Annotated in this window: 106 protein-coding genes, 1 tRNA gene and 1 pseudogene (2 of these 108 running past the window's edge); 46 read left to right on the top strand and 62 right to left on the bottom strand. The window is 67.0% G+C overall.

Annotated features, from left to right (window positions below):
• Window positions 1–618, top strand: the 3' portion of a protein-coding gene (locus GU920_RS17100; RefSeq protein ID WP_161768329.1) for an LLM class flavin-dependent oxidoreductase. The gene continues 426 nt to the left of window position 1, outside the view; the window shows 618 of its 1,044 coding nt (coding positions 427–1,044); its start codon lies off the left edge, out of view; the stop codon is at window positions 616–618.
• A 32-nt stretch (window positions 619–650) separates the two neighbouring features.
• Here GU920_RS17100 and GU920_RS17095 read toward each other — a convergent pair whose 3' ends face one another.
• From GU920_RS17095 to GU920_RS17065, 7 genes are all read right to left on the bottom strand, one after another.
• On the bottom strand, window positions 651–1,133 hold the full coding sequence (locus tag GU920_RS17095; RefSeq protein WP_161768328.1) for an RNA pyrophosphohydrolase: 483 nt from the start codon (window positions 1,131–1,133) through the stop codon (window positions 651–653).
• 40 nt (window positions 1,134–1,173) lie between these two features.
• Window positions 1,174–2,523, bottom strand: a complete 1,350-nt coding sequence (locus tag GU920_RS17090) for a S41 family peptidase (protein ID WP_161768327.1) — start codon at window positions 2,521–2,523, stop codon at window positions 1,174–1,176.
• Between the two features lie 7 nt (window positions 2,524–2,530).
• Complete coding sequence (locus tag GU920_RS17085; RefSeq protein WP_161768326.1) at window positions 2,531–3,661, bottom strand: murein hydrolase activator EnvC family protein; 1,131 nt, start codon at window positions 3,659–3,661, stop codon at window positions 2,531–2,533.
• A complete protein-coding gene (gene gpmI / locus GU920_RS17080) occupies window positions 3,658–5,175 on the bottom strand; it encodes a 2,3-bisphosphoglycerate-independent phosphoglycerate mutase (protein ID WP_161768325.1) in 1,518 nt (505 codons plus the stop codon). Before gpmI ends, GU920_RS17085 begins: the two co-directional genes overlap by 4 nt.
• 910 nt (window positions 5,176–6,085) lie before the next feature.
• Window positions 6,086–6,556, bottom strand: a complete 471-nt coding sequence (rlmH, locus tag GU920_RS17075) for a 23S rRNA (pseudouridine(1915)-N(3))-methyltransferase RlmH (RefSeq protein ID WP_161768324.1) — start codon at window positions 6,554–6,556, stop codon at window positions 6,086–6,088.
• A 3-nt stretch (window positions 6,557–6,559) separates the two neighbouring features.
• A complete protein-coding gene (gene rsfS / locus GU920_RS17070; RefSeq protein ID WP_394351574.1) occupies window positions 6,560–7,036 on the bottom strand; it encodes a ribosome silencing factor in 477 nt (158 codons plus the stop codon).
• A 123-nt stretch (window positions 7,037–7,159) separates the two neighbouring features.
• Window positions 7,160–7,747 (bottom strand): SOUL family heme-binding protein, encoded by a 588-nt coding sequence (locus GU920_RS17065; RefSeq protein WP_161768322.1) that lies wholly within the window; start codon window positions 7,745–7,747, stop codon window positions 7,160–7,162.
• Between the two features lie 150 nt (window positions 7,748–7,897).
• Between GU920_RS17065 and GU920_RS17060 the strand changes: the two genes are divergently transcribed.
• The 5 genes from GU920_RS17060 (at window position 7,898) to GU920_RS17040 (ending at window position 12,817) form a co-directional block, all read left to right on the top strand.
• Window positions 7,898–8,362 carry a DUF6404 family protein gene (locus GU920_RS17060; protein WP_161768321.1) on the top strand — a complete coding sequence of 155 codons (465 nt, stop codon included), beginning with the start codon at window positions 7,898–7,900 and terminating at the stop codon, window positions 8,360–8,362.
• Between the two features lie 220 nt (window positions 8,363–8,582).
• Entirely contained in the window at window positions 8,583–9,998 is a 1,416-nt protein-coding gene (gene leuC, locus GU920_RS17055; RefSeq protein ID WP_161768320.1) for a 3-isopropylmalate dehydratase large subunit, read from the top strand.
• Between the two features lie 11 nt (window positions 9,999–10,009).
• Window positions 10,010–10,615, top strand: coding sequence for a 3-isopropylmalate dehydratase small subunit (leuD, locus tag GU920_RS17050; RefSeq protein ID WP_161768319.1), 606 nt, complete (start codon window positions 10,010–10,012; stop codon window positions 10,613–10,615).
• A gap of 286 nt (window positions 10,616–10,901) precedes the next feature.
• A complete protein-coding gene (locus GU920_RS17045; protein WP_161768318.1) occupies window positions 10,902–11,738 on the top strand; it encodes a hypothetical protein in 837 nt (278 codons plus the stop codon).
• Between the two features lie 86 nt (window positions 11,739–11,824).
• Window positions 11,825–12,817, top strand: a complete 993-nt coding sequence (locus GU920_RS17040; RefSeq protein WP_201744228.1) for an endonuclease/exonuclease/phosphatase family protein — start codon at window positions 11,825–11,827, stop codon at window positions 12,815–12,817.
• Here GU920_RS17040 and GU920_RS17035 read toward each other — a convergent pair.
• Together GU920_RS17035 and GU920_RS17030 are read right to left on the bottom strand one after the other, a co-directional pair.
• Complete coding sequence (locus GU920_RS17035; RefSeq protein ID WP_161768316.1) at window positions 12,814–13,698, bottom strand: LytTR family DNA-binding domain-containing protein; 885 nt, start codon at window positions 13,696–13,698, stop codon at window positions 12,814–12,816. The genes GU920_RS17040 and GU920_RS17035 overlap by 4 nt on opposite strands.
• Window position 13,699: 1 nt before the next feature.
• Entirely contained in the window at window positions 13,700–14,719 is a 1,020-nt protein-coding gene (locus tag GU920_RS17030; RefSeq protein ID WP_161768315.1) for a LytTR family DNA-binding domain-containing protein, read from the bottom strand.
• A gap of 325 nt (window positions 14,720–15,044) precedes the next feature.
• On the opposite strand from GU920_RS17030, the gene leuB reads away from it, so the two are divergent.
• From leuB to GU920_RS17015, 3 genes are all read left to right on the top strand, one after another.
• On the top strand, window positions 15,045–16,151 hold the full coding sequence (gene leuB / locus GU920_RS17025) for a 3-isopropylmalate dehydrogenase (RefSeq protein WP_161768314.1): 1,107 nt from the start codon (window positions 15,045–15,047) through the stop codon (window positions 16,149–16,151).
• Between the two features lie 160 nt (window positions 16,152–16,311).
• Window positions 16,312–17,283, top strand: coding sequence for a DMT family transporter (locus tag GU920_RS17020; protein WP_161768313.1), 972 nt, complete (start codon window positions 16,312–16,314; stop codon window positions 17,281–17,283).
• Window positions 17,284–17,353: 70 nt separating this feature from the next.
• Window positions 17,354–17,430, top strand: a tRNA-Pro gene (locus tag GU920_RS17015).
• A 111-nt stretch (window positions 17,431–17,541) separates the two neighbouring features.
• On the opposite strand, the gene GU920_RS17010 is transcribed toward GU920_RS17015, so the two are convergent.
• The 5 genes from GU920_RS17010 to GU920_RS19765 form a co-directional block, all read right to left on the bottom strand.
• Window positions 17,542–19,047 carry a tripartite tricarboxylate transporter permease gene (locus tag GU920_RS17010; protein ID WP_161768312.1) on the bottom strand — a complete coding sequence of 502 codons (1,506 nt, stop codon included), beginning with the start codon at window positions 19,045–19,047 and terminating at the stop codon, window positions 17,542–17,544.
• A 12-nt stretch (window positions 19,048–19,059) separates the two neighbouring features.
• Window positions 19,060–19,527, bottom strand: coding sequence for a tripartite tricarboxylate transporter TctB family protein (locus GU920_RS17005; RefSeq protein WP_161768311.1), 468 nt, complete (start codon window positions 19,525–19,527; stop codon window positions 19,060–19,062).
• Between the two features lie 70 nt (window positions 19,528–19,597).
• Window positions 19,598–20,575: a tripartite tricarboxylate transporter substrate-binding protein gene (locus GU920_RS17000; RefSeq protein WP_161768310.1), complete on the bottom strand. Its 978-nt coding sequence runs from the start codon at window positions 20,573–20,575 to the stop codon at window positions 19,598–19,600.
• A 205-nt stretch (window positions 20,576–20,780) separates the two neighbouring features.
• Complete coding sequence (locus tag GU920_RS16995; RefSeq protein WP_161768309.1) at window positions 20,781–22,112, bottom strand: sigma-54-dependent transcriptional regulator; 1,332 nt, start codon at window positions 22,110–22,112, stop codon at window positions 20,781–20,783.
• The gene (locus GU920_RS19765; RefSeq protein WP_161768308.1) at window positions 22,109–23,944 is read right to left on the bottom strand and encodes a sensor histidine kinase; all 1,836 of its coding nucleotides are present in this window, start codon (window positions 23,942–23,944) and stop codon (window positions 22,109–22,111) included. Before GU920_RS19765 ends, GU920_RS16995 begins: the two co-directional genes overlap by 4 nt.
• 146 nt (window positions 23,945–24,090) lie before the next feature.
• Here GU920_RS19765 and GU920_RS16985 point away from each other — a divergent pair, with 146 nt between their 5' ends.
• A complete protein-coding gene (locus GU920_RS16985) occupies window positions 24,091–25,227 on the top strand; it encodes a metallophosphoesterase family protein (RefSeq protein WP_161768307.1) in 1,137 nt (378 codons plus the stop codon).
• Entirely contained in the window at window positions 25,224–27,815 is a 2,592-nt protein-coding gene (locus GU920_RS16980; protein WP_161768306.1) for an AAA family ATPase, read from the top strand. The genes GU920_RS16985 and GU920_RS16980 overlap by 4 nt, the downstream gene beginning before the upstream one ends.
• A gap of 42 nt (window positions 27,816–27,857) precedes the next feature.
• On the opposite strand, the gene GU920_RS16975 is transcribed toward GU920_RS16980, so the two are convergent.
• The 6 genes from GU920_RS16975 to map all read right to left on the bottom strand — a co-directional run bounded on the left by GU920_RS16975 (window position 27,858) and on the right by map (window position 32,666).
• Complete coding sequence (locus GU920_RS16975; protein WP_161768305.1) at window positions 27,858–28,757, bottom strand: ornithine cyclodeaminase family protein; 900 nt, start codon at window positions 28,755–28,757, stop codon at window positions 27,858–27,860.
• Entirely contained in the window at window positions 28,754–29,377 is a 624-nt protein-coding gene (locus GU920_RS16970; protein ID WP_161768304.1) for an HAD family hydrolase, read from the bottom strand. Before GU920_RS16970 ends, GU920_RS16975 begins: the two co-directional genes overlap by 4 nt.
• A complete protein-coding gene (locus tag GU920_RS16965) occupies window positions 29,352–30,320 on the bottom strand; it encodes a DMT family transporter (protein WP_161768303.1) in 969 nt (322 codons plus the stop codon). Before GU920_RS16965 ends, GU920_RS16970 begins: the two co-directional genes overlap by 26 nt.
• Before the next feature lie 66 nt (window positions 30,321–30,386).
• Window positions 30,387–30,842, bottom strand: coding sequence for a YaiI/YqxD family protein (locus GU920_RS16960; RefSeq protein ID WP_161768302.1), 456 nt, complete (start codon window positions 30,840–30,842; stop codon window positions 30,387–30,389).
• A 2-nt stretch (window positions 30,843–30,844) separates the two neighbouring features.
• Complete coding sequence (fghA, locus tag GU920_RS16955; protein ID WP_161768301.1) at window positions 30,845–31,675, bottom strand: S-formylglutathione hydrolase; 831 nt, start codon at window positions 31,673–31,675, stop codon at window positions 30,845–30,847.
• A 148-nt stretch (window positions 31,676–31,823) separates the two neighbouring features.
• Window positions 31,824–32,666, bottom strand: coding sequence for a type I methionyl aminopeptidase (map, locus tag GU920_RS16950; RefSeq protein WP_201744206.1), 843 nt, complete (start codon window positions 32,664–32,666; stop codon window positions 31,824–31,826).
• Window positions 32,667–32,788: 122 nt separating this feature from the next.
• On the opposite strand from map, the gene GU920_RS16945 reads away from it, so the two are divergent.
• From GU920_RS16945 to GU920_RS16935, 3 genes are read left to right on the top strand one after another with little or no spacing between them, the layout of a single operon-like run.
• A complete protein-coding gene (locus GU920_RS16945) occupies window positions 32,789–33,508 on the top strand; it encodes a competence/damage-inducible protein A (RefSeq protein WP_161768299.1) in 720 nt (239 codons plus the stop codon).
• Between the two features lie 11 nt (window positions 33,509–33,519).
• Window positions 33,520–34,245 carry a GNAT family N-acetyltransferase gene (locus tag GU920_RS16940; protein ID WP_161768298.1) on the top strand — a complete coding sequence of 242 codons (726 nt, stop codon included), beginning with the start codon at window positions 33,520–33,522 and terminating at the stop codon, window positions 34,243–34,245.
• A 54-nt stretch (window positions 34,246–34,299) separates the two neighbouring features.
• A complete protein-coding gene (locus GU920_RS16935; RefSeq protein WP_161768297.1) occupies window positions 34,300–35,265 on the top strand; it encodes an OmpA family protein in 966 nt (321 codons plus the stop codon).
• Between the two features lie 47 nt (window positions 35,266–35,312).
• Here the strand turns inward: GU920_RS16935 and GU920_RS16930 are convergent, their stop codons facing one another.
• The 5 genes from GU920_RS16930 to GU920_RS16910 form a co-directional block, all read right to left on the bottom strand.
• Window positions 35,313–36,218 (bottom strand): LysR family transcriptional regulator, encoded by a 906-nt coding sequence (locus GU920_RS16930; protein ID WP_161768296.1) that lies wholly within the window; start codon window positions 36,216–36,218, stop codon window positions 35,313–35,315.
• A gap of 144 nt (window positions 36,219–36,362) precedes the next feature.
• On the bottom strand, window positions 36,363–38,366 hold the full coding sequence (locus tag GU920_RS16925) for an NADPH-dependent 2,4-dienoyl-CoA reductase (RefSeq protein WP_161768295.1): 2,004 nt from the start codon (window positions 38,364–38,366) through the stop codon (window positions 36,363–36,365).
• Window positions 38,367–38,555: 189 nt separating this feature from the next.
• Window positions 38,556–38,927 (bottom strand): hypothetical protein, encoded by a 372-nt coding sequence (locus tag GU920_RS16920; RefSeq protein ID WP_161768294.1) that lies wholly within the window; start codon window positions 38,925–38,927, stop codon window positions 38,556–38,558.
• An 11-nt stretch (window positions 38,928–38,938) separates the two neighbouring features.
• Window positions 38,939–39,712, bottom strand: a complete 774-nt coding sequence (locus GU920_RS16915; protein WP_161768293.1) for a DUF6478 family protein — start codon at window positions 39,710–39,712, stop codon at window positions 38,939–38,941.
• A gap of 150 nt (window positions 39,713–39,862) precedes the next feature.
• On the bottom strand, window positions 39,863–40,384 hold the full coding sequence (locus GU920_RS16910) for a cation transport ATPase (protein WP_161768292.1): 522 nt from the start codon (window positions 40,382–40,384) through the stop codon (window positions 39,863–39,865).
• Between the two features lie 256 nt (window positions 40,385–40,640).
• Here GU920_RS16910 and GU920_RS16905 point away from each other — a divergent pair, with 256 nt between their 5' ends.
• The 6 genes and pseudogenes from GU920_RS16905 to GU920_RS19595 all read left to right on the top strand — a co-directional run bounded on the left by GU920_RS16905 (window position 40,641) and on the right by GU920_RS19595 (window position 45,164).
• Window positions 40,641–41,537, top strand: a complete 897-nt coding sequence (locus GU920_RS16905) for a peptidoglycan DD-metalloendopeptidase family protein (protein ID WP_161768291.1) — start codon at window positions 40,641–40,643, stop codon at window positions 41,535–41,537.
• Window positions 41,537–41,989, top strand: coding sequence for a GNAT family N-acetyltransferase (locus GU920_RS16900; protein WP_201744205.1), 453 nt, complete (start codon window positions 41,537–41,539; stop codon window positions 41,987–41,989). Before GU920_RS16905 ends, GU920_RS16900 begins: the two co-directional genes overlap by 1 nt.
• A 178-nt stretch (window positions 41,990–42,167) precedes the next feature.
• Window positions 42,168–43,061 carry an acetyl-CoA carboxylase, carboxyltransferase subunit beta gene (gene accD / locus GU920_RS16895; protein WP_161768290.1) on the top strand — a complete coding sequence of 298 codons (894 nt, stop codon included), beginning with the start codon at window positions 42,168–42,170 and terminating at the stop codon, window positions 43,059–43,061.
• A gap of 37 nt (window positions 43,062–43,098) precedes the next feature.
• Window positions 43,099–44,334: a bifunctional folylpolyglutamate synthase/dihydrofolate synthase gene (locus GU920_RS16890; RefSeq protein WP_161768409.1), complete on the top strand. Its 1,236-nt coding sequence runs from the start codon at window positions 43,099–43,101 to the stop codon at window positions 44,332–44,334.
• Between the two features lie 248 nt (window positions 44,335–44,582).
• Window positions 44,583–44,819, top strand: a pseudogene (locus tag GU920_RS19885) (NYN domain-containing protein); the annotation flags it as partial.
• Between the two features lie 15 nt (window positions 44,820–44,834).
• Window positions 44,835–45,164 (top strand): hypothetical protein, encoded by a 330-nt coding sequence (locus tag GU920_RS19595; RefSeq protein WP_235933364.1) that lies wholly within the window; start codon window positions 44,835–44,837, stop codon window positions 45,162–45,164.
• A 9-nt stretch (window positions 45,165–45,173) separates the two neighbouring features.
• Here the strand turns inward: GU920_RS19595 and GU920_RS16880 are convergent, their stop codons facing one another.
• The 4 genes from GU920_RS16880 to GU920_RS16865 all read right to left on the bottom strand — a co-directional run bounded on the left by GU920_RS16880 (window position 45,174) and on the right by GU920_RS16865 (window position 48,606).
• Window positions 45,174–45,821, bottom strand: coding sequence for a TetR/AcrR family transcriptional regulator (locus GU920_RS16880; RefSeq protein ID WP_235933363.1), 648 nt, complete (start codon window positions 45,819–45,821; stop codon window positions 45,174–45,176).
• 81 nt (window positions 45,822–45,902) lie between these two features.
• On the bottom strand, window positions 45,903–46,721 hold the full coding sequence (locus tag GU920_RS16875) for a C40 family peptidase (RefSeq protein ID WP_161768289.1): 819 nt from the start codon (window positions 46,719–46,721) through the stop codon (window positions 45,903–45,905).
• Window positions 46,721–48,130, bottom strand: coding sequence for a leucyl aminopeptidase family protein (locus GU920_RS16870; protein ID WP_161768288.1), 1,410 nt, complete (start codon window positions 48,128–48,130; stop codon window positions 46,721–46,723). The genes GU920_RS16875 and GU920_RS16870 overlap by 1 nt, the downstream gene beginning before the upstream one ends.
• Window positions 48,131–48,204: 74 nt before the next feature.
• Window positions 48,205–48,606, bottom strand: a complete 402-nt coding sequence (locus GU920_RS16865; protein WP_161768287.1) for a hypothetical protein — start codon at window positions 48,604–48,606, stop codon at window positions 48,205–48,207.
• A 99-nt stretch (window positions 48,607–48,705) separates the two neighbouring features.
• On the opposite strand from GU920_RS16865, the gene GU920_RS16860 reads away from it, so the two are divergent.
• The 3 genes from GU920_RS16860 (at window position 48,706) to GU920_RS16850 (ending at window position 50,807) form a co-directional block, all read left to right on the top strand.
• Window positions 48,706–49,353 carry a carbonic anhydrase gene (locus GU920_RS16860; RefSeq protein WP_161768286.1) on the top strand — a complete coding sequence of 216 codons (648 nt, stop codon included), beginning with the start codon at window positions 48,706–48,708 and terminating at the stop codon, window positions 49,351–49,353.
• A gap of 163 nt (window positions 49,354–49,516) precedes the next feature.
• Window positions 49,517–50,497 (top strand): sodium-dependent bicarbonate transport family permease, encoded by a 981-nt coding sequence (locus tag GU920_RS16855; RefSeq protein ID WP_161768285.1) that lies wholly within the window; start codon window positions 49,517–49,519, stop codon window positions 50,495–50,497.
• 1 nt (window position 50,498) lies between these two features.
• Window positions 50,499–50,807, top strand: coding sequence for a DUF3240 family protein (locus GU920_RS16850; RefSeq protein WP_161768284.1), 309 nt, complete (start codon window positions 50,499–50,501; stop codon window positions 50,805–50,807).
• A gap of 26 nt (window positions 50,808–50,833) precedes the next feature.
• Here the strand turns inward: GU920_RS16850 and GU920_RS16845 are convergent, their stop codons facing one another.
• The 3 genes from GU920_RS16845 to GU920_RS16835 all read right to left on the bottom strand — a co-directional run bounded on the left by GU920_RS16845 (window position 50,834) and on the right by GU920_RS16835 (window position 53,623).
• Window positions 50,834–51,016, bottom strand: a complete 183-nt coding sequence (locus tag GU920_RS16845; protein WP_161768283.1) for a hypothetical protein — start codon at window positions 51,014–51,016, stop codon at window positions 50,834–50,836.
• Window positions 51,017–51,328: 312 nt separating this feature from the next.
• Complete coding sequence (locus tag GU920_RS16840) at window positions 51,329–52,351, bottom strand: aspartate-semialdehyde dehydrogenase (protein ID WP_161768406.1); 1,023 nt, start codon at window positions 52,349–52,351, stop codon at window positions 51,329–51,331.
• A 99-nt stretch (window positions 52,352–52,450) separates the two neighbouring features.
• A complete protein-coding gene (locus GU920_RS16835) occupies window positions 52,451–53,623 on the bottom strand; it encodes an MFS transporter (protein WP_161768282.1) in 1,173 nt (390 codons plus the stop codon).
• A gap of 133 nt (window positions 53,624–53,756) precedes the next feature.
• Between GU920_RS16835 and GU920_RS16830 the strand changes: the two genes are divergently transcribed.
• On the top strand, window positions 53,757–54,794 hold the full coding sequence (locus tag GU920_RS16830; protein WP_161768281.1) for a DUF4424 family protein: 1,038 nt from the start codon (window positions 53,757–53,759) through the stop codon (window positions 54,792–54,794).
• A 64-nt stretch (window positions 54,795–54,858) separates the two neighbouring features.
• On the opposite strand, the gene GU920_RS16825 is transcribed toward GU920_RS16830, so the two are convergent.
• Window positions 54,859–56,112 (bottom strand): MFS transporter, encoded by a 1,254-nt coding sequence (locus tag GU920_RS16825; protein WP_161768280.1) that lies wholly within the window; start codon window positions 56,110–56,112, stop codon window positions 54,859–54,861.
• A 359-nt stretch (window positions 56,113–56,471) separates the two neighbouring features.
• Between GU920_RS16825 and GU920_RS16820 the strand changes: the two genes are divergently transcribed.
• Window positions 56,472–58,079: an alpha-glucosidase gene (locus GU920_RS16820; protein ID WP_161768279.1), complete on the top strand. Its 1,608-nt coding sequence runs from the start codon at window positions 56,472–56,474 to the stop codon at window positions 58,077–58,079.
• Here GU920_RS16820 and GU920_RS16815 read toward each other — a convergent pair.
• From GU920_RS16815 to GU920_RS16780, 8 genes are all read right to left on the bottom strand, one after another.
• Entirely contained in the window at window positions 58,076–59,977 is a 1,902-nt protein-coding gene (locus GU920_RS16815) for a beta-galactosidase (protein ID WP_161768278.1), read from the bottom strand. The genes GU920_RS16820 and GU920_RS16815 overlap by 4 nt on opposite strands.
• Window positions 59,974–60,831 (bottom strand): SMP-30/gluconolactonase/LRE family protein, encoded by an 858-nt coding sequence (locus tag GU920_RS19590; RefSeq protein WP_161768277.1) that lies wholly within the window; start codon window positions 60,829–60,831, stop codon window positions 59,974–59,976. The genes GU920_RS16815 and GU920_RS19590 overlap by 4 nt, the downstream gene beginning before the upstream one ends.
• Window positions 60,828–61,436 (bottom strand): 2-dehydro-3-deoxy-6-phosphogalactonate aldolase, encoded by a 609-nt coding sequence (locus GU920_RS16805; RefSeq protein ID WP_161768276.1) that lies wholly within the window; start codon window positions 61,434–61,436, stop codon window positions 60,828–60,830. Before GU920_RS16805 ends, GU920_RS19590 begins: the two co-directional genes overlap by 4 nt.
• A complete protein-coding gene (locus GU920_RS16800) occupies window positions 61,433–62,329 on the bottom strand; it encodes a 2-dehydro-3-deoxygalactonokinase (protein ID WP_161768405.1) in 897 nt (298 codons plus the stop codon). The genes GU920_RS16805 and GU920_RS16800 overlap by 4 nt, the downstream gene beginning before the upstream one ends.
• A 27-nt stretch (window positions 62,330–62,356) precedes the next feature.
• The gene (locus GU920_RS16795; protein ID WP_161768275.1) at window positions 62,357–64,435 is read right to left on the bottom strand and encodes an alpha-galactosidase; all 2,079 of its coding nucleotides are present in this window, start codon (window positions 64,433–64,435) and stop codon (window positions 62,357–62,359) included.
• Complete coding sequence (locus tag GU920_RS16790; protein WP_161768274.1) at window positions 64,432–65,277, bottom strand: carbohydrate ABC transporter permease; 846 nt, start codon at window positions 65,275–65,277, stop codon at window positions 64,432–64,434. The genes GU920_RS16795 and GU920_RS16790 overlap by 4 nt, the downstream gene beginning before the upstream one ends.
• A gap of 1 nt (window position 65,278) precedes the next feature.
• Window positions 65,279–66,181, bottom strand: a complete 903-nt coding sequence (locus GU920_RS16785) for a carbohydrate ABC transporter permease (protein WP_201744203.1) — start codon at window positions 66,179–66,181, stop codon at window positions 65,279–65,281.
• A gap of 120 nt (window positions 66,182–66,301) precedes the next feature.
• Complete coding sequence (locus tag GU920_RS16780; protein ID WP_161768273.1) at window positions 66,302–67,540, bottom strand: ABC transporter substrate-binding protein; 1,239 nt, start codon at window positions 67,538–67,540, stop codon at window positions 66,302–66,304.
• A gap of 102 nt (window positions 67,541–67,642) precedes the next feature.
• On the opposite strand from GU920_RS16780, the gene GU920_RS16775 reads away from it, so the two are divergent.
• Both GU920_RS16775 and GU920_RS16770 read left to right on the top strand, forming a co-directional pair.
• On the top strand, window positions 67,643–68,425 hold the full coding sequence (locus tag GU920_RS16775) for an IclR family transcriptional regulator (RefSeq protein ID WP_161768272.1): 783 nt from the start codon (window positions 67,643–67,645) through the stop codon (window positions 68,423–68,425).
• Between the two features lie 24 nt (window positions 68,426–68,449).
• Window positions 68,450–69,505: an ABC transporter ATP-binding protein gene (locus GU920_RS16770; RefSeq protein WP_161768271.1), complete on the top strand. Its 1,056-nt coding sequence runs from the start codon at window positions 68,450–68,452 to the stop codon at window positions 69,503–69,505.
• Here the strand turns inward: GU920_RS16770 and trhO are convergent, their stop codons facing one another.
• A complete protein-coding gene (gene trhO / locus GU920_RS16765; RefSeq protein WP_161768270.1) occupies window positions 69,506–70,408 on the bottom strand; it encodes an oxygen-dependent tRNA uridine(34) hydroxylase TrhO in 903 nt (300 codons plus the stop codon).
• 103 nt (window positions 70,409–70,511) lie between these two features.
• Between trhO and pncA the strand changes: the two genes are divergently transcribed.
• Together pncA and pncB are read left to right on the top strand one after the other, a co-directional pair.
• Window positions 70,512–71,120, top strand: coding sequence for a bifunctional nicotinamidase/pyrazinamidase (gene pncA / locus GU920_RS16760; RefSeq protein ID WP_161768269.1), 609 nt, complete (start codon window positions 70,512–70,514; stop codon window positions 71,118–71,120).
• Window position 71,121: 1 nt separating this feature from the next.
• Window positions 71,122–72,411, top strand: coding sequence for a nicotinate phosphoribosyltransferase (gene pncB, locus GU920_RS16755; RefSeq protein ID WP_161768268.1), 1,290 nt, complete (start codon window positions 71,122–71,124; stop codon window positions 72,409–72,411).
• Here the strand turns inward: pncB and GU920_RS16750 are convergent, their stop codons facing one another.
• The 7 genes from GU920_RS16750 to GU920_RS16720 form a co-directional block, all read right to left on the bottom strand.
• Window positions 72,412–73,350, bottom strand: coding sequence for a phosphotransferase enzyme family protein (locus tag GU920_RS16750; protein WP_161768267.1), 939 nt, complete (start codon window positions 73,348–73,350; stop codon window positions 72,412–72,414).
• Window positions 73,334–73,759 carry an alternative ribosome rescue aminoacyl-tRNA hydrolase ArfB gene (gene arfB, locus GU920_RS16745; RefSeq protein ID WP_161768266.1) on the bottom strand — a complete coding sequence of 142 codons (426 nt, stop codon included), beginning with the start codon at window positions 73,757–73,759 and terminating at the stop codon, window positions 73,334–73,336. Before arfB ends, GU920_RS16750 begins: the two co-directional genes overlap by 17 nt.
• Window positions 73,760–74,014: 255 nt before the next feature.
• Window positions 74,015–74,638, bottom strand: coding sequence for a queuosine precursor transporter (locus GU920_RS16740; protein WP_161768265.1), 624 nt, complete (start codon window positions 74,636–74,638; stop codon window positions 74,015–74,017).
• Between the two features lie 109 nt (window positions 74,639–74,747).
• Entirely contained in the window at window positions 74,748–75,644 is an 897-nt protein-coding gene (locus GU920_RS16735) for an esterase-like activity of phytase family protein (RefSeq protein ID WP_161768264.1), read from the bottom strand.
• Window positions 75,617–76,531 carry a penicillin-insensitive murein endopeptidase gene (gene mepA, locus GU920_RS16730; protein WP_161768263.1) on the bottom strand — a complete coding sequence of 305 codons (915 nt, stop codon included), beginning with the start codon at window positions 76,529–76,531 and terminating at the stop codon, window positions 75,617–75,619. Before mepA ends, GU920_RS16735 begins: the two co-directional genes overlap by 28 nt.
• Complete coding sequence (locus tag GU920_RS16725) at window positions 76,528–77,898, bottom strand: MFS transporter (RefSeq protein WP_161768262.1); 1,371 nt, start codon at window positions 77,896–77,898, stop codon at window positions 76,528–76,530. Before GU920_RS16725 ends, mepA begins: the two co-directional genes overlap by 4 nt.
• A 90-nt stretch (window positions 77,899–77,988) precedes the next feature.
• Window positions 77,989–78,519 (bottom strand): acyl-CoA thioesterase, encoded by a 531-nt coding sequence (locus GU920_RS16720; protein ID WP_161768261.1) that lies wholly within the window; start codon window positions 78,517–78,519, stop codon window positions 77,989–77,991.
• Between the two features lie 135 nt (window positions 78,520–78,654).
• Between GU920_RS16720 and GU920_RS16715 the strand changes: the two genes are divergently transcribed.
• The 3 genes from GU920_RS16715 (at window position 78,655) to yaaA (ending at window position 81,889) form a co-directional block, all read left to right on the top strand.
• Window positions 78,655–78,942 (top strand): YggT family protein, encoded by a 288-nt coding sequence (locus GU920_RS16715; protein ID WP_161768260.1) that lies wholly within the window; start codon window positions 78,655–78,657, stop codon window positions 78,940–78,942.
• A gap of 76 nt (window positions 78,943–79,018) precedes the next feature.
• Window positions 79,019–81,061 carry a DNA helicase RecQ gene (recQ, locus tag GU920_RS16710; protein WP_161768259.1) on the top strand — a complete coding sequence of 681 codons (2,043 nt, stop codon included), beginning with the start codon at window positions 79,019–79,021 and terminating at the stop codon, window positions 81,059–81,061.
• Between the two features lie 33 nt (window positions 81,062–81,094).
• Entirely contained in the window at window positions 81,095–81,889 is a 795-nt protein-coding gene (yaaA, locus tag GU920_RS16705) for a peroxide stress protein YaaA (RefSeq protein ID WP_161768258.1), read from the top strand.
• 3 nt (window positions 81,890–81,892) lie between these two features.
• Here yaaA and GU920_RS16700 read toward each other — a convergent pair whose 3' ends face one another.
• Window positions 81,893–84,478, bottom strand: a complete 2,586-nt coding sequence (locus GU920_RS16700; protein ID WP_161768257.1) for a hybrid sensor histidine kinase/response regulator — start codon at window positions 84,476–84,478, stop codon at window positions 81,893–81,895.
• A 146-nt stretch (window positions 84,479–84,624) separates the two neighbouring features.
• On the opposite strand from GU920_RS16700, the gene GU920_RS16695 reads away from it, so the two are divergent.
• Window positions 84,625–90,030, top strand: a complete 5,406-nt coding sequence (locus tag GU920_RS16695; protein WP_161768256.1) for an alpha-2-macroglobulin family protein — start codon at window positions 84,625–84,627, stop codon at window positions 90,028–90,030.
• Window positions 90,031–90,034: 4 nt separating this feature from the next.
• Window positions 90,035–92,077 carry a penicillin-binding protein 1C gene (pbpC, locus tag GU920_RS16690; RefSeq protein ID WP_161768255.1) on the top strand — a complete coding sequence of 681 codons (2,043 nt, stop codon included), beginning with the start codon at window positions 90,035–90,037 and terminating at the stop codon, window positions 92,075–92,077.
• An 18-nt stretch (window positions 92,078–92,095) separates the two neighbouring features.
• On the opposite strand, the gene bktB is transcribed toward pbpC, so the two are convergent.
• Window positions 92,096–93,256: a beta-ketothiolase BktB gene (gene bktB / locus GU920_RS16685; protein ID WP_161768254.1), complete on the bottom strand. Its 1,161-nt coding sequence runs from the start codon at window positions 93,254–93,256 to the stop codon at window positions 92,096–92,098.
• 203 nt (window positions 93,257–93,459) lie between these two features.
• On the opposite strand from bktB, the gene GU920_RS16680 reads away from it, so the two are divergent.
• Window positions 93,460–94,584, top strand: a complete 1,125-nt coding sequence (locus GU920_RS16680) for an MFS transporter (protein ID WP_161768253.1) — start codon at window positions 93,460–93,462, stop codon at window positions 94,582–94,584.
• A gap of 30 nt (window positions 94,585–94,614) precedes the next feature.
• Here GU920_RS16680 and GU920_RS16675 read toward each other — a convergent pair whose 3' ends face one another.
• Window positions 94,615–95,178 (bottom strand): DUF2585 domain-containing protein, encoded by a 564-nt coding sequence (locus tag GU920_RS16675; protein WP_161768403.1) that lies wholly within the window; start codon window positions 95,176–95,178, stop codon window positions 94,615–94,617.
• 109 nt (window positions 95,179–95,287) lie between these two features.
• On the opposite strand from GU920_RS16675, the gene GU920_RS16670 reads away from it, so the two are divergent.
• Window positions 95,288–95,494, top strand: a complete 207-nt coding sequence (locus tag GU920_RS16670; RefSeq protein WP_161768252.1) for a hypothetical protein — start codon at window positions 95,288–95,290, stop codon at window positions 95,492–95,494.
• On the opposite strand, the gene GU920_RS16665 is transcribed toward GU920_RS16670, so the two are convergent.
• The 3 genes from GU920_RS16665 to GU920_RS16655 form a co-directional block, all read right to left on the bottom strand.
• Complete coding sequence (locus GU920_RS16665; protein ID WP_161768251.1) at window positions 95,485–96,219, bottom strand: metallophosphoesterase; 735 nt, start codon at window positions 96,217–96,219, stop codon at window positions 95,485–95,487. The genes GU920_RS16670 and GU920_RS16665 overlap by 10 nt on opposite strands.
• A gap of 137 nt (window positions 96,220–96,356) precedes the next feature.
• Window positions 96,357–97,952 (bottom strand): phosphoglycerate dehydrogenase, encoded by a 1,596-nt coding sequence (gene serA, locus GU920_RS16660; protein WP_161768250.1) that lies wholly within the window; start codon window positions 97,950–97,952, stop codon window positions 96,357–96,359.
• Between the two features lie 64 nt (window positions 97,953–98,016).
• Window positions 98,017–99,174: a phosphoserine transaminase gene (locus tag GU920_RS16655; RefSeq protein WP_161768249.1), complete on the bottom strand. Its 1,158-nt coding sequence runs from the start codon at window positions 99,172–99,174 to the stop codon at window positions 98,017–98,019.
• Window positions 99,175–99,324: 150 nt separating this feature from the next.
• On the opposite strand from GU920_RS16655, the gene serB reads away from it, so the two are divergent.
• Complete coding sequence (gene serB, locus GU920_RS16650; protein WP_161768248.1) at window positions 99,325–100,200, top strand: phosphoserine phosphatase SerB; 876 nt, start codon at window positions 99,325–99,327, stop codon at window positions 100,198–100,200.
• Complete coding sequence (locus GU920_RS16645; RefSeq protein ID WP_161768247.1) at window positions 100,197–100,673, top strand: GNAT family N-acetyltransferase; 477 nt, start codon at window positions 100,197–100,199, stop codon at window positions 100,671–100,673. Before serB ends, GU920_RS16645 begins: the two co-directional genes overlap by 4 nt.
• Window positions 100,674–100,746: 73 nt before the next feature.
• Here GU920_RS16645 and GU920_RS16640 read toward each other — a convergent pair whose 3' ends face one another.
• On the bottom strand, window positions 100,747–101,427 hold the full coding sequence (locus GU920_RS16640; RefSeq protein ID WP_161768246.1) for a COG3904 family protein: 681 nt from the start codon (window positions 101,425–101,427) through the stop codon (window positions 100,747–100,749).
• A 116-nt stretch (window positions 101,428–101,543) separates the two neighbouring features.
• Here GU920_RS16640 and GU920_RS16635 point away from each other — a divergent pair, with 116 nt between their 5' ends.
• The gene (locus GU920_RS16635) at window positions 101,544–102,305 is read left to right on the top strand and encodes a TSUP family transporter (RefSeq protein ID WP_161768402.1); all 762 of its coding nucleotides are present in this window, start codon (window positions 101,544–101,546) and stop codon (window positions 102,303–102,305) included.
• A gap of 143 nt (window positions 102,306–102,448) precedes the next feature.
• Here GU920_RS16635 and zapE read toward each other — a convergent pair whose 3' ends face one another.
• The gene (gene zapE / locus GU920_RS16630) at window positions 102,449–103,537 is read right to left on the bottom strand and encodes a cell division protein ZapE (protein WP_161768245.1); all 1,089 of its coding nucleotides are present in this window, start codon (window positions 103,535–103,537) and stop codon (window positions 102,449–102,451) included.
• Window positions 103,538–103,732: 195 nt separating this feature from the next.
• Between zapE and GU920_RS16625 the strand changes: the two genes are divergently transcribed.
• Together GU920_RS16625 and GU920_RS16620 are read left to right on the top strand one after the other, a co-directional pair.
• Entirely contained in the window at window positions 103,733–103,912 is a 180-nt protein-coding gene (locus GU920_RS16625) for a hypothetical protein (protein ID WP_161768244.1), read from the top strand.
• A gap of 67 nt (window positions 103,913–103,979) precedes the next feature.
• Entirely contained in the window at window positions 103,980–105,263 is a 1,284-nt protein-coding gene (locus tag GU920_RS16620) for a hypothetical protein (protein ID WP_161768243.1), read from the top strand.
• Between the two features lie 76 nt (window positions 105,264–105,339).
• On the opposite strand, the gene GU920_RS16615 is transcribed toward GU920_RS16620, so the two are convergent.
• The 3 genes from GU920_RS16615 to flhA are packed head-to-tail and all read right to left on the bottom strand — an operon-like array spanning window position 105,340 to window position 109,176.
• Window positions 105,340–106,059, bottom strand: a complete 720-nt coding sequence (locus tag GU920_RS16615; RefSeq protein WP_161768242.1) for a sigma-70 family RNA polymerase sigma factor — start codon at window positions 106,057–106,059, stop codon at window positions 105,340–105,342.
• Between the two features lie 34 nt (window positions 106,060–106,093).
• A complete protein-coding gene (locus GU920_RS16610; RefSeq protein ID WP_161768241.1) occupies window positions 106,094–107,023 on the bottom strand; it encodes a hypothetical protein in 930 nt (309 codons plus the stop codon).
• Window positions 107,020–109,176: a flagellar biosynthesis protein FlhA gene (flhA, locus tag GU920_RS16605; RefSeq protein WP_161768240.1), complete on the bottom strand. Its 2,157-nt coding sequence runs from the start codon at window positions 109,174–109,176 to the stop codon at window positions 107,020–107,022. The genes GU920_RS16610 and flhA overlap by 4 nt, the downstream gene beginning before the upstream one ends.
• A 203-nt stretch (window positions 109,177–109,379) precedes the next feature.
• Between flhA and GU920_RS16600 the strand changes: the two genes are divergently transcribed.
• Genes GU920_RS16600 through GU920_RS16580 form a run of 5 tightly spaced genes read left to right on the top strand, consistent with a single transcriptional unit; the run spans window position 109,380 to window position 112,549 of the window.
• Entirely contained in the window at window positions 109,380–109,919 is a 540-nt protein-coding gene (locus tag GU920_RS16600; protein WP_161768239.1) for an LPP20 family lipoprotein, read from the top strand.
• Complete coding sequence (locus tag GU920_RS16595) at window positions 109,919–111,010, top strand: hypothetical protein (RefSeq protein WP_161768238.1); 1,092 nt, start codon at window positions 109,919–109,921, stop codon at window positions 111,008–111,010. The genes GU920_RS16600 and GU920_RS16595 overlap by 1 nt, the downstream gene beginning before the upstream one ends.
• The gene (gene flgA, locus GU920_RS16590; RefSeq protein ID WP_161768237.1) at window positions 111,007–111,702 is read left to right on the top strand and encodes a flagellar basal body P-ring formation chaperone FlgA; all 696 of its coding nucleotides are present in this window, start codon (window positions 111,007–111,009) and stop codon (window positions 111,700–111,702) included. Before GU920_RS16595 ends, flgA begins: the two co-directional genes overlap by 4 nt.
• A 35-nt stretch (window positions 111,703–111,737) precedes the next feature.
• Entirely contained in the window at window positions 111,738–112,043 is a 306-nt protein-coding gene (gene flgM / locus GU920_RS16585; RefSeq protein WP_161768236.1) for a flagellar biosynthesis anti-sigma factor FlgM, read from the top strand.
• A gap of 41 nt (window positions 112,044–112,084) precedes the next feature.
• Window positions 112,085–112,549 carry a hypothetical protein gene (locus GU920_RS16580; protein WP_161768235.1) on the top strand — a complete coding sequence of 155 codons (465 nt, stop codon included), beginning with the start codon at window positions 112,085–112,087 and terminating at the stop codon, window positions 112,547–112,549.
• Window positions 112,550–112,689: 140 nt separating this feature from the next.
• Here GU920_RS16580 and GU920_RS16575 read toward each other — a convergent pair whose 3' ends face one another.
• Entirely contained in the window at window positions 112,690–113,364 is a 675-nt protein-coding gene (locus GU920_RS16575; protein ID WP_161768234.1) for an SEL1-like repeat protein, read from the bottom strand.
• On the bottom strand, window positions 113,361–113,624 hold the 3' portion of the coding sequence (locus tag GU920_RS16570; RefSeq protein WP_161768233.1) for a hypothetical protein. 168 nt of this gene lie beyond the right edge of the window; 264 of the gene's 432 nt are visible here — the last part of the coding sequence; its start codon lies beyond the right edge, outside the window — the gene reads right to left on this strand; the stop codon is at window positions 113,361–113,363. Before GU920_RS16570 ends, GU920_RS16575 begins: the two co-directional genes overlap by 4 nt.

The raw sequence follows: 113,624 nt of genomic DNA, 5'->3' as shown, positions 1-113,624 counted from the left end.
CATCTGATCCGCGATGAGGCTGTCACATGGTCTGGCACGACCCGCGCGCCGCTGCGGGATCAGCGCGTCTATCCCACGCTCGGCCCCGGCCTGCAGGTCTGGGTGGGGGTGGGCGGCAGTCCGGACTCCGTGCTCCGCGTCCTGCGTCACGACCTGCAGCTGATGCTGGCCATCATTGGCGGCGACCCGCGCCGCTTCAAGCCCTATGTCGATCTCTATCACCGCGCGGCCGCCCAGATGGGGCGCAGCGCCAAACCCGTGGGCGTCCATTCCCCCGGCCATATCGCCGCGACCGACGAACTGGCGGCCGAACAGCTCTGGCCGAATTACAGGGCAATGTTCGATCAGATCGGGGCCGAACGCGGCTGGCCGCCCGTCACGCCAGACCGTTTCCTCGCGGAGATCCGGCACGGATCGCTCTATGTGGGCAGCCCCGAAACCGTGGCACGCAAGATCGCAGGCACGGTCACGGCGCTGGGTATCCAGCGCTTCGACATGAAATACGCCACCGGCCCCATGGCGCACGAACAGCTGATGGACAGCATCCGCCTCTATGGCGAACAGGTCATCCCGCTGGTCAAGGACATGGTCTCCGGGGTCAAGGTCGCGGCACAATGACCTGCCTCTAGGGCGGGGTTAACCCCGCCCGTTCACGGCGCAAGATGCGGCCGGAAGGCCGCTACGACCTCTTCATAGACTTTGCGCTTGAACGGCACGATCGACGCGATCATCTCCCCCGCCCCGATCCATCGCCACTGGCTGAATTCCGGATGCTCCGTCTCGATCCGGATCTGATCATCTGTGCCGAGAAAGCGAAACAGGAACCACTTCTGCCGCTGCCCGCGATACTTGCCGCCCCAGACCTTGCCCAAAAGCTCAGGCGGCAGGTCATAGGTCACCCAATCGGGCGTCTTGGCCACGAATTCCACCAGATCCGCGGTCACCCCTGTCTCTTCCCACAGCTCGCGCAGCGCGGCCGTGCGGGGCTTTTCCCCGTCATCGATCCCGCCCTGTGGCATCTGCCAGGCCGGATGCGGGGAATCGAGCCGCTGCCCGGCGAAGATCGCGCCTTGGGCGTTGATCAGCACCACGCCCACGCAGGGGCGATAGGGCAGGCTGTCGGCATCCACCATGCTCTTGCCGGGGCCGCCTGCGCGGCCCCGCCCCCTTTGCTCAGTTCTGGCTGGCCGCCGGGGCGACGGCGTTCAGACCGCGCAGGATATCCACCGCATAGGCCAGTTGGTAATCCTCGTCGCGCAACTTGGCGGCGTCCTCGATCTGGGCGCGCTCTTCCTCCAGCAGCTTGCGCTCATCCTCGGTCATCGAATCGTTCGAGATGATCCCCCGCAGATCGGCCTCGGACGACGGCGCCGTTGCGGCCGAAGTCTCCTCCTCGCCCTCTGCGGGCGGCTCGGCCACCGGCTGGTTCACCACGATATCCGGCATCACCCCAAGCGCCTGGATCGACCGGCCCGACGGCGTGTAATACCGCGCCGTCGTCAGCCGCATCGCACCATCTCCGCGCAGCGGCACCACCGTCTGCACCGACCCTTTGCCAAAGCTCTTCGTCCCCACCACGATCGCCCGCCGGTGATCCTGCAACGCCCCCGCCACGATCTCCGAGGCCGAGGCCGACCCGCCATTGATCAGCAGGACGATCGGCTTGCCTTCCGTCAGATCGCCCGGTGTCGCGTTGAACCGCTCGCCATCCGCCGGATCGCGGCCGCGGGTGGAAACGATCTCGCCCTTCTCAAGGAACGCGTCCGATACCGAAATCGCCTCGGTCAGCAACCCGCCCGGATTGTTCCGCAGGTCGATGACGAAGCCGTCCACATTCTCCATCCCGCCCAGTTCCTCGACCGATTTCGCCATCTGCTCTTCCAGCCCCGGAGTCGTCTGGTCGTTGAAGGTGGTGATCCGCAGCACCACGGTCTTGCCCACCACGCGGCTACGCACCGCCGTCACCTTGATCGTGTCGCGGATGATCGACACGTCAAACGGCTCGTCCACGCCTTCGCGCACCACGGTGATGATGATCTCCGATCCCACCGGCCCGCGCATCATCTCCACCGCGTCATCCAGCGTCAGGCCCATCACGCTTTCGCCGTTCACATGGGTGATGAAATCGCCCGCCTCGATCCCCGCCGCCGCTGCCGGCGTGTCATCCATGGGCGAGACGACCTTCACGAAACCCTCTTCCTGCGTGACCTCGATGCCCAACCCCCCGAACTCACCCCGGGTCTGCACCTGCATGTCGTCGAAATCCTCGGGCGGCAGATAGCTGGAATGCGGGTCGAGCGACGTCAGCATCCCGTTGATCGCCGCCTCGATCAGCTGCTGGCTATCCGTCTCTTCCACATATTGCGACCGGATGCGTTCGAAGATGTCACCGAACAGATCCAGCTGCTGGTACACATTCTCGTTCCGCTCCGCCTCCTGCGCGATCAGCGGCCCGGCCACCTGCGTCGTCAGTAAAGCCCCGGCCACCGTGCCGCCCAGCGCGGCCATCACGAACTTCTTCATCTCGGTCTCATTCCCTTCCTTCGGTGAACCAGGGTTCGGGGTCCACCGGTTCGGCACCCTGCCGCAGTTCCAAGTAAAGCGTTTCCGTCTCGCGCGCGCCACCACCATCTTCCGACGCCGCAAGCATGTCTGCAAGTTCCGGCTCGGCCCCGCCCATCAGGCCAAGGGGCGCCCCCTGCGCCACCACCTCGCCCACCTCACCATAGACGGAACCAAGCCCCGCGAGGATCAAAAGATAGCCGTCTCCCGGTTCGAGGATCATCACATTTCCGTAGTCCAGAAGCGGCCCCCGATAGCGGATCGTCGCCGGCCACGGCGCGGTGACCAGGGCGCGCGGCCGCGTGGCGATCGTCAGCCCCGGCCGCCGCACGCCCGCCGCATCCGCCTCGCCCGGGCGGCGCAACACCGATCCCAGCACCGGGCGCGGCAGCCGCCCCTTGGCGCTGGCGAAATCCTCTACATCCCCGCCCATCGGCGCAAGGCCCGCGGCAAAGGCCTCCAGCGTATCGGCACTCTCCAAAAGCCCGCGCAGCACATCGGGATCCTCGGTGAACCGGCGCGGCAGTTCCGTCCGGTCACTGATCGCCTGGCTCAGCGCCGTCCGCGCCGCCTGCGCCGTGCTCAGGCCCCGCGCCAGCGTCTCGCCCGCCGCCACCTGCAAGGCGCGCAGATCGCGCAACTCCTGCAACTCGCTCCGCAGCCGTGCCGCCTCGGCCTGCAGGGCGGGCGTCACATCGGCCAGCATCATGCCCGACCGCACCGTTCCAAGCGGCCCCGTCGGATGCAAAAGCAGCAAAGGCCCCGGCTCCGCCTCCAGTTGCCCCAGCACCCCCACCAGCTGCGAAATCCGCTCGCGCTCTGCATTGAACTGCAGGTTCAGCGCCGTCTCGCGCAGGGATGCCTGCCGCAAGGCCTCGCGCAATGCGGCCAGACCATCCTCATAGGCGCGGATCGTCTGGGTCAGCGCGGCCACCCGATCACGCGCGCCCTCGGCCTCTTCCATCGCCGCCACCGCCGCCTGCAGATCGGCCGCCGCCTGCCCCGCCTGTTCGGCCACGGTCTGCGCCGTGGCAGGCAGGGCCAGCCCCAGCAGCGCGACCAGCATCGCCTTCCGGGCAAGGGACAGGTGCCGCCTCATGCGATCAGACTCGTCCCCGTCATCTCGGGCGGCTGCGGCAGGCCCATCAGATGCAGCACCGTGGGCGCCAGATCGGCCAGCCGCCCCGCGCGCAGCACGGCGCCCTCAGGGCCGCCCATCAGGATCACCGGCACCGGGTTCGTCGTATGCGCCGTATGCGGCCCACCCGTCCCCGGGTCGATCATCATCTCGCAATTGCCGTGATCCGCCGTCACGATCATCGCCCCGCCCCGGGCCTCCAGTTCCGCCACCGCTGCGCCTAGACAGGCATCCACCGCCTCGCAGGCCCGGATCGCCGCCCCCAGATCGCCGGTATGCCCCACCATATCCGGGTTGGCGAAATTCACCACAATCAGATCATAGCCCTTGCGGATCGCCCCCACCAGCGCCGCCCCCACCTCGGGCGCGCTCATCTCGGGCTGCAGGTCATAGGTCGCCACCTTGGGCGATTTCGGCATCTGCCGATCCTCGCCCGCAAAAGGCTCTTCCCGCCCGCCATTCAGGAAAAAGGTCACATGCGGATATTTCTCCGTCTCCGCCAGCCGGAACTGCGTCCGCCCCTGCTTGGCCACCCATTCGCCCAGCGTGTTCACGATCACCCGCTTCGGAAAGGCCGTCGCCATGTATCCGTTATGCGCGTCCGAATATTCCACCATCCCCAGCAGGGCCGACCACGCCGGTCGCGCGCCCACGTCGAAGGCATCAAACCCCGGCTGCCCGATCGCGGCCAGAATCTCCCGCGCCCGGTCCGCCCGGAAGTTCAGGCAGAACAGCCCATCCCCATCCCGCGCGCCCGTGTAATCGCCGATCACCGTGGGGGCGAGGAATTCATCCGTCTCGCCCTTGGCATAGGATGCTGCCACCGCCGCCACCGCATCCGGCGCCGTCTCGCCCGCGCCCTGCACCATCGCCGCATAGGCGCGGCCCACGCGCTCCCACCGGTTGTCGCGGTCCATCGCCCAATAGCGCCCGATCACGGTCGCCACCCGGGCGCCTTCGGGCAGCTTGGCCACCAGATCGGCCACGAAGCCTTGCGCCGACGAAGGCGCCACATCCCGCCCATCGGTGATCGCGTGCAGCCAGACCGGCACCCCCAGCGCGGTGATCGCCCGAGCGGCGGCCAGCATATGCACGATATGCCCATGCACCCCGCCATCCGACACCACACCCATCAGATGCGCCGCCCCGCCCGCCGCCTTCACCTTGTCGGCAAAGGCCACCAGCGCGGGGTTCGCGGCGAAAGACCCGTCCTCCACCGCAAGGTCGATGGCGCCAAGGTCCATCGCCACCACGCGGCCTGCACCGATATTGGTATGCCCCACCTCGGAATTGCCCATCTGCCCGCGCGGCAGCCCGACATCCGGGCCATGCGTCGTCAGCGTGGCCCGGGGGCAGGTCGCCCACAGCCGGTTGAAATGCGGCACATCCGCCTGCGCGGGCGCATTGCCCTCGCGCCTGTCCGAAAGCCCCCAGCCGTCAAGGATGCACAGGACGACAGGCTTCGGAACGGTCATGGCAGGCTACCCTTTCGTGGTCTTGCCCCTCCCATACCGCCCCCGGCCCCGCCGGGCAACGCGCGGCACCCCTGTCGGCCAAAGTTTTCCGCCGCCCTGCCTGCGCCGCCCTGCCTGCGGCGCCGTTCCACATCAACGACCAGCACCCACCTTCCGCCAGCACAGTGGGGCCGCAGCCCCCGGCGCCTCTCCCCTCCGATCAAACCCTCGCAACGTCCAGCGGCGGCGTCCCATCCGCCCAATCCACTGCCGCATAGGCGCGACACGGGCGCCCCGGCTGTCCGATCCGCCCGCGCCCCCTCCCGAAAAGGCCCAGCAATGCCCCCGTCCGTCACAGCGCCGGGAACACCGCCACCGCCGTCCCCGCTACTGCCCGACCCGTCACCGCGCCCCCGCCCGCGGCCGCCCTCACGTCACACAGCGTCGGCCCACCGCTACGGCGCGCCCTTCAACCGGCCGCCGCGCCATCGCACCCGGCCACGCGCCCCGCCACTGCCGACTTCGCCCCTGCCGACTTCACCCCTGCCTCTTCCCCTGATCGCCCCCAAGGTCACCGCCCATCATCGCTTCACCCCACCACGGCCCCCGGTCACCCCCTGTCGCGCGCCAGTTATTCGCCCCGGTTACCCCCCAGTCACGCGCGCCAGTCCGCACCCCAGTCACGCGCCCCGTTAAGGCACCCCGTTCACGCACCCTGCCCTCCCGGCCACCGCCCGCAAACAGCTGCCACCGCTTCACACAGCGTTAACCTTAACAGCTCAGAAAGGCACCGTGCGTATGCACGCCCGTCTGCACACGTTCCTGCACCAGTTCCGGCACGGCCCAGAAATACCATATTGATATTGTTAACCCGGCGCCCCGGACCGCTGCGCCGATGATAAAGCGCCCGGCGATCCTGAACCCGGTGATCCTAAGCCCGGTGATAAGGCCCGCCCGCCAGAATCGTCGCCGCCCGATACAGCTGCTCGGCCAGCATCACCCGCACCAGCATATGCGGCCAGACCATTCGCCCGAAACTGATCGAAAAATCCGCCCGCGCCCGCAGGCCCGGCGCGATCCCGTCCGCGCCCCCGATGACAATGGCCACATCCTGCCGCCCGCCATCGCGCCACCGCGCCAGCTCGGCGGAAAATTCGGGCGATGTCAGGGTCTTGCCCCGCTCGTCCAGCGTCACCACGAAGGCCCCCGCCGGGATGGCGCGGGCCAGCAGCTCCGCCTCCGCCTCCATCCCGCCGCCCTTGCGATCCTCGACCTCGTGCTCGGTCACGGGGCCAAGCCCCAGCGCCCGCCCCGTCCGATCGAACCGCGTCACATAATCATCGACCAGCGCCCGCTCCGGCCCCGCCCGCATCCGGCCCACGGCGCAAAGATGCACCCGCAAGCCTCACGCCCCGCGATGCGCGCTGCCAGGAAGCCACATCTTTTCAAGCTGATAGAACTCGCGCACCTCGGGCCGGAAGACATGCACGATCACATCCCCCGTATCAATCAACACCCAGTCGCCGGTTTCCTTGCCTTCCATCTTGGACGACACACGGAAATCCTGCTTCAGCCGGTCCACCAGCTTTTCCGAAATCGCCGCCACCTGCCGCGACGACCGCCCCGAGCAGATGACCATGTAATCCGCCACATCCGACCGTCCGCGCAGGTCGATCTGCACGATATCCTCGGCCTTGTCGTCATCGACGGATTTCAGGACGGCGGCCAGAATCTCTTCGGACGTGTATGTGGGCGCGTTCGCCGTGGCTGCATCGCTCATGCGCGGCGCCCTCGGCCCGACCGGAAGCCCGGTCGCTGGGTCAGAATGAGACAGGACATCGTCCTCCAGAAGTTGCACGCCGCATCGCCCCGGCGCCGGGATGGCGCAAGCCTACCACCGCGCTGTCCGTATCTCAACGGCACGCGAAGCGCGCGCGATACAGTCAACCGAACAAAGGTGCAAGGGCAATCGCCCCAGCCCGTAGGATGGGCAGCAGTGCCCATCCTACCGGACCTCCCACCCCACCTCGTTCAACCGCGCCCCCGCAGGCGTCCAGGGCGCATCGTAGAAGGCATAGACCGGCCCGCCCACAACGCGCAGTCCCCGCCCCTCGGCCCATGTCCGCAGCGCTGCCGCCCGGGCGGCCATGTCATCGCCGTCCGGCAGGCCTGAAAACCCCTCCACCACCATCCGCGTCGCAGGCACCTCACGCAGCACGATCCGCCCGTCGGCGGGGGCGGGCAGGCCCGCCGCCACGGCCGCCGCGGGCATGGTGAAGCGCACCACCCAAAGCCCCTCGCCCTGCTCCGCCTGCTCCACCGGCACGGTCATGGCGATCTTGCCGCCTGCATCATTGGCCCCGAAGATATACCCCGCCAGCAACCGGAACCCGGTATTCACCGCCGCCCGCCGATCCCCCCGCACCGTGACCTCGGCCACCATGCGCGGCCCATAGTCGCGCAGGTCCCGCGCGCCCTCTCTATCCACCACCACGAAGGGCGGCATCTCATATCCCTTGCGCATCATCCCCTCTGCCCCCGCCATCCCTGCCAGCAGCCCCGCCAGAACCAGACCCAATCCGATCGCCCGCATCCGCCACTCCCGTCCTTTGCCCGCCCTTACCGCCCCCACCGCCATACCGCAGGCTGCCTCCCCACGCCGCAGGATTTCCCCGCCACTGGCCGATTTCGGCCGGAAAGCCCCATTACCCTCATCCATGTGCAATCCTCAAAGGCCCCCGTCATGCCAAACCCGGATTTCGAGGCCCGCCTCGCCCGCCTGCGCCAATCAGAACGCGGACAGACCGCCCCCACTAAGGCACCACACCCACCAGCCCGCCACTATCGCGACCGGCTCAACCGCGCCCTCGCCGCCGCCAGCGCGGCAGGCATCGGCCGGAACGCCTGCTTCCCGCCCGCCATGCGCGCGCTGGCGCGCTTGGGGCTTCCCGTCCGCCCCCTGCATTTCAAATCCACCGCCTCTCTCTTCGCCTCCGGCGTCTGCCTCGGCCTTGCCATCTTCGGCGGCACGCTCTGGCTCTTCACCTCGGGCCTTCTGTCCTCTGTCCCGGCTGGCCCTATCCGCGGCCTCGTCACGCTGGGCTGGCCCGGCGTCGCCGCGCTCTCGCTCGGCATCGGTGCCGCCTTCGCCGCCATCATCCGCGCCCAGGCCGCCCGCGCCCGCCTGCCCCGCTGGCAGGATCTCTGACCCGCCCACCCGCGCCGCTTGCCATGCACTTGCCACACAGGGGATTCGCGCGTATCTACCCGCGCATGACCCGCTTCTTCGACATGGCCGATCACGCCCGCCTGCCCTGGCGCTTCACCCGCGAAAGCCGGTCCGTCCTCGCACGACTTATCTGACGCCGCTTCCCCGTCGTCCGGCGCCTTGACGCCTCCTTCACAGCCATATCCGAAAGAGATGAGCCATGACCGCTCCGCGCACCCTCTATGACAAGATCTGGGATGATCACGTCGTCCATCAGGCCGAAGACGGCACCTGCCTGCTGTATATCGACCGCCACCTCGTGCATGAGGTGACCTCGCCGCAGGCCTTCGAAGGGCTCCGCATGACGGGCCGCAAGGTCCGCGCGCCCGAAAAGACCATCGCCGTGCCGGATCACAACGTCCCCACGACCGCAGGCCGTGACAAGCACATTGATAACGAAGAAAGCCGTATCCAGGTCGAAGCACTCGACAAGAACGCCAAGGATTTCGGGATCAACTACTATCCCGTCTCCGACATCCGTCAGGGCATCGTCCACATCGTCGGCCCCGAACAGGGCTGGACGCTGCCGGGAATGACCGTCGTCTGCGGTGACAGCCACACCGCCACCCACGGCGCCTTCGGGGCGCTGGCGCATGGCATCGGCACCTCCGAAGTGGAACACGTTCTGGCGACCCAGACGCTGATCCAGAAGAAGTCCAAGAACATGAAGGTGGAAATCACCGGCTCCCTCCGCCCCGGCGTCACCGCCAAGGACATCACCCTCTCGGTGATCGGCGCGACGGGCACGGCGGGCGGCACCGGCTATGTCATCGAATATTGCGGCCAGGCCATCCGCGAACTTTCGATGGAAGGCCGCATGACCGTCTGCAACATGGCCATCGAAGGCGGCGCCCGCGCGGGCCTCATTGCGCCGGATGAAAAGACCTTCGCCTATGTGCAGGGTCGCCCCCACGCCCCGAAAGGTGCGAAATGGGAGGCCGCGCTGGCGTACTGGAAAACCCTCTTCACCGATGAAGGCGCGCATTTCGACAAGGTGGTCACGATCCGCGGCGAAGACATCGCCCCCGTCGTCACCTGGGGCACCTCGCCCGAAGACGTGCTGCCCATCACCGGCGTGGTCCCCTCGCCCGACGATTTCTCCGGCGGCAAGGGCGACGCGGCGAAGCGGTCGCTCGATTACATGGGCCTGACCCCCGGCATGAAGCTGACGGATATCGCGATCGACACGGTCTTCATCGGCTCCTGCACCAATGGCCGGATCGAAGACCTCCGCGCCGCGGCGGCGATCCTGAAGGGCAAGAAGATCAAGGTCAAACGCGCGATGGTCGTCCCCGGATCGGGCCTCGTCCGCGCCCAGGCGGAAGAGGAAGGTCTGGCCCAGATCTTCATCGACGCAGGGTTTGAATGGCGCCTTGCGGGCTGCTCCATGTGCCTTGCCATGAACCCCGATCAACTCGCCCCCGGCGAACGCTGCGCCGCCACATCGAACCGCAACTTCGAAGGCCGCCAGGGCCGCGGCGGCCGCACGCACCTGCTCTCGCCTGCCATGGCGGCGGCGGCGGCGATCACGGGTCACCTGACCGACGTGCGCGAACTGATGGCTGAGAAGGTGTAAGGACAGGACCAATGGACAAATTCACCACCCTGACCGGCATCGCGGCCCCCATGCCGCTGGTCAATATCGACACCGATATGATCATCCCCAAGCAGTTCCTGAAGACGATCCAGCGTTCGGGTCTCGGCAAGAACCTGTTTGACGAGATGCGCTACACGCAGGACGGGCAGGAAATCCCCGATTTCGTGCTGAACCAGCCTGCCTATCGCAACGCCCAGATCCTTGTCGCGGGCGACAATTTCGGTTGCGGCTCCTCGCGCGAACATGCCCCTTGGGCGCTTCTGGATTTCGGCATCCGCTGTGTGATCTCCACCAGCTTTGCCGACATCTTCTTCAACAACTGCTTCAAGAACGGCATCCTGCCCATCGTCCTGCCGCAGGATCAGGTGGATGTGCTGATGGCCGACGCGAAGAAGGGCGCCAATGCCCGCATCACCGTCGATCTGGAAGCGCAGACCGTCACCACCTCGGATGGCCAGTCCTTCCGCTTCGAAGTGGACCCGTTCCGCAAGCACTGCCTGCTCAACGGGCTCGATGACATCGGCCTGACGCTCGAAAAAGCGGCAGCGATCGACAGCTTCGAGAAAAAAGTCGCAACCCTGCGTCCCTGGGCCTGATCCCCCGTCGGATCAGCGCTTAGTTAACAAAAATTTAACAAACACAAGATCTTGGGCCGCCCCTCGGGGCGGCCATTTCATTGCCGGAATCTTGATGCAATCCGGCGACACCTTGTCCCCGAAATGGCCGCAAAGCCCTGCATACATCCGAAAGTCTGTTGTAACGATTGGCGAAAGAAGGCACAAATTGGGCAAGATTGAGGCAATCCGCCATAATGTGCGGGAGTTCGCTGATACCGGCACCGAAGGCAAACTTCGGGCCGCGCAGCGGAAAGGAAGCAGGGCAGTGAGTTCGCGGCTTGCCGGGGCGCTTTTGCGCGCAATTCTGATGGTGGCGCTTGTGCTTGCGCCATCCATGCTCGTTCCGGGCCTCTCCTCCGATGCGCAACAAACCGTCGCCCTGGTCGCCCTCTTTGCCGGTCTGTTCACCTTCGTGGAATACAAGGCCGAAGCGCCCGGCCTGATCGAATTCCGCGACGCCCCGCCCTTCAATCGCATCCGCGTCACGCTTCTTGCGCTGACCCTGCTCGCGCTGTCGCTGATCGAACGGGGGCGCAGCGATCCCTCCACCCTCACCCAACTGGTCGAGGCTGTGGGCGCCCTGATCGGCATGGCCATGGATTTCCCCTACAGCCCCGTGCGGCTTGCCACGCAAGCCCTGACCCCCGGCGCGACCGAGGCAGACATCGCCATCGTCCGCACCGCAGCCGGCACCGCCTATCTCACCTCGCTTCTGGTGCTGATCCTGTTCTCCTTCAACATGCGCATGGGCACCTGGCCGCGTCCGGGACAGGTCTTCAACGTCTGGATCAACCTGCCGACCTTCGATCCGACCAGCGGCCCCGACATCGTCGCCCGGCTGGAACGCGATGCCCGCGTTAACATTGCGTTAGGGTTCCTGCTGCCATTCTTCGCCCCGGTCGTGGTGCGCCTTGTCCTGGGCGGGATTGATCCCGCCGGGCTTGGCAGCGCGCACAGCCTGATCTGGACGATGACAGCATGGGCCTTCCTACCAGCCAGCCTCTTCATGCGCGGGATCGCGATGCAGCGCGTCGCCCGCATGATCCGCGACAAGCGGCGCGAAAACGCACCCGACACGCCGGAAGGCATGCTCGCCGCCTGATCGCGGCCCCTCTCGCGCCCCTTTTCGCCGCGCTCATCGCCATCCTCCTCAGCGCGCAGCAACTCGGCGCAGAAACGCTGCGCCTCGTGCTGTGGAATGTCGAATTGCAGCGCAGCGGCCCCGGCCTCCTGCTGCGCGACATCGCCCGTGGCGATGATCCGCAGGTCGCCGCCATCGTGGCGGTGCTCGCCCGGCTGGATGCCGATATCGTGGTGCTCACCAACCTTGACCACGATCCCGCTCTGCACGCCCTCTCTGCGCTGGAAGACCGCCTGCGACAGGCGGGCCACCCTTATCGGCATCTCTACGCCCCCCGCCCCAACAGCGGCCAGCCCACCGGCTTTGATGTCGATGGCGACGAGCAGGCGCACGGGGCCGGGGATGCGCAAAGCTGGGGCCGCTTTCCCGGTCAGGGCGGCATGGCCGTCCTGTCGCGCCTGCCCTTGCAGGCCGGGGCGGCGCAGGATTTTACCGGCTTTCTCTGGGCGGATCTGCCACAGGCGAACCTCCCCCCCGGCATGGATCCGGGGCTTGCCGCGATCCAGCGCCTGCCATCGCACAGCCACGTCATCCTTCCCGTGCGGTTGCCCGGGGACAGGCCCCTCTCGCTGATGCTCTGGCACGCCAGCCCGCCGGTCTTTGACGGGGCGGATGACCGCAACGGCCGCCGCAACGCCGACGAAGCCGCGTTCTGGCGCCACCTTCTGGATGGCCGCCTTCCCCTTCCGCCCCCAGAACCGCCCTTCCTCCTGATGGGCAGCGCCAACCTCGATCCCGTGGATGGCGATGGCCGCCCCGAGGCGCTGCAGGCCCTGCTCCATCACCCCGCGCTGGCCGATCCGGCACCGCGCGGCACCCATGCACGGCAAGAGCCCGGCCATCGGGGCGATCCGGCACAGGACACCGCCCTTTTCCCGCAAACAGGCGGCCTGCGGCTGGAATACGTCCTGCCCTCGCGCGATCTCCGCATCAGCGGCAGCGGCGTCCTCTGGCCACCGGCCACCGATCCGCTGACCGCCACGCTGCAGGCGGCGTCGCGGCATTATCCCGTCTGGCTTGACGTGGATGTTCCTGACTAGTCTTCGGCTGTCGCTCTGGCTGCATCCACAAGCGACAGCACCATCTTCTGCCGCGTATTCGCCACCTTGACCAATACCCCATCCTTGAGTTCGAGAAACGTCTCGCCCCCTTGGCGACGCAGGGTCTGCACGTCCCGCAAGGCCACCCAGTCCGACCGCGACACCCGCACCCCCAGCCGTTCCGGCAGCCGATCCACCACCCGCCCGAACGGCCCTGGCAGAAAAAGCCGTTCGCGCACCGTCTGCACCCGCAGGTAATTTCCCTCTGCCGTGATCCGCACAAGATCCCGTGTCGGGAAGGACTGCCCGCCGATCTCGACAACGTCGGGAACGGCGGTCGGCAAGGGCAGCATGGGCTCGGATGCGTGCGTTGTCCCGTCCGACCGCAGGTCACGCAGGATGCGCGGCATCATGACAAGCATAACGATATGCGCCAGCATCTCGACCAGCATGTAATAGAAAACGAACAGAACCGCCGATCGGGCCAGACTGGTGCGATAGCCAAGGATCAGGAACTCCGCCAGATCCCCGACCGCCACCCCGAACAGCGAAATGGCCGCCAGCACTGGCGACGCCAGAACGCGCAGGACGCGGCCGCGATATCGGGCGATCAGGTCAAGCGCGACCGTCACCGCCAGCAGCAACACAAGCGCCCCGATGATCGACAGGGCGACAATCACCGCCCGATCGTTAAAGCCGCTGCGCGGCAGACCGACGCGCGTATCCAATAGCGTCAGAAAGAAGCCCACCAGAAAGTAATGCATCAGCATGTACCGATGCAGCAGGGACCGAAACACTTCGAACGGCCCCAAGACGAGGCTGTCGCCGGAAAAAAGGATCACCTCGACGCGCGGGTCGGCGGGCGGAGGCAGGCGCATCATGTCAACGACCGGTCCCTTGCAGATCACGGATCAGTCGGCCGTTGCCAGCAAGTGGCGCGGCCGTGCGATGCTCCCGGCCGTGGCGTGCAGGCGCCGTTGCCACCAGCGGTCCGAGCCACGCCAGAACTTCGCTCCGCAGGGCCGCAGATACCGGCACCTGCGCGCCGCATGTCACTTGCAACCAGATGTCACGCCCCTTGCGATGCACCGCCACAACCGCTGCGCGCGATACCCAATGCGATCGCTGCACCTGCCGCCCCTTGTCCACGGGCATTTGCGCCATCACCGCCGCGAAAGGCCCCGGAACAAGCTGTCGCCCGCGCACCGTGACGACGGTCACATAGTTTCCGCTGGCCTCAAGGCGAAGCACATCCTCGACGGGGATTCCCTTCATCCCGGCCTGCCGCAAGAGTCGGCCCTGCGCATTGTCGTGCGACCTGTGCACCATCTCGCGCCCCGCCACTGGTTGGCCGCCCTCCGGGGGCAGGATGCCCTGCTCGGCCACCACCGCAGGGTTTTCGACGGCCTCCGCTACCACCGGGATCGGTTGGCCGTTGCGAAGTTTCGAAAGGGCGCGACGCATCGACCCACGAAAGACAAGCGTCGCCGCCACCTCCAGAAACAGCACGCTGACAAAGGGCAGGACATGGGAATTCAGCGTGATCCAGTGCGCTCCGGCAAAGATGATCGGATGCACCAGATCGACGACCCCGAGCATCCCCGCCGCGGCCAGCGCCAGCCCCGGCGTCAACCACACGGTCAGGATGCGCGCTGTGGGAAACAGTCGTCGGAGCGACCACGCGCTCACCCTGACATAAAGCATCAAAAGAATTTGTGCGGTGACCAGCCCGACCACAATACAGGGCACATAAAGATCAATGGGAATTTGGCTGCGATCCAACGCAAAAAGCAGAACAATCGCCGGGACCGAAAGCCCTGCACAGGCGGCAAGAACATACCTGTGGCGCATTGCTTTGCGAAATTCATTTATGTCGTGAAAGATCAATCGTTCGCTCAGCAACCGCAATTCAAGCTGCGGCCCGCTTTCGCGCCTGTAGATGCGCCCGTCACGTGCGGGCGTCTCCGTCGAAATCGGCATTCCAAACACTCAAATTGACCACTGACACCCGCACCTCAGCCGTCACCCAAGATAACGCGCGCCCTATCCCCATGTCCAAGAAAAGTTCATTTCTCGGGTCTGACAACTATCCTATGGTATAGTCTAGATTTGATACTCTTTCGGTCTGCCCACCGGCGACCGGCTCAAGGCCATCCCGCCTTGACCAGCGCTGGCCAAGCCGATAGGCCATCGCGCTAAGTTTCCCCAGCCCTGCAGGAGCGTCCCCGTGGCCAATCCATCCCTTCTCATCCTTGCCGGCGATGGCATCGGCCCCGAAGTCATGGCCGAAGTGAAGAAGATCATCGCCTGGTTCGGCACCCGCCGCGGCGTGACCTTCGACGTCACCGAAGACCTCGTCGGTGGCTGCGCCTATGACAAACACGGCACCCCCCTGCATGATGACACGATGGCCAAGGCGCAGGCGGTGGATGCCGTCCTCCTCGGCGCCGTCGGCGGGCCGCAATATGACAACCTCGACTTCTCGGTGAAACCTGAACGCGGCCTCCTGCGCCTGCGCAAGGAGATGGATCTCTACTCCAACCTCCGCCCCGCCCAGTGCTTTGACGCGCTGGCCGACTTCTCCTCGCTGAAGAAAGAGGTCGTCGCAGGCCTTGATATCGTCATTGTCCGCGAACTGACCTCCGGCGTCTATTTCGGCGAACCGCGCGGGATCTTCACCGAAGGCAACGAACGCGTGGGCATCAACACCCAGCGCTATACGGAAAGCGAGATTGCCCGCGTGGCGCGGTCGGCCTTCGAACTGGCCCGCCGCCGCAACAACAAGGTCTGCTCGATGGAGAAGGCCAATGTGATGGAATCGGGCATCCTGTGGCGTCAGGTCGTGCAGGAAATCCATGACAAGGAATATCCCGACGTGGCGCTTTCGCACATGTATGCCGATGCCGGCGCCATGCAGCTTTGCCGCTGGCCCAAACAGTTCGACGTCATCGTGACCGACAACCTCTTCGGCGACCTGCTGTCGGATGCCGCCGCCATGCTGACCGGCTCGCTGGGCATGCTGCCCTCGGCCAGCCTCGGCGCGCCGATGGCCAATGGCCGGCCCAAGGCGCTGTATGAACCCGTCCACGGCTCGGCCCCCGACATCGCGGGTCAGGGCAAGGCAAACCCCATCGCCTGCATCCTCTCCTTCGCGATGGCGCTGCGCTACAGCTTCGACATGGGCGATGAGGCGACGCGGGTCGAGAAGGCGGTGGAAAAGGTGCTGGCGGACGGCGTCCGCACCGCCGATCTGATGGGCCCCGAAGGTGGCACCCCCGTCTCCACCGCCCAGATGGGCGACGCGATCCTCGCTGCGCTCGACGCCTCGCTCTGACGCGTAGGATGGGCCAACGGCCCATCCTACCCCGCGCAACCGCGTAGGATGGGCCATCCGGCCCATCCCCCCGCAGGTCGGCACAACCGCACCTTGCACCCGCCCCCGTCCCGGTCCATTACGGTATCGCTCCCAGCCCGCGCCGGACCGAAGGCCCCCCATGACCTCATCGCAATCCAACCTCAAGGGCGCCGTGCTGTCGCTGGCTGCCTTTGCCATTTATGCTACCCATGACGTGGTGGTGAAGTATCTGGGCAGCGACTATTCCGCCGTGCAGATCATCTTCTTCTCGGGCCTTCTGTCCTTCCCCCTCGTCACCGTCATGCTCTTGGGCGACAAGCGGGATGAAAACCTCGTCCCCCGCCATCCGTGGTGGAGCCTCGCCCGCGCCATCTCGGCGGTGCTGACCGGGGTGGCGGGTTTCTTCGCCTTCTCGCAACTGCCCATGGCGCAGGCCTATGCCATCTTCTTTGCCATGCCGCTCTTGATCACGCTGATGGCGATCCCGATGCTGGGCGAAAAGGTGGGGCTGCGCCGGGGCATTGCCGTCGTCGTGGGCCTGATCGGCGTGCTTGTCGTCCTGCGCCCGGGCGAGGCGGATCTGGGTCTGGGCCATCTCGCCGCGCTGTCGGCCGCCATCACCGGCGCGCTCACCTCGGTCATCGTGCGAAAGATCGGGGCCGATGAACGCTCAGCCGTGCTGATGCTCTTCCCGATGCTCGGCAACGTGCTGGCGATGGGCGCGGTCCTGCCCTTCGTCTATGTCCCCATGCCGGTGGCGCATCTGGGCATGATGGGGATCATCGCCCTGTTCGGCTTTGTCGCGGGTCTTCTGGTGATCAAGGCCTACCGCACCGCCCCCGCCGTGATCGTGGCCCCCATGCAGTATTCCCAGATCCTCTGGGCCGCGCTCTACGGATCACTTCTCTTCAACGAAACCGTCGATCTCTACACCGCCCTCGGCAGCGCCATCATCATCGCATCCGGCATCTACATCGTGCTGCGCGAAGGCACGCCCAGCGTATCAGAGAACCGCCCCGTCCTGTCCACCCGCAGCCGCCCCGAAACCGGCACCATGCCCCGGATCAGCGTGATGATGCGGCGCTTGGGGATTCCCGAACGGCAGGACTGACCCCCCGCCTTTTCCCCACCCATCCCCCTTGCAAATGCCGCCGCAGGGCTGTAACCCACCCCGCAATGGTCGGAGCGTAGCGCAGTCTGGTAGCGCACCTGCTTCGGGAGCAGGGGGTCGGAGGTTCGAATCCTCTCGCTCCGACCAATATCCCGAACAACTCAACCCCCCGCAGCGACAGCCGCACGCCTGCACCTGCACAAATGCAGCAGGGCGGCAGGTCGCCCCGCCGCCCCGGTTCAGCGCCATGCGCGCCGCTCAATCCGCCTCGACGAACACCTCGTCGCGCTTCTTGCGGATCGACGGCAACAGCACCACCACCAGCACCAGCACCGTCAGCACCAGGAGCGCGGCGCTGATCGGGCGCGTGACAAAGACCGACGGATCCCCCCGGCCCAGGATCATCGCCCGCCGCAAGTTCTCCTCCAGCATCGGCCCCAGGACAAAGCCCAGAAGCAGCGGCGCAGGCTCGCATTTCAGCTTGATCAGCACATAGCCCATCAGCCCGAAAAACGCGACGGCATAGAGGTCATAGACATTCGAGTTCACGCTGTAGACCCCGATCGAACAGAAGGCCATGATGATCGGGAACAGCACATGATACGGCACCTTCAGCAGCCGCACCCACAGCCCGATCAGCGGCAGGTTCAAGACCACCAGCATAAGGTTACCAATCCACATGCTGGCGATCACGCCCCAGAACAGGGCCGGCTGTTCGGTGGCCACGTTCGGCCCCGGCACGATACCTTGGATGATCATCGCCCCCACCATCAGCGCCATCACCGGGTTCGCGGGGATGCCCAGCGTCAAAAGCGGGATGAACGATGTCTGCGCCCCGGCATTGTTGGCCGATTCCGGCCCCGCCACGCCCTCGATCGCGCCATGGCCGAACTCTTCGGGCGTTTTCGACACGCGCTTTTCGACCGTATAGCTGGCAAAGGCCGCCAGCACCGCGCCACCCCCGGGCAGTATGCCCAGCACCGACCCGATCCCCGTGCCGCGCAGAACCGGCCCCACCATGCGGCGGAACTCCTCGCGCGACGGGAACAGACCGGCAAGCTTCGCCCCCAGAACCGTGCGGTCCTGCTCGCCCTCAAGGTTGCGCAGGATCTCGGCGATCCCGAACACCCCCACGGCCAGCGCCACGAAGTTCAGGCCATCCGCATATTCGGTGATCCCCATCGTGAAACGCGGCGTGCCGGAATAGATATCCGTCCCCACCATGCCCAACAAAAGGCCCAGCACCACCATCGCCAGCGCCTTCAGGATCGACCCATGCGCCAGCGCGATGGCGGACACGAGGCCCAGCACCATCAGGCTGAAATACTCCGCCGCGCCAAACTGCAGCGCCACCGCCGTCAGCGGCGGGGCAAAGATCGCCACCAGCAGCGTGGCCACCGTCCCGGCAAAGAACGACCCCAGCGCCGCCACCGCCAACGCGGTGCCCGCCCGCCCCTTGCGCGCCATCTGATAGCCGTCAATCGCCGTCACGGCGCTAGAGCTTTCGCCCGGCATGTTGATCAGGATCGCCGTCGTCGACCCGCCATATTGCGCGCCGTAATAGATGCCCGCCAGCATGATCAGCGATGACACGGGTTCCAGCTGGAACGTGATCGGCAAAAGCATGGCGATGGTCGCCGTCGCCCCGATCCCGGGCAGCACGCCGATCAGCGTGCCAAGGATCACGCCGATCAGGCAAAACAGCAGGTTCTCGGGCGATGCCGCCGTGGCAAAGCCAAGCGCGAGGTTGGAAAGCAGATCCATCTCAGCCGCCCCTCAGAACGAAAGCCAGGGCCCGATCCGCCGGAACGGCAGACCCAGCGCATAGGAAAACACCAGCGTGGAAAAGATCGTGACCGCCACCGCCAGCCCGACCGCATGCAGCGGCCGCATCTTGAGCGAGGCCAGCCCCGCAATCAGCGTGGTCAGAAAGATCGAAGGAATGAACCCCAGCCCCCGCACCGTCAGGCCAAAGAAGATGGGCGCCGGCAGGATGAACATCAGCCCGCGCCACGCAATGGCCCCCGGCGCCTCGGCCCCCGGCGCCGCCTTCACGGCATTGAACACGATCAGCGCGCCGAACAGGATCAGCACCACCGCCAGAACCAGCGGGAAAAAGCCCGGCCCCATGCGGAACGCTGTCCCCAGTTCCAGACCCAGCGCCTGCACCCCGAAGAACAGGCCGAACAGGATGAACATGCCACCCGCCGCCGCATCCGTCCGGTCGATGTTGTAGGATTTCATTCTGCACCCCCTCCCAAGGATCGCATGGAAAAAGGGCCGCGCGGTCACCCGCGCGGCCCCATCCCGCGGATCAGTCCGCGTAGACGCCAGCGGTTTCGATGATCGGCTTCCAGCGCGCGATCTCGGCCTCCAGCTTGGCCTTCAGCGCATCCGGCGTCGCATCGGCAGCGGGCGACGGCGCGGTGCCAAGTTCACCCAGCTTGGCCGCGATTTCCGGATCGGCCAGCGCCGTCTGCAGCGATTGCGACAGCCGCGCCGTCACCTCGGCCGGGGTGCCCTTCGGCGCGTAAAGGCCATGCCAGACTGACACTTCCAGCCCCGGGAAGCCCCCTTCCGACACGGTCGGCAGGTCGGGGAAAATGTCCAGACGCGCGGGCGAGGTCACGGCATAGGCCTTGATCGTGCCGCCCTTGATCTGTTCGGTCGTGTTGGTGGTCTGGTCGCACATGATGTCGATCTGCCCGCCCAGAAGTTCCGTCATCGCCGGACCTGTCCCCTTGTAGGGCACGGTCACGATGGGGGCCTCCAGCGCCTGCATGAACAGCATCCCGCACAGATGCGACGCCGCACCGATCCCGGCATTGGCCATGGTGATCGTGTCCGCGTTTTCCTTCACATAGGTCACCAGCGAGGCGAAATCCGCAGGCTCCAGATCCTTGCGCGCCACGATGGTCATCGGCACCTCGGTCACCAGACCGACATAGTCAAAGGCCTCCAGCGGATTGTAGGCAAGGTTGCGGTACAGCGTGGCGCTGGTCGCCATGCCGATATGGTGCAGCAGGATGGTATAGCCGTCGGCTTCCGCCGCCGCGACGTTGCCCGCGCCCAGCGTGCCGCCCGCGCCGCCCACGTTTTCCACGATGATCTGCTGGCCCAGATCGGCCGACATCTTCTCGGCGATCAGGCGGCCCACCGTATCGGTCGGACCGCCCGCCGAGAACGGAACCACCATGGTGATCTGCCGTTCGGGATAGGTCTGCGCGAAGGCGGTGGATGCAGTCAGCAGGGTGCCGGCGGCGATGCCGGCGACCGTCTTGGTCAATGCCATGGTGTCCTCCCAACGTGGCTTATGGCCCGCGCCGCCCGCTCCTCTGCGGGGCGCGGTCAGCACCTAGGAAGAGCGTCCCGCACCCCGGTGCGCAAATGCCGCCTTCACATCGCCGCCACAAAACGGTGATGCCGCAGCGCGGCATGGGTGGAAAGGGTGACAAGGCCGCGCCGGGCATGGGTGGAAATCCACCCATCACGCGGCGTCACTCATCTCCATCGACGATCAGCCGCCGGTCCAGCCCGTGCTTGAGCATCTTTTCATACAGCGTCTTGCGGCTGATCCCCAGCGATTCATAGACCCGCCGCAGATGCCCGCCATGCGCCGTGATCGCCGCCGCGATCACGCTGCGTTCGAACCCCGCCACGCGGTCGGCCAGCCGCGTGCCTTCGCCGCCGCCCGCATCCCCCTCCAGCCCCAGCACCCAGCGATCCGCCGCGTTGCGCAATTCGCGCACATTGCCGGGCCAGTCCCGTGCCGCCAGCGCGGCCAGAAGATCGGGCGGCGGCTGGCGATCCTCCACCCCCTGCCGCGCCGCCGCCTCGCGCGCCAGCTGCAGGAACAGGACCGGCACATCCTCGCGCCGCACCGCAAGGGGCGGCACCCGGCACAAGGCGACCGAGAGGCGGTAGAACAGATCCTCGCGGAAACGCCCCGCCGCCACCTCGCCCGCCAGATCGACCTTGCTCGTCGCCATGAAACGCACGTCCAGCGCCACTGGATCGTTCGATCCCAGCCGCGTGATCACCCGCTCCTGCAACACCCGCAAAAGCTTGGCCTGCAGATCCAGCGGCATCGACCCGATCTCATCCAGAAGGATCGTGCCGCCCCGCGCATGTTCGAACCGCCCGTAGCGTGGCCGCAGCGCGCCGGGAAAGGCCCCCGCCTCATGCCCGAACAACTCGCTTTCGATCAGGGCCTCGGGCAGCGCCGCGCAATTGATGGCGATGAAGGGCTTGCCCGCACGCGGCGAAAGGTCATGCAGCGCGCGCGCCACCACCTCCTTGCCCGCCCCGGTCGGCCCGGTGATCAGGACATCGGCCTCGCTCGGCCCGATGGTGCGGATCAGGCGGCGCAGGTCGATCATCGCCGCGCTGCGCCCGGGCAGCCGCGCCTCCACATCGTCGCGCTGCCCTGCCACCGCCCGCAGGCGGCGGTTCTCCATTACCAGCGCCCGATGCTCCAGCGCGCGGCGCAGCACCATCAGCAGATCCTGCGTCGCAAAAGGCTTTTCGATGAAATCATAGGCCCCCCGCCGCATCGCTTCGACCGCCAGCGACACCTCGGCATGGCCGGTCACAAGGATCACGGGCAGATCGCGGTCCATCTCGCCCAGCCGCTGCAGCAGCGTCATGCCATCCATCCCCGGCATGCGGATATCCGACAAGACCACCCCGCCAAAGCCCGGCCCCGCCAGCGTCAGCGCCTCTTCCGCCGATGCCACCGACACCACACCCATCCCGGCCAGATCCAGCGCCTGCTCGGTAGACCGGCGCATCGGCTCGTCATCGTCGATCAGAAGAACCTGCTGCATCATTCCGCCGCCAGTTGCCCCGCGGTCGCGGCCTGCAGCACGATGTCGAACACCGCGCCACCCTCGGGATGATTGGCGACACGCAGATCGCCGCTGAAATCCTTCATGATATTATAGCTGATCGAAAGCCCCAGCCCCAGCCCGGCGCCCACCGTCTTGGTGGTGAAGAAGGGATCGAAGATCCGGTCGGCAATCGCGGGCGGCACCCCCGGCCCGTGATCGCGCACCGACAGGATCACACGGCCCCCATCCTCGCGCGCGGAAACCTCGATGCGCCGCAGCGCCGCCCCTTCCATCGCATCCGCCGCATTCGACAGCACATTGACCAGCACCTGCTGCAACCGCACCGGCCCGCCCTTCACGGGCGGCAGGCTGGCGGGCAGATCGGCCACCACCTCCACCCCCGCCGCCTCAAGCCGCGCGCCTGCCACCACCATCGCCTCGTCCAGCACGGCAGGCAGCGACAGCACCTTCAGCACCTCGTCCGGCTTGCGCGCCACATGGCGCAGGTGCCGGGCAATGGCGGCCATCCGGTCGATCAGCGCAAGGATCTGCCCGATATTGTCGCGCGCCCGCGCCCCATCCCCACGCTCGATCAGCAAGGCCGCGCTGTCGGCATAGTTGCGCGCCGCCGCGAGCGGCTGGTTGATCTCATGGCTCAGCGCCGCCGACATCTGCCCCAGCGCCGCCAGCTTGCCCGCCTGCACCAGATCGGCCTGCGTCTGGCGCAACTCCTGCTCTGTCAACCGCCGCTCGGCCACCTCCATCTCGATCTGCCGGTTCACCCGCATCAGATCGGCGGTCCGCTCCTGCACCTGCCGCTCCAGTTCCACCTGCGCCGCCGCCTGCATCGCGATCCGTTCCGCCAGCCGCGCCCGACGCTGCACCACCACCACCGCCAGCGACAGCGCCACCGCCAACAGCAGCACGAAAGCCGCCACCGCCAGCCGCGCCTGCGCCCGCAGCGATGCCGTATCCAGCAGCACATGCACGGTCCAGCCTGCCCCCGGCATATCCTGCGCCGTGGCCAGATACTCATGCTCGCGCCCGTCCTCGGCGACAAGGCGCATCAGGTCAAACCCCGCCTCGTTGCCGCGCTGCACCTCCAACTCCTCCAGACGCACCTCGGCATAGCGGCGCGAGGCTTCGGTCCGCGCCAACCGCGCCTCGGTCAGCGGCAACAGACCGCGATACCGCCATCCGGGATCGGTGGACATGAAGATGATCCCTTCGGGGTCGCTCACGATGATGCGGTATTCCCACGTCCGCCAACTGGCCTCGATATCGTCGATCCCGATCTTCAGCGCCACCACCCCGGCCACCTGCCCCTGCGCGTCGCGGATGGGCGCGCCAAAGTAATAGCCCCGCACCCCCGATGTCGTCCCCAGCGCGAAGAACCGCCCCTTCCCGCCCGCCGCCGCATCGAGGAAATAGGGCCGATAGGCAAAGTTCTGGCCGACGAAGCTGTCAGCCCGGTCATAATTCGACGCCGCCAGCGTATCGCCCGCCAAATCCATCACATACAGGTCCGACGACTGCACCACCCCGTTCTTGGCCTTCAGCCAGCGGTTCATCGCCATCCGCCGCGCCGGATCCTCCGGCTGCGTGACCAGATCCCGCATCTCGGGCGCATCGGCCAGCAATTCGGGCAGCGCCTCGAAGCGGCGCAGATGCCCTTCCAGCGCGTTCGCCGTCTGCCGCAGCGTGCTTTCCGCCCGGGCCTGCGCCTCGGACAGATAGCCCCGCGTCGCCACCCGCGCGACAGCCAGCGTCAGGCCAAGACAGACCAGCCCGACCAGCACCGCCCAAAAGAACCGTCTTCCCCGCTGGCTCATGCCACCCCCGCTCCCCTCAGGCCGATCATAAACCAAGGGCGCGGTCTGTATAGCCGTCCCTGCACCCTCCCCCCGCGCCCCTTTCCTGCCGCGCGAAGTCTGCTAGGCTGGTGCGACCCGCGCTTTTCGGACCATCCCTTTATCCCGTGTCATCCTTCCGCTTCATCCATTCCGCCGATCTGCATCTGGGCCGCCGCTTCGGCACCCTGCCGGAAGACCTGCGCGGGCGCCTGATTGAGGCGCGTCATGACAGCCTGCACCGCCTTGCCGATGCCGCCCGCAGGACCGGCGCGCATCACATCCTGCTGGCGGGCGACACATTCGACAGCGAAACCCCGACCGATCCGGTCTGGCGGCAGGCGCTTCTCGCCATGGGCGCCGATCCCGCGCTGCACTGGTGGCTCCTGCCCGGCAACCACGACAGTCTGGCGGCCGAGGCGCTCTGGTCCCGGCTCTGCGAACAGGCCCCGCCGAACGTCCACCCGCTGACCGATCCCGCCCCGGTCGAGATCGCGCCGGGTGCTGTCCTGCTGCCCGCACCCCTGCCCCGCCGCTATCCCGGGCGCGACCTCACCACCGCCATGTCCAGCACACCCACCGATCCACAGGCCTTCCGCATCGGGCTGGCCCATGGCGCGATCCAATCCTTCAGCGAGGACGCCCACAATGCCGATGCCATCATCCCGCCCGACCGCGCCGCGACGGCGCGGCTTGATTACCTTGCGCTGGGGGATTGGCACGGCCATCTGCGGGTGGGCGACCGCACCTGGTACGCCGGCACGCCGGAACGGGATGCCTTCACCCATGACGGGCGCGGGTCCTGCCTCGCCGTGACGCTGCCCGCCCCGGGCGCACCGCCCGAGGTGCAGCTGATCCCGACCGGGCGCTTCCACTGGTCCGACCTGCCGCTTCCCCTGATCCCGGGCGAGGATGCCGCCGCCGCGCTGGCCCGCCTCTTGCCGCCCGACCGCGCCGCCCGGCGCGACCACCTCATCCGCCTGCGGGCCACAGGCCGCGCCACCCTTGCCGCCCGCGCCGCGCTGGAACAGGCCGCACAGGCAGCGCAGGCCGACTTCGCCTTCCTCGCGCTCGATCTCGCCGCTCTGGCGACCGAGGTGGAGGCCGCCGATCTCGACCACATTGATCAGGCCGGCGCCCTGCGCCTTGCCGCCGAACGCCTGCACGCCCGCGCCACGGATGCCGCCCTGCCGCCCGACGCCCGGCGCACGGCCGCCGCCGCGCTGAACCGGCTTTACGCCTACCTGTCCGAGGCCCGGACATGAGGCTCGTCTCCATCGAACTCTCCGACATCCGCCGCTTCACCGCGCCGGTCCGCATCGCCCCCATCGGCCCCGGCCTCAACGTCCTCTCCGCCCCGAACGAAAGCGGCAAATCCACCCTCTTCGATGCGCTGCAGGCGCTGTTCTTCCAGCCCCACCGCTCCAAGGGCAAAGAGGTGATTTCGCTCCGCCCCCATGTCGGCGGCAGCCCGATGGTCGCGGTCGAGATCGACCTGCCCGACGGCCGCCATCGCATCGAAAAGCGCTGGCTGTCGAAACCCGCCGCCAGCATCCATCGCGACGGCCGCCTGATCGCGCAGGCCGACGAGGCAGAGGCCTTCCTCGCCCGCCTTGTCCAGTCCGGGCAGGACAGCGGCCCGGCGGGCCTGCTCTGGGTGCGCCAAGGCCTCACCCGGCTGGACGGCGACAATGGCCGCGAACGCGACATGGCAAGGGAGGCCCGCCGCAGCCTGCTCACCTCCGTCACCGGCGAGGTAGAGGCGCTGACCGGCGGTCGCCGCATGGATCACGCCATCGCCCGCACGCGCGAAGACCTCGGCCACTATGTCACCGCCGCCACGGGCAAACCCGCCAAGGGCGGCCCCCTCGCCACCGCGCTGGCCGAACTTGACGCGCTGGCCACCCGGCAGGCCACCCTTCAGGCCACCACCGCCCAGCTTGACCGCGCCCTCGCAAGGCGGCGCGAGGTTCGGCGCCTCCTGTCCGATCTTGCCGCGCCCGATGCCGCAGCCACCCGCCAGTCGCGGCTGGCCGAGGCCACCCAAAGGCATGACGCCGCACGCCGCCATGCCGACAGCCTTGCCGCCGCGACCGCCGCCCTGCAGGCCGCCGATCTGCAAATTGCCACCCTGACCGACCGCCTGGCCGCCCTGCACCGCGCCCGCGCCGCACGCGACAGCGCGCAGGCCGCGCAGGCCGGGGCGCAGGCGCAGGCCACCGCCGCCCGCGCCGCCGCCGCGCAGGCCGAGGCCGGGCTTGCACCCCTGCGCGCGGCCTGCGCTACGGCACAGGCCGCACGCCACGCGGCCGATCTGCGCCACACCGCGGCCCTGCGGGCCGAAGCCGCCCGCGCCGCCGCCGCCCGCCGCGCCGATCTGACCCGCCGCCTGACCGAGGCACGCAACCTGACCGACCAGCGCACCGCCCTTGCCCGCGCGGCCGCAACCGGCCCCACCGCGCCCGACATCGCCACCCTCGACACCCTGTCGCAAGAGGTGCAGGTCCAGCGCGCCCTGCGCGACCGCAGCGCCCCACACCTGACCTTTCACCCCGATGGCCCGGCCCGCGCCCTGCAGGACGGCACCCCCATCCCCGATGGCCCCCGCCCCATCCACGGCGAAACCCGCTTCACCCTGCCCGGTTTCGGCGCGCTGACCGTGACCCCCGGCGCAGGCGCGGACCACAGCGCGCTCGACCGGGCCGAGGCCGCGCTGACCGCCGCCCTCGCGCGGCTGGGCCAGCCCGATCCGGGCCAGGCCCGCGCGGCAGCCGCAGCCCGGGCCGAGGCCGCCACGGCGCTGGCCGACCTTGACCGCGCGCTGGCAAGCCTTGCCCCGCAGGGCCTCGCCGCCCTGCAGGCCGATCTTGAAACCTTGCCCGCGCCGCCCGCCGACCACCCCGATCTGCCCAGTCTGGCCGACGCGCAGGCCACCGCCGAAGCGGCCGCGCTGGCCCAGAGCCGGGCAGAGGCGGCCCTTGCCGCCGCGCAGCAGCAGGCCACCGCCCTGCGCGAAGCCGACATCCGCGCCGTCACAAAGGCCGAAAGCGCCGAGACCGCCCTGATGCAGGCGACCACCGCGCTCGCCGCGCTCGCCACATCCGAAGCGGACCTGACCGCCGCCCTCGCCGCCGCCCGCACCGCCCGCGACGCCCACGCCGCCACGCTGGCCCGCCTGACCGAGGCCGCCCCCGACCTTTCGGCCGCCGCCGCCGCGCTGGCCCGCGCGCAATCCATCGTCGAACAGGCCCGCCGGGACATGCAGGCGCTGGAAACCGAACGCGCAGGGCTGGATGCCGAAATTGCCCTGCGCGCGGGCGAAGGCGTGATGGAGGAACTGGCCGACACCACCGCCCGCTTGCAAGCCGCGCAGGACAGGGTGGCGCTTCTGCAATTCGAGGTGGCCACCCTGCAAGACTTGATGCAGGCGCTGGAAACCGCCCGGAACGAGGCGCGCGATCGCTATTTCGCCCCCGTCCTTGCGGAGTTGCACCCGCTTCTGCGCGTGCTCTGGCCAGATGCGGAACTGCGCTTCGATGGCGAAAGCCTGCTGCCCAGCGCCCTGATCCGCGACGGGCAGGAAGAAGACCTCTCCACCCTGTCCGGCGGCACGCAGGAGCAGGTGGCGCTGCTCGTCCGCCTTGCCTTTGCGCGGCTTCTTGCGCGGGGCGGCCAGCACGCCCCGGTGATCTTCGACGATGCGCTGGTCTATACCGATGACGACCGGATCGAACGCATCTTCGATGCGCTGCACGCCGAAGCGCGGGATCAGCAGATCATCGTCCTGTCCTGCCGCCAGCGCGTCTTCCGCGATCTGGGCGGCGCCGCGCTATCCTTCCAGCCGCTGCCCTGATCCGGCAACGGGCGGGGGGGCAACGGCCCCCCCTGCACCCCCCTAGCGCCCCGCCCACGCCTTCTGGATGTAAAGCGCCGTCATCAGGTCGAGATGCGCCCCACCGCCATTCTTGGCGATGGTGATTTCCGCCTCCGACCGGCGCGCAAACAGCGCCGGATCATCATAGTAATCCGCCACGATATCCGCCTCGCGGATCGCGCCGGATGCGAGCGGGTCGATCAATTCGCCGATGTGATGGATCGTCGTCGCCCGCGCATCGACAAAGATCCGCGCCCGCGCCATCGCCGCATCATCCACCTCGCGCATCCCCGGCTTGTAGGCGCCAATCAGATCCAGATGCTGCCCCGGTTGCAGCCATTCCCCCTTGATCAGCGGCGCCGTCGCCATCGTCGCGGTGCAGATCACATCCGCCGCCCGCACCGCCGCCTCCAGATCATCTGCCACCGGCAGGCCCATCGCCGCCGCGCTGTCGCGCGACCGGCTCCAGACGGTGAATTCCGCCTCCGGGAACAGCGCCCCATAGGCCTCGACCATGGATTGCGCCACCTTCCCCGCCCCCACCAGCAGAAAGCGCCGCGCCCCCGGCCGCACCAGCCGCGATGCGGCATACAGGCTGTCGCCCGCCGTCTTCCACTTGGTGACAAGGTGGAAATCCACCAACCCCGTCAACTCGCCCGTCACATCATCAAACAGCGTCACGGCCCCGTTCACCGTGGGCTTGCCCCGCGCCACATTGCCCGGCACCACCGTCGCCACCTTTACCAGCGCGCCCAAGCCATCAATCCATGTCGCCCGGTCAAGGATCGTATCCCCTCCGCGATATACGAACAGATCCTTGATGTCGGGCTTGGGTCGGCGATGCCCCGCCGCAAAGGCCGCCAAAAGCCCCTTCCAATCCAAGAACCGCTCTGCCTCGAAGGGCACGAAATCCACGCTCACAGCCCCGCCTCCCCCTTGTCCAACAGCCCCACCGCAACCAGACGCGCTGCCCAGCCTTCCCATCCCTCGAACAGATGGGTCTGCCAGCCCCGCGCCGCCGCTGCCGCGATGTTCTCGGCCCGGTCATCGGTAAAGATCAGCCGCCCGGGCGCAACACCACTTTCGGCCTCCAGCGCGGCATAGATCGCGGGATCGGGCTTCATCACCCCCATCCGGCCCGAAACCCAAGCGCGGTCGAACTCGGCCAGAAAGGGCAGCCGCGCCACCGCCGCATCAAAGGTCTCCACCCCGAAATTCGTCAGCGCCAGCACCGGCACCCCCTTGGCCCGCAAGGCACGCAGCAACCGGATCGACCCCTCGATCGGCGGATGCGCGATCTCGAACCAACGCTCGCGCCACATGCGGATCTCGGGCGCCCAGTCAGGATGCGCCACGGCCAGCGCCTCCACCGATGCGGCAAAGGGCGCACCCAGATCGACACCCTCGTTCATCCCCACCAGATCGACCTCGGCAAACAGCCGCGCCCGCCGCGCGGCGCCGATCTCGCGGTCATAGAACCGCTCGGGCTGCCATTCCAGCAGCACATTTCCGATGTCAAAGACCACTGCCTCTGGGATCACCCGTCACATCCTTCTTCCGGCGCACCGTCTCGCGCCACAGCGTGTAAAGCCCCGCCCCGCAGATCAGCGCAATGCCGATGCCTGCCGTCAGGTCCGGCAGCGTGCCAAAGATCACCGCCCCCCAGAGGATCGCCAGCGGCATCGCCGTATATTCGAACGGCGCGACCAGCGCCGCCTCCAGCGTGCGATAGGCCTGGCTCACCATCAATCCCCCGATCGCCACCGACAGCCCGGTGGCCAGGAACCAGGGCCAATCCGCCACTGGCGGCCAGACCCAAGGCCGGAACAGAAAGGCCAGCGACGCATCCCCCGATCCGGCCATATGCCCATCCCCCACCACCAGCCCCATGGTCGTGGACACCACGATGAACCCGCATTGCACATAGAAGGACAGCGTCATCGCGCTTTCCGTGGCCCGCATCCGCCGCGTCATCATGTGGCTCGACGCATAGCAAAAGGCCGATATCAGCACGAGGATCGCCGCCGGCTGGATCACCCCGTCACCCGGGCGCAGCATCACCACCACGCCCAGCATCCCCACCGCCACCGCCGCCCAGCGCCGCGGCCCCACCGCCTCGCCCAGCACCACCACCGAAAGCAGCGTCACCAGCAGGGGCGAGATGAAGGCAATCGCCACCGCATCCGCCAAGGGCAGCGCCGCCAGCCCGAGGAAATAGCACACGTTCGAAATCATCACGAACCCGACCCGGATCAGATGATCCCACCCCCGCCGCGTCAGGATCTGGCGGAACCCTGTCCCCGATACCTGCATCAATCCCAACAGGAAGATCATCCCGATCCCCGCCCGGATCAGGATCACCTGATGCAGGGCATAATCCCCCGACAGGAACTTGATCGCCACGTCATTGATCGACAGCATCGCGCTGCCACCGATCGCCAGAAGAATACCGGTCAGCGTGGCCCGGGTCGAAATCTCGGTCATGATGGGGTCAGCAAACGCCCGGGCGAAGGCGAAATCTGTCCCCCCCGCGACATCGCATGGCGCAGATCACCCGCCCGCCGCCGCGCCCCGCATCACCCGCTCCAACGCCTCAAGGAAGCGCGACCGATCCGCCTTGGAAAAGGGCCGCCCGCCCCCCTGACGGAACGGGTCCGCGCTGCGAAGGTCCGCCATCAGGTCGCGCGTGGCCAGCACATTGCCGATGTTGCGGTCGGTCAACACCTCGCCATTGTACTTCACCACCACCGCGCCCCCCGCGATCACCTTCGCGGCCAAGGGGATATCCCCCGTCACCACCACATCGCCCGGCCCGGCCTGTTCGGCAATCCACTTGTCCGCCTCATCCGGCCCCGATGCCACGAACACGCTCTCCACCAACGGATTGGCACTGGGCCGGATCCCGCCATTCGACACCACGATCATCCGCACCCGATGCCGCACTGCCACGCGCTCGCATTCCTCCTTCACGGGGCAGGCATCGGCATCCACGAACAGCCGCGCCATCCTCAGCCCTGCAGCGCCTGCGCGTGAAAGGCCACATGTTCCTCCATGAAGGTGGAGACGAAGAAATAGCTGTGGTCATAGCCCTTCTGCATGCGGAACGCGCCGCCCTGCCGCCGCGCCGCCATCGCCTCGGCCAGCGCCTCGGGCTTCAGAAGGTCCAGGAACTGGTCCTTCGTTCCCTGATCCACCAGCATCGGCCCGTCAAAGCCGTAGCGCCGCATCATCAGCGTGGCGTCATAGCCTGCCCAGGCCGCCTCATCCGCCCCCAGATAGGCGGTGAACTGCTTGCGCCCCCAATCGCTCGCCACCGGATTGGCAATCGGCGCAAAGGCCGACACCGACCGGAACCGCCCCGGAAAGCTCATCGCGATGGTCAAGGCACCATGCCCGCCCATCGAATGGCCCGTGATCGCCTGCGCGGCCTCGGCCAAGGGAAAGGCCGAAAACAGCACATTCGGCAATTCATCCGTGATGTAATCCCACATCTGGAAATGCTGCGCCCAAGGCTCCTGCGACGCGTTCACATAGAACCCCGCCCCCTGCCCCAGATCATAGGCCGGATCATTCGGCACAGCCTCCCCGCGCGGCGAGGTATCGGGAAACACCAGCGCGATGCCTGCCTCGGCGGCCCAGCGCTGCGCCCCCGATTTCACCATCGCATTCTCATGCGTGCAGGTCAGCCCAGACAGGAACCACAACAGCGGAACCGGCCCGTCCTCGGCCTGTTCGGGCAGGAACAGCCCGAAGGTCATGTCGCAATCGCAGGTCCCCGACGGATGCGTATACACCCCCTGCACCCCGCCAAAGGCCCGACTTTCCGATACGGTCTTCATCGCTCACCTCGCATTGTTGCGGCAAGGCTTTCATGCCACCGGGACGGATGCAACCGTCCAAGGCGAAGTCTGACGCAGAAATCCTGCCCAAGGTCAGACCCCGGAATTTGCGTCAAATTCCGGCGCAGTTTGTGCGTCACAAACTGCCCTACTGCGTCGGATGAAAAAGCCCCGCGGGCGAGGCGGTGAAGATCTGGCACCCCGTCGCCGTCACCCCCACGGAATGTTCGAACTGAGCGCTCAGCGACTTGTCCCGCGTGATCGCGGTCCAGTCATCGGCCAGCACCTTCGTCTCTGGCCGCCCCAGATTCACCATCGGCTCGATGGTGAAGAACATGCCTTCCTCCAGCACCGGCCCGCTGCCAGGTCGGCCGTAATGCAGCACATTGGGCGGCGAATGGAACACGCGGCCCAGACCGTGGCCGCAGAAATCGCGCACCACGCTCATCCGCTGGGCTTCGACATAGCTCTGGATCGCATGGCCGATATCGCCGAACGTATTGCCCGGCTTCACCGCCGCGATGCCACGCATCAGGGCCTCATGCGTCACGTTGATCAGGCGCTGCGCAAAGGGCTTTGCTGTCCCCGCCACATACATCCGGCTCGAATCCCCGAACCAGCCATCCACGATCACCGTGACATCCACATTCAGGATATCCTGCGCCTGCAGCACATCGCTGCTGCGCCCCGGGATCTTGGCCCCCGGGATCCCGTGACAGACCACATGGTTCACACTGATGCAGGACGCATGGCGATAGCCCTTGTAGCCGATGGTGGCCGAGGTCACGCCCCGCCGCGCCACCTCTTCGGTGATGAAGGCGTCGATATCGCCCGTCGTCGCCCCCGGCACGACCAGCGGCCCCACCATATCCAGGATCTCTGCCGCCACGCGCCCCGCGGCTGCCATGCCCGCAAAATCCGCATCCTCATGGATGCGAATCCCGTCCTTCGTGATGCGCCCGCGCGTCTCGTCCACTGGCCGATTTCCCATTGCAACAGCGCCTAGATAGTCAATGCCTTCCCCAAAGGCCAGACCCGCGCCCATCGCAGCCCCTTTGAAACCCCCGCCCCGCGACCTATACCCTTCGCAGCCAAGACGAACGGAGTAGCGCCATGCCCAATCCTACCGCCGCCATGCTGGTGATCGGCGATGAAATCCTGTCGGGCCGCACCCGCGATTCGAACATGCACCATCTGGCCAAGCGGCTGACGGATCACGGCATCCGCCTGATGGAGGCGCGCGTGGTGGCCGATGATCACGCGGCAATCGTGGATGCCGTCAACACCCTGCGCGCCCGGCACGATCACCTCTTCACCAGCGGTGGCATCGGCCCCACCCATGACGACATCACCGCCGATGCCATCGCCGCCGCCTTCGGCGTGGCCATCACCCACCGCGCCGATGCCATGGCGCTCCTGCAGGCGCATTATGACCGCGCCGGCCAGCCCTTCAACGACGCGCGCCAGCGCATGGCCCGCATCCCCGATGGCGCGGTGCTGATCGACAACCCGATCAGCACCGCCCCCGGCTTCAGCCTTGGCAATGTCCATGTCATGGCGGGCGTCCCCTCGATCTTCGAAGCCATGCTCGCCGGCCTCATCCCCACCCTCACTGGCGGCGCGCCGCTTCTGTCGCAATCGCTCCGCGTCAACCGGGGCGAAGGCGAGATCGCCGCCGATTTCGGCGCCCTTGCCGCCGATTTCCCCGATTTGTCGATGGGCAGCTATCCCTTCAACGTAAACGGCGCCCATGGCACGAACCTCGTGATCCGCGGCACCGATCCCGCGCGCATCGACGCGGCGATGACCCGGCTCGCGGCCCTGTTTGGATGACGCCCACCCGAATGACCCCCGACCTGCTCGCGCAGGTGACCGAGGCGACATGGCCCCCCGCCCGCACCCTGCCGCAGGGGCCTTGGCTGATCCGCGAAGGCCGGGGCGGCGGGCAGCGCGTCTCGGCCGCTTCTGCCGCGGGCGACTGGACGGTGGATGACATCCCCGCCGCCGAAGCCGCGATGCGCGCCCTGGGCCAGCCGCCGCTCTTCGTGCTCTACCCCGGCGATGCGGCGCTGGATCGCGCGCTGGCCGACCGCGGCTATCAGCATCATGATCCCGTCGTCGCCTACGCCGCCCCGGTGGCCGATCTGGCCGCGACCGCGCCGCCCTTCCTCACCACCTTCCCGCACTGGCCCCCCCTCGCCGTCGCGCGCCAGCTCTGGGATCAGGGCGGCATCGGCCCGGCCCGGCAGGCCGTGATGGATCGCGCCCAAGGCGCAAAGACCGCCATCCTGGGGCGCAGCGGCGACCGCGCCGCCGGCATCGCCTTCACGGCGATCCACGAAAACATTGCAATGCTTCACGCGCTCGAGGTGGCCCCCGACCAGCGCAGAAAAGGCTGCGCCCACAACATATTGCGTGCCGCCGCCCTCTGGGCACGCGATCACGGGGCGCATACGCTCACCCTTCTGGTGACTGAGCGGAACGCCGCCGCCCGCGCGCTCTACGCTTCCCTGAACATGCAGGTTGTGGGACAGTATCACTATCGCAAACAGGCCCCCGCAGAAGGCTGAGCAGTGATCGCCACGCGCCCGCACGTCCCGCACCGGCACCGCCGTTCTCCGGCCATGACCGCTGCCCTCCTCGCCGTCCTCACACTGGCCACGCCCGCGCTGGCGCTTGATCTGCGCCTGCCCACAACGGCCAGCCCGTCGGGCGAACGGCATGAGGCGCTGACCTCCTACAACGTGCCGACCGGCCCTTGGCAGGCAGGCACCATCCCCACGACGACGGCCGAAGGCAACTTCTCCCAGTCGGCGTGGAAAATCCCCGCCGCCGATCAGACGACGCTCCAGATCCTGCAACCCCTGCGCGCCCAGCTTGCCGATCAGGGATTCACCACGGTCTTCGAATGTGCCACCGCCGCCTGCGGCGGGTTCGACTTCCGCTACGGCACCGACATCCTGCCGGAACCGCAGATGCACGTGGACCTTGGCGATTTCCGCTTCCTCGCCGCCCGGCGCGATGGCGCGGGCAGCAGCGACTGGGTCACCCTGATCATCAGCCGCTCCGCCGATACCGGTTTTGTCCAGATGACGCGGATCGGCGCCGAACCCGTCGCCACCCCCGACATGACCCTGTCATCGAAATCCGCCCTCGCGCCCGGCCTGCCATCGGTGCCACCCACCGCTGAACCCGCAGCCCTGCCGCAACAGGACGCGCTCACCGCCGCACTGGCCGCCGGGCAACCCGCCACGCTGTCCGATCTGGTCTTCCCCTCAGGCCGGGCCGAACTGGCGCCGGGTGACTATCCGTCGCTGGCCAGTCTGGCGGCATGGCTCGCCGCCAATCCCGCCGCGCAGATCGAACTCGTCGGCCACACCGACGCCTCCGGCAACGCGCAGGCCAACACCGCCCTCTCCCTCGCCCGGGCCGAGGCCGCGCGCAGCGCGCTCATCGCCCGCTTCGGCATCGACCCGGCCCGCATCACCACCCGCGGCGCTGGCCCCGCCGCGCCCATCGCCACGAACGACACCGCCGAAGGCCGCGCCCAAAACCGAAGGGTCGAGGTCATCACGACCCCGACCCTCTGACCTCCCCCAGGAGGCGCGCGATCCCCGTCACCGGGGACCGGCGAAAATCACCAGTTGTCCGGTCCCTTGTCGATCAACTGCCGTGCCAGAAAATCAATGAAGGCCCGCACCTTGGGCTGCGTGAACCGCCCCGGCGGATAGACGGCATAGATCCCCAGCACCTCGGTCGGCAGGCCGGGAATGGCCTCTTCCACCAGCCCCTGCCGCATCGCGTCGGCATACAGGAAGCTCGGCAGATAGGCGATGCCAAGGCCCGAGATCGCTGCATTCAGCAACGACTGCCCGTCATTCACCGTCAACCAGCCAACAGACCGAACCTGCCGCTTCTCGCCCGACGGCGCGGTGATCTTCCACACATTGCCATTGGCCTGATTCGAATAATGCAACAGCTTGTGCTCGTTCAGATCGTCGATCTTCAGCGGCCGCCCGAACTTCTGGAAATACGACGGCGACGCGATCATCCGCTTCGTCGTCTCGGTCAGCTTGCGGGCGCGCAAGCTGGAATCCTCCAGCTCCCCCACCCGGATCGCCATGTCGAACCCTTCGCTGATCAACTCCACATAGCGGTTGTTCAGCACCATGTTCACCGTGATATCGGGGTATTCCAGCAGGAAATCCCCAAGGATCGGCGACAGAAGGTTCACCCCGAAATCGGTGGCAACACTGATACGCAACAGGCCCGACGGGGCCGACTGCATGGATGTGACCAGCGCATCCGCCTCGCCTGCATCATTCAGCACGCGGCGGGCCCGGTCGTAATAGGCAAGGCCAATCTCGGTGGGCGAAACGCGGCGGGTCGTCCGGTTCAACAGGCGGGCCCCCAACCGCGCCTCCAGAGCCGAGACATGTTTTGACACCGCCGACTTCGAAATTCCCATCTTCTTGGCCGCATCGGTGAAGCCGCCCTGGTCTACAACCATGGCAAAGGCTTCCATTTCCGTCAGTCGGTCCATTGTTACCCTCTGGCAAGCTATGAGGTCGTAACACCGAGGATTGACCGCGAATTCAGGCAGGATCGGGGCGCAGGCGGGGCCGATCCGGGGTTTTCCTTGGGATCGTTGAAGGCAGGGAAACGCCCGCCGACCGGCACCCCGCCGCTACAGCCGCGCCGCCAGCCGCGCGCCCTGGTCAATGGCGCGTTTTGCATCCAGTTCAGCGGCCACATCCGCCCCCCCGATCACATGGGCCGCGATCCCCGCTGCCGCCAGCGCATCCGCCAGCCCCCGCGCCGGCACCTGCCCCGCGCAGAGCACCACGGTATCGGCCGGAATCAACTCCTCCCCCCCGTCGCGCCGCACCACCAACCCCTCAGGCAGGATGCGCTCATAGCTCACCCCGCCGATCATCTTCACGCCTTTTGCCGCCAGCGCCGCGCGGTGGATCCAGCCTGTGGTCTTGCCCAAACCCCGCCCAGGCTTTTCCGCCTTGCGCTGCAACAGCCACACCTCGCGCGCCGGCGCCTCCGGCGCAGGCTCCACCAGCCCCCCGCGCACCTCGGCCGGATCGCCCACCCCCCATTCGCGACGCCACAGCGCCGCATCCAGCGTCGGGCTCATCCCGCGATGCACCAGAAACTCCGCCACATCGAACCCGATGCCACCCGCCCCCACGATGGCCACCCGCTTGCCCACCGGCGTCCCGTTCAAGACGTCGATATAGCCCAGCGCCGCCGCCTGCCCCGGAATGGCCGGATCGCGCGGCGTCACGCCGGTCGCCACGATCACCTCGTCAAAGCCGCGCAGGTCATCCACCCCGACCGATGTCCCCAGCCGCAGGTCCACATCCGCCCGCGCGATCCGTGCCGCGAACCAGCGCACCAGCCCGTGAAACTCTTCCTTCCCCGGCACCATCTTCGCCAGATTGAGCTGCCCCCCGATCCGGTCCGCCCGATCGAACAGCACCACCCGATGCCCCCGCTCCGCCGCCACCGCCGCCGCCATCAGGCCCGCAGGCCCCGCGCCCACCACGGCCACCGACTTGGGCACAGCCACGGGGTCATAAGTCAGCTCCACCTCATGGCAGGCGCGCGGGTTCACAAGGCAACTCGTCAGCTTGCCGCTGAACGTGTGGTCTAGACAGGCCTGATTGCAGGCGATGCAGGGCGCGATCTCCTCGGCCCGCCCCGCCGCGGCCTTCGCCACGAAATCGGCATCCGCCAGAAAGGGCCGCGCCATGCTCACCATGTCGGCCATCCCCTCGGCCAGCACGCGCTCCGCCACATCCGGCGCGTTGATCCGGTTCGAGGTGATTACGGGGATCCCCACCTCCCCCCGCAGCCGCCCGGTCAGATGCGCGAATGCCGCCCGCGGCACGCTCGTGGCGATCGTCGGCACCCGCGCCTCGTGCCAGCCGATGCCCGTGTTCAGAAGGCTCGCCCCCGCTGCCTCCACCGCGCGCGCCAGCAGCACCACCTCATCCCATGTGCTGCCATCGGGAACCAGATCAATCAGGCTGATGCGGTAGACGACGATGAAATCCGCCCCCACAGCCGCCCGCACCCGGCGCACCACCTCCACCGGCAGGCGCATCCGGTTCTCATAGGTGCCACCCCAGTCATCCGTGCGGCGGTTGGTATGGGCGACAAGGAACTGGTTCAGGAAATACCCCTCGCTCCCCATCACCTCCACGCCGTCATAGCCCGCCTCGCGCGCCCGCACCGCCGCTGTCACGATATCAGCAATCTGCTTCTCGATCCCCGCCGCATCCAGCTCGCGCGGGGCAAAGGGCGAAATCGGCGAACGGATCGCGCTCGGCGCCACGCAATCCTTGCCATAGGCATAGCGCCCCGCATGCAGGATCTGCATCGCGATCCGCCCGCCCGCATCATGCACCCGGTCCGTCACCACCCGGTGGTTGGCGATGTCCTGCCCCGTATACAGCCCCGCCGCGCCGGGAAACACGCCGCCCTCCGGGTTCGGCGCCATCCCCCCCGTCACCATCAGCGCCACACCGCCCCGCGCCCGCGCAGCATAGAACTCGGCCACCCGGTTCCAATCCCCCCGCTCCTCCAGCCCCGTATGCATCGACCCCATGAGCACGCGGTTCGGCAGAACCACATGCCCCAGATCAAGCGGCGACAGCAGGGTGGGATATTCGGTCATGGCAGGATCCTCCGGCCCGCGACACTGCCGCACCCGCCGCCCCCTGTCACGGGCAACGCAACGTCATGCGCGGAAAGCCCGCAGGCCACCAACCTGCCCATTCCCCGTTGCCAAAATATCCTCAGGGGGTGAGGCGCGCAGCGACGAGGGGGCGGAACGCCCCCTGCACCCTCCCCACCCCGCGCGCCTCTATCCCAGCGTCTCGACGCAATGCCGCCGGAAGGCCCGCTTCAGCATGTCCAACTCCGCGCGCAGCAGATCCACCTCCGCGCGCAGGTCATCCTCCATCGGCACCCCGGTGATCACGGTGAAATGCGCCAGCGTCTCGCCCGTGTCGCGCTGCCGGATCAGGAAGGTCTGCACCCCCTCGCTCAGCGCGGCCACCGGGATCGGCACCCGCACCGCCCATTCGCCGGGCCGGTCCGGGATCTGCGCCACGGTCACGCCCGTCACCTCTGCCTCCAGATGCCGCACCTCCAGCGCCGCACGCTCGGTCCCCGACAGCACGCCCTCCCACACCCCGGCCCGGATGCGCGTCTTCGTCAGCTTCACCCCGTCCATCGTCCCACCCCTCACATCTCGGCCCGCGGCCTGCGGCTCACCGTCACGTCGCGCAGGATGATCTGGTTCATCTCCGGCCCCTCGAAGATCAGGTCGATCCACAGCTTTTCGATCCGCTTTTCATTGATCTTGGAATAGGTCAGGTCGAACTCCACCATCACCTCCTGCGCGCCCAGCGGCAGTTCCAGAACGATCTGTTCCGTATTCGGCCCATGCTTCACGTTCAGCCGGGCAAAGATCTCAAGGGGCTTTTCCAACTCCACGATCACATCCAGCCGGATCAGATGGCGCAGCTTCAACCCCCGCGCCGCCTCCTCCGGCAGGTCGATCACCAGTGACAGGAACGATCCGTCAAACCGGAACACATCCATGCGAAAGCCGAACGGCGCCACGTCGCTTTCCCGCTCGTTGCGGATCTGCCGCACGGTCAGCTCGCTCACCCGGCAGTCATGAAAGACGGTGGCACCCTCGCAGAACGGCATCCGGTTGGGCACCGATGCCTCTCCGGGCACCGGCATCGGCCCGCGCCACAGATCGGGCCGCCACGCCCAGTCTGTGCCCAAGGGCTTGCGCATGGCGTTCGACCCGATCACCGGCAGCGCCAGCCGGTGTTCCGCCTGATGGATCACCCGGTCCAACTGCCGCCGCATCGCCCGCGCCCGGCTGCGCCAGCCCCGCAACGTGTCGGGATCTACCGTCGCCGCCGCCTCTGCAATCTCTTCCCAGCGCCGCAAGGCCCGCTTCTGCAGCAGCCGGTCCAGAACGCCCTCGATCTTCCCCACCATTCCCAGTCCCGAAACACCGCCCAAGGCACCTTCCTATCTATTGCCGGAAAGGCTGCCCCGCGCCACCGCCTTTTCACCTAAGAAGCGAAGTGTTCAGCCCCCGGTCGCGGTCTGGTTAGCGCCGCCTGCCGCTGCGCCCCGTGCGTCGCCTTATGTTGCACCCTGTGCATTGGCCCGCCGCAGCGCCGCCAGCGCCGCCTCCACCAACGCCCGCCCCTGCGCCGGATCCAGCGCCTGCCCCTCCGGCCCCGCTGCGGTCACCGTCACCAGACGTCCGCGCAACCCCGCGATCCCGCGCCAGTACTCCCCTGCCACGCGGTCGCGCACCCGCAACAGAAACGCCCCCCCCGCGTCCGAGGCCGACACCACCTCCACATCCCCCGCCCGGCCCGAACGGCTCAACGCCGCCCGCCCGGCGGGCGAGGTGAAGTAACCCGCCAGCGCCGCCCCGCCCCCGGCCATCGCCCCGGCCGATCCGGCCTGCCCGACGGTCAGCGTCACCAGCGCAGGCACCGCCGTGCCCGTCGCGGAACACCGCCCCATGATCACCACCGCGCTGTCGGCCTGCCGCTGCCCGGCGCCCGGCGCGATGCAATAGCCCGCAGGCGCCGCCGCCACCACTGCCCCATCCAGCAGCGTGACAGACCGGATCCCCCCGTCCGTCGCCGCCACGCATCCTGCAAGGGCCGCAACACCCAGAAACCAAAAACCCTTCACACCCATCCCCGCGCGTCCCTTCCTGCACCGTCAGCGCTGCATACCGCCCCCGCCGCGCAGCGTCCACCGCCCCCACCCCGCGCGGGGCGCACCACCGGCGGGACATGGCCTCTTCGGCCCCGACCTCTCGCCCCAGCGCCCCCCCAGCGCCCCCATTGCATCGCTTCCGACAAACCGCTTTTCTGGCCGGGAAAAGGAACCTTGGCCGCACATGACCGATCTCACCCCCCTCGCCGCGCGGCTGAACGGCTGCGCTGACCTCTACACAGCGCTGCGGCAGGCCTGCACCGGCCTGTCCGCCGCGCCAGACATCGCGGCCCTGATCGCCGCCACCGATCCCGCCACCCGCGCCCGGCTGGCACAGGTGGATGCGGGCCTCCTCGCCGCCATCGCGCGCAAGGTGACACAGGGCGAAGCCGTGCCGGGCGCCACCCGCCTGCGCGCGGCGCTGGCCACGCTGCCCGTCCATCCACTGTTCCTGCCCGATCCCGCCACCGCCCCCGGCATGGCCCTGCCCACCACCGGCGCACGGCCCGACATGCCCGCCTTCTCAGACGCCGCCTTCGATGCGTGGTTCGCCCGGCATCAGGCAAGGGGCATCCGCTACGGCTTCGGCCTCTATGGCGAGAACCGCACCGTCTACGCCACGCCGCAATTCGCCGATGCGGCAAGCTCCGAACGGCGCACCATCCACCTCGGCATCGACGTCTTCGCCCCCGCCGGAACGCCGGTCCACGCCCCCCTGCCCGGCCGCGTGGCGCACCTCACCTACAATGCCGATCCGCTGGATTACGGCCATACCCTGATCCTCGAACATGATCTGGACGGCACCCGCTTCTTCACCCTCTACGGCCACCTCGCCGCAACCCTGCCCAGCCTCCATCCCACCGCCACCGTCGCCGCAGGCCAGATCATCGCGCATCTGGGCGACTGGCCCGAAAACGGCGGCTGGGCCCCGCACATCCATTTCCAGATCATCACCGACCTGCTCGCCACCTCCGGCAACTTCTTCGGCGTGGGCCATGCCAGCCTGATGGACGTCTGGTCCGACATCAGCCCCGATGCAAACCTCCTGATGCGCCTTCCCGCGCACAGCTTCACGGTCTGATGCCCATGCCCACGATCCGCCCCGCCACACCTGCCGACCGCGCCCTCTGGCAACCCCTGTTCGAAGGCTATGCCAACTTCTACAACACCGCCCTCACCCCCCAGACGGCCGATACCGTCTGGGGCTGGATCCACGATCCCGCCAACCCGTTCTGGTGCGACCTCGCCCTCGATGAGACAGGCCAACCGCTCGGCTTCGTGCAATACCAACTGATGCACCGCTCCCTCGGCGGCTCCATGGTCTGCTACCTGTCCGACCTCTTCACCACCCCCGCCGCGCGGGGCCAAGGCACGGGCCGCGCACTGATCGACCATGTCCTCGCCTTCGCCCGCGCGCGCGGCCTGCCAAATGTCCGCTGGCTCACCGCCGAAGACAACGCCACCGCCCGCGCGCTCTATGACAGCTACGCCCCCCGCACCCCCTTCATCCTCTATTCCATTCCCACCACCTGATCCTCCGCAGGCCCCACCCCCCTTCATCTTGGCCCAAATACCCAAATCACCCGCCACCCCTCCGCGCCACGCCGGGGGCCGGGTGCATCCCGCCCATCGCCGCCCTGCCCGATTGCATTTCCCACCCCCCCGGCATATCTCTCACCCAACCGACGCGACCCGCAAAGGCCACGCCCGCATGAACTGGATCTCCAACTACGTCCGCCCCAAGATCAACTCGCTCTTCTCCCGCCGGGAAGTGCCTGAAAATCTTTGGACGAAATGCCCCGAATGCGGGACCATGCTCTTCCACCGCGAACTGTCGGCCAACCTGAACGTCTGCACCTCCTGCGACCATCACATGGCCATCAGCCCGCGCGACCGCTTCGCCGCGCTCTTCGACGGCGGCATCTTCACCGAGGTGAAGGTCCCCGAACCCGTCACCGATCCCCTGCATTTCCGCGATCAGAAGAAATACCCCGAACGCCTGAAGGCCGCGCAAAAGGCGACCGGAGAGAAAGAGGCGATGCTGGTGGCCGAAGGCGAAATCGCCAAGACGCCCATCGTCGCCGCCGCGCAGGATTTCTCCTTCATGGCGGGCTCCATGGGCATCTATGTGGGCAACGCCATCCTCGCCGCCGCCGAACGCGCGGTGAAACTCAAACGCCCCCTCGTCCTCTTCTCCGCCGCGGGTGGCGCGCGCATGCAGGAAGGCATCCTCTCGCTCATGCAGATGCCCCGCACCACCGTGGCCGTGCAGATGCTGCGCGAGGCGAACCTTCCCTATATCGTCGTCCTCACCCACCCCACGACGGGCGGCGTCACCGCCTCCTACGCCATGCTGGGCGATGTCCAGATCGCCGAACCCAACGCGCTCATCTGCTTCGCCGGCCCCCGCGTCATCGAACAGACGATCCGCGAAAAACTGCCCGAAGGCTTCCAGCGCGCAGAATACCTGCTCGACCACGGCATGCTCGACCGCGTCACCCATCGCAAGGCCCTGCGCGAGGAACTGGTGACGATCCTCCGAATGCTCACCAACCAGCCCCCGGCGATCAAGGGCGAACTCACCGCGCAACCCGCCGAAGCCTGACGTGACCCCGCTCCCCTCCGACGCGATCCTCGACCGGATGATGACCCTGCACCCCAAGGTCATCGACCTGACGCTGGACCGCGTCCACCGCCTGCTGGGCCTTCTGGGCAACCCCGAACGCGCCATCCCCCCCGCGATCCACATCGCAGGCACCAATGGCAAGGGCAGCACGCAGGCCATGATCCGCGCCGGGCTGGAAGCGGCGGGGAAACGCGTCCACGCCTATACCTCCCCCCACCTCGCCCGCTTCCACGAACGCATCCGCCTCGCCGGGGCGTTGATCGAAGAACCCGCCCTCGCCGCCCTGCTCGATGAATGTGTCGCCAAGAACGGCCCGGACGAAATCACCTTCTTCGAGATCACCACCTGCGCCGCTTTCCTGGCCTTCGCCCGCACTCCCGCCGACTGGACGCTGCTTGAGGTGGGCCTCGGCGGCAGGCTCGACGCCACCAACGTCATCACCCCCCGCCTGTCCATCATCACCCCCGTCTCGATGGATCACGAATCCTTCCTTGGCGACACGCTGCCCAAGATCGCCTCGGAAAAGGCAGGCATCATCAAGCGCGGCATCCCCGTCATCGTCGGCCCCCAACACCCCGACGGGATGGCGGTGATCGAAACCACCGCCGCCCGCCTCGGCGCCCCCATCCTCGCCCATGGCCAGCACTGGCAGGTGTGGGAAGAACGCGGAAGGCTCATCTATCAGGACGAGACCGGCCTTCTCGACCTGCCGCTGCCCAATCTGCCGGGGCCCCATCAGATCCAGAACGCCGGCGCCGCGATCACCGCGCTGCGGTTCCTGGGCCATGACGAGGCCGCCTGTCAGGCCGCCGTCACCCGCGCCGAATGGCCCGCCCGGATGCAGCGCCTGCGCCGCGGCCCGCTGATCGACGCCGCCCCCAAGGCCGAGCTCTGGCTCGACGGCGGCCACAACCCCGCAGGCGGCGAGGCCGTCGCCGCCACCCTCGCCCGCATGCCCGCCCGCGACACGCATCTCATCTGCGGGATGCTCAACACCAAGGACGTGACGGGCTACATGCGCCCCCTCGCCCCCCATGTCACGCGCCTCCACGCCGTCTCCATCCCCGGCGAAAAGAACACCCTCCCGGCCGAGGCGACGCGCGACGCCGCCCGCAGCGCGGGCATCGACGCCACCACCGCCCCCTCCGTGGCCGAAGCCGTCACCACCATCGCCGCGACCAACCCGCAGGCCCGCATCCTCATCTGCGGCTCGCTCTACCTCGCCGGTCACATCCTGCGCGAAAACGGCTGACCCGTCCCCCCACCCCGGCCCCCACCCCGCCCAGGATTGTTCCCCGAACAATCCCGATTTTTCGCAGGAAAATCGCCCTTCCCCACCCCGGCCCAACTTGCGCCCCAATCACGCGGCAGCGTCCCCTTGGTTCTTCGCGCCCAAGGCATTTTCCATGACCGCCGCCACCCCCATACCCGTGCAACCGACGCCCCGCGTGGCGGTGTTCATCGACGGCGACCACATCCCCCCCCTCCTTCCGCCAGACCATCGCAGCCACGGCCGCGCGTCTGGGTCAGATCGCCTCGACCCAGCTGTTCTGCGACCTCTCCGCCCGGCCCGATTGGGCCGCCGAAACCGGGCTCGACGTCACCCATTGCAAGGGCCGCCCCGGCAAGAACAGCACCGATATCACGCTCACCATCGCCGCCCTCGACATCGCCTATCGCGGGCTTGCGGGCTCTTTCCTGATCGCATCGAATGACCGCGATTTCGAACCCCTCATCCGGCATCTGCACCGCATGGGGTTGCAGGCCACCCAGATCAAGTCAGGGATGGCCGCCACTTCCTCAGCCAGTCAGGTTTCGGTCCGGCCCGCCCCGAACGCACCAACACCCCTGCCGATTGCACAGGACCCACCTCCGTTGCTCGAAAAGGTCCGCACCGCGATCAAGGCAAACGGTGGCGCGGACGGCATCGCCATCGCGGCGCTCAACCCCCTGCTCCACCGTCAGGGCATCCGCATCACCGACACGCCGGAAAGGACATGGCGCGCCTGGCTCATGGCACGCCCACAACACTTCGCCTGTGATCCCAAAGGTCCGGATGCCAAGGTTCGGCTCCTGCGCTGACCGCGCCCCTCACACCCCGTAGCGCGCCATGAACATGGCCACGGCCCCCTCCACCACCCGCGCCACCTCGCGCGGCGCTCGGGCCGGATCTATGCCAAACACCGCCCGATCATGCAGATCGGCCTTGCACAGTTGCGCGAACTGGTCGGCGGCAAGGTTCAAATCGTCAATCCGCACCTCGCCCCGCGCCACCGCCTTGGCCAGATAGACCGCCAGCCGCTCCCGCACCAATTGCGGCCCGCTTTCGTAAAAGACCTGCCCCAGCGCCGGAAAGCGGTCGCTTTCCGCCACGCAGAGGCGATGCATCCGCTGGCCCAGATCCGATTGCGCGAAGGCCACGATCCGCTCTCCCGCCAGCCGCAGCACCTCGGCCACCGGGGCGGCATCGTCGATCAGCGCCTCCGCCTCATCCGCCGCACGGCGACATTCGGCCCGCGCCACCTCCATGAACAACAGCCGCTTGTCGGGGAAATAGTTGTAGAGCGTGGCCTTGCTCACCCCCGCCACGCGGGCGATGTCATCGACCGAGGCGCCTTCGAACCCGTCGCGCAGAAACACTTCACGCGCGCCCGCCAGCACCTGATCGAACTTGCGCCCGCGCCGGATCCCGTGGCTGTCGTCATTCATCTCGCGCATCCCCAAGCAGGCGGCGACCATAGACCGCCCCGCCTTTGCCCGTCAAACACGCCCCCAACAAACACGCCCCCAACAAACACGCCCCCGCCAGCCCCCCACCCGTCACACCCGCCGCCGTGCCGTCACCGGCCCACCCCCCTGCGCCGCGATGCGGGCGATGGCGGCGGCAATCTCCTCATGCCGCACATCCATGCTGTGACCATTGGCATGGATCAGCCGCGCCCCATCCACCACCAGCGCCACATGCCCCTTCCAGAAGATCAGATCGCCCCGCCGCAGCGCCGCCCCCTCGGGCAGCGCCGCGCCCAATTCCTGCTGCAGATCGCTATCCCCCGGACAGGCCCGCCCGCATGCCAGCCATGCCGCCTGCACCAGCCCCGAACAGTCGATCCCCTCGCGGCTGTTCCCGCCCCACAGATAGGGCGTGCCCAGAAACATCTCGGCCACGCCCACCGGATCGGCAAACCAATCCCCCACCGCCCGCAGATGCGGGGCGGGAACAAACCCGCCCTCCACCCGCGCCCATTTCGCATCTGCCTCCAGAACGGCCAACCGCGCCCCATGCGGCAGCACCCCCTGCGCGCGCGCCTGCACCCGCGGCGCGGGGTAGATATGCGTGCCGGCAGAGGCCACCCAATGCGTGGCCGCCACCGCAGGCCCCACCTCGGCCTCCGCCAGCCACCCGCAATAGCCGTCCTTCTCCATCCGCACGAACACCGCGCCATCCTGCCGGTCCACCACCAGAAGCGCATCGCCCTGCATCACCTGCCGATCGCGCGCGCCCCCCGGCCGGTCACACAGATCCGCCAGCGGCACCGCCACCGCCCCCGCCACACCAGGAACGAAGGCCTCCGCCACCACCTGCCCCCGCAGCGACTCCAGCGCCACGCGGCCCGAGAACGCCGTCAGCCGCCGATCCATCACAGCCCCAGCATCGCAGGCAGAGCATGCAGCAAGGCCCGCGCCCCCTGCCCCACCGCCCCCTTGGGCCGCCCCGGCGCATCGCTGGGCGTGTGGCCGTAGATGTCGAAATGCGCATAGCGCGGATGGTCCGCGAACCGCCGCAGGAACAGCGCCGCCGTGATCGACCCGGCAAAGCCAAAGCCCGGCGCGTTGTCCAGATCCGCAATCCCCGGCTCGATCACCGCCTCGTAGGCGTCATGGAACGGCAGCCGCCACACCGGATCGCAACCCGCCACCGCCCCCGCCTCCAGCGCTGCCACGATCCCCGCATCATCGCAGTAATAGGGCGCCAGATCCGGCCCCACCGCCACCCGCGCCGCCCCCGTCAGCGTCGCCATCGACACCAGCAGGTCGCAAGGCTCCTCCCCCGCCCAGGCCAGCGCATCGCCAAGGATCAGCCGCCCCTCCGCATCGGTGTCATTCACCTCCACCGTCAATCCCTTGCGGCTGGTCAGAATGTCCTTCGGCTTCAGCGCATTGCCCGCCACCACATTCTCCACCGCCGGCACGATCACGCGCAGACGCACGGCCAAGCCCAGCTCCATGATCATCTGCGCCAGCCCCATCACCGTGGCCGCGCCGCCCATGTCCTTCTTCATCAGGTTCATGCCCGAGGACGGCTTCAGGTTCAGCCCGCCCGTATCAAAGCACACCCCCTTGCCCACCAGCGTCAGCGCAGGCCCCGCAGACCCCCAGCGCATCTCCATGATCCGCGGCGCGCGCGGGCTCGCCCGCCCCACCGCGTGCACCATGGGAAATCCCTGCGCCAACAGGTCATCGCCCCGCACCACAGTCACCGCCGCACCGAACCGCCCGCCCAAGTCGGCAAAAGCCGCCTCAAGCTCGCCCGGCCCCATGTCCTGCGCCGGCGTGTTGATCAGATCGCGCGTCAGGAACTCGCCCCGCGCCATCGCGATCATCCGCGCGGCGTCCACCCCATCGGGACAGGCCAGCAAGGCCAGACCGCCCTCCTTCGCACTGCGATACCGGCCAAAGCGATACTGCGTCAGCAGCCAGCCCAGCGCCACCTCGGCCCGCTCGGCGCGCGACAGGCCACCCTCGATCCGCCACGCCCCCGCAGGCAGGGCCGCCACCGCCTTCACCAGCCCGAACCGCAGCCTCCGCCGCGCCTTGGGCGTGCCAAACCCGGCCACCGCCCCCACCAGCGCCCCCCCCGCCCCGGGCAGCAGGCGCACCTCGCCCAGATCACCCTTGAACCCCGTCACCGTCAGCCATGCCGCCGCTTCCGGCCCGATCTGCCCGGCCAGATCGGCCAGCGCGTCCGATGCCACCACATACAGGGGCAACGACGGCGCATCGGCATGTGCAAAACGGGGGGTCAGGTAGGGCAGGCTCGCATCAGTCATGGCTTGGGTTCCCGGGCAGATCTTCTCGCCCGAACCCTATGAACCCCCCGCCCCGCCCGCAAGGGCAGACGGCCTCAGCGCACCAGCGACTGCTCCGCCACCCGCACCAGCCGCGCCCAGACCGCCGCAAAGGCCGTGGCATCCCCGCGGATCAGCACCGCCCGCGCATCCTCGGCCACATGCGCAAGGCTCACCATGCCCACGCCCGCCGCCATGGCCTGCACGCGCTTCAGCGCGCGCGGCAATGTCTCCAACTCGCAGCGCTCCACCTGCGCGCACATCACCGTCACCGCCAGCGCCAATTCACCCACTGCCCGCGTCACCAGCTTCGCCCCGGGATCCGGCCCCAGCCGATCAAGGATGGCGACGATCGCCCCCTCATCCTCATCCACCCGCTCGCGCGGATGCAAGGTCACCACCCTGCCCGCCATGCCTTCCCCCAAATGCGCACTCACCCGACCGACAGCATGTTTCATGCCACTGAACAAAAGGTTGTCGCGGCTCAAAGAAAACACTCGAATTTTCTTATACTTCGTCCTACCAAGACCCCCGGTATCACTGCAAAGGGACGCCCCATGCACCTCGCCAGGCCCCTTCCCGCCTATCTGATCAGCCGCTTCCACGGCTGGCGCGCCACCAGCTATCAGGACAACAAGGCCTGGTTCCGCCGCCTCGCCCAAAGCGGCCAGCACCCGCGCGCGATGGTCATCTCCTGCTGCGACAGCCGCGTTCACGTCACATCGATCTTCGGCGCGGATGAAGGCGAATTCTTCATCCATCGCAACGTCGCCAACCTTGTCCCGCCCTACAACCCGGACGGCGAATATCACGGCACCTCGGCGGCGGTGGAATATGCCGTCACCTCGCTCGGCGTGGCCCATATCGTGGTGCTGGGCCATTCCAACTGCGGCGGGGTCAAGGGCTGCCATGACATGTGCTCGGGCAAGGCCCCGGAACTGGACGAAAAATCCTCCTTCGTCGGCCGCTGGATGGATATCCTGCGCCCCGGCTATGATCGCGTCACCCTCACCCAGCCCGCCGATCCCTTGCGCGCGCTGGAAAAGGAAGCCGTCCTCGTCAGCCTCGAAAACCTGATGACCTTCCCCTTCGTCCGCACGGCAGTCGAAGATGACCGCCTCACCCTGCACGGCCTGTGGAACGACACCGGCGAAGGCGCCCTCGAACAATACGATCCCATCCGCGCGGCCTTCGTCCCGGTCTGATCGCGCGGGTCCTGTTCCGGCATCCCGCCGCTTCATCTTGGCCCAAATACCCATGCCCCCCCGCGCCACGCTCCGCACCGCGCGCCCGGCCTTTCCGCATCGCAGCATCTTCACAGCGCCGTGAAGCGGCCTATAGTGCGCGCCAACCAAGCGGGGGCGATCCATGCAAGACATCCTGACGCTGGCAGGCGCGAACCTGCTGACGCCCATGATCCTGTGCTTCGCGCTGGGCCTCGCCGCCGCGCTGGCCCGGTCGGAACTCACGGTGCCGGAGGCCGCCGCCAAGGCGCTGTCGATCTACCTTCTCTTCGCCATCGGCTTCAAAGGCGGCGCCTCCGTCGCCGATCACGGGCTGGACGGCAACCTGATCGCCGCGCTCGCCGCCGGGGTGATCCTCTCCTTCGCCCTGCCCTTCGCGGCCTTCGCGCTCTTGAAAACCCTCACCCGCCTGTCGGTCACCGATGCCGCCGCCGTCGCCGCGCATTACGGCTCCATCTCCATCGTCACCTTCGTCACCGCCACCTCCGTCCTGCAATCGCAGGGGATCGCCGCCGAAGGCTACATGGTCGCCGTCGCCGCCGCGATGGAGGCGCCCGCCATCATCTCCGCCCTCTTCATCGTCACCCGCGCGGGCGGGCGCAGCGAAGGCATGGATGCCGAACTGTGGCGCGAGATCCTGCTCAACGGCTCCATCGTCCTCCTGATCGGGTCCTTCTTCATCGGCTTCATCACCGGGGCCGACGGCATGGCACGAATCGAAAGCTTCATCGTCTCGCCCTTTCAGGGCGTGCTCTGCCTCTTCCTTCTAGACATGGGCCTTGTCGCCGGGCGCGGCCTGCGCGGGGCGCGCGGCGTCCTCACCGCGGGCACCTTGGCCTTCGGCATCCTGATGCCCGTCATCGGCGCGGCGGCGGGCCTTGCCGCCGCCCTCGCCTTGGGCCTCTCGCCCGGCGGCACCGCGCTGATAATGACGCTCGCCGCCTCGGCCTCCTACATCGCCGTTCCCGCCGCCATGCGCGTGGCCCTGCCCGAGGCAAACCCCTCAATCTACCTGACCCTCTCGCTCGGGGTCACCTTCCCCTTCAACCTCACCCTCGGCATCCCGGCCTATGTCGCCGTGGCCACCGCCCTCACCGGAGGCTGACATGCAAACCCATCAGGCCAAGCGCGTAGAGATCATCATCGAAGCCCCGATGGAGAACCGCCTGACCGACGCCCTCACCCGCGCCGGCGTCACCGGCTTCACCGTGCTGCCCGTCCTCGGCGGGTCGGGCCGCTCAGGGCGCTGGTCGCGCGAAGGGCAGGTCGGCCGCGCCGGCATGGTCGCGGTGATCTGCCTGATCCGGCCCGACCGTCTGGATGCCCTGCTCGACGCGGCCTTCGCCGTGGTCGAACGCCATATCGGCGTGGTCAGCGTAACCGATACCCAGGTCCTGCGCGCCGAACGGTTCTGACCGCCGCGCGCCCCCGTGATCCCCGCTCAGGCCGCCAGCCGCAACTGCGCCTGCCGCGCCGCCTTGCGCGACCTCACCAGCATCGCGTGATCGGCGAAATCGTCGCGGAACAGCGCCTGCAACTCGGCCTTGTCGATGGCCAGCGGCCCGCCCTTCACGGCGGTGTCGTTGCAATCCTGCAGGATGGTCTTCACAAGAACCTTGAACATCTGGCAGCCCCGGTATTGTCGTCCTCACTGGGGTCATGATGGCGGATACAGCGCCCGCCCCTCAATCACACAAGGGCCTCATTCCCGGCGCCAGTCGGATGCGGGCGATACCTTGGCATGTATCCCCCACCGCCCAGGCGACAGGCCACCGCCGCCGTCAGGCGGGGCCGACGCACCAACCCCCGCCCCCCCTTCCCGCGCGGGCGCGACAGGCGATTCGTCCGCGAACGCCCCACCCGCGCGCAAATCGCGGCACCAAAAGCAAAGGCCCCGCCGCAGCGGGGCCTTCCGTAACCGGTCCGACAGGACGCCTCAGCCCTTCTTCAGGCAGCGGTTGCCCAGCACTTCCGCGATCTGCACCGCGTTCAGCGCCGCGCCCTTGCGCAGGTTGTCCGACACGCACCACAGGTTCAGCCCGTTCTCGATCGTGCTGTCCTGCCGGATGCGGCTGACATAGGTCGCGTATTCGCCCACACATTCGATGGGCGTGATATACCCACCCGCTTCCCGCTTATCCACCACCAGCACACCGGGCGCCTCGCGCAGGATGTCGGTCGCCTCTTCCCAGTCGAGGTAATCCTCGAACTCGATGTTGATCGCTTCCGAATGGCCCACGAAGACCGGCACCCGCACGCAGGTCGCCGTCACCTTGATCTTGGGATCAAGGATCTTCTTCGTCTCGGCCACCATCTTCCACTCTTCCTTGGTCTCGCCGGAATCGAGGAAGACGTCGATATGCGGGATCACGTTGAAGGCGATCTGCTTGGGGTAAACCTTCGGCTCCACTTCCTGACCGGGCACGAAGATGCCCTTGGTCTGGTTCCACAGCTCGTCCATCGCCTCCTTGCCGGTGCCCGACACGGATTGATAGGTGGCCACGACCACCCGCTTGATCCGCGCGCGGTCATGCAACGGCTTCAGCGCCACCACCATCTGCGCGGTGGAACAGTTCGGGTTCGCGATGATGTTCTTGTTCTTGTAGCGGACCACGTCATCCGCATTCACTTCCGGCACGATCAGCGGAATGTCGGGGTCGTAGCGATAGAGCGACGAGTTGTCGATCACCACACAGCCCGATGCCGCCGCCTTGGGCGCATAGACCTTCGTCGCGTCCGACCCGATGGCGAACAGCGCGATATCCCAGCCCGTGAAATCGAAGGTGTCCAGATCCTGGGTCTTCAAAGTTCGGTCGCCAAAGCTGACTTCCGTCCCCAGCGATTTGCGCGACGCCAGCGCCGCGATCTCATCGACCGGAAACTCGCGTTCCGCGAGGATGTTCAGCATTTCCTTGCCCACGTTGCCCGTGGCACCGACGACTACGACCTTGTAGCCCATCATGGATCTCCTTTTTGCGTCCCCATCCAACGGGGACGGCGCCGCATACCCCAAGCGGTGCAGGGGGAAAAGCGGATTCCGCTCCCCCCGCGCAATCGCTCAGTCAGTGCGATCCTGCGAGAACAGATAGACAACCATCCCCACCGCCAGCATCACCCCGAAGAACAGGAATATCCCCTGATAAGGCGCCTCTGCCGCGCCGCCGCCCAGCGCAGCATGGATGCGCCCCGTCCCCCATTGCGCCAGTCCCGCCGCCCCGATCCCGAACAGGTTCAGCAGCGTCACCCCCCGCCCCACCAGATGCGGCGGCACAAAGGCCCGGCCATGCGCCATCACCATGGGAAAGGACGCCCCAAAGAACCCCAGCGCCGCCAGCAGCCCCAAGGTCACAAAGCCGCCCGCCGCAGGCATGGCCCACAGCCCGGCCAGACAGCACAGAACCCCAAGGTTGCCCCCGAAGATCAGCCATTTCCGCGTCCCCAGCACGCGGTCCAGCGGGCCATAGGCAAAGTTGCCCGCCACCATCGCCACCCCCATGACAAGCGTCGCCACGCCGATCGCCGCCGCATCGGCCCCGAACACATCGGCAAAATAAGGCCCCACCCACAGGCCGCGCAGCCCCGCCGCCGGCGCATAGCAGACGGCCATCATGATCAGCACCGGCCACAGCGCCCGCATCCGCAGCAGATCCCAGATCGACCCGCGCCCCACCCCCTCCACCCGGGGCGGATCGCGCACCAACAGGCCCAGCGCCAGAGCCACCGCCAACGTCACCCCCGCCAGCCCCCACAGCGTCTGCCGCCAGCCGAACGCCTCCACCGCCGCCGCAAGCGGCAGGCTGGCTGCGATGTTCCCCATCGACCCCACGCCGATCACCACCCCCGCCAGCGTGCCAAAGACCGCCGCCGCATAGGTGCGCGCAAAGATGTAATAGGCCGCCATCAGCACCGGCGCACAGCCCGCCCCGATCAGCGCCATGGCCACCGTCACCGCCCCCGGCCCCTGCGCCAGCGCAAAGACCGCAGCCCCGCCCGCCCCGCCCGTGGCAAGCAGCACCGCCGCTGTCAGGCGCGGCCCCACCCGGTCCAGCGCCACCCCCACCGGCACCTGCGCCAGCGCGAAAACCAGAAACCACACCCCCGACGCCGCCGCCAGATCCTCCGGCCCCGCGCCGATCTCCGCCCCCAGCTCCGGCGCCAACACCGCCAGAAACGCCCGGTAGAACTGGCTCAGCACATAGGCCGCCACCAGCGCCACAATCCCCGCAATCATTCTGAGAATTCCTCCATCCCCGCGCGCACCCTGCCAATCCCGCCAGGCGACCGCAACCCCACACCGCAACCCCACACTCTTGCCAGCCGCCCCCGCCAAGGGGCATCCTTCCCCCATCGTCAGGAGTTGCCCCATGTTCCGTGCCCCCGCCGCCGCTTTCGCCGCCGCCCTCCTCTTCCCCGCTGCCGTCTTCGCGAATGACGGCTTCGGCGGCCTCTCCGCCACCGGCCTCCACTTCGCCCAGACCGATGCCATCGCGATGGAGAGCGAAGACCTCTTCATCTCCCCCGACCGCATCCGCGTGACCTACACCTTCCGCAACCGCACCGATGCCGATGTCACGGGCGAGGTGATCTTCCCCCTACCCCCCATCTCGCTCCAATACCTCCAGACCAGCGACTTCAACCTTCCCGAAGACCGCGAGAATCTGGTGAATTTCACCGCCACGGTGGATGGCCAGCCCGTCCCCGTCACCATCGACCGCATCGCCGTGATCGAACCGCCTTGGGTGGAAGACCGCCCCCCCGCCGAACAGTACGACACCCCCGGCCGCGACGTGACCGCAGCCCTCGCCCGCCACGGCATCCCCCTCACCCTCGACGTGGCCGCCCTGACCGACACCCTCAACGCCCTTCCCGCCGAAACAAGGGCCGCGCTGCAAGCCGAAGGTCTGGCAGAGTTCTACGCAGGCGACCCCGCACAGGGCATGCCACCCGAAACCTGGCCGCTCTGGTCCATCATCCTGCGCTATCACTGGACCCAGACCTTCCCGGCAGGCCAGACGCTCACCATCGCGCATGACTATGAAAACCGCCCACCGGGTGGTCTGTTCTACTGGCAGCACCCGGCGACGGAAGACTGGGCCACCGGCTACGCCGCCCGCTACTGCATTGATGATCGCACCTCGCGCGGCATCGCCAAACGTCTGGCCCCCGCGCAAGGCATGGGGGTGGCCTATTCCCTCGCCTATGTGCTGCGGACCGCGAATTCATGGGCAGGCCCCATCGGGGATTTCCGCCTCACGCTCGACAAGGGCGCGGAAGAGAACATCATCTCCCTCTGCGCCGAGGGGGTTGAAAAGACAGGCCCCACCACGTTCGAAATTCGCAAACGGAACTACAGCCCCGACCGCGATCTCGACATCCTGATCGTGACCCCGCTCCCGCAATAGCCTGGCATGGCCTCCGCCTGCCGGACCCCCGGCAGGGGGCGCGCGTAAAGGTCAGGCCGCACACCTAGGCGGCGGCCGCCACCGGCCCCCGCGTCTCCCGCACCGGCAGATGGACGATGGCCGAAAACGCCCCCACCCCCACGCCGATCCACCACACCAGCGTATAGCCCCCGGTCAGGTCATACATCATCCCCCCCAGCCACACGCCAAGGAACCCCCCGATCTGGTGGCTCAGGAACACCACGCCATAAAGCGTCCCCATATAGCGCAGCCCGTACAGATGCGCGACCAGGCCACTCGTCAGCGGCACGGTGGCCAGCCACAAGGCCCCCATCACGGCGGAAAACACCAGCACCGATTCCGGCGTGATCGGCAGCAGGATGAACACCGCCGCCGCGATTGTCCGCCCGGTATAGATGCCCGCCAGCAGATACTTCTTCGTATAGCGCTTGCCCAACCACCCCGCCGTGATCGTGCCTACGATGTTGAACAGCCCGATCATCGCAATCGACACCGCCCCCAGCGCCGATGTCGTCGTGATCCCCATCCCCGCGATCATGCCACCGGGGTCAATCGGCCCGCACAGCTCCGTCACGAAGGCCGGAAAATGCGCCGTGATGAAGGCCAACTGATAGCCGCAAGAGAAAAAGCCCAGAAAGATCAGCGTATAGGACGGATCCCTGAAGGCCCGCTTCAGCACCACCCCCATGCTCTCTTCCAGTTCCGCCTTCGTCGCCACCTTGGGCGACCGGATGAAGGGCAGCGCGAACAGCGATGACAGGATCACCACGGCAAAGATCAGGAACACCTCCTGCCAGCCATAGGATTGCAGCAGAAACTCCGCCACCGGCGCGCCGATCACCTGCCCCGCCGACCCCGCCGCCGTGGCAATCCCCAGCGCCATCGACCGGTTCTCGGCACTCGCCGCCCGGCCCACGATGGCCAGCACCACGCCGAACCCCGTCCCCGCGATCCCGAACCCCACAAGGATCTCCAGCAGCTGCATCTGCCCGGGCGTGATCGCCCAGGCCGAAAGCACCAGCCCCGCCGCATACATCAGCGCGCCTGCGACAATCGCCTTGCGATCCCCGAATCGCTCCGCCACCGCGCCGAACAGCGGCTGCCCGATCCCCCAGGCCAGGTTCTGGATGGCGATGGCCAGCGAAAACTCCGCCCGCGCCCAGCCGAACTCCTCCGCGATGGGGATCTGGAACACCCCGAAACTCGCCCGGATGGCAAAGCCCAGCATCAGGATGACGCAACCCGCGATCAGGACAGGGGTGATCAGCGGCGCGGTCTTCGTTGTGGCGGTGGTCATGTCGGGGATCCCTCAGCAGGTCGCCCGGCCGTTCTCTGCCCCTCTCCGAGCAAGGTCAAATGCAGATTTGTGATGCAGACAATCCGGCGACGCCCCCCCGTTCCCGGACCCTGCCGCTTCATCTTGGCCCAAATACCCAAATCGCCACCCTATCCGCAGCGGCACCGCCACAGGCAAGGACCCGCGCAAAAACGCACCCTTCCCGCCCAAAAATCCCTCACTCTCTCCGGATTTGTATGCACGCCTGTCTGCACTGGCCTGCTGCACCGGTTCCTGAACAGGCGCCACAGGTTTTCCCCCTGTGCATCAAGACCTTGACCCGCTAGCACTGTCCTTGGGCAATCAGAAACGGGGCGCGCATGTCAGCATCGGATTGGTGGAAAGGGGCCGTCACCTATCAGGTTTATCCCCGCAGCTTCCAGGATTCGAACGGTGATGGGATCGGCGATATCCCCGGCATCACCGCCCGCCTCCCCCATATCGCCGACCTCGGGGTAGATGCCATCTGGCTCTCGCCCATTTTCACCTCGCCCATGCGCGACATGGGCTATGATGTCAGCGATTACACCGATATCGACCCCACCTTCGGCACCCTGCAGGATTTCGACACCCTCATCCGGCGCGCCCATGACCTCGGGCTGAAAATCATTATCGACCAGGTGCTTAGCCACTGCTCCGACCAGCACCCCTTCTTCACCGAAAGCCGCGCCAGCCGGGATAACCCGCGCGCCGACTGGTTCGTCTGGGCCGATGCGCGCAAGGATGGCACGCCGCCCACCAACTGGCTCTCCGTCTTCGGCGGCAGCGCCTGGACATGGGACGCACGGCGCAAGCAGTACTATCTTCACAACTTCCTGTCAGAACAGCCCGACTTCAACTTCCACAATCCCGCCGTGCAGGACTGGCACCTCGCCAACATGCGCTTCTGGCTCGATCGCGGCGTGGACGGCTTCCGCTTCGACACCGCCAACTATTTCTTCCACGATCCGCACTTCCGCGACAATCCCGCCGACTTCCGCGAAAAATCCCGCCCCGACGGCAACCCCTACGAGATGCAATATCACCTGTTCGACAAGAACCGCCCCGAAACGACAGGCTGGATGGAACGCATCCGCAGCCTGCTCGACAGCTATGACGCGCGGGCCTCCGTGGGCGAGGTGGGCGACAGCCACCACGCCATCCGCCTGATGGGCGAATACACCGGGCGCAGCCGCCTGCACCAATGCTACAGCTTCGAGATGATGGGGCCCGACTACACCCCCGCCGCCTTCCGCCAGAAGATCGCGGATTTCTTCACCGGCGCCCCTGACGGCTGGCCGATGTGGGCCTTCTCCAACCATGACGTCCCGCGCCACGTCACCCGCTGGGCGGCGCATGGCACCACGACCGACGCGCTGGCCAAACAGGCCGCCGCGCTGATCCTGTCCTTCGAAGGCTCCATCTGCCTCTGGCAGGGCGAAGAACTGGGCCAGACCAACACGGACCTCGGCTTTGACGAACTGACCGATCCCCAGGGCATCGCCTTCTGGCCCGAACCCGTGGGGCGCGACAACACCCGCACGCCCATGGTCTGGGACGGATCCGAAAACGGCGGCTTTTCAACGGGCAAGCCGTGGCTTCCCGTCAAGGCACCCCAACGCGCCCGCAATGTCGCGGCACAGGCGGCAGACCCCAACTCGGTCCTGAATCACTACAAGCTAATGCTTCGTTACCGCAGCGAACGCCCCGAACTCCGCACCGGCCGCACCCTCTTTCTCGATCTGCCCGACCCCGTCCTCGGCTTCACCCGCGGCGACAGGCTGGCCTGCCTCTTCAACCTGTCTCCTTCCGAAATAACCATAAATATCAAGGGCCTGTCATCCCTGACAGGCCCTTCGATCGGTGCCACACTCGACGGTGACACCCTCACCCTCGGCCCCAATGGCGTGGCCTTCGCCACACTGTCCGAAGGGTCAGAGGCGCCCTAAAGCGCCTCCCAATGCACCCCGGCGGCGGGCAGCGTCACGCCGTCCCAATCCACCTCGAACGGATTGTAATTGAACCAGAAGCGATGCGTGTCGGTATCCCGCCGCCGCAGCCCTTCGGGCAGAACCTCGACCTCAATCCCCTGCGCCTCACACAGGCGCAACAGCATCCGGTCCAGCACCGCCTCCTCCGGCCAGCCGCCCAGATAATGCAAGCCCCCCGCCCGGATCAGCGCAGGCCACCCATCGCTGGCGCGCTCCACCACCTCAGCCCCGGTTTCGATTTTCTCGCGCCAGTGCAACAGGTTACCGCCCCCTTCCAGCGGCACGGGAACATCCGGCGGCAGGCTTTCCACCCACGCCACTACGGCCTCCAGCCCCGGCAGGTTCGGCGGCAGCGGGACAGGCGTCGCAAACTCCACGGTCTTCGCGTTGCTGCGCGGCCCGATCAGCGCGGCCCCCTGATACGCCTTCAACGCCCCAAGGAAAGCCTCCGACAACGTCGCCACCCCCGGCGCCAGCACCAGCTTGTAGGCCGACAGATCCGCCACATCTGGGGCCACGATATCCACATTTAACCCCAACCGCCGCAAGCCGCGATAAAAGGCAAAGACCAGCCGGAAATAGTCGAAATCCCGCCCCTGCGGCTGCGTGGCCCAGGCCCATGCGCTGGCATAGTCGAACACCAGCGCCACATCCGCCCGCGCCGTTCCCACATCGGGCATCGCGGCCAGTTCCTGCGCCACTTTCCCCGCCTCTTCAAAGGCTTGCGCAGGGGCGCTGTCGGGCCTGAGCAACCCCGCATGCATCTGTTCCTGCGCGAACGGCGCCTGCCGCCAGCGGAAATAGCACACGGCTTCCGCCCCATGGGCGAAGGCCTCCCACGCCCACAGCCGCGCCATGCCGGGCAGCGGATCGGCATTCCACGGGGCCCAGTTCACCGGCCCCGGCTGCTGCTCCATGATCCACCACCGCCCCCGCCCCACGGCGCGGTAAAGGTCGTGGTGGAAGGCCTGAAAATCCGGGTCCCCCTGCCGCACGAAGCGCCGCTTATGCTCGGCGCTCGCCTCCAGCCGGTCCGACAGGAAGCCCAAGGGATAGGCATCCCACGACGCGATATCCAAGTCCGCCCCGACCGCGAAATGGTCGAATTCCGTGATCCTTCCCATATAGTTATGGGCAATCGGCGCGTCCGAGAATTTGCGGATGATCTCTGTCTGCACCCGGTTGAAGGCCACCACCTCGTCACTGGCAAAGCGGCGAAAGGCCATGGTGTGCGACGGGTTCGCCTCGGTCACCGTCAGGTTGGGCAGGCCGATCTCATCAAAGGACGAATACTCCATCGACCAGAACACATTGCCCCACGCCCGGTTCAGGGCCTGCGGGCTCTGATACCGCTGCGCCAGCCATTCGCGAAAGGCCTCGCGGGCCGCGTCCGAATAGCTCAGCACCGTATCATGGCAGCCATATTCATTATCCGTCTGCCACGCCGCCACATGCGGGTTCTTCCCATAGCGCCGCGCCATCTCCGTCACGATCCGCGCCGATTCCGCCCGGTATCCGCGATGCGAAAAACAGTAATGCCGCCGCGACCCGAACCCGCGCGGCCGCCCCTCTGCATCCACTGCCAGCATGTCTGGATGCTTCTCCAGCATCCAGCGCGGCGGCGTCGCCGTGGGGGTGCCCAACACCACCTTCAGCCCCGCCCCGCCCAGCACGGCGATGGCGCGATCCAGCCAATCCCAGTCGAACCGCCCCGGCTCGGGTTCCATCCGGCTCCAGGCGAATTCGCCGATGCGGACCCATGTCAGACCCAGCGCCGCCATGCGCGCGGCATCCTCGGCCCATTTCGCCTCGGGCCAGTGTTCGGGATAGTAGCAGACGCCAAGCGTACGTTTCACAAGATCACCTGTGGTTCGGGCAGTCCGGGGCCAAACCCCTGAACTGCAAAGGTCTTTCCAGCCTCGGGATCGGCGGCCAACGCCGCCGCATCCATGCCCTCGCGGGCCGTGGTGCAGAACAGCGTGGCCAACCCCTCGCCCCCGAAAACGGGGCAAGACGTCTGGCTCGCCCCGATCGGCACCGCCTTCAGGAAGCGCCCGTCGGGGCCGTAACAGGCCACCCGCCCCGCCCCCCATTGCGCATTCCAGACATTGCCATCGGCATCCACCACCGCGCCATCGGGATAAAGCCCCTCGGCCGACAGATCGACGAACACCTCCGGCTGACCCACGGGCCAGCCGTCACCATCCAGCGCAACCGTCTGAATCCGCTGCGTCACCGTGTCGGAAAAATATGCCCGCGTCCCATCCGGCGCGAAGCAGATCGAATTCGGGATCGTCAGCTCGGTGAAGATGCGCCGCATCTCGCCCCGGTACCACCGCCAGATCGACCCACGCCTGGGGTCATCCCCGCCCCGCTTGCCCATCGTCCCGATCCAGAACCCGCCCTGCCTGTCCGCCCGCCCGTCATTGGACCGCGTGCCGGGATCATCTGCCTCCAGTTCCGCAACCGTCTCGATCTCTTCCGTCTCCAGATCGAACAGGAACAGATCCCGCTCCCCCGCGATCAGCAGCACATCCCGGCTCACCCATCCGGCGGCCGAGACAAGCTCCACAAAGGACCATGTCCGCGGCGCGCCATCCTCGACCGAGTGCAGCTTTTTCCCAAGGATATCAAACCAGAAGACCTGCCGCCGCAGCGGGTGCCAAAAGGCCCCCTCGCCCAGTTCGCAGACACGGGTATCAAAGATCATCCCACCGCCTCGTCATAGGCTGCCACGATCCGCGCCGCCCGCGTGGCGACCTCGGCCACCGATAGCCCGGGCGTGTAAAGCGCGGTGCCGATGCCGAACCCATCCGCCCCGGCCTTGATCCACTGGCCGAAATTCTCTGGCCCCGCGCCGCCCACCGCATAGACCTGACAGGTCTTGGGCAGCACCGCGCGGATGGCCTTCACCCCGTCCGGCCCGATCAGGCTGGCCGGGAAGATCTTCAACCCATCCGCTCCGGCCTTCAGCGCGGCAAAACATTCCGTGGGCGTCATCACCCCCGGCCAGCTTTGCAGGCCGCGCGCCTTGGTTGCGGCGATCACCTCGGGGTCGCAATTGGGCGACACGATCAACCGCCCCCCGGCATCCGCCACCTCGGCCACATCCGCCACGCTCAGCACCGTGCCCGCGCCGATCACCGCATGGGCGCCCAGCACCCGGACCATCGCGGCAATCGACGTCACGGGATGCGGGCTGTTCAGCGGCACCTCGATCCATGTGATCCCGGCCTTCACCAAGGCCTCGGCCACCGGCACGGCCTCAGGCGGCGTAACCCCCCGCAGGATCGCGATAATCTTTCGTTCCGTCATGCATTCACCTTTGCCCGCGTCGCGGCCAACCCGGCCAGCACCGCATCGCCCCCGGTCACCAGCCGCGCCTCGACACCCAAAGTCTTCAACGCCCGCGCGTAAGAGCCAGAGATCCCCTCGGATCCCACGATCACCACCGCCTGACCCAGCCAGTAGGGCCGCGCCGCCGCCAGTTCCATCCCGATCAGCAGCCCCGACAGCCGCGCCCGCGCCGCCGCCACCGACAGACCGGAGATCAGCCCTTCCGCCCGGATGCCGAACAGCTTTGCCCCGATCCGCTCCGGCCGCGCCAAGGCATCGGCCACGCCCGCATCAAAGGCCGCGTCCTCCCACCCCTCGCCCTGCATCCCGTGACGCAGGACCGACGCCTGCGACAGAAGGGCGAACATCTCGCCCGTCATGAAGGTCTGGAAACTGACCACTTCGCCCGCGCTCAGATGCGCCCATTTGGAATGGGTGCCGGGCAGGCAGATCACCCCGTCAAACCCCGGCAAAAGCGACAGCGTCCCCGCAATCTGCGTCTCTTCCCCGCGCATCACATCGGCGGGTTGCGCCTGCTTCAACCCAGGCACCAGCCGCACCCGTATCCTGCCATCCCGCGTCGGCGCCGCGACCAGCGACCCGGGGTCGAGCGGCGCGCAGGGAACCGCGCGATAGGGCGCCTCGTGCCAGCCCTGACGGCTGCCCACCATCCCGCAGGCGACGACGTCGGTCACCTTGCCTTCGGTCAGCCACGGCGCGATCAGCCGCAACAGGGCCGGTTCGAACCCGTCGCGATCCAGCCGCCCCATTCCTTCGTCCGACATGGCCTGCGCCACCACCGCCGCGCCCTGCATGGCGAAGGCGCGCAGGTTGGTTGTCCCCCAGTCGACCGCGATCCAGTCCACCATCATCGTTCCGCCTTCCTGCAGGGCCATCCGTCAGACACATTCACCCTCCACCACCCACATCGTCGCCGGCCATGCGACGGGCAGATGAAGCCCCTTCTGCATCAGCGCGAGGCCCGACAGGATCACCTCCCCGGACTTCAGCACATTCGGCCCGCGCGATTGCGGCGGGGCGTCCTCGGGGTTGACCAGACGCAACCGATACCGCGCCGCAGGGTCAAGCCCCGTCAGGCGCAAGGGGCGGGGCAGGATCTGCATGCTGGTGACCTCTTGCCCGGCAAACAGCACGAACCTCCCCCCATCTGCCGCGACCTGCACCTCGGCCACCACGGCAGGATCGTCACTGTCGATCCTGTGGATCGTGCCCGCCATCATCCAGTGGCGATTGGCCTTCCACCACCCTGTCACGGCCCGCAGCGTTGCGGCTTCTTCCTCGGTCAGCGTGCGCAGGTCCATCTCGAACCCGAAATGACGCTGCGCCGCGACCCAGGCGCGAAAGGACATGGGCAGAACCCGCCCCGCCGTATGGCTGCGCCGCGCGCCGACATGGCTGCCGGTCACCGCCGCAGGCAGGAACAGGGCGGCCTCATGCTGCATCCGCAGCCGTTCGATCCCGTCGATGCTGTCGGACAGCCAGACCCGCTGGGTATGGGCAAGGATGCCCGCGTCGATCCGCCCACCACCGCTGGCGCAGCTTTCGATTTCCACCCCCGGATGCGCCCGGCGCAGCGCAGAGAGAAGATCATAGATCCCGCGCGCCTGCGCCGCATCCACCACGGGCAGCAGGCGGTTGTGATCCCATTTGATGTAGTCGATGGGGTATTCGGCCAGAATCTCGGACACGGCGTTGAACAGATGTTCGCGCACCTCGGGACGTGCCAGATCCAGCACCATCTGGTTGCGCCCCGTGACCTGATCGGCCGGCCCCAGCATCCAGTCCGGATGGGCGCGCATCAGATCGCTGTCCGGGTTCACCATTTCAGGTTCGAACCACAGGCCGAAGGTCATGCCGCGCCTGTGCACATGGTCGATCAGCGGGTGCAGTCCGTCAGGCCATTTGCGCCGATCGACAGTCCAATCGCCAAGGCTCGTGGTGTCGTCGTCGCGCCGTCCGAACCAGCCATCATCAAGCACGAACCGTTCTGCCCCCATATCGGCGGCACGGTCGGCAATGGCGGCAAGGTCGGCGAGGTTATGGTCGAAGTAGATCGCTTCCCAGCAGTTGTAATGCACCGGGCGCGGGCGCGCCGGATCGGGCCACGTCACCACCCGGTCGCGGATATCGCGCTGGAAGGTGGCTGCAATCCCGTTCAACCCCGCCCCGGACCACAGCGCCAACAGTTCTGCCGTCTGGAAATGCTGGCCCGGCTTCGTCTCGGCCCCCCAGGCATGGCCGAACTGCACCTGACGGCGACCATCGGGCAATTCCTCGGCCACCATGCGGTGCCCGCCCGACCAGCCGTAATGCAGCGCCCAGACCGCGCCCTGCGCATTGGTCGCCCCCGCGCCGGCGAAAAGCGCATAGGGCGGATGTTCATGCCCCGATCGGCCCGTGCGCGACTCGCGCAGACGGATACCGGGGGTCCAGTCGATGTGGTTCAGATGAAACTCGCGCGTCCACTTGCCATGGACATCAATGATCGCGCCCTCTTGCGGGGCGGGCAGCACGGGCGCGGCCAGCCAGTGCAGACGCACGGGTTGCTTTGCGTCCAGCACCGTGGTCAGCCCGATCACCCCGGTGGGATAGGCGCGCAGCTCATGCGTCAGGCGCAGCCCTTCCGCCACGCTGACCAGCCGCAGACGGCCCGGCGCCTCTTCCACACGCTCGAAGGTGAAGCTGGGCAGCATCGGCGCCCCATCGGCCGCCGAAAGAACCAGCCCTGGCTGGCCCTGGAAGGCACGCCCCGCCTCGGGGCAGAGCGATAGGGACGGCAGGACATCCAGCATCCCCCCCGTCAGATCGTGCCGCGACGCCGCCGCCAGTTGCGCCAGATCCTCATCCTCAGGCAGGGGGGCACCCCACCAGATCACCTCGGGGATACCGCCCGCCGTGGTCAGCGCGATGGTCTGCGCCTGATCGCCAGTCCCGGCATCCAGCCTGAATTCCGTCACTTCACCGCCCCCAGGGTGAGGCCCGCGATGAAATGCTTCTGCATCAGGAAAAACATCAGGACAGGCGGCAGGGCGGCAAGGATCGACCCGGCCGACACAAGATGCCAAGCCGCCACCCACTGACCGTTGAGCGATGACAGACCGGCGGTGATGGGCTGCGCATCGGGGCTGGACGTCAGCACCGTCGCCCAGAAGAAATCGTTCCAGATGAAGGTGAACACCAGCACGGACAGCGCGGCGATGGCAGGCCGCATCAGCGGCAGGACGATGAACCAGAAGATGCGCCACTCCGCCACACCTTCGACGCGCGCGGCCTCGATCAGTTCATTGGGAAGGGCCTTGATGAAGTTGCGCATGAACAGCGTGCAAAAGCCCGTCTGAAAGGCGATGTGGAACAGCGCCAGCCCATGATAGCTGTTATACATCCCAAGGCTGAGCGTGAGGTCGCGCACCGGCACCATCAGGATCTGGAACGGCACGAAATTGCCCGCGACGAACATGAAGAACAGGATCAGGTTGCCCTTGAACCTGTAGACCGCCAGCGCGAAGCCCGTCATCAGCGACAGCGCCACCGCCCCGATCACCGTGGGGATCGTCACGATGAAGCTGTTCAGGATGTAGCGCGCCATCGGCGTGTTGCGGAACACGTCGGCATAATTCTCGAAGGCAAGGTAGGACGGGATTCCGAAATAGTTCCCCTGTGCCAGATCCGATGCCGGGCGCACCGATGTGGCGGCCACACCCAAAAGCGGCAGCAACCACAGCACCAGCGCAACAGGCAGGGCAATCTTGTAGATCCACTGGACGGCAGGGGCGCTTTGTTCGATCGGTCTGGGGAACATCTTAGCGCTCCGTCTCGTCGCGCCACATCTTCCAGATGAAGCCCGAAATGAAGATCATCATGATCGCGAACAGCACCACGGCGATGGCCGCGCCATAGCCCATGCGATAGCCGTATTCCGACAGGGCCTGTTCATACATGTAGTAGGACAGCACGCGGGACGAACCGAAGGGACCGCCCGCCGTCATGATCGACACAAGGTCAAAAGACCGCAGCGCGCCGATCACGGTGACCACAACGGCGATGAAGGTCGCCGGGCGCAACTGGGGCAGGATGACATACCACAGCATCCGCCACCCCTTCGCGCCATCCAGACGGGCCGCCTCGACCTGATCGGGGGCCACGTTGTTCAGACCTGTAAGGTAGAGGATCATCACATAGGCGATCTGCGGCCAAAGCCCGGCGACGATGATGCCATAGGTGACATAGCGCTCTTCCGCGAGGATGGCCACGCCGCTTCCGGTAAACCATTCGAGGATCAGGTAAAGCAGGCCGAAATTCGGCGCGTAGAACCACGAAAAGATCAGGCCCACGACCACCTGCGAGATGACGAAGGGAAAGAAGAACAGGGATTTGTAAAGCCGGATGCCACGGACATTCTGATTGAGAAAGATCGCAACCAGCAGCCCGGCAGGCACAGCCAGCATGTACATGCCAAGCCAGATCACGTTGTTGTAGAGCGAGACTAGGAAGGCCTGATCGGTGGCAAGTTCACGGAAGTTGTCCAGACCGATGAACCGTCCCGTGAACTCCCCCTCGCGGTTGTAAAGCCCATCCCAATCGTAAAGCGACAGCATCAGGCTCTCGCCGATGGGCCAGATCACATAGACGATGAACATCAAAAGCCCCGGCGCAAGGAAAAGCCAGGGCGCAAGGCTGCGCTGGTTGAATGTCCGTGATGGCATGCTGGCCTCTCGCGCGGGCTGGGAAAGCAGGGGGCGGGAAAATGCGACCCCGGGGGAGGAGGAGCCCCGGGGTCTTATACCGGGCGCGGACCTTTGGCCCACCCGCGCCCGGAATTCGCGTTACTGGTAGATGCGCTGGCGTGCGGCTTCCAGCCGCTCGAGGATCGCATCCAGATTTTCGGGCTTCACCATGAATTCCTGGAAGCCTTCCATCCCGACCTTGGCCATTTCCGCCGGCGCATCCCGGTCAAAGAACTGCGCGATCCCGCCCGGCGTCGTCGACAGCAGTTCGAACCCGGCCTGCAGGAACGGGTCTTCCCCGACGGTCGCCCCGGCGTTGACCGGCAATTGCCCGAGGTTCTGGTTCAGCTTGGTCTGCACATCGGCGCGCGCCACGAAGGCCATGAACTTCTTGGCATCTTCGACGTTTTCCGCACCGGCCGGAATGAACACCGCATCCGTGGGCGCCTCTTCGGCGCGCGGAACATCCGGGTTGATCGTCGGGAACGGCATGAACCCGAGCGTCTCGTCCGTCATCCCGCCTTCCTTGAGGGCGGCCACCGCAAAGTTGCCCATCACATAGTTCGCAGCCTTGCCCTGCACGACCAGCGGAACGGCATCCTGCCAGTCGATCGCCGCGTGATTGGCCGTCGTGTACGGCACCACCTTCGCCCATTCCGCAAAGGTCGCGCGGACACGATCATCGGTCCACGCCACTTCGCCATTCGTCAGCTGGCGGTGGAACTCATAGCCGTTGGTGCGCAGGTTGAGATAGTCGAAGATCCCCGCCGCGGGCCAAAGCTGGCTGGTGCCGGTGGTCAGGCAGTCGATGTTCGCCGCTTTGAACTTTTCGCAATTGGCGATGAATTCTTCCCAGGTGGTGGGCACGGTCGCGCCGACCTGTTCATAGACGGTGCGGTTAAAATAGATGCCCCACTGGTAGTAGGTGTAGGGAACCATCCACTGCTTGCCATCCTGCGTCACCACGGGAAGCGTCGATGCGAGTTCGGTGGTCAGGTTGTTGGACGCATAGACATCCGAGATATCGAGGAACAGGCCCGCATCGACAAAGGGCTTCATTCGGTTGCCGGGGTACCAGTTTGCCACATCCGGCGGATCGGCGGTCAGGAAGTTGCGGATCGCCGTCTTGTAGGCTTCGCGATCCATGATGTTCATCTCGACATCAATATCGGCATTCTCGGCCTCGAAATCCGCCACCAGCTGCTCCCACGCCGCCTTGGGCGCCGGATCGTTGTTGTCGGTGATGAAGGTCAGGATGCGCTTTTCCTGCGCCACTGCAGCAGTCGAAAGCAGCAGGGCTGCCATGAGCGCAGCCGCGCCCTTCGCGTAACGGACCATCGGTTTCCTCCCTTTAGGTTCCATTATGTGAAACTTAGTCTTGAATATTGAAAACTATGCGGCCTATCGTTAAGGCTGTCAACCGCAACGCAAGGAAAACCGATGTCGGCGGAACAGGGCGACGGAACCGTGGGCAAGGCGCTGGATGTGCTCGACATGGTCGCAGCCGCAGGGCATCCGGTGCGCTTTTCGGAATTGCTGGGCGCTGCGTCCTATCCCAAGGCCACGCTCTACCGGCTGATCCAGACGCTGACCCATCAGGGCATGCTGATCTATGACGCCGACAGACAGACCTATGCGCTGGGGGTGCGGCTGGTCCGCCTTGCCCATGCCGCCTGGGCCACGTCATCGCTGGCCCCGATCGCGCGGCCCTATCTCGATGAATTGGCAGAAGAAACCGGCGAGACCATCCATCTGGCGCAGATGGACAATGGTCAGGTTCTCTATGTCGACAAACGCAACGCCGCAAAGCCGGTGGAGATGTTTGCACAGGCCGGCAAGGTGGGGCCGGCCTATTGCACCGGCGTCGGCAAGGCGATGCTGGCCTTCCTGTCGCCGGATGCGCTGGAGCGCGCGCTGCAACGCCAGAGCTTTCACCGCTTTACCCCCCAGACACTGGACAGCGCCGGGGCGCTGAAGGCCGAGCTGGAGGCGATTCGGGGCCGCGGGCACGCCTTTGACCGCGAAGAGCACGAGCCAGGAATCATCTGCTGCGCCGTCCCAATCCTGACGCGCACGGGGCGGGTGATCGGGGCGCTGTCGGTGACATCCACAACATCCCGCACCTCGTTGCAGGCGCTGGACGCCCGGGCAGGGCGGATCAAGGAAACGGCGGCACGAATCGCGGCCGAAGCGGAAAGCTGGCGCTTTCCGGAACAGAATTGACGGACTTATTTGGGGGGAAATCCTATGTCGGGAGTGGTGCTGCAAAAGGTGGTCAAACGCTTTGGCGAGGCAGAGGTCATCCATGGTGTCGACCTGACCATCGAGGATGGCGAGTTCTGCGTTTTCGTCGGCCCCTCTGGCTGTGGGAAGTCAACGCTGCTGCGCATGGTGGCAGGGCTTGAAGACACGTCGAGCGGGTCGATCCACATCGGCGCGCGGGACGTGACGCATATTGACCCTTCCGAACGCGGCGTGGCGATGGTGTTTCAAACCTATGCGCTCTACCCCCACATGACGGTGGCAGAGAACATGGGCTTTGGGCTGAAGATGACGGGTCACCCGGCGCAGGAGATCAACCGCAAGGTGGCCGAGGCCGCCCGTATCCTGAAACTGGGGGACCTCCTGTCGCGCAAGCCCAAGGCGCTGTCTGGCGGCCAGCGCCAGCGCGTGGCCATCGGGCGGGCCATCGTGCGCGGGCCGGAAGTCTTTCTGTTTGATGAACCGCTCTCGAACCTCGATGCCGAATTGCGGGTGGAGATGCGGGTGGAAATCGCGCGCCTGCACCGCGAAATCGGCGCGACGATGATCTATGTGACACATGATCAGGTCGAGGCCATGACGCTGGCTGATAAGATCGTCGTCCTGCGGAAGGGCCGGGTGGAACAGGTGGGCAAGCCGCTTGAACTTTACCATGATCCCGACAACCGGTTTGTCGCCGGATTCATCGGCAGCCCGGCGATGAACTTTGTCGCGGCGACCGTCGTCTCGGCCGGTCTGGCCGAAGCGCCGGGTCTGGGTGGCACGGTTCCGACCGGGGCGCGCCTTCCGGCCGCGGGCAGCAAGGTGGAGGTGGGCCTTCGCCCGCAGCATCTGCGCATCACGGGCGGCGAGACCCACCGTGTCGAGATGACCGAAGCGCTGGGGGGTGTCAGCTTCATCCATGTTTCGGCGGCGACCGGTGAAAAACTGGTGATCGAGGCGAAGGGCGATGTCACCCCGGCCATCGGCACCATGGTTGGCATTGCCTATGATGCGGGTGACGCGCTGTTCTTCGCCGCGGACGGACAGCGCCTGCGCTGATCACGCGCCGAGGTGCGGCTCGCCCCGCGCCTCGGCCAGTTTCATCTGGCGCTGGCGTTCGCGAAAGCGCGCGCGATCCGTTTCGCTGTATTCATCCGTGCAGGCGGGGCAAGAGACGCCTTCTTCGTAATCCGCGTGCTGCCGCGCCGCGGGTGTGACAGGGCGGCGGCAGGCCCCGCAAACGGACAGTTGCCCGGGCACCAGCCCGTGGCCCACCGACACCCGCTTGTCGAACACGAAACACTCCCCCTGCCAGAGCGATTGATCCTCGGGCACGGTTTCGAGGTATTTCAGGATGCCGCCTTTCAGGTGGAACACCTCGGTCACGCCCTGTTGCAGCAGCCAGTTGGTCGATTTCTCACAGCGGATGCCCCCGGTGCAGAACATCGCGATACGCTTGTTGTGAAACCGATCCCGGTTCTCTTCCCACCACGCGGGAAACTCGCTGAAGCTGCGGGTGCCCGGGTCGATCGCGCCGGCAAAGGTGCCGATCGACACCTCGTAATCGTTGCGCGTGTCGATCACCGCCACATCGGGCGCGGCGATCAGCGCGTTCCATTCGGCGGCATCGACATAATGGCCGACACGCGCCGTCGGATCCACGTCCGGCTTGCCCATGGTGACGATTTCACGCTTCAGCTTTACCTTCATCTTGCCGAACGGCATCTCCGCGGCGGGGCTTTCCTTCCATTCCAGATCGGCGCAGCCCGGCAGGGCGCGAATGTGGCCCAGAACCGCATCAATCCCCTGCCGGGTGCCTGCGATGGTGCCGTTGATCCCTTCCCGTGCCAGAAGAAGCGATCCCTTCACCCCTTGCGCCATGGCACAGGAAAGAAGCCCATCCCGCAGGGTGGCAGGGGCATCGAACCGGGTGAAATGATAAAGGGCGGCCACTGTCAGCATCCCTGCGGCATGCCCCTAAATCCACGCGAATTCAAGCGCCTCCCATTGACGGGGGGGCAGGGGTTTCCTAGGCAGGAAGCTGCATCCGCGCACGAGGCCCGCCATGCCCGCAGAAGACCACGCCCTGATCGTGATCGACATCCAGAACGACTTTTGCCCCGGCGGCGCGCTGGCCGTGGCAGAGGGCGACACGATCATTCCGCGCGTGAACGCACTGATGGATGATTTTGCCACCGTCGTGCTGACGCAGGATTGGCACCCGCGCGACCATTCCTCTTTCGCGTCGAACCATGCCGGAAAGGCGCCGTTCGACAGCATCGTGATGGCCTACGGACCCCAGATACTGTGGCCCGATCACTGTGTGCAGGGCAGCGACGGCGCGGCTTTCCACCCGGCGTTGCGCGTCGATCCGGCGCAGCTGATCCTGCGCAAGGGGTTTCGCCCCGCCATCGACAGCTATTCCGCCTTTTTCGAGAATGACCGCAGCACCACGACCGGGCTTGACGGCTATCTGCGCGCGCGGGGGGTGGGCGCGGTCACTTTCGTGGGCCTCGCGACCGACTATTGCGTTGCCCATTCTGCGCTGGATGCGGCGCGCCTTGGGTTCAGGGCCACCGTCCTGATGGGTGCGTGCCGGGGCATCGACCTGGGCGGGTCGCTGGCCCGGATGACCGAAGAGATGCGCGCCGCGGGCGTCGTGCTGGAGGAGTGACGTGGTCGATATCGCCACCCGTGTGCATAACCACAATTGGAAGATTGATCCGATCGTCCGGTCGCTGATCGACACCGATTTTTACAAGCTTCTGATGTGCCAGTCGATTTTCCGCAACAAGCCGGAGACGGCGGTCACATTCTCGCTGATCAACCGGTCGTCCAGCGTGCGCCTTGCCGAACTGATCGACGAAGGCGAACTGCGCGAGCAGTTGGATCATGTGCGATCCCTGTCGCTGTCGCGGGGCGAAAGCACATGGCTGCGCGGCAACATGTTCTACGGCAAGCGGCAGATGTTCCGCCCCGATTTCATGGAATGGTTCGAAGGCCTGCGCCTGCCGCCTTACCATCTGGAAAAGCGCGACGGTCAATATGAGCTGACCTTCGAAGGGCGCTGGCCCGAGGTGATGCTGTGGGAGATCCCGGCGCTGGCCGTTCTGATGGAGTTGCGGTCGCGGGCCGTGCTGAAAGGGATGGGCAAGTTCGAGCTTCAGGTCCTCTATGCCCGGGCGATGACGCGGCTGTGGGAAAAGATCGAACGGCTTAAGGGCTTGGACACGCTCAAGATCGCCGATTTCGGCACGCGGCGGCGTCATTCCTTTCTGTGGCAGGATTGGTGCGTTCAGGCGATGCAGGAAGGGCTGGGGACAAAGTTCATCGGCACGTCGAATTGCCGCATCGCGATGAAACGGGACATCGAGGCGATCGGGACCAATGCGCATGAACTGCCGATGGTCTATTCGGCGCTGGCGCAGAGCGATGCCGAACTGGCGCAGGCGCCGTATCAGGTTCTGGCCGACTGGCACGAAGAGCATGACGGCAACCTGCGCGTCATCCTGCCCGATACCTACGGCACGGAAGGGTTCCTGCGCAATGCCCCCGACTGGCTGACCACATGGACGGGCATCCGCATCGATTCCGGCGATCCCGCCGCCGGGGCAGAGACGGCGATTCGCTGGTGGAAGGCGCGGGGCGAGGATCCGACACAGAAGCTGGTGATCTTTTCCGATGGGCTGGACGTGGAGAAGATCGAGGAGCTGCATCGCCAATTCCATGGCCGGGTGAAGGTGTCGTTCGGCTGGGGCACCATGTTGACCAATGATTTCAGGGGCTTGGCGGGCGACAGGCTGGCCCCGTTCAGCCTTGTCTGCAAGGCGGTTTCGGCCAATGGGCGGCCGACGGTGAAACTGTCGGACAACCCGAACAAGGCGATGGGGCCAGAGGCCGAAATCGCGCGTTACAAGCGCGTCTTTGGCGTGGGGGCGCAGGCGGCGATGGAAGTGACCGTCTGATCAGCCCAGCACGCGGCGGATCACCATATCGGCGCGGGCGAGGTGGCTGCGGTGGATCGGGTCGTCGGGCGCAAGGCGCGGCATGGTCCAGCCGACCGAGGCAAGCACCCGGGCCAGTGTGAAAAGTTCCACCATTTCAACGTCTTGCGTTCCATATCCCGCCATCAGCGCATCGCGCAGATCATCCCGCGCGGGTTCGTACTGGTTCTGGGAAAGAACGGTGCCAAGGTCGTAGAGACGAAAGCCGAAACCGCTGTCGTCGAAGTCGATCAGCGCCAGATCCGGGCCGATGCGCAGGATATTTTCGCGCAGCACATCGGCATGGATCAGGCCGAAATCACCCCCGGCCTTGGCGTGGCGGTCGATCGCCGAACGCAAAAGGACGCGTGCAGCAAGCAGTGCAGACGAACGTTCATACGACGCGGCGGGATGTTCCCAGAACCGGCCCCAGAGCGGCGCCTCGCCCATCAGGCCATCCCCATCCCAGCGCGGGCGGGAAAAACCCGGCGGAAGGGTCAGGCGGTCGCTCGTCTCGTGCAGGCGGCGCAGCAATTGGCCAAGCCGGACATGCAGATCAATCTGTGCGGGGGTGCTGTGGGCCAGTGGTCTGCCTGCCGCCCCGATCGCCTCTCCATCCAGCCAGCGGACGGCCGAAGCATGGCGTCCCGTGGCAAGGGTTGCGAGGTGTTCCCCATCTGGCAGCGGCAGCGGGGCCGGCACCGGCAGGCCCAGCGCGGCGAGTTCGGCGCACCACCAAAGTTCCGACCTGATCGCCGCCGCATCCTGATAGCCCGTGCGGTGCAGGCGCAGGGCGGCGCAGGTGCCTTCGGGCAGGGCCATCTCATACACCGCATTCTCGCGCGCCACGATCAGGCGGGACACGCGGCCCTGCCAAAGCGCGGCGGCGGCGCGCGCCTCGGCTTCAGTCATCGTCGCCATCGACCCGGCCCCGCAGGGATTTCACCTCGCCCCGCACGGATTTGGCGGCAAGCCTGCGGCGCTGGCTGCCGAGGGTGGGCTTGGTGGCGATGCGCCGCTTGGGCGCGACCAGCGCCTGACGGATCAGATCGGCCAGACGTTCGCGCGCAATCTCGCGGTTGCGGGCCTGAGAGCGGGTTTCATCCACCTGCAGGACGATGGCGCCTTCGGTTGTCCAGCGCCGCCCGGCAAGACGCTTCAGCCGCGCCTTCACCGGCGGGGGCAGGTGGGGGGAGCGCTCTGCCTCGAACCGCAGTTCGACGGCGGTCGAGACCTTGTTCACGTTCTGCCCGCCCGGGCCGGAGGCGCGGATGAACTGCTCGGACAGTTCCCAATCGGCGATGGCAATCGTGTCGGTGATGCGGAGCATGGGCGGTGGATGGTGCGGGTTTCACAAGAGAAAGGGTCGCCTGCGCGGCGACCCTTTCCGAGATCCAAGGAGATGGGCCAGTTAGGTTTCAAGCCCAATCAGATGGTCTGTCGACTGAGGGGCTGCCCTCAGAAAACACGCCCCCTGACTGTCCCGACACCTCTCTCCAATGTAGCTCTAGACACTGGATCACCTCCTTTCAATGGGTTGCTAGTAGGGTGAGGTTCGCACAGATTTTGTGTTTGTCAAAAGAAATCACGCAACCTTTACGCCGAAATGGCGGATCGCAAAGCGGAACGGCAACAATGCGATCAGATCGACGGCGATTTTCACACACCAGTCGGCAACACCCAGCGAAACCCAGAAGGGGACCTGCGGGCCGAAGCCCAGAAGCGGCATGGTTTCGGCCGCCCATGACACGTCATTGCCCGGTTCAAGGAAGCTGAACAATAGCGAGAAGGCGATGGTGAAGAAGATCGCGGTATCCAGCGTGGACCCCGCGAAGGTAGAGATGAAGGGCGCCTTCCACCATGCCTGACGGCGGAGCCGGTCGAAGATCGCGATATCCAGAAGTTGCGCCAGCAGGAAGGCCATGGCCGATCCGATGGCCACCCGCAGGGTGACGAGCGGGCCGTATTCCCCCATGATCTGGGTGCCGATGGCCGAACAGGCCAGACCGACAAGGAAGCCAACATAGACAACCCGGCGCGCGGCGGCGGGGCCTTCCAGCCGGTTCACGATATCCGAGACGAGGAAGGCCAGCGGATAGGTGAAGGCACCCCAGGTGAGCCAGGTGCCAATCGGATGCTGGACGAGGATGTTGGAGGCCACCACGACGGCGGCCATGGCGATGACGCCATAAGAGAAGATGCGGGTCATGTCTGTTGTTCCGTTTTGACAAGGTCGCGGAGACTTGGCCCCCAGATTGGGGACGGGGCGCGGTTACGCCTGCCCTGCGCGGTTGTCAACCGATGCCGGTGCGCGGCGGTCAGTCCTGCAGGCGGTATTCGACGATTTCGGTGGTCTGGAAGAAGTTGAAATTGTCATCGGCGATCATCGTCAGCCACAGCGCGCCGTCCGGGCCGCGCCAGACGGACAGGCCTTCCAGATTGTCATGCTGGCCGGGCGGCGTTTCCAGTTCGGTCCGTTCGTCCGCAAGCGCGGTGTCGGACAGCGCAAAGCTGCGCACCCGGCTGGAGAACCCGGCCAGACCGTGAAATTCGCGCTCCAGCACATAAAAGCGGCCATCCGGGCCGACATCGGCGCTGACCACCAGATAGCCGCCGTCGCGGCGCAGGGCGAAGGGTTGATCCCAGACGCCATCGCGATAGCGCCAGACGGGGAAGGGCCGGGTCAGTTCACCCGACCGTTCGGGCAGGGTGTAAAGGGTGCCGGACCCATCAATCGCCAGCGCCTCGAGCGCAGAGTTCCGTTGCAGCCGCCCGAATTCGCGCGGGGATGGCAGATTCAGGGCCGGCCCGTCGATCCTGTCATACTGCAGGATTCGGGCGACGTTTTCGAACGAGATATACACCGTGCCGTCGGCGGCCACGGCCATGCCTTCGGAATCGTTCCGCCCCGCTTCCAGCGGCGCCTCGGACCGCCCGCGCAGAAACCGCATCGGCGGGGCGTCGATCCCGGTGATCTGGCCCGACGCATCGCGGGTGACTTGACTGCGTGTCCATGCGCCCCGATCCGAGATGACAAGGAAGGACAGCCCGTCGGGCGCCATGTCGATGGCCGAAAGCCCGCCGAGGTTTTCATCTGCGCTGCGCCATTCGAAAGCGCCGACAAGACCTGCGGGCAGGGTCTGGCTGGCACTGCCTTGCAGACCAAGCGCCAGAAACACCCCCGCCATCAGGGCGAGGTGAGGACGTTTCGGCATTGTCTGGGCAGATCGGCAAGCGTGTAGTCGCGGGCGCCGCGCTTGCGCGGGGCGGGTTCGGCATCAGCATCGGCATCGGGATTGGGCTTCGGGTTCAGGTATTCGTCCGACACCCACCACATCAGCGTCTCGTCGCAGCCATCCCCGCCGTTCGAAAGTTCGGCCACCGTGGGCGTCTGGGTTTCGCAATGCCGGGCGCCGCGCGGGCATTTCAGACGTACATGGAAATGCGTGTCATGCCCCGGGACAGGACGGATCTTCTGCAGCCATTTGCGATCCGCGCGGGTGGCGCTGCGGCACATCTCAATCTTGACGGCAGCGGCGACAAAGATGCGGTCCACACGCGGATCAGAGGCCGCCGCCTTCATCAGGGCGTGGTGGGCGGGTGTCCAGTTCGCGGTCACGCTGCGCTGATCGGCCGAGCGGACCGGGATGGAGGAGATATCCTCGCGCTCCTGCCGCGACAGATCGAGACGGCGGGGCGGCAGCATCCAGATGTCGGCATCAAGGCCGATCTGGTGGCTGGCATGGCCGCTGGTCATCGGGCCGCCGCGCGGCTGACTGATATCGCCGATATAGAGCCCGGCCCAGCCGATCTGCCGCGCGGTCTGGCTGAGTTCGACGAGATAGTCGATCATCACCGGGTGGCCCCAGTAGCGGTTGCGCGACAGGCGCATCGCCTGCCATGTGGGGCCGGTTTCGGGCAGGGCGACCAGCCCTGCGGCGCAGCCTTTGGAATAGCTGCCAAAGGGCATCGGGCGATCCTGCGACGGGGCGGTGGCCGCGCCGAACAGCTGGTTCGCCTTCGTCTCGGCCAGCGCGGGAAGCGTCAGCGTTGCGACAAGCACCAGCCCTGCCGCCAGCCCTGCGAAGAAGCGTGCAATCATATCTGTTCACCCCGTGCGCGCACAAAGAGTAGCAGAACGAGGCCGATCAGGAACATCACGATCAGCGGAGAGATGCCGATGCGCTGCGATCCGCTGATGGCGGTGACAAGGGCGATCAGCGCGGGCGAGATGAAGCTTGCCACCTTGCCGGACAGGGCATAGATGCCGAAGGCTTCGGTCGCGCGGTCGGGCGTGGTGTGGCGCACCATCAGGGTGCGGCTGGCGGCCTGCAACGCGCCGCCCGCCGCGCCGATCAGCGCACCGCAGGCAAAGAAGATGCGGTCCGACGCGCCACCTGCGGGATCGAGCGGGATGCCCCACAGCCCTTCGCGCGTCATGCCCACGATCACACAGCAGACCGCGATCAGGACGACGATGCAGAAGGCGATCACCGGCTTTGGCCCATAGCGGCGGTCGGCCTTGCCGCCGATCCATGCGGCGATCATGGCGGTGACGGCGCCGACCACGCCGAAGACGCCGATCTGGGTGATCTCCCACCCCAGCACGCCCGAGGCATAGACACCGCCAAAGCCGTAAAGCGCGTTCAGCGCATCGCGGTAGAACAGCGACGAGGCCAGATAGGCCGACAGGCTGCCGCGATAGCGCAGCGAGGCGATCAGGTCGCGCAGGCTGGCGAAGGCCAGCGACAGGTTCAGCGGACGGCGTTCGATATGCGGCTCTTTCACCCAGAGGAAGAAGGGGATCATGAAGACGGCATACCAGATCGCGGTGAAGGGACCCACGGCGCGGGTGCCTTCGCGCGCCTCGGGATCGAGGCCGAGGATCGGGTCGATCCCGATCAGCGTCTTTCCCGTGGCGCTGTTTTCGGCGAACAGCGCCAGCATGATGGCCAGCGCCAGCACCCCACCCAGATAGCCGAAGGCAAAGCCGCTGCCGCTGACCGCGCCCAGATCATCATGATCGGTCAGGCTGGGCATCAGTGCATTGGTGAAGATGGTGGCAAATTCCATCCCGATGAAGCCAAGCCCGAAGAACAGCACCGCCCAGAACAGGTTGTCACCCCCGGGCGCGATGTACCACAGCGCGTAGGAACCGACGATGTAGAAGGCCGAAAAGAACCAGACCCAGACCAGACGCCGCCCCGTGCTGTCGGCAATGGCGCCGAGAAGCGGCGCGGTGACGGCGATGATGACAGAGGCGATCGCGAGCCCCGCCCCCCAATAGGCCTGCGCGGCGGCACCGGCGGCCTCGGGGTCCATGCCTTCGGCCATATAGTAGCCGCGCGCGATTTCCGCGAAGTAGGGGCCGAAGATGAAGGTCAGAAGCAGGGTGTTGTAGGGCTGGCTGGCCCAGTCAAAGAAGAACCACCCCCAGATGCGCCGTTTCGCGCTGCCCGCCAGTGCCATCCCTGCCCCCTGCCCTTTTGGTCTTGGCAGGGATTGAATCGCGAAACAGCCCCGCACGCAAGCCGCGCCTGCATGGATGGGGCAGAGATTTCAGCGCTGCGGCGGCCAGGGGCGGACGGCCTCGGCCGCGATCCAGCCCTGCACGAAATCGGGCAGGGCCGGGCTTGCCACCGGCTGGCCCATCGCCGCCAGAAGCCGGGCAGGCGATACGATCCCATCGCGCGAGGTCACGGCCATGCGCATCACGATATGGCTGGTGCAGTCATCGCCTTTCCACATCGACTGTTCGATGTAGAGAAAGCGGTCATCCCAGCCGATGCAGCGGCTGTAGACCGTCAGGCGGTCGAAGGCGCGCACGCGGCGGCGGTAACGCACGGTGTTGCCTGCCACCGTCAGCCCCCAGCGCTGCGCCTGCAGCACCGTCCGCAGCCCCGTGCGCAGGCTGAGCGGGATGCGCCCAAGGTCATAGATCGTGAGCGTGCGCCCGTTGTTCAGTTCCACCCAAGGGTCAAGGTCCCATGGCCAGCAGCGATGGGTGCTGACATGGGTGCCGAGCAGGGGCAGAGCGGGCGCGTTGCGGAACTTCCACAACTCTTTGGCCATGCGGAGGAAGGGATACATCGTGCAATCTCCTGTCGCGCCCCGGTTGCCCCGTGATCCCGGCGACGTCAAGGCGCAACGCTGCGGAAGGGCGTTGCCCTTTTTCGCGCCAACCGCTACCTCTGCACACAACCCCTAGTATGCGGAGGCCCGTGAATGACCTCGATCCTGCAAATCCTGCTTCTGATCCTTGATGTCGCCCAGTGGATCATCCTTGCCCATATCATCATGAGCTGGCTGATCAATTTTCAGGTCCTCAACCTGCGCCAGCCGCTGGTGGCGAATATCTGGGACGGTCTGAACCGCATCCTCGAGCCGATCTATTCGCGCGTGCGGTCCTTCCTGCCGCAGATGGGCGGGCTGGATCTGGCCCCGTTGATCGTGCTGCTGGCGGTCTATGCGCTGCGGATCATCCTGATCAACAACGCCTCGGCCTTCCTGTGATCTTTGCAATCCGTTAACCGGGCGCAGGCCATGCTGGCCCTGCCGCCCGCCGCATATCGGCCCGAACACGCCCCCCATGTCTGATCCGCACGATCTGCTGCACACCATTTTCGGCTTTCCCGGCTTCCGCCCCGGTCAGGAAGAGATCGTCAACGCAGTGTTGGCCGGGCGGAACACGCTGGCCATCATGCCCACGGGCGGGGGCAAATCGCTGTGCTTCCAGCTGCCCGCCCTGTGCCGCGACGGGGTGACGGTGGTGATCTCGCCGCTGATCGCGCTGATGCGGGATCAGGTGCGCAGCCTGCGCGAGGCGGGGGTGGAGGCGGGCGCGCTGACATCGGGCAATACCGAGGCCGAGACGGAAGCGGTTTTCGCCGCACTGGATGCGCGGCGGCTGAAGCTTTTGTACATCGCGCCGGAGCGGTTGGCCTCAGCCGCGACGCTGCCCATGCTGCGGCGGATCGGCACCACGCTGATCGCGGTGGACGAGGCCCATTGCGTAAGCCAGTGGGGCCATGACTTCCGCCCCGATTACCTGCGCATCGGCGAATTGCGCCGCGCGCTTGGCGTGCCGCTGGCGGCCTTTACTGCCACGGCGGATGAAGAGACGCGGGCCGAGATCGTGGCGCGGCTGTTCGACGGGGTGGCGCCGGCCACCTTCCTGCGCGGCTTTGATCGGCCGAACATCCACCTTGCCTTTGCGGTGAAGGACAATCCGCGCACGCAGATCCTGCGCTTTGTCGCGGCGCGGAAGGGGCAATCGGGCATCGTCTATTGCGCCACGCGGGCCAAGACCGAAACGCTGGCACAGGCGTTGCGGGACGAAGGGCATGTCGCCTGTTTCTACCATGGCGGCATGGATCCCGAGATGCGCCGCGCGGTCGAGACGCGGTTTCAGCGCGAGGACGGGCTGATCGTGGTGGCGACGATCGCCTTCGGCATGGGGATCGACAAGCCCGATATCCGCTGGGTTGCCCATGCCGATCTGCCGAAATCCATCGAAGGTTACTATCAGGAAATCGGCCGCGCCGGGCGCGATGGCAGCCCGGCCGAGACGATGACGCTGTACGGACCCGACGACATCCGCCTGCGCCGCGCCCAAATTGATGAGGGGTTGGCCCCGCCCGACCGGAAGGCCGCCGATCATGCCCGGCTGAACGCGCTGCTCGGTCTGGCCGAGGCGATGACCTGCCGGCGCCGCGTGCTGCTGGGCTATTTCGGCGAGGCTGCGGACCCCTGCGGCAACTGCGACCTGTGCGAGCGCCCGGCCGATCTGTTCGACGCGACCGAGGCGGTGCGCAAAGCGCTTTCGGCGATCCTGCGGACGGGGGAATGGTTCGGGGCGGGCCATCTGATCGACATCCTGACCGGCAGCGCCACCGACAAGGTGCGCGGGCGCGGGCATGACGCCCTGCCCACCTTTGCCGTGGGGCGCGACCTGACCAAGGCCGCCTGGGGCGCGGTGTTCCGGCAGATGATGGGGCGCGATCTGGTGCGCCCCGATCCCGAACGCCACGGCGCGCTGCGGATGACGGATGCGGCGCGGCCGATCCTGCGGGGCGAGGAAAGCATCACGCTGCGGCGCGACACTGTGGCCAGCGCGCAGCCGCGGGTGGCGGTGCGGGCGCTGGTGTCGGACGAGGATGCGCCGCTTCTGTCGGCGCTGAAGGCCAAGCGCCGCGCGCTGGCCGAGGCGGCGGGTGTGCCGGCCTATGTGATCTTTCCCGACCGCACGCTGATCGAGATGGCCGAACGCCGCCCGCGCGATATGGATGGGATGGCGGGGATCACCGGGGTGGGTGCGAAGAAGCTGGAAAGCTATGGCGCGGCCTTTCTGGAGGTGATCAACGGCGCGGCGGAACCCCTGCATCCGCAGCGGATGCGGCTGGCCGGGCGGCCCGAGGCGCAGGTTTTCGACCGGCTGGCCGATGTGCACCTTGCGCTGTCGCGGGGCGAGGACGGAACGGGGAAATACCTGTCGGTGACCCATTCCACCCTGCGCCTGATCGCGGAACGGCGCCCCTCCAGCCTGTCGGATCTGGAGCGGATTCAGGGGATGGGCGAACAGAAGGTGGAACGCTTTGGCCGGGCCTTTCTGGATGTCTTGCGCGAGGCGTGAGCCGGGCTATCTGCCCGGTCAAAGGAGTGTGCGATGCTGACCGTGATTTCCCCTGCCAAGCGCCTGGATGAGGAACCCCGCGCCCTGCCCGAAGGCATGGCGCCGACGCAACCCGCCTTTGCCGCCGATGCGGTGAAGCTGGCCCGGATCGCGCGGAAGCTGAGCGTCGATGACTTGCGGGCGCTGATGGGGATTTCGGAACCGCTGGCGCGGCTGAACGCCGCGCGGTTTGCCGCCTTCACCGTCACGCCCGGGGCAGAGGCGGTGAAACCGGCGGCCTTCTGTTTTGACGGCGATACCTATGCCGGGCTGGAGGCGCGGACGCTGAACCCCGATGCGCTGCGCTGGGCGCAGGATCGGCTGCGGATCCTGTCGGGCCTGTACGGATTGCTGCGGCCGCTCGACCTGATCCAGCCCTACCGGCTGGAGATGGGCAGCAAGCTGGCCAATCCGAAGGGGGGCGATCTTTATGCCTGGTGGGGCGCGCGGATCGCGCGGGCCCTGAATGACGCGGCGGCGGCGGTGGGAAGTGACGTGCTGGTGAACTGCGCGTCGCAGGAATATTTCGGCGCTGTGCAGGCAAAGGCGTTGAAGCTGCGGGTGGTCACGCCAGTTTTTCTGGACGGTCCGGGGGCGCAGGCCAAGGTGGTATCCTTCTTTGCCAAGCGGGCGCGCGGGGCGATGGCCCGGTTCATCGCCGAACATCGGCTGACCGACCCGGACGATCTGCGCGGGTTCGACATCGGCGGCTATGCATATGATGCGGCGCGGTCCACGGCGGATCGGCCGGTCTTCGCCCGCGATCAGGCGGCCGAGGCGGCGGCCTGAACCTCAGGCCGCGGTGCTTTGGGCGGCGGCACTGCCCAGATCGGCCTCGGGCGGGCAGTAGTGCAGCAGGACCTCGATCAGCGCCGATTTGCGCAGGGGTTTGGTTAGGTGTCGATCAATTCCGGCGGCGAGGAAGCGGATTGCATCCTGCTCCAACGCATGTGCGGTCAGGGCGATGATGGGCACATGCGCCCGCCCCGCCTCGATCCTGCGGATTTCGGATGTGGCGGTGCAGCCGTCAAGTTCGGGCATCGAGATATCCATGAAGATGAGATCAGGTCGCATCTCGTGCCACTTTTCGATCGCCTGCCGCCCGTTATCGGCAAAGCGCAGATCCAGATCGAGATCGCGCAGCATCTTGGTCAGGACCAGCTGATTGGTCTTGTTGTCTTCGGCTGCGAGAACGCGCATCCGGCGCGTCTGTCTTTCCGGCGACGGCGGCACGGCGAGCGGAAGGGGATCGCCCGTCAACCGCGTCAGCGCGCGGCAAAGATCGGCGCGCAGCACGGGTTTCACCAGAACATCATCCACCAGACCGTCGTGACGCGCGGCCTCGGCCTCGGGCAGATGGTCGGGGGTGACCATCACCAGCCGGGATTGCGAAAATCCCCGTCGGGCAAGCTGGCGGCACAGGGCAAGGCCATCCACCCCGTCCGGCCCGTGATCGACAAGGATCGCGGCATCCGTGCCGATCTGGACGTGATCGAGCACCTCATCCGCGTTGCGGCAGATCGTGAGGTTCACGCCAAACGGGGCAAGCTGCCGTTCGACGATGGTGCGGTTGGTGGGATTGCCCGCGCAGAACAGAAGGTTGCGCAGGCTGGTGGGGATGCGGGCGGGCAACACCTCTTCGGCGATGGGAAGTGTCAGGGCGAAGCCAAAGCAGGATCCGCTGCCCGGCGCGCTGTCCAGCCACATTTCGCCCTCCATCCGGGCGATCAGGCGGCGGGTGATGGCAAGGCCGAGCCCCGTACCTTCATAGCGGCGATTGGCAGCGTCCTCCACCTGGGTGAATTCGTCGAAGATGCGGGCCTGCTGGTCGGGGGCGATGCCGATGCCCGTATCTTCAACCGTGACATGGAGGCGCGCCATCCCGTCCGTTGCCTGCGTCCCCACCACACGCACCAGCACATGGCCGCGTTCGGTGAATTTCACCGCGTTGCCCATCAGGTTGGTTAGCACCTGCCGCAGGCGCCCGGGATCGCCCACCAGACGGGTGGGGAAGAAGATATCGTAATCCGTCAGAAGCTCGATCCCCTTGGCGCGGGCCTGCGGTTGCAGAAGGATCGCGGTTTCGTGGATCAAGCGTTCCAGATCAAAGGGTTCGGGGTTCAGCGCCAGATGACCGGCCTCGATCTTGGAATAGTCGAGCACATCGTTGATGATGATCAGCAAGGCCTCACCGGAAGACCGGATGGTTTCGGCGAAGAGGCGCTGTTCTTCGGTCAGGTCGGTGCCGCAGAGAAGCTCGGCCATGCCGACGACACCGTTCATGGGGGTGCGGATCTCATGGCTCATGTTGGCGAGGAAGGCGGATTTCGCGCGGCTTGCCGCCTCGGCCGCCGCACGGGCGGCGAGCAGCGTTTCCTGCGCCGCGCGCGCGAGCGTGATGTCACTGCGCAGGCCGACGCGCCCGCCATCGGGCGTGACGTGATCCTGCGCCCGGATCCAGCGGCCATCGGTAAGGCGCTGCTCTACCGCGCCGGCGGCGGCGCGGTAATCCGACAGGCGTTCTTCGAACCATGCCTCCTCTCGCCCCGCGGCATCGGCATGCAGGCCCTGCGCAAGGGCGGCGCGCAGGACATCTTCGAAGCGGGTGCCGGGCCTGACAGCATCTTCGGGCAGGGCATAGATCTCTTGATAGCGGCGGTTGCACAGGATCAGGCGATCCTGACTGTCATACAGGACAAACCCATCGGGGATCGCCTCGACCGCAGCGCGCAGGCGCATTTCAGAGGTGATGTCGATGGCAAGGCTGACGCGGTCGCCGTCACGGGCGCGCCGATCCTCTAGCCGGATCCAGCGGCCCGATCGCAGGGCCAGTTCGACGGGCGGAATGTCATCTGCGGTGATGCGGTCGCACATCGCGGCGATCCAGCTGTCCACATCCTGCGACAGGCACAGCAGGGGGGCAACGGCGGCCAGCAGATCACGATAGGCCATGCCGGGAAGGATGGCGCCTTCGGGAAAGGGGTGAAGCCACGCAGGATTGGCAAGCAGGAGACGGTTGTCGGCATCGAAGACGGCAAAGCCATCGCGGATGATGTCGATGGAGGTGCGCAGGCGCCGTTCGGCCATCACCGCCGCCGTATGGGCGCGGTCGAGATCGCCAAGATAGCGCTGGTTCTGGCCTTTCAGACGGTCAGCTTCGGACCGGGCGGCGCGGGCGGATTGCCGTTCCTCTACCACCTGCTCTGACAGGGCGCGGGCTTGCAGGGCAAGTTTTTCGTTGGCGGCCGCGAGTTCGCGGCTTTTCCATTCCAGATGCCGTTCCGCCGCCATCCGCGCGCGGCGTTCCTTGGCCAATCTTTCGGCCGCCAGTCTTTCGGCCGCCAGTCCTTCTGCCGCCAGTCTTTCTACCGATGTCATGGGTGATGCGATTCCCCTGCGTTCAAACGTCAGCATCGGGGAAGTCGGTAAACCGGGGGTAAACGCCCTGGCGCTCTGCACGACTCATTGCCAGCGGGGCGGGCGGCGTGTCAGCATCCCGCGCATCTTCCATCACCGGTGCCGCCATGCGTGTTCATGCCCTTCTGATTTCAGCGCTTCTTTCGATCCCCACCCTGCCTGCCTTTTCACAGGACCTCGTGCCACCGAAGCGGGTGGTCGTGTCACAGGATGTGGATCTGCCGGGGGGCGATGTGGCATCGGCCTTTGACACCACGCTGGAGGCCTGCGAACGCGCCTGTCTGGCGGGGTCAAGCTGCGAGGCGTTCACCTTCAATACCCGCAATGGAAGCTGCTTTCTGAAATCCGGGCCGGGTGAGGCCGCGCCCTATGCCGGGGCGATTTCGGCCTATGTCCTGCCCGCCGCGCCTGGCGCGGCAGAACGGGCGGCGCTGCGGCGGGGCGAGATCGGCTTTGTGCAGGACTGGGAGTTGCAGTCGATCACCCAGCAGGCTGCGGGCATGGGCCGCGATCACATGGCGGGCGACTGGACGGTGGCCGATCTGCAGACGGCGGCGGCGGATGCGGAATTCGCGGGCGATTTCGACAGCGCGGCGCGCTTTGCCGGGGCGGCGGTGACGCTGACCGATGCGCCGGGCGAATGGGCGGAATATGCGCGGCTGCTGCTGGTGGCAGGGGGCGTGCAGGGGCCGGATCAGCGCAGCTATGTGGAGCGGGCCTATTTCGCATCGGTCAACGCCTATCTGCGGGCCGAGGGCGCGCCGGAGCGGCACACGATCCTTGTGCAGATGGCGCAGGCGCTGGAGGCGCTGGAGCGGGGCGGCGATACGGTGCGCGCCCTGCGACTGGCGCAATCGGTGCAGATGCGCGACGACACCGCCGCCTATCTGGCGGATGCGGCGGGGAAATACGGGTTCCGCATCGTGGAGAACCGGGTGGAATCCGACAGCGCCCGCCCGCGCCTCTGCGCCACGTTTTCCGAGGATCTGGCGGCGAAGGGCGTGGATTACGCGAGCTTCGTGCAACTGGATGAACCCGGCCTGAGCGTGACCGCAGAGTATCGCGATATCTGCGTGGAAGGGTTGACCCATGGCCAGCGGGCGACGGTGACCTTCCGCGAGGGGCTGCCTGCGGCGGATGGGCAGGTGCTGGCGGCATCGGTGGATATCACCTCCTACATCCGCGACCGCAACCCCGGCGTCCGCTTCGCGGGCCGGGCCTATGTGCTGCCCAAGGCGGGGACTGCCGCGCTGCCGGTGGAGACGGTGAATACCGAGGCGCTGGATCTGACGCTGTATCGCGTGACCGACCGCAACCTGATCCGGGCCTTCCAGAACGGCTATCTGTCGGCGCCCATGGCGGAATGGCAGGAATACGATTTCACCGCCCAGACGGGGACAGAGGTCTGGACCGGCACGGCGACGGTGGGGATGGAGGTCAACCGCGACGTGACCACCCGCCTGCCGATGGACGAAGCGTTGCAGGGCCAGCCTGCCGGTGTCTATGCGCTGCGCGCCTCGGTGCCCGGAGAGCAGCCGTGGGAGGTGCCTGCCGGGTGGCAGTGGTTCACGGTATCCGATCTGGGGATCACCACGCTGTCGGGTGTGGACGGCCTGCATGTCTTTGTGCGCAGCCTTGGCAGCGCCGCGGCGAAGGAAGGGATCGGCATCGACCTTCTGTCGAACGGGAACGAGGTTCTGGGCAGCGCGGTGACCGATGCGCAGGGCTATGCCCGCTTTGACGCAGGGCTTACGCGCGGCGTGGGGGCAGCGGCGCCCGCGCTGATCGTGGCGCGCGAGGGTGAGGCCGACCTTGCCTTCCTGTCGCTGAATGATCCCGAGTTCGACCTGTCGGATCGCGGGGTGGAAGGGCGCGAGGCCGCGCCGCCGGTGGATGTGTTCCTGACCACCGACCGGGGCGCCTATCGCGCGGGCGAGACGGTCTATGCCACGGCCCTGACGCGCGACAGCGCGGGGGCGGCGATCGAAGGCCTGCCATTGACGGCTGTGGTCCGGCGCCCCGACGGCGTGGAGCACGCGCGCATGGCGGTGAACGACTGGGGCGGCGGCTATGTCTTCAGCCAGCCGATCCTTGGATCGGCCCCGCGCGGGGTGTGGCGGCTGGAGATGCTGGCCGATGTGGATGCGCCCCCGCTGGCCACGACGACGTTCCTTGTCGAGGATTTCCTGCCCGAGCGGATTGATTTCGACGTGACCGTTCCGCAGGATCTGCAGCCCGGTGCCATGGCGGAACTGGATGTCGCGGCGCGCTACCTGTTCGGCGCGCCGGGGGCCGATCTGGCTATCGAGGGCGAGGTGATGCTGCGTGCGGCGGAAACCCTTAAAGGCTGGGACGGCTATCGCTTCGGGCGTCATGACGAACCCTTCAGCCCGGTGATGCAGGGCTTTGATCCCGCGCGCACCGATGCCGCCGGTCAGGCGCGGGTGCCGGTTCTGCTGCCCGAGGCCGAAGATGCGGGCCGCCCGCTGGAGGCGCGGATCGCCGTACGCGTGGCCGAAGGATCGGGCCGCCCGGTCGAGCGGGTAACAACCGTCGCCCTGCCGCCCTCCGCCACACTGATCGGGGTGAAACCCCTGTTCGACGGCGTGGTGGCCGAGAATGGCGAGGCGCGCTTCACCCTTGCCGGGATCGGGGCCGGGGGGCAGGCCGTGCCGATGCAGGCCCGCTGGGAACTGGTGCGGGTCGAGACGACCTATCAATGGTATCAGAGCTTTGGCAACTGGATGTGGGAGCCCGTCACCCGCCGCACGCGGGTGGCCGAGGGAGACGTGGCGCTGGATGCCCCGGTCGAGATCGCGGTGCCGGTGACATGGGGCGAGTATGAGCTGGCGGTGACCGAGGCAGGCGGTGCGGCGGCCACATCGCTGACCTTTGCTGCCGGGTGGTTTGCCGCGGCGGACGCGGCGGCGACGCCGGACACGCTGGAATTGTCGCTGGACAAGGCGGCCTATGCGGCGGGCGAGGTGGCCAAGCTGCGGCTGGTGCCGCGCTTTGCGGGCAAGGCGGTGGTGATGGTTCTGTCGAACCGCCTTATCGCGATGCAGGCGGTGGATGTGGCCGAGGGCGAGAACGTGATCGACCTGCCTGTGACCGATGACTGGGGCGCGGGCGTCTATGTCACGGCGCAGGTGCTGCGGCCCATGGATGTGGCGGCCGGGCGCAATCCGGGCCGCGTGCTGGGGCTGGCCCATGCGGCGATTGATCCGGGCGCGCGGGCGTTGCGGGCCACGGTCGAGGTGGCGGCCGAGGCCGACCCGCGCGGCCCCCTGCCCGTTGCGGTGAAGGTGGACGGCGTGGCGGCGGGCGAGACGGCCTATGTCACCCTTGCTGCCGTGGATCAGGGCATCCTGAACCTGACGGGCTTTGTTCCCCCCGATCCGCAAGGCCACTATTTCGGCCAGCGCAAGCTGGGCGTGGGCATCCGCGATATCTATGGGCGCCTGATTGACGGGCTGAACGGGGCCGAGGGGACGGTGCGATCCGGCGGGGATGCCGGGGCGCAGGCGCGCCTGCAGGCCCCGCCGCCGACAGAGGAACTGGTGGCCTATTTCACCGGGCCGCTGGAGGTGGGCGCGGATGGCTATGCGAGGGCCGAATTCACCCTGCCCGCCTTCAACGGTGCGGTGAAGGTGATGGCGGTGGCTTGGTCGAAGACCGGCGTCGGGCAGGCGAGCGCCGATGTGCTGGTCCGCGATCCGGTGGTCGTGACGGCGTCGCTGCCGCGTTTCATGGCGCCGGGCGATGAGAGCCGGGTGCTGCTGGAGATCGTGCATGCCACGGGGCCGTTCGGGACCATGGCGCTGGCGCTGGACGGGCGCGGCGTGACGCTGGGCGATGCGCCCACGACCATCAACCTGCCCGAGAAGGGCAAGCAGGTGGTGGCCGTGCCGATCCTTGCGCAGGGCGAAGGCGTGCAGGAGGTGGCGGTCACCCTGACCACCCCGGATGGCAAGGCGCTGACCAAGACGCTGGCCCTGCCCGTGCAGCGCGGCGATCCTGAGGTGGTGCGCGTGTCACGCTTCGACCTCGCGGCGGGGCAGACGTTCAGCTTTGACGATGCGGTGCTGGCCGGATACGCGCCGGGCGCACGGGCGACGCTGGCCATCGGACCCTTGGCGCGGCTGAATGCGCCGGGGCTGCTGGCGGCGCTGGACCGCTATCCCTATGGCTGCACCGAACAGATGACATCCAAGGCGATGCCTCTGCTCTATTTCGATCAGGTGGCGCAGGCGATGGACCTGCCCTGGTCCGATGACGTGCGGGGCCGCGTGCAGGAGGCGGTGGCCGAGATCCTGACCAATCAGGGCAGCGAAGGGGGCTTTGGCCTGTGGGGGCCGGGATCGGGTGATCTGTGGCTCGATGCCTATGTGACGGATTTCCTGTCACGGGCGCAGGCGCGCGGCTTCGACGTGCCGGAACGGGCCATGCGCATGGCGCTGGACAACCTGCGCAATCAGGTGAACTTCGCCCCGGATTTCGACATTGGCGGCGAGGCCTTGGCCTATGCGCTGATGGTGCTGGCGCGCGAGGGCGCGGCGGCGATCGGCGATCTGCGCTACTATGCCGATGTGAAGGGCGATGCCTTTGCCACCCCCACGGCGATGGCGCAACTGGGCGCGGCGCTGGCGGCCTATGGCGAACAGGCGCGGGCGGATGCGATGTTCGCCCGGGCGGGTGCGCTTCTGCAGGCCGCCGAGGCCGAGACGGAGCAGGTTTTCCGCGCCGATTACGGCACCGCCTATCGCGATGCGGCGGCAGTGCTGACGCTGGCCGTCGAGGCGGGATCGAACGCGGTGGACCGCGAGGCGCTGACGGATCGGATCGCCACGGCAGGCGCCCTTTCGACGCAGGAGACGACATGGGCGCTGCTGGCGGCGCGTGCGTTGATCGACGCCCCCGATGCGGCGGGCATCACGATCGACGGCCAGCCCGCAGAGGGGCCGCTGGTGCAGATGCGGACGCTGGGCGCCGTGCCGGTGGCGGTGACGAATGGCGGGGCGGATACGACGCTGACCGTCACCACCTTTGGTGTGCCAGAGGTGGCGGAACCAGCCTCGGGCAACGGCTATGCGATCACGCGGCGCTATATCGGCATGGATGGCGGGGCGGTTGATCCTGCCGCGGTCGCCGTGGGCACCCGGATGATCGCGGTCCTTGAGGTGACGCCCTTTGCGCGCGGCGAGGCGCGGCTGATGGTGAACGATCCGCTGCCTGCCGGGTTCGAGATCGACAATCCCAACCTGATGACCGCCGGAAGCCTGCCCGCGCTGGAGGGGTTGGAGGTTCTGGACGTGGTGGCCCATGCGGAATACCGGCAGGACCGTTTCCTTGCCGCCGTGGACCGGATGGACAACCAGCCCTTCCGCCTTGCCTATGTGGTGCGGGCGGTGTCGCCGGGCAGCTTCCATCACCCCGCGCCATCGGTCGAGGATATGTATCGCCCCGATTTCCGCGCCGTGGGCGAGAGCGGGCGTGTCATGGTGACGGAATAACCCCGTGATCCGGGCACGCGCCGTATTCGGGCTGGCGGCAGGGCTGTTCCTTGCCGCCCTGCTGCGTGACGGGTTTGACGATTGGGTGGCGGCAACGGTGTTGCCGCCGCTGGTGCCCGAAACATCGGTGATCGTCGAGGATCACGAGGGGCGGCTGTTGCGCGCCTATACGGTGGCCGATGGCCGCTGGCGCATGGCGCTGGCGCCCGATGCGGTGGACCCGATGTTCACCGCCATGCTGATTGCCTATGAGGATGGACGCTTTCCCGATCATGCCGGGGTGGATGCGCTGGCCCTTCTGCGGGCGGGGGCGCAGGCGCTGTGGAACGGCGGGGTCGTTTCGGGCGGATCGACGCTGACCATGCAGGTGGCGCGACTGCTGGAGGACAGCGGGACCGGGCGGCTGGACGGCAAGATCAGGCAGATGCGTGTGGCGCTGGCCCTGGAACAGCGGCTGACCAAGGCGCAGATCATGGGGATGTATCTGCAGCTTGCCCCCTATGGCGGCAATATCGAAGGGCTGCGCGCGGCGACGCTGGCCTATTTTGGCAAGGAGCCGTGGCGGCTGACCCCGGCAGAGGCCGCGCTGATGGTGGCGATCCCGCAAAGCCCCGAAAGCCGCAGGCCGGACCGCCACCCGGACCGGGCGGCGGAGGCGCGGGATCGGGTGCTGGCGCGGGCGGTGGGCAAGGGGATCATCGACGCGGAACAGGCCGGGGTGGCGCGCAGCGAAGCCATGCCGGTGGCGCGAAGGGCGGTTCCCGCCATCGCGCCGCATCTGGCCGATCGCGCCCGCCGCGCGGCCCCTGCCGCGGCGGTGCATCGGCTGACCATCGACCGCCCGTTGCAGACCGCGCTGGAGGCGCTGGCGGCGGACACCGTGCAGCATCAGGGCGACCGGCTGCAGGTGGCCATGGTGGTGGCGGATCACGCCACGGGCGAGATCCTTGCCTCGGTCGGGTCGGCGGCGTTCCGCGCCGATGCGCGGCAGGGTTTCGTGGACATGACGCAGGCGCTGCGGTCGCCGGGATCGACGCTGAAGCCCTTGGTCTATGCGCTGGCCTTTGACGAAGGGCTGGCCCATCCCGAAACGCTGATGGAGGACCGCCCCACCCGATTCGGCACCTATGCGCCGCAGAATTTCGATCGCCAGTATCGCGGCACGGTACGGGTGCGGCAGGCGTTGCAGATGTCGCTGAACATTCCCGTGGTGCAGTTGACCGAGGCGCTGGGTCCGGCGCGGCTGTTGGTTGCGATGGATCAGGCGCGGATGCGCTATCGCCTGCCGGAGGGGCCGCCGGGGTTGGCGGTCGCACTGGGCGGGATCGGGGTCAGCCTGCAGGATATGGTGCAGCTTTACGCGGGCCTTGCGCGCGGGGGGGTGAGCCTGCCCTTGCGGTGGCGGATGGACGGGGACAGCGCGGAAGGCGCGCGGATCGTGTCGCGCATGGCGGCGTGGCAGGTGGCGGATATCCTTGGCGGTCTGGCCCCGCCACCGGGTGCGCCGGCCAACCGGCTGGCCTACAAGACCGGCACCAGCTATGGCCATCGCGATGCCTGGGCGATCGGCTTTGACGGGCGGCATGTGATCGGGGTCTGGCTGGGGCGGGCGGATGGCACGCCGGTGCCGGGTGTCTTTGGCGCGGATCTGGCGGCGCCAGTGCTGTTTCAGGCCTTTGCCCGGCTGAAACCCGACCTTGCGCCGCAACCCCCTGCCCCGCCCGAAACCCTGCTGGTGGCCACCGCGCAACTGCCGCCGCCGCTGCAACGGTTCCGGTCGCGCAGCGCGGCCTTTGCGGCAGCACAGGACGCGCCCGCCGTCGCCTTCCCCCCCGATGGGGCAGAGGTGGAGCGTCTGCCCGAAGGCGTATTGGTGCGGGTGGAGGGCGGGACGGCACCTTTCACATGGCTGGCCGATGGCCAGCCGATGATCACCGCCGCGCGCAGCCGCGCGGTCCTGCTGCCGGTCGAGGGGCTGGGCTTCCTCACCCTTTCGGTGATCGACGCCGAGGGGCGGTCAGCCCGCACGCGCATCCGCCTGCGCTGACCCCGGCTGTTGTGGCCGTCAGACCCGTTCGATCGCAAGGCTGATGCCTTGCCCGCCGCCGATGCACATGGTCACCAGCGCCGTCCCCTGCCCCGTGCGTTCCAGCGTATGCAGCGCCTTGACCACGAGGATGGCCCCCGTCGCCCCGACCGGATGGCCCAGCGCGATGGCACCACCGGACGGGTTCACCTTTTCGGCGTCGAGATCCAGCGCGCGGGTCACGGCAAGCGCCTGCGCGGCGAAGGCCTCGTTCGATTCCACGATGTCGAAATCCTGCGGGGTCATCCCCAGCTTGGCGCAGAGCGCCTGCGTGGCCGGGATCGGGCCGAGGCCCATGACACGCGGATCCACCCCCGCCACGGCATAGCCCATGATCCGCGCCCGCGCGCCATCTCGCCGCCCGCGCGACAGGATCAGCGCCGCCGCACCATCATTAATGCCGCTGGCATTGCCCGCCGTCACGGTGCCGTCCTTCTGGAACACGGGTTTCAGTGCGGCCAGCGCCTCAGGCGTGCTGTCCTTGGGGTGTTCGTCGCGATCAAACACCGTCGGCCCCTTGCGGGTGGCAACCTCGACCGGGGTGATCTCGGCCTGAAACCAGCCTTCGGCCAGCGCGCGGGCGGCGCGGCGCTGGCTTTCCAGCGCGAAGGCATCCTGATCGGCGCGGCTGATGCCATGGGCGGCGGCGACGTTCTCGGCCGTCACGCCCATGTGACCCGTGCCGAAGGGGCAGGTCAGCGCGCCGGTCATCATGTCGATGGCGCGGGTATCGCCCATCTTCTGGCCGAAGCGGGCGATGGGCAGGGTATGGGGCGACCGGCTCATGCATTCCGCGCCACCGACGAGGGCGGTGTCGGCATCGCCCGCCAGCAGGGCCTGCACCCCCGAGACGACAGCCTGCACCCCCGATCCGCAGAGGCGGTTGACGTTCATCGCGGGCACCTCTTGCGGCACGCCCGCCTGCATGGCCGCGACGCGCGACAGATACATGTCGCGCGGTTCGGTGTTGATCACATGGCCAAAGACGGTGGTGCCGATCGCCGTGCCCTCCACGCCCGCGCGGGACAGGGCCGCCTTGGCGGCCGTGGTGGCAAGGTCGATCGGCGGCACGGTGGAGAGGCTGCCGCCAAAGCTGCCGATGGCGGTGCGGGCGCCGGAAAGGATGAAGATGTCGGTCATGGGGCACTCCTCTTTCGGGCAGAGTGGCATGCGGATCGCCATTTGTGCAGCGGTGACGTAACGTCGGGGCTGACGTCGAGATGGGGCGCCGGCATGGGCCACCGGGCCTGAAAACGGCGCGGCTTCTCGCGCCAGGGTGGTGGCGGCCCGTTGACAGTGCCGCGCAGGCAAGGGAAACCCCGGGGCGACATATTTTCCGAGAGATGCCCTTGAACGCCCTCATTCGCACCCATGCCGCGCTGCTGTTTGCCGGGGTCACGACCTTCACGCTGATGGGGGCGGGGCAATCGCTCTATGGTCCTGCCCTGCCGGCCTTCGCGCGCGAGTTCGGGCTGACGCTGGGACAGGCTGGATGGCTGGTGTCGGCGTTGTGGATCGGATCGGCGCTGGGCGTGGCGGTGATGTTCTTCCGGGGCCGCAGCATCACGCCGCGCCATGCGCTGGGGGCGATGGCGGTGGGCGCGGCGCTGATCGCGGCGGGGCTGGGATGGATGCCCACGCTGGTGGGATCGGTCATCTTTGGCACCGGCTATGGGGTATCGACCGTGGTGTTCAATCCGCGGGTCCTGCGCGCCTTTGGTGTGAAAGGGCCGTCGATGGTCAGCCTTCTGAACGCCATGTTCGCGGTGGGCGCCATTGCCGCGCCCCTGATCTTTGTGGCGCTGGGATCGGACCCGCATCTGTGCTTTGCCATCGTGGCGGGCCTGTGCGCGCTAATCTGGCTGGCAGCGGGGACGACGGGCCGGGCCGAGGAGGCAGGCGCCGTGGGGGCGAGCAAACCCTATCGGTTCCGGGCAGGCCTGTTGTGCTTTGGCGTGGTCTGCATCGGGGTGGAGGCCTGCCTGATCGGGCTGGGGCCGACCGCGCTGATCGCGGCGGGCGCGGATGAGGCGACGGCGGCGCGGGCCTTGTCGGGGTTCTTCGTGGCCTTCCTGATCGCGCGGACGGTGTTGGTCTTTACCGCCCATCTGTTGCCGCCCTTCGGCATTTATGCCGGGGCGATGACGGGCGCGGCCCTGTGCGCAACCGGGGCGATCCTTCTGCCTGCTGTGCCGTTCTTCATCGCGATGGGGGCCTTCGCGGGGCTTTTCTTTCCGGGCTTTTTCGTCACCGCGTCCCGTATCATGGGGGATGATCCGCGCGTCACGCCCACGATTATCGCCGCCGGTCTGGTGGGCGGGATCGCGTCACCGGTCCTGCTGGGCCAGCTTGTGGCGGGGCTGGGTGAGCGCGGGTTCTTTCAGGTGATCGCCGGGGTGACGGTGGCGGCGGCGGTGGTGTCGTTGCTACTGTTGCGCCGGATCAGTGCCGAGGTGGTGCGCGGCTGATCCCTGCCCCCGCCGCCCCGTGATTGCCCGTCAGCCGCCCGCCTGCCACGCCTTCACCGCATCGAGCGGGGCCACCAGCATCAGGATGTTCAGCGCCAGCCCGTCGCGGATGATCCACATCGTCAGCACCTCGAACCCGATGATCAGGGCGACCGTCGCCCAGATCGGCAAGACGCGGGCGAGAAAGAAGCCTGCGATCATGGCGAAGATGTCGGCCACCGCGTTGATGACGCTATCACCGTAGTAGTCGAGCGAGATGGTGACAGAACGGTAGCGTTCGATCACGGCTTCGGAGTTTTCCACGATCTCCCACGCGGCTTCGATCACCGTGGCGATGACCAGCCGCCAGCCAAAGGACAGGCGCCGCGCCACCAGCCAGAGGAGCCCGTAGAACAGAAAGCCGTGGATGATGTGGGAGGGCGTGTACCAGTCGGTCAGGTGCTGCGAGTTCTCAGAGCTCATGGTCTGGCCGTGCCAAAGCTTCACATAGCCACATTCGCAGATCGGCACGCGCCCCACATGCAAAAGCCACAGGGCCGCAAGCACGATGATCGCCAGGGTGACGAGGTAGGGAAGTCGGTCACGGTGCGTCATCATCGGGTCCTGAACGGGGTTGGGGCAGGGAAAGGAGGACGACAGGGAAACGGAAAACACGGCGGATGTCACCCCTATCCTTGCGCGTTTCGGGCGCTAGGTCTGGGGCATGAGCAAATATGGCCCCACCCGCGGTGAACATCTGTTCCGGCTGATCTTTTCGATCTTCGGCCTGGCCTGCATCGGCGTTCTGTTCGCCGTGCAGGGCGTGCCGCGCGGTGCGGGGCTGGTGGAAGTGGTGGGGATCGCCGGGGCCTTCTTTGGCGGGACTTTCGTGCTGTCGGCGCGGGCGCTTTTGCGCAAAGGTCAGGGTTGAAGCGGGCGGCGGCCCTGATCGGTAAGCACGGCGACATCGCGGCATTCGATCACCACAGCCGTCAGCGGCCCGCCATAAGCGGCGGAACTGTCGATGTTCACCCGGTTGCCGTAATGCGTTGCCTGATCCAGCGCGGTGTGGCCATGCACGACGAGAAAGCCATGGTCGCGCGGATCGTCGAGGAACCCCGCGCGGATCCAGACCAGATCCGTTTCACGCTGTTGCAGCATGGGGATTCCGGGGCGGATGCCCGCATGGACAAAGACACATTCCCCACGGTGCAGCCATGTGGGCCGCGATTGCAGGAAATCGCGATGCGACTGGGGCACGGCCGCCAGCGCCTCGGCATGGACGGGGGCGATGGGGCGGTCGGCGGCGTTCTTCACGCCATAGGAGGCCAGCGTCGCCGCCCCGCCGAGACGGGGATGCAGCCATGACAGATCGGAGCGCAGGCCTTCTTCCGGCTCTGACGGATCGTTCAGGAAGCGGGCGAACATCCGGTCATGGTTGCCCTTGAGCGTGACCCAGTTCTCGCCCGCCTCGGCCCCCTTGCGCAGGTATTCCACCACACCCCGGCAATCGGGGCCGCGATCCACGTAATCGCCCAGATGGATCACCGGGGCATCGTGGTCGCCGGTCTGGCGGCGGTCTTCGGCGATCAGGTCATGGGCATGCAGAAGCAGGTCGAGATGGCCGTGAATGTCGCCTATGGCGTAGCTGCGCATCGTGCCTGTCCATTGGTGCGGAGGGGAAGCCCCGGGGGTTTCACACCCCCGGACCCCCGTGGGATATTTGAGCAACGGGGAAGGGGCAAGTCATCACGCCCTTCCCCATCCGTTCAGGCCAAAGCTCAGGCCGAGTCTCAGGCCACGTCGAATTCCAGCGGCTTGACCTGCTGGAACATGCCGGTGGATTCGAGCGTGTGCACCACCTTCGGGTCGATCGGTTGATCGAGGTAGAGGATGGCGATCGCATCCTGCCCCACGCCGGAACGGCCGAGGGTGAAGTTCGCGATGTTGACGTTGTTCTTGCCCATGGTCATGCCGAGAAGGCCGATGATGCCCGGAACATCCTCGTTCGTGGTGTAGAGCATGTGGCGGCCGATTTCGGCGTCGATGTTGATGCCCTTGATCTGAATGAAGCGGGGTTTTCCATCCGAGAAGCAGGTGCCGGCGACGGAGCGTTCGCGTTTGTCCGTGACCATCGTCACCTTGATATAGGCATCGAAGACGCCGGTCTTTTCCTGCCGGGTGGTGGAGATCTGGATGCCGCGTTCCTTGGCCACGATGGGGGCGGAGACGAGGTTCACATCCGGGTTCTGGGTTTTCAGCACGCCCGCGATGACCGACTGGTTCAGCGCGGCGAGGTTCATCTCGGCCACGCCGCCATCATAGAGGATGTTGATGGCCTTGATCGGTTCATCTGTCATCTGGCCGATGAAGGCGCCCAGATGCAGGGCGAGTTTCACCCACGGGCCCATGACGGCGGCCTCTTCTGCCGTGACGTTGGGCATGTTCAGCGCGTTCTGCACGGCGCCCGTCAGCAGGTAGTCCGACATCTGTTCGGCCACCTGGAGGGCCACGTTTTCCTGCGCCTCGGTCGTGGCGGCACCCAGATGCGGGGTGCAGACGACATTGGGGTGGTTGAAGAGGACGTTCTCAGTTGCGGGTTCTACCTCGAACACGTCAAGCGCGGCGGCGGCGACATGGCCTGCGTCGAGTGCATCCTTCAGCGCCACCTCGTCGATCAGGCCGCCACGGGCGCAGTTGATGATGCGGACGCCCTTCTTGGTTTTCGCAAGGTTCTCGCGCGACAGGATGTTGCGGGTCTTGTCCGTCAGCGGGACGTGCAGGGTGATGAAATCGGCGCGGGACAGCAGTTCGTCCAGCTCCACCTTGGTGACGCCGAGTTGCTTGGCCCGTTCTTCCGACAGGAAGGGATCATAGGCCACGACCTTCATCTTCAGCCCCACGGCACGGTCGCAGACGATGCCACCGATATTGCCCGCGCCGATCACGCCGAGGGTCTTGTTGAACAGCTCCACCCCCATGAATTTAGACTTTTCCCATTTGCCCGCATGGGTGGAGGCGTTGGCCTCGGGGATTTGCCGCGCGATGGCGAACATCATGGCGATGGCATGTTCGGCGGTGGTGATGGAGTTGCCGAAGGGCGTGTTCATCACGATGACGCCCTTTTTCGACGCCGCCGGGATATCCACGTTGTCCACGCCGATGCCGGCGCGGCCGACGACCTTGAGGTTGGTCGCGGCTTCGAGCAGCTTTTCGGTGACCTTGGTGGCCGAGCGGATGGCGAGGCCATCATATTGGCCGATCAGTTCGGCCAGCTTTTCCTTGTCCTTGCCGAGTTTCGGCATGTAGTCCACGTCCACGCCACGGTCGCGGAAGATCTGGACGGCGGTTTCGGAGAGTTCGTCGGAGACGAGTACACGGGGGGCCATCTGGCGCTCCTGTCTTGGGAATTGGGGGGGTGGGTAGGATGGGCTCTACTGCCCATCCTACGGATCAGGCGGCCTGCGCCAGTGCGGCGATCTCGGCTTGATAGGCGTGGGCGATCCACGGCATCAGGGCGGCGACATCGGCGGTCTCGACCGTCGATCCGCACCAGATCCGCAGGCCGGGAGGGGCGTCGCGATAGGCGCCCACATCATAGGCCACGCCCGCCTTTTCCAGCCGCTTGGCCACGGCCTTGGCAAAGGCCGCGCCGTCGGTGATGCGGGGATCGGTGAACTTGAGGCAGACGCTGGTGGTGGAGGCCGTGGCGGGGTCTTCCGCGAGGTTCGCGATCCACGGATTGGCGGCGCAGAAATCCCAGACGGTGCGGGCGTTTGCCTCGGCCCGGGCAATGAGGCCCTTCAGCCCGCCCACGGATTTCGCCCATTTCAGCGCGACGAGGTAATCTTCCACCGCCAGCATGGACGGTGTGTTGATCGTCTCGCCCACGAAGATGCCGTCGATCAGCTTGCCCTTCGACGTCAGGCGGAAGATTTTCGGCAGGGGCCAGGCGGGGGTGTAGGTTTCCAGACGTTCCACCGCGCGGGGCGACAGGATCAGCATCCCATGCGCGCCTTCGCCGCCCAGCACCTTTTGCCAGGAGAAGGTGGTGACGTCGAGCTTGTCCCAGGGCAGGTCCATCGCGAAGGCAGCGGAGGTAGCGTCGCAGATGGTAAGCCCTTGGCGGTTCGCGGGAATTGCGTCGGCATTGGGCAGGCGGACGCCCGAGGTGGTGCCGTTCCAGGTGAAGACAACATCAGCGTCGAAGTTCACGGTCGCAAGGTCGACGATCTGGCCGTAGGGGGCATTTTTCACGGCGGCGTCGAGCTTGAGCTGTTTCACCGCGTCGGTAACCCAGCCTTCGCCGAAGGATTCCCAGGCCAGCATCTCGACCGGGCGCGCGCCGAGCATCGTCCACATCGCCATCTCGACGGCGCCGGTGTCGGAGCCGGGGACGATGCCGATGCGGTAATCGGCGGGCACGCCGAGGATTTCACGGGTCAGTTCGATGGCCTCGGCCAGTTTCGCCTTGCCCACCGCGGCGCGGTGCGAGCGGCCCAGGGGCGCATCGGCGAGGTGATCGAGTGTGAAGCCGGGGATCTTGGCGCAGGGGCCAGAGGAGAAGCGCGGATTGGCCGGGCGCTTGGCCGGCGGGGTCAGGTCTGTCATGGTAGCCTTCCAGCTAAAAGCCCTTCGTTGGGGAAGGGTGTCCCGCTGTCGGCAATAGCGGGGTGGACGGGGTGGCACAAGCGGGAAAATTGCCCTAAAGCGGCGAAACACCGCGCGAAAGCGACGCATCTGTTCACTATCGGAAACCTCATGTTCATCGCGACCCTGCTGACCAACCCGCAAACCCCGATCCTTGAGCGCGCCACGGTAGAGGCGGTGCGGAACGCGTGGGGCGGGGGCGATGCGATCTGGCTGGAACCCGGGGTGGCGGCGGAATTTCCTTTGGATGTCATGCCCTTGAACCGCTGGGAGGTGTGGGAGGGGTTGCAGGGGATGCGGGTCGATCTGGTGGTGCAGGCGGCCGAGGGGCGGCGCAAGCGGGTGCTGCTGGCCGACATGGATTCGACCATGATCGAGCAGGAATGTATCGACGAGCTGGCCGACGAGGCCGGGGTGGGCGCGCGGGTGGCCGACATCACGCGCCGGGCGATGAATGGGGAGCTGGATTTCGAAGCGGCGCTGCGCGAACGGGTGGGGCTGTTGAAAGGGCTTCCCGTCGCGGTGATCGACCGGGTGATCCGGGACCGGATCACGCTGATGCCGGGGGGGCGGGAACTGGTGGCGACGATGCGGGCGAACGGGGCCTATGCGGCGCTGGTATCGGGCGGGTTCACGGCCTTTACCACGCGGATCGCGGCGGTGCTGGGATTTGATGAGAATCGTGCCAACACATTGAATGTGCAGGGCGATTTTCTGGATGGCACGGTCGGTGAGCCAATCCTCGGGCGGCAGGCCAAGGTGGACGCGCTGGAAGATATTGCCAAACGGTTAAGCATCCCCGAGACCGCTGTGATGGCGGTGGGGGATGGGGCGAACGATCTGGGCATGTTGGGCCGGGCGGGGGCGGGCGTCGCGCTGCATGCAAAGCCGGTGGTCGCGGCGCAATGTGATCTGCGGATCAACCACGGGGATCTGACGGCGCTTCTGTTCATCCAAGGCTATCGGCGTGAGGAGTTCCATCCGTGATCATCCGCCCCGCCAGACCCGAGGATGCGCCCGCGATGGCCGATCTGCAGAACCGGATCATCCGGATCGGCGGCACCACGGCCTATCAGGCGGAGCGGAGCGTGGATGCGGTGCGGGGCTATATCGACGGGCCGGACGCGATCTGCTGTGTGATTGCCGAGGCAGAGGGGCGGCTGATCGGTTTTCAGGCCTTGGGACGGTCGGGCGACCTGCCGCAGGGCTGGGGCGACATCGGCACCTTCGTGGATCCGGACGTGCAGGCGCGGGGAACGGGTGCTGCGCTCTTCGCCGCGACGCGGGCGGCGGCGAACAGCGCAGGGGTGCAGGTCATCAATGCGACGATCCGGGCCGACAACGTGCCGGGGCTGGCCTTTTACGCGCGGCAGGGCTTTCGCGACTATCGCCACGAGCCGGATTACGCCCTGCAGGACGGGCGCCGTGTGGGGCGGGTGCATCGGCGGTTGGATCTGTAGGCACATGCGAACCATCCTCCGGGACCGTGGTGCAGGATGGGCGCCGATCCTTTCCCGAAGGTGAAGGGCGCGTTCAGTCTGCCGCCGCGGGCGCGGTGATGAGGTTCGCAGCCTCCATCTCGGCCCGTGTGGGATACCACATGCCGTTCATGCCGATCGAGACGACCTTGACGGCGAAATCCGCGCTGACGCCATGCGACAGGAAATGGGTGATCAGCTTGTTCGCGTCGCGCTGGCCCTCTTCATAGACCCATTCGGCGAAGGCGAATTCGTCCTTCCAGCCGCTGTCGGCGCGGGTGCCTTCGTAATAGTTGCGGATCGCCTCGACGCCCCAGCTGGACGGGTGCAGGCCGATGCGGCCGCCGCGGTTCATCACGCGGCTTTCGCCGGCGGAAAAGAGGATGGCGCAGGCGCTGGCACATTCGCCCTGCACTTCGGTGTTCAGCCCGTAATCCTTTATGATTGCAGCCATTTCATAGGCGGCTTCGATATAGCCGCCATCCGAGGTGAGGCGCATCGTCTGCACCCTGCCATCGTTGCGGGCAAGGATGGAGCGCAGGGCATCAATATCCTCGTATGCGATGTCGCCCACGGTATCGGCCGGGGAAATGCCGCTGTCGGGGTCGATCAGGGTGGCATCGACGGGATAGGCGGTGTTGTAGACCAGCAGGCTGCCGTCCAGCGTGAAGCGGGTGTCGGCAAGGGCGGTTCCCGACACGAGCGAAAGGAACAGGGCAAGCGGCAGGCGTGGCATGGGCATCCCCTTCTGATCCGCCCGTCGCAGCGGGCCTTCGCGCCAGACTAGCGCAGGGGCGGGAGGCTGCAAGCGGGGTTTACTTTGGCGCCGGGGGCGGAAATGAAGGCGGCATGATGCTTGAGGTTCTTCCCCAAATTGCGCTGCTGCTGATCCTTGCCGCCTTTCTGGCGGGGTTCGTCGACTCCATCGCGGGCGGGGGCGGGCTGATCACGGTGCCTGCACTGCTGCTGGCGGGGGCATCACCGATCGAGGCTTTGGCGACGAACAAGCTGCAAGGCACCTTCGGTGCGGCGACTGCCACGGTCAGCTATGCCCGTGCGGGCCATGTGGACCTGCGCCAACAGATTGGAATGGCGGGGATTTCCGGCATAGGCGGCGCCTTGGGCGCGGGCGTGGCGCATCTGATGCCGGCCGAGTTTCTGCGGCTGGTGATGCCGGTGATCCTGGTGGCGGTGGCGCTGTTCTTTGCGTTCAAGCCGGGGCTGAGCGATGCCGACCGGGTGCAGCGGATGCGGCCCGGTATCTTTGCCCTGACGGCGGTGCCCCTGATCGCGGCCTATGACGGGTTCTTCGGGCCGGGGACGGGATCGTTCTTCATGCTGGCCTTCGTGATGCTGGCGGGGTTTGGCGTTCTGAAGGCCACGGCGCATACGAAGCTTTTGAACTTTGCCAGCAATCTGGGATCGCTGGCGGTGTTCGTGCCGACCGGGGCGGTGTGGTGGTGGGTGGGCCTGCTGATGGCGGCGGCGCAGGTGGCGGGAGCGGCGCTTGGCGCCAGGCTGGCGATGCGGGTGGGGGCGCGGCTGATCAAGCCGCTGCTGGTGGTCACGTCGACGGCGATGGCGGCGCGGCTTTTGTGGCAGGTCTGGGCCTGAAATCCCCATTAACCACGGGGGTTTGGCCTGAAATGGGCGTGCAGGAACCCGTGCAGCAAAGCAGTGCAGACAGGTGTATGCACGCACGGTGCCATCCTAATACGTTAACCTTAACGATCGGTGGCGGCTTTAGAGCCAGATCGTCAGGCCTTATCGCCAGCCCAATCGGCTGACTGCATCTCGCGCAGGCGGGAGGCGGTGCGTTCGAATTCGAACGCGCCTTCGCCTTCGATATACAGCCGTTCGGGTTCATCGGCGGCCGAGCAGATCAGGCGGACCCGCGCCTCATACAGCGCGTCGATCAGGGTGACGAAGCGCTTTGCCTCGTTATAGTTCGAGGCGGAAAGCTGGGGGATGTCTTCGAGGAGGAGGACGCGCACCGCCCCCGCGATGGCGAGGTAATCGCTCGGACCGAGGGGGCGGGCGCAGAGATCCCAGAAGGTGGCGCGGGCCACGCCATTGGCGAAGCGCGGCACTTCGACCGTGCGGCCGTTGACGGGCAGGACCAGCGGTTCGCCCCGGGCGGCGCCGGTGAGATCGGACCAGATGGCATCCATTTCGCCCCGCACCTTGCCCGCCGGGTGGAAATAGACCTGCGCGCCTTGCAGGCGGTGCTGGCGGTAATCGGTCGGGCTTTGCAGTTCGACGACGTGGCAGCGGTCGCGGATCAGGTCGATGAAGGGCAGGAACAGCGCCCGGTTGAGGCCGTTGCGATAGAGGTCTTCGGGCGGGCGGTTCGAGGTGGTGACGATGACCACGCCTGCGGCGAGGAGTTTTTCGAACAGGCGGCCCACGACCATGGCATCGGTGATGTCGGTGATCTGCATCTCGTCAAAGGCCAGAAGCCGCGTATCGGCAAGGATCGCCTCGGCCACGGGGGCGATGGGATCTTCGACGCCGCGCTTGCGCGCCTCGTGCATGCCACGGTGGACGTCCTGCATGAAGGCGTGGAAATGGACGCGGCGCTTGGCGGTGATGGCGGTGGCTTCGGTGAAGAGGTCCATCAGCATGGATTTGCCGCGCCCGACACCACCCCAAAGGTAAAGCCCTTTTGGCGGGGTGACAGGGCGGGCGAAGAGCCCGGCGAACAGGCCGACACGACGGTTGGCGTTTGATTCGAGCCAGAGGCGGATGTCTTCGAGGATCGGCAGCACGGCATGCTGCACCGGATCGGCGCGAAGCTGGCCCGAGGCGATGCGCTGGTCATAGATCTGGGTCAGGGTGAGCCGCATACCTTTGTATACTTTTCCGGCGCGGGCCTGGGAAGCACCCGTTTCCGGCGCGAGGTTGGCATCCTTTGGGATGGGGATCAGACGATTGGCCATGTGCGACTGCCCAACGACGGTTCGCCCGATTGATGCCATCTTGTTATGGTTCGTAAACATGAGGCCGCAGATGCGGTGCTTCCCGTGTCAAGGCGAGACGAGATGAGTAACGCGATCCAGACCATGCCCCGTGGGGGTGATGACGCAGCCTTCGGGCGGAACTATGCGGCGCGCGGGGAAACGATGCCGGAGTTCCAGATGCCTTCGGGCTGGTGGCTGCTGCCTGCGGTGGTGGGTGGTGCGGTCGGCTGGATTGCGTTGATTTCTGCGATTTTCTTCTGAAATCACGGCCTAAACCCTGCGCGGACGGCGCCGTTGTGAGTGGTGGACCAACGCGCAGGAGGCAGGAATGGCAGTGGCCCATCTTTATGGTTTGAACCCCGTCCCATCCGAGGCACCGCGTGCGCCGCGGCTTTCTGTGGAGCCGGAGGATTTTGCATCGGTCGCCGAACTGGCGCGGTCGATTTCGGGCTGTGCGCGGGCCTGCATCCGTCTGGAAGATGCCGAGACGGGCGAGGCGCGGCTTTCCTTCTTTCCGCCGCTCTATGGCGTGCGCGATCTGCCGGCTGCCCTGCTGCCGGACGGGCGCGGACAGGCGCAGCTGAGCGGGCCGTCGCTGCGGCAGGAGATGCAGGCGGCGGGGCTGCCGGATCTGGCCTTCTGGGCCGGGTTCACGCTGCGGTCGCTGGATGGGCGGATGCTGGGCGTGCTGTGCCTGATGGATGAGGTGCCGCGCGAATTGTCGGAAACGGCGCTGGCGCAGTTGCGGCTGCTGGCAGAGATCCTGTCGCGCGGGATCGGGATGGCGGCATCGACAATCCGCGCCATGGCGCGGCAGTCGCTGGGATTGATGGAAGATCTGGCCGAGGTCGAGGATGGCGCGGTATCGCCTGCGGTGACGGGCCTTCTGCGCTATGCCGCCGGGCGGGTGCCCGGTTCGGGCGAGGCGATGGCCATGCGCATCGCCGGGTTGGCCGACATGTCGGGGGGCAAGCTGCTGCTGACGCCGACGGCGCGGGACATCTTGTATACGCATGGCTTCCGGCTGGCCAATCCCAAGACGGTGGAGGCGGAAGCGCCCGCCGAGGCGCCGGTGATGCTGATGCCGGTCGAAGTGGCGCCGCAAGCGGCGGCAGAGTTCCACACCATGGCGCGGTTGCGCATCGGCGAGGTGCATCATGACATCGCCCGGGATGAGGAGACCGACAAGTTCGCCTTCCGCATTACCGGATCGGGGGCGCCTTGGGTGCTGCTGGAGAACGGGCTGGAGGAAGGCTGGCCCGAGATGGCGGCCGAGATCATCAAGCGGACGCGCAACGCGACCTTCGATTACGTGCGGATGCACATGATCCACAACCGCGACGCCAGCCACGAGCCGGGCGAGTTTGTCTATGATCTGTACGGGATGGGCTGGTCGGTGCGCGGCACGCCCGATTTCGCCGAGGCGAAGGGGGCCGATGGCATGTGGCGCGTGTTCGACGCAAGCCATATCAGCCCCGATGCACCGCGCGATTTTTCGGCGCAGGCAGCCTTTGCGGCGATCCCCGATCTGGCGGATCGGATCGGGGCGGATGTGCATGAATGGTCAAAGCGGATCGCGGCAGGGTCGGAGGTGACGCCGGTCTTTGGCTGACGCCACGCGCTGGCGGTGGACAGAAAGAAACCCGCGGGTTTGTGCCCGCGGGTTTTTCAGTTGCGTTTGTGAGCAGTCATTCACCTTCCATGGCGGAAATACTTTCGCGCAGGCGGCCGACGGCGGCCTTCTTGATCTGGCTGACGCGGCCGGTGGTGACGCCGAGGATCTCGGCGATTTCGTAGACGTTGAGTTCTTCCACGAAATAGAGTTGCAGGACCATCGCCTCGCGCTCGGGCAGGTCGCCCAGGGCGCGGCGCAGCATCTTGCGCATCTGGTCTTGCTGCATCTTGTCTTCGACAGAGCGGTTGTTGTCGGAGAAGAGCATGGAGTGATCGGAATAGACCTCGTCCAGCGATTTGATCGAGCTGGCGCCGAACTGGGTTTGCCAATCTTCAAGCTCGGCCACGGTGATGCCCATGTCGGCGGCGATTTCGTGCTTTTCCGGGGCGCGGAGAAGCTGCTGTTCCAGTTTCAGCACCGAGGCGCGCATCCGCTGTTGCATCACGATGGTGGCGCGGCAGAGCGAGGAGGAGGCGCGGAGGTAGTCGATGATGGACCCCCGGATGCGGATCGCGGCATAGGCGGCGAAGGTGGCGCCCTGTCGCGGGGTGTAGCGCTGGGCGGCATCGACAAGGCCCATATAGCCCACCTGAAGCATATCCTCGATCTCGGCCATGCGGCCGACGCGGCCGTGCATGTGCCAGGCGATCTTGCGGACAAGGTCCATATGCGTGCGGACCAGTTTCTCGGGCGAGGGACCGTCCTGTTCGGCATAGCGTTTGGCGAGCATCATTCGCGCCCTTTCTTGGAAAGTTCGGGAAAGCGGGTCATTCGGCAGCCTCCGATACGGCGGCGGACCAGCCGGAGGCCCAGGTTCGAAGATCGGCAGCGCCGGGGCGGGAGAGGGCGTCGATCAGCCCTGTGCCAGCGGCGATGCGGGTGAGTTTGAGGCCCGTGCGGGCGATGGCCTGCAATTCGTCGCGTTCCGGCCACCACTGATCGAGGCCGGTGAGCGTGACGGTGGGGGCAAGCGCGCGCCAATCCTGGCAAAGCCGTTCGACGCGGGCCGGGTGCAGGCCGACGGGCAGGCAGAGGATGACCTCGGCCCCCGGGGTTTCGGTCAGCCGCGCGGCGAGAGCTGTGGCATCGCCGGGGCAATCGGACAGGTCAATGATCTGGGGCGTGGCGGGACTGGGGTCAGGCAGCGCCATGGCGGCGGCGATCCCCGGGCGTTCCAGCGTGAGGCCCATGAGGCGGCACCAGCCGCGCAGGCGTTCTTCGGTCAGCAGCGTGGCGGGGACCGGGGCGATGACCTGCGGGCGGATGCCGGGTTCGGCCAGCATCAGCCGCGCGGCGATGCGGGCGGCAAGCATGGATTTGCCCGCGCCGGGCGGGCCTGCGATGAGGATGCGGGTGGGCCAATCCTCGGCCAGGCCTTCCGGCAGGAGGAGGCTGCGCGAGAGGGTTTCCACCGGATCGGCGGCGGGGGCGCTGGCGGCGGCGCGGCGGGCGGAGGCCTGTAGCGCGGCGGCAAAGCTGGCCGGGTCTGATTTGGGGATGAAGGCCGGGGCCGGAGTGGCGGCCGGGGCGGGGATCGGCGGCAGGCTGGCCGGATCGGCATCCGGCGGCAGGGCCGAGATTTCCACCATGCCGTTCACATGCCGCGTGGACAGGATCAGCGCATCGGGGCCGAGACGGCGGAGCAGTTCCTCCATCGCCTTGCGGCTGTCGGGGGCGCGGACGGTGATCGCGGTCATCTGTCAGCCCCCATCATCTGCGGTTGCTGCCCGGTGGGCTGCGCCATGCGGGGCAGCTGCTGCTGGCCGCCGATGGAGGCCACCACCTCGACCCGGCGGGATTCGGGCAGTTCGTTGATGCCCATGACGATGGCATCGGGCAGGTGCGGGCGCAGGAATTGCGCGAAGCTGCGGCGCAACTGGCCCGCCACGATGATGACGGCCTGCTTGCCCTGCCCTGTCGCCTGTTCCAGCGCGTCGGAGATCGACTTGACCAGCGTGCCGGCAAGCCCGGTGTCGAGGACGAGCCCTTCGTCATTCTGGCGGCGGGCGCGGATCAGAAGCTGTTCCAGTTCCGCATCCAGCGTGATCAGCGGCAGGGGCGTGTTGATCGGCACCATCTGCTGCAACAGGAGCGGGATCAGCATGGGGCGCAGCGCCTCGGCCATATCGGCCGCGGAAAGGTTGCGGGGGGCGAGTTCGGCCACGCCTTCGAGGATGCGGCGCAGATCGCCCACCGGGATGCGTTCGGACAGAAGCACGCGCAGGACGGCGGTGACGGTGTGCAGCGGCACGAGTTTCGGGACCACCGCGTTGACGAGCGTGGGCGAGACGCGGGCCAGCGTGTCGAGCAGCGCCTGCACGTCATCCGGCCCGATCAGATCGCCCGCATGTTTGTAGAGAAGCTGCGACAGGTGAGTGGCGATGACGGATTCGGGTTCCACCACCACGTGATCGTCGGCCTCGGCCTCGGGCAGCTGATGGGGCAGGATCCAGACGGCATCGAGACCGAAGGAGGGATCCTTGACGTCGATTCCCTTGAGCTTGCGCGTGGAATTGGCACCGGGGATGGCGAGTTTGCGGTCAGGATAGACCACGTCTTCGCCCCGGATCGCCTGACCGATGCGGATGCGGTACTGGTTGGGGGTGAGCGTCAGATCATCGCGGATGCGGACGCCGGGGACGACAAAGCCCATGGCCTTTGACACCTCGCGCCGGATGGCGGTGATGCGCTGCACCAGCGCGCCGCCGCCTTCGCCCGCCAGCGGGATGAGGGCATAGCCGATCTGGAGCGAGACGGCGGCATGGTCGGCCACGTCATCGGGGGTGATCGCCTCGGTTCCCGGACGGGCGGCCTCGGCCGTGGCCCCGGGGGCGGCGGGTTTGCCGTCGGGCGTTTTCTCGGCCGGGGTGTTGCCCATGTCGGGGGCCCCGAACCATGCCAGCACGCCCGCGATGGCGGCAAAGAGCAGGAACATCGCGTTGGGCATACCCGGGACGATGCCGATGATCGCCATGACGCCCGCGACGGGCAGCCAGGCCTGCCGCAGGTGGATCTGCTTGGCGATCAGGCCCGACATATCATGCGAGGAGGAGACGCGGGTGACGATGATCGCGGTGGCGATGGACAGAAGGAGCGCCGGGATCTGCGCAACGAGACCGTCACCGATGGTGAGGACGAGGTAGACCTCGGACGCCTCGCCGATGCTGAGATCGTGCTGCAGCGTGCCGATCAGGATGCCGCCGATGATGTTGATGGCAAGGATCAGGATGCCGGCAAAGGCATCGCCCTTGACGAATTTGCCCGCCCCATCCATCGCACCGTAGAAATCGGCCTCGGCCGCGACTTCGGCGCGGCGTTCGCGCGCCTGATCGGGGGTGAGGAGACCGGCGTTCAGATCGGCGTCGATCGCCATCTGCTTGCCCGGCATGGCATCGAGCGTGAAGCGCGCCGACACTTCGGACACGCGGGAGGCGCCCTTGGTGATGACGACGAGGTTGATGATCACGAGGATCGTGAACACCAGAAGACCCACGACGAAATTGCCCGCGATGACGAAGTTCCCGAAGGCCTGAATCACCTGACCGGCGGCGTCGTGGCCGTTGTGACCTTCGGCCAGGACGATGCGGGTGGAGGCCACGTTGAGCGCGAGGCGGAACACGGTCGCGATCAGGAGGAGGCTGGGGAAGCTGGAGAAATCGAGCGGGCGGTAGCTGTAGAGGGCGACCATCAGGATCACCAAGGACAGCAGGATATTGGCGACGAAGAACACGTCGAGCAGGACCACGGGCAGCGGCAGGACCATCATCGCGATGATGGCGAGGATGCCGATGGGCAGGGCGAGGCCGCCTGCGATGGCACCGGCGCCGGTACGGGTGGAGGCGGCGCTCATGCGCGGTGTCCTTTCCGTGGGCAAGGGGATGTGGCGGTCATGCTGGGCTGTCCCGTTCTGGGGTTCGTCTTCGGCGGGATCTGTGCAAACGGCGTGCCATGCCGGGGGATGGGGGCAGGATTTGCACGTCGGGCGCAGGGCCGCGGCTTGGCACGCCGATTGCAGGGAGCGGGCGACCGAGACCTGCGAGAAGGAGGCCTGCGATGCGCCTTGCCGATGCCCTGCTGATTTCCCTGATCCTTGGCGTTCTGCTGGGGGCCTGCACGCCGACGACGCCCGAGACGGCGAGCGATGCCCTGCCCCTGAGCGCGACCGCGCAGACGGTGCAGCTGGCCGAGGTGAAGGACAATCTGGATGCGGCCGACCGCATGGGCGCGCCGCCCGCGCCCGCGACGATGGCATCGGATGAGGCGCGGCCCCTGAAGGGGCTGGGCTTTGCGCAGATTTCCGGCCAGCCGGGCAAGACGACGAATGAAAAGCGCCTGATGGCGATCCGCGCGGCACGGATGGATGCGCTGCGCGATCTGACGGAACAGGTGCATGGCATCCGCATCAACGCGACCACGACGATCCATGCGGCGGTGGTGCGCGATGACAGTCTGGCCGCCGTGGTGCAAGGCACGCTGCGCGGGGCGCGCACGGTGCGCGTCGCGCCGTCGGGCAGCGACAGCTATGAGGTGGAGATGGTGCTGGACCGCGAGACGGTGGCCTATATCGTGCGCGCGCTGAAGGGGCGCGTGTGATGCGCTTTGCCGTCGCGCTGATCCTGATGCTGGCCGCGCTGCCCGTCTGGGCGGCGGAGGGGCTGGTGGTGCGGGCCACGGGCTTTGCCATCCAGTCGGGCGCCGAGGATGCCGCCAGCGCGCGACGCCGCGCGGTGGCGGATGCGCTGCTGCAGGCGGCGCTGTCGGGGGGCGCGTCGGTTCAAGGGCATACGGTGGTGGACAAGAGCGTGGTCACATCCGACCTGCTGATCGTGCGCCCCGTGGGGCGGGTGATCCGGCATGAGGTGATCAGCCTGACGGAGAATGGCGGGACGTGGACAGCCGTGATCGAGGCGGTGGTGGGGCTTGGCCAATCGGGCCAATGCGCCCGGCGCCGCAACCTTGAGGTGGTGGTCTATGGCCCGCTGATCCGGGTGGAACCCGACGCGCCCGCCTGGACCGAGCCCTTGGCGATGGAGGTGGCGAAGGCGCTGGTGAAACGGGTGGAGGCCCATCCGGCGACGCGTCTGGTCCGGGTGACCGACCGGCCCCTGCCCCGGCTGTCGGCGGCGGAAGAGCGGTTTGACTATGCCGCGCTGACGCGCGGTTCGGTGCGGCTGCGCGAGGGGCAGCACGGGTTCGTGCCGGTGGTGGTGATCGAGGTGGGCGGCCTTGGCGCGCGGCCCGAATTGCGGATGGCGGCCGAGATGGTGCTGATCGCCGCGAACGGGACGGAATCGCGCCAGACGATCCGGCGCAGTGTCTCGCTGCCCGGGGTTTCCCCCTTTGGCCGCGCGGCGGCGGCCTTCGAGCCGGACCGCCGGCAACTGGCAGCGCGGCTGACTTCCGGGGTGGAGGCGGAGATGGACGCGCTTCTGGATATCGAGACCTGCAAGCCCGTGACGGCGCATCTGTCGGTTTCGGGCGGCAAGATCGTGGCCGGGGTGGGCCGCAATCAGGGCCTGACGCGGGGGGCGATCGCCTTTACCGCCGATGCCGATCATTCGACCGAAATGCTGGAGATCGTGGAACTGGGCGCGGATCGCGCGGTGCTGCGCCCGCTGGACCCGGGCCGCCCGGCCCGCGCCTTTGCGGGGCGGCCCGTGCGCTTTGTGGAGACGGGGCAATGAGGGGCGTCGTGCTCGGGTTGATGCTGGCCTCGCCCGTGGCGGCGATGGACTATGCGGCGGGTGTGCCGGGGGCCGAGGTGGGCCGTCTGGTGCGCGCGGCGATGGCGGCGGCGGGCGAGGATGTGCCCGAATTCGCCGATCCGATGCGCGCCTTCCCGCCCTGCACGACCGTGCCGGAGGTGCGCCCGCGGCAAGGCAGTTGGGCCACCGCCGAGGTGGCCTGTGCCGCCCCGGTCTGGAGCCGGGCAGTGCGGACGGGCGCCGCCGCGCCCACGCGCATGGCGCCCGGGGGCGACGAGGGGGAGCGCATGGTGGTGACGCTGGCGCGCAGCGTGGCGCGCGGCGCGATGCTGACGGCAGAGGACCTTACCCTCGCCCCGGCAGGCGCGCGCAGCCCCGAGGGGATCTTCACCGATCCCGCGCAGGTGATCGGACGGCGGACGAAGGCGGCCATCGGCGAGGGGCGGCCCGTGCTGCTGCGGCAGCTGGAGCCGGTCTGGATGGTGGCCAAGGGCAACCCCGTGGTGCTGGTGGCACGGGCGGGGGGCCTTGCGGTTTCGGCCCCGGCCGAGGCGCTGGAGGACGGGGGAATGGGCGACGTGATCCGCGTTCTGAACCTGTCGAGCCAGCGCGAAGTGAAAGTTGTGGTGACGGGCCAAAATTCTGTGATGGCCCAGACTAACATGCGCTGAAAAAGATCCGTTATGACAGCTAAACGGAGGTTCTCATGGTAGACCCAATCTCGACATCCGCCGCACGCCCGCGCATTTCGCGCCCGGGGGAAGATGCAGGCCTGCCGGTTCAAGGGTCCGCTGCGGGGGGTTCCGCGTCGGCTGTTCCCACTGCTGCGGGCGACAGTGTGACGCTGAGCCCGGCAGCGGCATCCCTGCCGGACGAATTGAAATCCGGTCCCCCCATTGATCTGACGATCGTGGCGGAGATCAAGGAGGCGATCGCCCAGGGTAAGTATCCCATTGATCTGGAGGCGATTACCGAAAGCCTGTTCGATAACTATCTCGAACTGGTTTCGTGATCCGCCCCCGCTGACCTGCTGACGATCCGGAGAAAGACGCCATGACACTTGGCTTGATTGCCGCCCTGCTGGCCACGATGACGGCAGGGGTAACGCTTGTGACGGTTGGCCTGTGGCGGATGCGCCAGCGGGCGGAAGCCGTGGAGTTTGCCCCCGAGGCATCGGTGGCCGACCTGTCCGATGACCTGCCCCATGACCTGACGGACGCCGTTCCTGCCGCGAGCCTTGTGTCCGCGCCCGAGGTGGCGGCGGCGCTGGCCGCGCGGATGGAGGGCATGATTGCCGAACAGACGCGGCGGCAGGCCGATGTGCTGACCGTGGCGCTGGCCGGGCTGAAGGCGGATATCCAGCATCTGAAATCGGATGTGGAATGGCTGGCGGGCGAGCGGATGATCGAGCAGGCCATCCAGATGGCGCAGCGCGGGCTGGAGCCTGATGACATCGGGCGCGAGCTGGGGCTGACGCGGGATACGGCCGCCACGATCGCGATGTTCCGCAAGCACTAAATTTCGCTGCAGGCGTGACCGCGAGGTCAGGATGAGGGGTCGGACGGGTGCCACCGTCCGACCCCTTTCGCTTTGGCCATTTCACTTGGCCCCTTTCACTTGGTCCATTTCATCGGGACGATATGGGGTGTCTGCCCTTGTCAGGGCAGCGTGGCGCAGAGGGCGGGGGCGTCGATCCCTGCCGCGCAGAGATCGCGCAGCTGGGCCAGCGTGGCATCCTGTGCGGCGATGCGGTCCTTCGGGTCGATCCGGGCAAGCGTGGCATCGCGCGCGGCGGGCGCGTTGGGCGTGCCCAGCGCGGCAGAGAGCGCCTGCCAGACATAGGCGCCCTGAAGATCGGGGTCGGGCAGCAGGTCCAGAAGCAGGACCGAGCGTTCGAGCATCGCCCGCCCCTCGCCCGCCGCGATGCGCGGATCGAGATCGGCCGCGATGCGGGCGGCGATGTCGATGCGCAGATCCTCGGGCGCGGTGGGTTGCAGGCTGTCGATCAGCGCGATGGCGGCGGGGATGCCGGCCAGCCGCGCGCGCCAACCCCAATAGAGCGCCTCGCGGTCGTTCTGGGGCACGCCGATGCCCTTGGCATAGAGGAGCGCAAGGTTGAACTGCGCGTCGGGCGCACCGCTGCGGGCGAGTGTCAGGAACATCTGCGCGGCTTCGGGCGCGCGGTCATCGCGCAGGGCGGCGATGGCGGCCGCGAGCGTTGGGGATGCGGCGGCCCCCGCCGATGCGGCCGGCGCAGCGGTGGGCGCCGCCTCGGGCGCCGAGAGGGCCGGTGTCGGCAGCAGGAGCAGCGCGAGGAAGGCCGGGCGCATCATTTGGCGGCCGTCAGGATGAGCTGCAGGTAAAGCAGCCGCTTGCGCGGCATCTTCGGGAAGGGCCGTTCATAAACCACGACCTGCGGGCGGGTGGTGCCTTCGGTGACGAAGTCGATCTCGATGCTGTCGGGCAGGAACACCCCGTAATCGGCCAGCGTTCCCACGGGATCGGCGCCGAACCTGTCGCGAAAGCCGGGGTCGATCCAGATGCGGGCCAGCGCGCGGCCAAGGATGTCTGGCAGGAAGCGTTCCACCTGATC

Source organism: Paragemmobacter ruber, from assembly GCF_009908315.1.
GTDB lineage: Bacteria > Pseudomonadota > Alphaproteobacteria > Rhodobacterales > Rhodobacteraceae > Paragemmobacter > Paragemmobacter ruber.
This window is presented reverse-complemented; position numbering and strand designations above follow the sequence as displayed.

Excerpts from the sequence above, each read along its gene's own strand:
- GU920_RS16920 (WP_161768294.1), bottom strand. The coding sequence starts at position 38,927 with ATGGACGGGGTGAAGCTGACGAAGACGCGCATCCGGGCCGGGGTGTGG.
- GU920_RS17085 (WP_161768326.1), bottom strand. The coding sequence starts at position 3,661 with ATGAGGCGGCACCTGTCCCTTGCCCGGAAGGCGATGCTGGTCGCGCTG.
- mepA (WP_161768263.1), bottom strand. The coding sequence starts at position 76,531 with ATGATTGCACGCTTCTTCGCAGGGCTGGCGGCAGGGCTGGTGCTTGTC.
- arfB (WP_161768266.1), bottom strand. The coding sequence starts at position 73,759 with ATGCTCCGCATCACCGACACGATTGCCATCGCCGATTGGGAACTGTCC.
- serB (WP_161768248.1), top strand. The coding sequence starts at position 99,325 with ATGTTCATCGCGACCCTGCTGACCAACCCGCAAACCCCGATCCTTGAG.
- GU920_RS16860 (WP_161768286.1), top strand. The coding sequence starts at position 48,706 with ATGCACCTCGCCAGGCCCCTTCCCGCCTATCTGATCAGCCGCTTCCAC.
- GU920_RS16820 (WP_161768279.1), top strand. The coding sequence starts at position 56,472 with ATGTCAGCATCGGATTGGTGGAAAGGGGCCGTCACCTATCAGGTTTAT.
- GU920_RS16930 (WP_161768296.1), bottom strand. The coding sequence starts at position 36,218 with ATGGACCGACTGACGGAAATGGAAGCCTTTGCCATGGTTGTAGACCAG.
- GU920_RS16830 (WP_161768281.1), top strand. The coding sequence starts at position 53,757 with ATGTTCCGTGCCCCCGCCGCCGCTTTCGCCGCCGCCCTCCTCTTCCCC.
- GU920_RS16775 (WP_161768272.1), top strand. The coding sequence starts at position 67,643 with ATGTCGGCGGAACAGGGCGACGGAACCGTGGGCAAGGCGCTGGATGTG.
- GU920_RS16740 (WP_161768265.1), bottom strand. The coding sequence starts at position 74,638 with ATGACCCGCATCTTCTCTTATGGCGTCATCGCCATGGCCGCCGTCGTG.
- GU920_RS16725 (WP_161768262.1), bottom strand. The coding sequence starts at position 77,898 with ATGGCACTGGCGGGCAGCGCGAAACGGCGCATCTGGGGGTGGTTCTTC.
- GU920_RS16715 (WP_161768260.1), top strand. The coding sequence starts at position 78,655 with ATGACCTCGATCCTGCAAATCCTGCTTCTGATCCTTGATGTCGCCCAG.
- GU920_RS16915 (WP_161768293.1), bottom strand. The coding sequence starts at position 39,712 with ATGGTGGGGAAGATCGAGGGCGTTCTGGACCGGCTGCTGCAGAAGCGG.
- GU920_RS16735 (WP_161768264.1), bottom strand. The coding sequence starts at position 75,644 with ATGCCGAAACGTCCTCACCTCGCCCTGATGGCGGGGGTGTTTCTGGCG.
- GU920_RS16840 (WP_161768406.1), bottom strand. The coding sequence starts at position 52,351 with ATGGGCTACAAGGTCGTAGTCGTCGGTGCCACGGGCAACGTGGGCAAG.
- GU920_RS16805 (WP_161768276.1), bottom strand. The coding sequence starts at position 61,436 with ATGACGGAACGAAAGATTATCGCGATCCTGCGGGGGGTTACGCCGCCT.
- GU920_RS16980 (WP_161768306.1), top strand. The coding sequence starts at position 25,224 with ATGAGGCTCGTCTCCATCGAACTCTCCGACATCCGCCGCTTCACCGCG.
- GU920_RS16655 (WP_161768249.1), bottom strand. The coding sequence starts at position 99,174 with ATGACAGACCTGACCCCGCCGGCCAAGCGCCCGGCCAATCCGCGCTTC.
- GU920_RS16680 (WP_161768253.1), top strand. The coding sequence starts at position 93,460 with ATGCCCTTGAACGCCCTCATTCGCACCCATGCCGCGCTGCTGTTTGCC.
- recQ (WP_161768259.1), top strand. The coding sequence starts at position 79,019 with ATGTCTGATCCGCACGATCTGCTGCACACCATTTTCGGCTTTCCCGGC.
- yaaA (WP_161768258.1), top strand. The coding sequence starts at position 81,095 with ATGCTGACCGTGATTTCCCCTGCCAAGCGCCTGGATGAGGAACCCCGC.
- gpmI (WP_161768325.1), bottom strand. The coding sequence starts at position 5,175 with ATGACCGTTCCGAAGCCTGTCGTCCTGTGCATCCTTGACGGCTGGGGG.
- GU920_RS17060 (WP_161768321.1), top strand. The coding sequence starts at position 7,898 with ATGCCAAACCCGGATTTCGAGGCCCGCCTCGCCCGCCTGCGCCAATCA.
- GU920_RS16880 (WP_235933363.1), bottom strand. The coding sequence starts at position 45,821 with ATGGTCGCCGCCTGCTTGGGGATGCGCGAGATGAATGACGACAGCCAC.
- GU920_RS16670 (WP_161768252.1), top strand. The coding sequence starts at position 95,288 with ATGAGCAAATATGGCCCCACCCGCGGTGAACATCTGTTCCGGCTGATC.
- GU920_RS16635 (WP_161768402.1), top strand. The coding sequence starts at position 101,544 with ATGCTTGAGGTTCTTCCCCAAATTGCGCTGCTGCTGATCCTTGCCGCC.
- GU920_RS16940 (WP_161768298.1), top strand. The coding sequence starts at position 33,520 with ATGACCCCCGACCTGCTCGCGCAGGTGACCGAGGCGACATGGCCCCCC.
- GU920_RS19595 (WP_235933364.1), top strand. The coding sequence starts at position 44,835 with ATGGGGTTGCAGGCCACCCAGATCAAGTCAGGGATGGCCGCCACTTCC.
- GU920_RS16600 (WP_161768239.1), top strand. The coding sequence starts at position 109,380 with ATGCGCCTTGCCGATGCCCTGCTGATTTCCCTGATCCTTGGCGTTCTG.
- GU920_RS16900 (WP_201744205.1), top strand. The coding sequence starts at position 41,537 with ATGCCCATGCCCACGATCCGCCCCGCCACACCTGCCGACCGCGCCCTC.
- serA (WP_161768250.1), bottom strand. The coding sequence starts at position 97,952 with ATGGCCCCCCGTGTACTCGTCTCCGACGAACTCTCCGAAACCGCCGTC.
- GU920_RS16835 (WP_161768282.1), bottom strand. The coding sequence starts at position 53,623 with ATGATTGCGGGGATTGTGGCGCTGGTGGCGGCCTATGTGCTGAGCCAG.
- bktB (WP_161768254.1), bottom strand. The coding sequence starts at position 93,256 with ATGACCGACATCTTCATCCTTTCCGGCGCCCGCACCGCCATCGGCAGC.
- GU920_RS16845 (WP_161768283.1), bottom strand. The coding sequence starts at position 51,016 with ATGTTCAAGGTTCTTGTGAAGACCATCCTGCAGGATTGCAACGACACC.
- pncA (WP_161768269.1), top strand. The coding sequence starts at position 70,512 with ATGCCCGCAGAAGACCACGCCCTGATCGTGATCGACATCCAGAACGAC.
- GU920_RS16945 (WP_161768299.1), top strand. The coding sequence starts at position 32,789 with ATGCCCAATCCTACCGCCGCCATGCTGGTGATCGGCGATGAAATCCTG.
- GU920_RS16780 (WP_161768273.1), bottom strand. The coding sequence starts at position 67,540 with ATGGTCCGTTACGCGAAGGGCGCGGCTGCGCTCATGGCAGCCCTGCTG.
- GU920_RS16935 (WP_161768297.1), top strand. The coding sequence starts at position 34,300 with ATGACCGCTGCCCTCCTCGCCGTCCTCACACTGGCCACGCCCGCGCTG.
- trhO (WP_161768270.1), bottom strand. The coding sequence starts at position 70,408 with ATGCTGACAGTGGCCGCCCTTTATCATTTCACCCGGTTCGATGCCCCT.
- GU920_RS16925 (WP_161768295.1), bottom strand. The coding sequence starts at position 38,366 with ATGACCGAATATCCCACCCTGCTGTCGCCGCTTGATCTGGGGCATGTG.
- GU920_RS16720 (WP_161768261.1), bottom strand. The coding sequence starts at position 78,519 with ATGTATCCCTTCCTCCGCATGGCCAAAGAGTTGTGGAAGTTCCGCAAC.
- GU920_RS16580 (WP_161768235.1), top strand. The coding sequence starts at position 112,085 with ATGACACTTGGCTTGATTGCCGCCCTGCTGGCCACGATGACGGCAGGG.
- GU920_RS16615 (WP_161768242.1), bottom strand. The coding sequence starts at position 106,059 with ATGATGCTCGCCAAACGCTATGCCGAACAGGACGGTCCCTCGCCCGAG.
- GU920_RS16640 (WP_161768246.1), bottom strand. The coding sequence starts at position 101,427 with ATGCCACGCCTGCCGCTTGCCCTGTTCCTTTCGCTCGTGTCGGGAACC.
- GU920_RS16995 (WP_161768309.1), bottom strand. The coding sequence starts at position 22,112 with ATGATGCAGCAGGTTCTTCTGATCGACGATGACGAGCCGATGCGCCGG.
- GU920_RS16695 (WP_161768256.1), top strand. The coding sequence starts at position 84,625 with ATGCGTGTTCATGCCCTTCTGATTTCAGCGCTTCTTTCGATCCCCACC.
- GU920_RS16825 (WP_161768280.1), bottom strand. The coding sequence starts at position 56,112 with ATGACCACCGCCACAACGAAGACCGCGCCGCTGATCACCCCTGTCCTG.
- GU920_RS16700 (WP_161768257.1), bottom strand. The coding sequence starts at position 84,478 with ATGACATCGGTAGAAAGACTGGCGGCAGAAGGACTGGCGGCCGAAAGA.
- GU920_RS16850 (WP_161768284.1), top strand. The coding sequence starts at position 50,499 with ATGCAAACCCATCAGGCCAAGCGCGTAGAGATCATCATCGAAGCCCCG.
- GU920_RS16770 (WP_161768271.1), top strand. The coding sequence starts at position 68,450 with ATGTCGGGAGTGGTGCTGCAAAAGGTGGTCAAACGCTTTGGCGAGGCA.
- leuD (WP_161768319.1), top strand. The coding sequence starts at position 10,010 with ATGGACAAATTCACCACCCTGACCGGCATCGCGGCCCCCATGCCGCTG.
- GU920_RS16785 (WP_201744203.1), bottom strand. The coding sequence starts at position 66,181 with ATGCCATCACGGACATTCAACCAGCGCAGCCTTGCGCCCTGGCTTTTC.
- GU920_RS16890 (WP_161768409.1), top strand. The coding sequence starts at position 43,099 with ATGATGACCCTGCACCCCAAGGTCATCGACCTGACGCTGGACCGCGTC.
- GU920_RS17090 (WP_161768327.1), bottom strand. The coding sequence starts at position 2,523 with ATGAAGAAGTTCGTGATGGCCGCGCTGGGCGGCACGGTGGCCGGGGCT.
- map (WP_201744206.1), bottom strand. The coding sequence starts at position 32,666 with ATGGGAAATCGGCCAGTGGACGAGACGCGCGGGCGCATCACGAAGGAC.
- GU920_RS17005 (WP_161768311.1), bottom strand. The coding sequence starts at position 19,527 with ATGAAATCCTACAACATCGACCGGACGGATGCGGCGGCGGGTGGCATG.
- GU920_RS16665 (WP_161768251.1), bottom strand. The coding sequence starts at position 96,219 with ATGCGCAGCTACGCCATAGGCGACATTCACGGCCATCTCGACCTGCTT.
- GU920_RS17035 (WP_161768316.1), bottom strand. The coding sequence starts at position 13,698 with ATGATGCGCCTGCCTCCGCCCGCCGACCCGCGCGTCGAGGTGATCCTT.
- GU920_RS16575 (WP_161768234.1), bottom strand. The coding sequence starts at position 113,364 with ATGATGCGCCCGGCCTTCCTCGCGCTGCTCCTGCTGCCGACACCGGCC.
- GU920_RS17010 (WP_161768312.1), bottom strand. The coding sequence starts at position 19,047 with ATGGATCTGCTTTCCAACCTCGCGCTTGGCTTTGCCACGGCGGCATCG.
- GU920_RS17065 (WP_161768322.1), bottom strand. The coding sequence starts at position 7,747 with ATGCGGGCGATCGGATTGGGTCTGGTTCTGGCGGGGCTGCTGGCAGGG.
- GU920_RS17095 (WP_161768328.1), bottom strand. The coding sequence starts at position 1,133 with ATGGTGGATGCCGACAGCCTGCCCTATCGCCCCTGCGTGGGCGTGGTG.
- flhA (WP_161768240.1), bottom strand. The coding sequence starts at position 109,176 with ATGAGCGCCGCCTCCACCCGTACCGGCGCCGGTGCCATCGCAGGCGGC.
- GU920_RS16595 (WP_161768238.1), top strand. The coding sequence starts at position 109,919 with ATGCGCTTTGCCGTCGCGCTGATCCTGATGCTGGCCGCGCTGCCCGTC.
- GU920_RS16865 (WP_161768287.1), bottom strand. The coding sequence starts at position 48,606 with ATGAAACATGCTGTCGGTCGGGTGAGTGCGCATTTGGGGGAAGGCATG.
- GU920_RS16875 (WP_161768289.1), bottom strand. The coding sequence starts at position 46,721 with ATGGATCGGCGGCTGACGGCGTTCTCGGGCCGCGTGGCGCTGGAGTCG.
- GU920_RS16750 (WP_161768267.1), bottom strand. The coding sequence starts at position 73,350 with ATGGCGACGATGACTGAAGCCGAGGCGCGCGCCGCCGCCGCGCTTTGG.
- GU920_RS16675 (WP_161768403.1), bottom strand. The coding sequence starts at position 95,178 with ATGACGCACCGTGACCGACTTCCCTACCTCGTCACCCTGGCGATCATC.
- flgM (WP_161768236.1), top strand. The coding sequence starts at position 111,738 with ATGGTAGACCCAATCTCGACATCCGCCGCACGCCCGCGCATTTCGCGC.
- GU920_RS17000 (WP_161768310.1), bottom strand. The coding sequence starts at position 20,575 with ATGGCATTGACCAAGACGGTCGCCGGCATCGCCGCCGGCACCCTGCTG.
- GU920_RS16965 (WP_161768303.1), bottom strand. The coding sequence starts at position 30,320 with ATGACCGAGATTTCGACCCGGGCCACGCTGACCGGTATTCTTCTGGCG.
- flgA (WP_161768237.1), top strand. The coding sequence starts at position 111,007 with ATGAGGGGCGTCGTGCTCGGGTTGATGCTGGCCTCGCCCGTGGCGGCG.
- GU920_RS16610 (WP_161768241.1), bottom strand. The coding sequence starts at position 107,023 with ATGACCGCGATCACCGTCCGCGCCCCCGACAGCCGCAAGGCGATGGAG.
- GU920_RS19590 (WP_161768277.1), bottom strand. The coding sequence starts at position 60,831 with ATGATCTTTGATACCCGTGTCTGCGAACTGGGCGAGGGGGCCTTTTGG.
- GU920_RS16905 (WP_161768291.1), top strand. The coding sequence starts at position 40,641 with ATGACCGATCTCACCCCCCTCGCCGCGCGGCTGAACGGCTGCGCTGAC.
- zapE (WP_161768245.1), bottom strand. The coding sequence starts at position 103,537 with ATGCGGCTCACCCTGACCCAGATCTATGACCAGCGCATCGCCTCGGGC.
- GU920_RS16870 (WP_161768288.1), bottom strand. The coding sequence starts at position 48,130 with ATGACTGATGCGAGCCTGCCCTACCTGACCCCCCGTTTTGCACATGCC.
- accD (WP_161768290.1), top strand. The coding sequence starts at position 42,168 with ATGAACTGGATCTCCAACTACGTCCGCCCCAAGATCAACTCGCTCTTC.
- GU920_RS16625 (WP_161768244.1), top strand. The coding sequence starts at position 103,733 with ATGAGTAACGCGATCCAGACCATGCCCCGTGGGGGTGATGACGCAGCC.
- GU920_RS17020 (WP_161768313.1), top strand. The coding sequence starts at position 16,312 with ATGACCTCATCGCAATCCAACCTCAAGGGCGCCGTGCTGTCGCTGGCT.
- leuC (WP_161768320.1), top strand. The coding sequence starts at position 8,583 with ATGACCGCTCCGCGCACCCTCTATGACAAGATCTGGGATGATCACGTC.
- GU920_RS16790 (WP_161768274.1), bottom strand. The coding sequence starts at position 65,277 with ATGTTCCCCAGACCGATCGAACAAAGCGCCCCTGCCGTCCAGTGGATC.
- GU920_RS16855 (WP_161768285.1), top strand. The coding sequence starts at position 49,517 with ATGCAAGACATCCTGACGCTGGCAGGCGCGAACCTGCTGACGCCCATG.
- fghA (WP_161768301.1), bottom strand. The coding sequence starts at position 31,675 with ATGAAGACCGTATCGGAAAGTCGGGCCTTTGGCGGGGTGCAGGGGGTG.
- GU920_RS19765 (WP_161768308.1), bottom strand. The coding sequence starts at position 23,944 with ATGAGCCAGCGGGGAAGACGGTTCTTTTGGGCGGTGCTGGTCGGGCTG.
- GU920_RS16960 (WP_161768302.1), bottom strand. The coding sequence starts at position 30,842 with ATGGCGCGGCTGTTCGTGGATGCCGATGCCTGCCCCGTGAAGGAGGAA.
- GU920_RS16800 (WP_161768405.1), bottom strand. The coding sequence starts at position 62,329 with ATGATGGTGGACTGGATCGCGGTCGACTGGGGGACAACCAACCTGCGC.
- GU920_RS16620 (WP_161768243.1), top strand. The coding sequence starts at position 103,980 with ATGGCAGTGGCCCATCTTTATGGTTTGAACCCCGTCCCATCCGAGGCA.